This is a genomic window from Pseudomonas sp. 67(2021), assembly GCF_017491835.1.
GTDB classification, from domain to species: domain Bacteria; phylum Pseudomonadota; class Gammaproteobacteria; order Pseudomonadales; family Pseudomonadaceae; genus Aquipseudomonas; species Aquipseudomonas atacamensis.
The window spans coordinates 1-115,343 of sequence record NZ_JAFGYL010000003.1 but is presented as its reverse complement, the minus strand read 5'-3'; the positions used below and the strand labels follow the sequence as shown (position 1 = coordinate 115,343).

80 protein-coding genes and 1 other RNA gene are annotated in these 115,343 nt (G+C 61.5%); 37 read left to right on the top strand and 44 right to left on the bottom strand.

Translation table 11 applies throughout. The features are described from left to right. Nucleotides 1-117 precede the first annotated feature (117 nt). From rraA to J5M66_RS06065, 6 genes are all read left to right on the top strand, one after another. On the top strand, nt 118-609 hold the full coding sequence (gene rraA, locus J5M66_RS06090) for a ribonuclease E activity regulator RraA (protein ID WP_207807394.1): 492 nt from the start codon (nt 118-120) through the stop codon (nt 607-609). 21 nt (nt 610-630) lie between these two features. Beyond that, a complete protein-coding gene (locus J5M66_RS06085) occupies nt 631-1,626 on the top strand; it encodes a zinc transporter ZntB (protein ID WP_130887697.1) in 996 nt (331 codons plus the stop codon). A 63-nt stretch (nt 1,627-1,689) separates the two neighbouring features. Continuing rightward, complete coding sequence (locus J5M66_RS06080) at nt 1,690-1,938, top strand: hypothetical protein (protein ID WP_003223293.1); 249 nt, start codon at nt 1,690-1,692, stop codon at nt 1,936-1,938. A 2-nt stretch (nt 1,939-1,940) separates the two neighbouring features. Further along, entirely contained in the window at nt 1,941-2,765 is an 825-nt protein-coding gene (locus J5M66_RS06075) for a mechanosensitive ion channel domain-containing protein (RefSeq protein ID WP_016773831.1), read from the top strand. 90 nt (nt 2,766-2,855) lie between these two features. Next, complete coding sequence (gene sigX / locus J5M66_RS06070; RefSeq protein ID WP_016773832.1) at nt 2,856-3,446, top strand: RNA polymerase sigma factor SigX; 591 nt, start codon at nt 2,856-2,858, stop codon at nt 3,444-3,446. A gap of 107 nt (nt 3,447-3,553) precedes the next feature. Next, entirely contained in the window at nt 3,554-4,588 is a 1,035-nt protein-coding gene (locus tag J5M66_RS06065) for an OmpA family protein (RefSeq protein ID WP_016773833.1), read from the top strand. A 69-nt stretch (nt 4,589-4,657) separates the two neighbouring features. Here J5M66_RS06065 and cobA read toward each other — a convergent pair whose 3' ends face one another. The 8 genes from cobA to J5M66_RS06025 form a co-directional block, all read right to left on the bottom strand. After that, entirely contained in the window at nt 4,658-5,428 is a 771-nt protein-coding gene (cobA, locus tag J5M66_RS06060) for a uroporphyrinogen-III C-methyltransferase (protein ID WP_207807393.1), read from the bottom strand. A gap of 13 nt (nt 5,429-5,441) precedes the next feature. Then, complete coding sequence (locus J5M66_RS06055; protein WP_207807392.1) at nt 5,442-8,153, bottom strand: nitrate reductase; 2,712 nt, start codon at nt 8,151-8,153, stop codon at nt 5,442-5,444. Further along, a complete protein-coding gene (nirD, locus tag J5M66_RS06050; protein WP_016773836.1) occupies nt 8,153-8,470 on the bottom strand; it encodes a nitrite reductase small subunit NirD in 318 nt (105 codons plus the stop codon). Before nirD ends, J5M66_RS06055 begins: the two co-directional genes overlap by 1 nt. Beyond that, the gene (nirB, locus tag J5M66_RS06045; protein ID WP_016773837.1) at nt 8,467-10,920 is read right to left on the bottom strand and encodes a nitrite reductase large subunit NirB; all 2,454 of its coding nucleotides are present in this window, start codon (nt 10,918-10,920) and stop codon (nt 8,467-8,469) included. Before nirB ends, nirD begins: the two co-directional genes overlap by 4 nt. Before the next feature lie 419 nt (nt 10,921-11,339). After that, on the bottom strand, nt 11,340-13,010 hold the full coding sequence (locus J5M66_RS06040; protein WP_207807391.1) for a bifunctional protein-serine/threonine kinase/phosphatase: 1,671 nt from the start codon (nt 13,008-13,010) through the stop codon (nt 11,340-11,342). Between the two features lie 7 nt (nt 13,011-13,017). Further along, nucleotides 13,018-14,229 carry a nitrate/nitrite transporter gene (locus tag J5M66_RS06035; protein WP_123443123.1) on the bottom strand — a complete coding sequence of 404 codons (1,212 nt, stop codon included), beginning with the start codon at nt 14,227-14,229 and terminating at the stop codon, nt 13,018-13,020. A gap of 329 nt (nt 14,230-14,558) precedes the next feature. After that, entirely contained in the window at nt 14,559-15,134 is a 576-nt protein-coding gene (locus tag J5M66_RS06030; protein WP_007916390.1) for an ANTAR domain-containing protein, read from the bottom strand. A gap of 15 nt (nt 15,135-15,149) precedes the next feature. After that, complete coding sequence (locus J5M66_RS06025) at nt 15,150-16,361, bottom strand: CmpA/NrtA family ABC transporter substrate-binding protein (protein WP_207807390.1); 1,212 nt, start codon at nt 16,359-16,361, stop codon at nt 15,150-15,152. Nucleotides 16,362-16,579: 218 nt separating this feature from the next. Between J5M66_RS06025 and J5M66_RS06020 the strand changes: the two genes are divergently transcribed. After that, the gene (locus tag J5M66_RS06020; RefSeq protein ID WP_071171588.1) at nt 16,580-17,599 is read left to right on the top strand and encodes a quinone-dependent dihydroorotate dehydrogenase; all 1,020 of its coding nucleotides are present in this window, start codon (nt 16,580-16,582) and stop codon (nt 17,597-17,599) included. A 298-nt stretch (nt 17,600-17,897) separates the two neighbouring features. Here the strand turns inward: J5M66_RS06020 and J5M66_RS06015 are convergent, their stop codons facing one another. After that, entirely contained in the window at nt 17,898-18,113 is a 216-nt protein-coding gene (locus J5M66_RS06015; RefSeq protein ID WP_003223300.1) for a ribosome modulation factor, read from the bottom strand. A 530-nt stretch (nt 18,114-18,643) separates the two neighbouring features. Here J5M66_RS06015 and rlmKL point away from each other — a divergent pair. Then, nucleotides 18,644-20,914 (top strand): bifunctional 23S rRNA (guanine(2069)-N(7))-methyltransferase RlmK/23S rRNA (guanine(2445)-N(2))-methyltransferase RlmL, encoded by a 2,271-nt coding sequence (gene rlmKL / locus J5M66_RS06010; protein ID WP_024012311.1) that lies wholly within the window; start codon nt 18,644-18,646, stop codon nt 20,912-20,914. A gap of 144 nt (nt 20,915-21,058) precedes the next feature. Further along, entirely contained in the window at nt 21,059-23,443 is a 2,385-nt protein-coding gene (locus tag J5M66_RS06005) for a diguanylate cyclase (RefSeq protein WP_207807389.1), read from the top strand. Nucleotides 23,444-23,588: 145 nt separating this feature from the next. Here J5M66_RS06005 and dacB read toward each other — a convergent pair whose 3' ends face one another. Next, nucleotides 23,589-25,049, bottom strand: a complete 1,461-nt coding sequence (gene dacB / locus J5M66_RS06000) for a D-alanyl-D-alanine carboxypeptidase/D-alanyl-D-alanine-endopeptidase (protein ID WP_122611245.1) — start codon at nt 25,047-25,049, stop codon at nt 23,589-23,591. Between the two features lie 234 nt (nt 25,050-25,283). On the opposite strand from dacB, the gene J5M66_RS05995 reads away from it, so the two are divergent. Next, the gene (locus tag J5M66_RS05995; protein WP_016773843.1) at nt 25,284-25,628 is read left to right on the top strand and encodes a YggL family protein; all 345 of its coding nucleotides are present in this window, start codon (nt 25,284-25,286) and stop codon (nt 25,626-25,628) included. A gap of 141 nt (nt 25,629-25,769) precedes the next feature. Here the strand turns inward: J5M66_RS05995 and J5M66_RS05990 are convergent, their stop codons facing one another. Next, complete coding sequence (locus J5M66_RS05990) at nt 25,770-26,960, bottom strand: benzoate/H(+) symporter BenE family transporter (protein WP_207807388.1); 1,191 nt, start codon at nt 26,958-26,960, stop codon at nt 25,770-25,772. A gap of 359 nt (nt 26,961-27,319) precedes the next feature. Between J5M66_RS05990 and J5M66_RS05985 the strand changes: the two genes are divergently transcribed. Beyond that, nucleotides 27,320-28,084 carry a GntR family transcriptional regulator gene (locus tag J5M66_RS05985; protein WP_007918375.1) on the top strand — a complete coding sequence of 255 codons (765 nt, stop codon included), beginning with the start codon at nt 27,320-27,322 and terminating at the stop codon, nt 28,082-28,084. Nucleotides 28,085-28,334: 250 nt separating this feature from the next. Here the strand turns inward: J5M66_RS05985 and guaD are convergent, their stop codons facing one another. From guaD to xdhA, 4 genes are all read right to left on the bottom strand, one after another. Then, nucleotides 28,335-29,639, bottom strand: coding sequence for a guanine deaminase (gene guaD, locus J5M66_RS05980; protein ID WP_207807387.1), 1,305 nt, complete (start codon nt 29,637-29,639; stop codon nt 28,335-28,337). Between the two features lie 13 nt (nt 29,640-29,652). Beyond that, complete coding sequence (gene xdhC, locus J5M66_RS05975) at nt 29,653-30,510, bottom strand: xanthine dehydrogenase accessory protein XdhC (protein WP_207807386.1); 858 nt, start codon at nt 30,508-30,510, stop codon at nt 29,653-29,655. Nucleotides 30,511-30,636: 126 nt separating this feature from the next. After that, nucleotides 30,637-33,030 carry a xanthine dehydrogenase molybdopterin binding subunit gene (xdhB, locus tag J5M66_RS05970; RefSeq protein WP_123443129.1) on the bottom strand — a complete coding sequence of 798 codons (2,394 nt, stop codon included), beginning with the start codon at nt 33,028-33,030 and terminating at the stop codon, nt 30,637-30,639. Next, nucleotides 33,023-34,477 carry a xanthine dehydrogenase small subunit gene (xdhA, locus tag J5M66_RS05965; protein WP_207807385.1) on the bottom strand — a complete coding sequence of 485 codons (1,455 nt, stop codon included), beginning with the start codon at nt 34,475-34,477 and terminating at the stop codon, nt 33,023-33,025. Before xdhA ends, xdhB begins: the two co-directional genes overlap by 8 nt. Nucleotides 34,478-34,745: 268 nt before the next feature. Between xdhA and J5M66_RS05960 the strand changes: the two genes are divergently transcribed. The 8 genes from J5M66_RS05960 to J5M66_RS05925 all read left to right on the top strand — a co-directional run bounded on the left by J5M66_RS05960 (nt 34,746) and on the right by J5M66_RS05925 (nt 46,795). Further along, complete coding sequence (locus J5M66_RS05960; RefSeq protein ID WP_039763015.1) at nt 34,746-35,405, top strand: GntR family transcriptional regulator; 660 nt, start codon at nt 34,746-34,748, stop codon at nt 35,403-35,405. A gap of 2 nt (nt 35,406-35,407) precedes the next feature. Beyond that, nucleotides 35,408-38,896 carry a chromosome segregation protein SMC gene (gene smc, locus J5M66_RS05955; RefSeq protein WP_207807384.1) on the top strand — a complete coding sequence of 1,163 codons (3,489 nt, stop codon included), beginning with the start codon at nt 35,408-35,410 and terminating at the stop codon, nt 38,894-38,896. A 225-nt stretch (nt 38,897-39,121) separates the two neighbouring features. Continuing rightward, nucleotides 39,122-39,985, top strand: a complete 864-nt coding sequence (gene zipA, locus J5M66_RS05950; protein ID WP_016773851.1) for a cell division protein ZipA — start codon at nt 39,122-39,124, stop codon at nt 39,983-39,985. A 162-nt stretch (nt 39,986-40,147) separates the two neighbouring features. Beyond that, nucleotides 40,148-42,505: an NAD-dependent DNA ligase LigA gene (ligA, locus tag J5M66_RS05945; protein WP_207807383.1), complete on the top strand. Its 2,358-nt coding sequence runs from the start codon at nt 40,148-40,150 to the stop codon at nt 42,503-42,505. A 200-nt stretch (nt 42,506-42,705) separates the two neighbouring features. Further along, nucleotides 42,706-43,869 (top strand): putative zinc-binding metallopeptidase, encoded by a 1,164-nt coding sequence (locus J5M66_RS05940; RefSeq protein ID WP_207807382.1) that lies wholly within the window; start codon nt 42,706-42,708, stop codon nt 43,867-43,869. Nucleotides 43,870-44,000: 131 nt separating this feature from the next. After that, nucleotides 44,001-44,097: signal recognition particle sRNA small type (gene ffs / locus J5M66_RS05935), an RNA gene on the top strand. 205 nt (nt 44,098-44,302) lie between these two features. Next, nucleotides 44,303-44,791, top strand: coding sequence for a hypothetical protein (locus J5M66_RS05930; protein WP_207807381.1), 489 nt, complete (start codon nt 44,303-44,305; stop codon nt 44,789-44,791). 36 nt (nt 44,792-44,827) lie between these two features. Beyond that, nucleotides 44,828-46,795, top strand: coding sequence for a hypothetical protein (locus tag J5M66_RS05925; protein ID WP_207807380.1), 1,968 nt, complete (start codon nt 44,828-44,830; stop codon nt 46,793-46,795). Between the two features lie 16 nt (nt 46,796-46,811). Here J5M66_RS05925 and J5M66_RS05920 read toward each other — a convergent pair whose 3' ends face one another. Continuing rightward, nucleotides 46,812-47,561, bottom strand: coding sequence for a transporter substrate-binding domain-containing protein (locus J5M66_RS05920; RefSeq protein ID WP_207807379.1), 750 nt, complete (start codon nt 47,559-47,561; stop codon nt 46,812-46,814). A gap of 145 nt (nt 47,562-47,706) precedes the next feature. Here J5M66_RS05920 and dnaX point away from each other — a divergent pair, with 145 nt between their 5' ends. The 5 genes from dnaX (at nt 47,707) to J5M66_RS05895 (ending at nt 53,451) form a co-directional block, all read left to right on the top strand. Beyond that, nucleotides 47,707-49,791: a DNA polymerase III subunit gamma/tau gene (gene dnaX, locus J5M66_RS05915; protein ID WP_122700466.1), complete on the top strand. Its 2,085-nt coding sequence runs from the start codon at nt 47,707-47,709 to the stop codon at nt 49,789-49,791. 66 nt (nt 49,792-49,857) lie between these two features. Further along, the gene (locus J5M66_RS05910) at nt 49,858-50,196 is read left to right on the top strand and encodes a YbaB/EbfC family nucleoid-associated protein (RefSeq protein WP_003223337.1); all 339 of its coding nucleotides are present in this window, start codon (nt 49,858-49,860) and stop codon (nt 50,194-50,196) included. Between the two features lie 210 nt (nt 50,197-50,406). Beyond that, the gene (locus J5M66_RS05905) at nt 50,407-51,441 is read left to right on the top strand and encodes an NADP-dependent oxidoreductase (RefSeq protein WP_056784217.1); all 1,035 of its coding nucleotides are present in this window, start codon (nt 50,407-50,409) and stop codon (nt 51,439-51,441) included. A gap of 66 nt (nt 51,442-51,507) precedes the next feature. Beyond that, entirely contained in the window at nt 51,508-52,110 is a 603-nt protein-coding gene (recR, locus tag J5M66_RS05900; RefSeq protein ID WP_125918517.1) for a recombination mediator RecR, read from the top strand. Nucleotides 52,111-52,302: 192 nt separating this feature from the next. Then, nucleotides 52,303-53,451: an acyl-CoA dehydrogenase family protein gene (locus J5M66_RS05895; RefSeq protein WP_207807378.1), complete on the top strand. Its 1,149-nt coding sequence runs from the start codon at nt 52,303-52,305 to the stop codon at nt 53,449-53,451. Between the two features lie 152 nt (nt 53,452-53,603). On the opposite strand, the gene J5M66_RS05890 is transcribed toward J5M66_RS05895, so the two are convergent. Further along, a complete protein-coding gene (locus J5M66_RS05890; RefSeq protein WP_024012326.1) occupies nt 53,604-54,152 on the bottom strand; it encodes an adenine phosphoribosyltransferase in 549 nt (182 codons plus the stop codon). Nucleotides 54,153-54,227: 75 nt separating this feature from the next. Beyond that, nucleotides 54,228-54,962 (bottom strand): fumarate/nitrate reduction transcriptional regulator Fnr, encoded by a 735-nt coding sequence (gene fnr, locus J5M66_RS05885; RefSeq protein ID WP_016773865.1) that lies wholly within the window; start codon nt 54,960-54,962, stop codon nt 54,228-54,230. Nucleotides 54,963-55,116: 154 nt separating this feature from the next. On the opposite strand from fnr, the gene J5M66_RS05880 reads away from it, so the two are divergent. Then, on the top strand, nt 55,117-55,599 hold the full coding sequence (locus tag J5M66_RS05880; protein ID WP_110646922.1) for a hypothetical protein: 483 nt from the start codon (nt 55,117-55,119) through the stop codon (nt 55,597-55,599). Here the strand turns inward: J5M66_RS05880 and hemN are convergent. The 6 genes from hemN to ccoG form a co-directional block, all read right to left on the bottom strand. Continuing rightward, nucleotides 55,596-56,978: an oxygen-independent coproporphyrinogen III oxidase gene (gene hemN, locus J5M66_RS05875; protein ID WP_207807377.1), complete on the bottom strand. Its 1,383-nt coding sequence runs from the start codon at nt 56,976-56,978 to the stop codon at nt 55,596-55,598. The genes J5M66_RS05880 and hemN overlap by 4 nt on opposite strands. A 197-nt stretch (nt 56,979-57,175) precedes the next feature. Then, nucleotides 57,176-57,859 (bottom strand): sulfite exporter TauE/SafE family protein, encoded by a 684-nt coding sequence (locus J5M66_RS05870; RefSeq protein ID WP_207807376.1) that lies wholly within the window; start codon nt 57,857-57,859, stop codon nt 57,176-57,178. Continuing rightward, nucleotides 57,852-58,064, bottom strand: a complete 213-nt coding sequence (ccoS, locus tag J5M66_RS05865) for a cbb3-type cytochrome oxidase assembly protein CcoS (RefSeq protein WP_039763029.1) — start codon at nt 58,062-58,064, stop codon at nt 57,852-57,854. Before ccoS ends, J5M66_RS05870 begins: the two co-directional genes overlap by 8 nt. Before the next feature lie 23 nt (nt 58,065-58,087). Then, complete coding sequence (locus tag J5M66_RS05860; RefSeq protein ID WP_207807375.1) at nt 58,088-60,538, bottom strand: heavy metal translocating P-type ATPase; 2,451 nt, start codon at nt 60,536-60,538, stop codon at nt 58,088-58,090. Between the two features lie 135 nt (nt 60,539-60,673). Continuing rightward, nucleotides 60,674-61,213: a FixH family protein gene (locus J5M66_RS05855; RefSeq protein ID WP_041479088.1), complete on the bottom strand. Its 540-nt coding sequence runs from the start codon at nt 61,211-61,213 to the stop codon at nt 60,674-60,676. 13 nt (nt 61,214-61,226) lie between these two features. Then, on the bottom strand, nt 61,227-62,642 hold the full coding sequence (gene ccoG, locus J5M66_RS05850; RefSeq protein WP_207807374.1) for a cytochrome c oxidase accessory protein CcoG: 1,416 nt from the start codon (nt 62,640-62,642) through the stop codon (nt 61,227-61,229). A gap of 519 nt (nt 62,643-63,161) precedes the next feature. On the opposite strand from ccoG, the gene J5M66_RS05845 reads away from it, so the two are divergent. Next, the gene (locus J5M66_RS05845) at nt 63,162-64,124 is read left to right on the top strand and encodes a metallophosphoesterase (protein WP_223630344.1); all 963 of its coding nucleotides are present in this window, start codon (nt 63,162-63,164) and stop codon (nt 64,122-64,124) included. Between the two features lie 38 nt (nt 64,125-64,162). Here J5M66_RS05845 and J5M66_RS05840 read toward each other — a convergent pair whose 3' ends face one another. The 10 genes from J5M66_RS05840 to ccoN (J5M66_RS05795) all read right to left on the bottom strand — a co-directional run bounded on the left by J5M66_RS05840 (nt 64,163) and on the right by ccoN (J5M66_RS05795) (nt 72,282). Next, nucleotides 64,163-64,582, bottom strand: coding sequence for a type II toxin-antitoxin system VapC family toxin (locus J5M66_RS05840; RefSeq protein WP_016773874.1), 420 nt, complete (start codon nt 64,580-64,582; stop codon nt 64,163-64,165). Beyond that, nucleotides 64,582-64,836 carry a type II toxin-antitoxin system Phd/YefM family antitoxin gene (locus J5M66_RS05835; RefSeq protein WP_038861980.1) on the bottom strand — a complete coding sequence of 85 codons (255 nt, stop codon included), beginning with the start codon at nt 64,834-64,836 and terminating at the stop codon, nt 64,582-64,584. The genes J5M66_RS05840 and J5M66_RS05835 overlap by 1 nt, the downstream gene beginning before the upstream one ends. Nucleotides 64,837-65,363: 527 nt before the next feature. Then, nucleotides 65,364-66,347, bottom strand: coding sequence for a cytochrome-c oxidase, cbb3-type subunit III (gene ccoP, locus J5M66_RS05830; protein ID WP_024012333.1), 984 nt, complete (start codon nt 66,345-66,347; stop codon nt 65,364-65,366). After that, nucleotides 66,344-66,529 (bottom strand): CcoQ/FixQ family Cbb3-type cytochrome c oxidase assembly chaperone, encoded by a 186-nt coding sequence (locus tag J5M66_RS05825; protein ID WP_016775513.1) that lies wholly within the window; start codon nt 66,527-66,529, stop codon nt 66,344-66,346. The genes ccoP (J5M66_RS05830) and J5M66_RS05825 overlap by 4 nt, the downstream gene beginning before the upstream one ends. 5 nt (nt 66,530-66,534) lie before the next feature. Then, on the bottom strand, nt 66,535-67,143 hold the full coding sequence (ccoO, locus tag J5M66_RS05820; RefSeq protein ID WP_007917161.1) for a cytochrome-c oxidase, cbb3-type subunit II: 609 nt from the start codon (nt 67,141-67,143) through the stop codon (nt 66,535-66,537). Further along, nucleotides 67,143-68,585: a cytochrome-c oxidase, cbb3-type subunit I gene (ccoN, locus tag J5M66_RS05815; protein ID WP_024012334.1), complete on the bottom strand. Its 1,443-nt coding sequence runs from the start codon at nt 68,583-68,585 to the stop codon at nt 67,143-67,145. The genes ccoO (J5M66_RS05820) and ccoN (J5M66_RS05815) overlap by 1 nt, the downstream gene beginning before the upstream one ends. A gap of 499 nt (nt 68,586-69,084) precedes the next feature. After that, nucleotides 69,085-70,041: a cytochrome-c oxidase, cbb3-type subunit III gene (gene ccoP / locus J5M66_RS05810; RefSeq protein WP_016773877.1), complete on the bottom strand. Its 957-nt coding sequence runs from the start codon at nt 70,039-70,041 to the stop codon at nt 69,085-69,087. Beyond that, nucleotides 70,038-70,235, bottom strand: coding sequence for a cbb3-type cytochrome c oxidase subunit 3 (locus tag J5M66_RS05805; protein WP_024012336.1), 198 nt, complete (start codon nt 70,233-70,235; stop codon nt 70,038-70,040). Before J5M66_RS05805 ends, ccoP (J5M66_RS05810) begins: the two co-directional genes overlap by 4 nt. A 3-nt stretch (nt 70,236-70,238) precedes the next feature. Continuing rightward, a complete protein-coding gene (gene ccoO, locus J5M66_RS05800; RefSeq protein WP_003223389.1) occupies nt 70,239-70,847 on the bottom strand; it encodes a cytochrome-c oxidase, cbb3-type subunit II in 609 nt (202 codons plus the stop codon). Nucleotides 70,848-70,857: 10 nt separating this feature from the next. Next, nucleotides 70,858-72,282 (bottom strand): cytochrome-c oxidase, cbb3-type subunit I, encoded by a 1,425-nt coding sequence (ccoN, locus tag J5M66_RS05795; protein ID WP_024012337.1) that lies wholly within the window; start codon nt 72,280-72,282, stop codon nt 70,858-70,860. Nucleotides 72,283-72,374: 92 nt separating this feature from the next. On the opposite strand from ccoN (J5M66_RS05795), the gene J5M66_RS05790 reads away from it, so the two are divergent. Together J5M66_RS05790 and J5M66_RS05785 are read left to right on the top strand one after the other, a co-directional pair. After that, a complete protein-coding gene (locus J5M66_RS05790; RefSeq protein WP_207807372.1) occupies nt 72,375-73,055 on the top strand; it encodes an alpha/beta family hydrolase in 681 nt (226 codons plus the stop codon). A gap of 1,257 nt (nt 73,056-74,312) precedes the next feature. Next, nucleotides 74,313-74,666: a hypothetical protein gene (locus J5M66_RS05785; protein WP_016773880.1), complete on the top strand. Its 354-nt coding sequence runs from the start codon at nt 74,313-74,315 to the stop codon at nt 74,664-74,666. A gap of 247 nt (nt 74,667-74,913) precedes the next feature. Here J5M66_RS05785 and J5M66_RS05780 read toward each other — a convergent pair whose 3' ends face one another. From J5M66_RS05780 to inhA, 4 genes are all read right to left on the bottom strand, one after another. Then, nucleotides 74,914-75,438 carry a hypothetical protein gene (locus J5M66_RS05780; protein WP_123443146.1) on the bottom strand — a complete coding sequence of 175 codons (525 nt, stop codon included), beginning with the start codon at nt 75,436-75,438 and terminating at the stop codon, nt 74,914-74,916. Between the two features lie 204 nt (nt 75,439-75,642). After that, nucleotides 75,643-77,208 carry a PAS domain-containing methyl-accepting chemotaxis protein gene (locus J5M66_RS05775; protein ID WP_206420721.1) on the bottom strand — a complete coding sequence of 522 codons (1,566 nt, stop codon included), beginning with the start codon at nt 77,206-77,208 and terminating at the stop codon, nt 75,643-75,645. A 102-nt stretch (nt 77,209-77,310) separates the two neighbouring features. Then, the gene (locus J5M66_RS05770) at nt 77,311-78,102 is read right to left on the bottom strand and encodes a CPBP family intramembrane glutamic endopeptidase (RefSeq protein ID WP_207807371.1); all 792 of its coding nucleotides are present in this window, start codon (nt 78,100-78,102) and stop codon (nt 77,311-77,313) included. Between the two features lie 249 nt (nt 78,103-78,351). Beyond that, a complete protein-coding gene (inhA, locus tag J5M66_RS05765; RefSeq protein ID WP_207807370.1) occupies nt 78,352-79,038 on the bottom strand; it encodes an isonitrile hydratase in 687 nt (228 codons plus the stop codon). 89 nt (nt 79,039-79,127) lie between these two features. Here inhA and J5M66_RS05760 point away from each other — a divergent pair, with 89 nt between their 5' ends. Then, entirely contained in the window at nt 79,128-80,111 is a 984-nt protein-coding gene (locus J5M66_RS05760) for a GlxA family transcriptional regulator (protein WP_110601400.1), read from the top strand. On the opposite strand, the gene J5M66_RS05755 is transcribed toward J5M66_RS05760, so the two are convergent. Then, on the bottom strand, nt 80,080-80,967 hold the full coding sequence (locus J5M66_RS05755; protein ID WP_206420719.1) for an alpha/beta hydrolase: 888 nt from the start codon (nt 80,965-80,967) through the stop codon (nt 80,080-80,082). The genes J5M66_RS05760 and J5M66_RS05755 overlap by 32 nt on opposite strands. Before the next feature lie 114 nt (nt 80,968-81,081). Between J5M66_RS05755 and J5M66_RS05750 the strand changes: the two genes are divergently transcribed. Beyond that, on the top strand, nt 81,082-81,690 hold the full coding sequence (locus J5M66_RS05750; protein WP_243433545.1) for a hypothetical protein: 609 nt from the start codon (nt 81,082-81,084) through the stop codon (nt 81,688-81,690). Here the strand turns inward: J5M66_RS05750 and J5M66_RS05745 are convergent. The 4 genes from J5M66_RS05745 to J5M66_RS05730 all read right to left on the bottom strand — a co-directional run bounded on the left by J5M66_RS05745 (nt 81,662) and on the right by J5M66_RS05730 (nt 86,073). Then, nucleotides 81,662-82,051 carry a hypothetical protein gene (locus J5M66_RS05745; protein ID WP_016773888.1) on the bottom strand — a complete coding sequence of 130 codons (390 nt, stop codon included), beginning with the start codon at nt 82,049-82,051 and terminating at the stop codon, nt 81,662-81,664. The genes J5M66_RS05750 and J5M66_RS05745 overlap by 29 nt on opposite strands. Nucleotides 82,052-82,358: 307 nt before the next feature. Continuing rightward, nucleotides 82,359-84,185: a glycoside hydrolase family 15 protein gene (locus J5M66_RS05740; protein ID WP_024012347.1), complete on the bottom strand. Its 1,827-nt coding sequence runs from the start codon at nt 84,183-84,185 to the stop codon at nt 82,359-82,361. Next, nucleotides 84,178-84,978 (bottom strand): glucose 1-dehydrogenase, encoded by an 801-nt coding sequence (locus J5M66_RS05735; protein WP_206420718.1) that lies wholly within the window; start codon nt 84,976-84,978, stop codon nt 84,178-84,180. The genes J5M66_RS05740 and J5M66_RS05735 overlap by 8 nt, the downstream gene beginning before the upstream one ends. 90 nt (nt 84,979-85,068) lie before the next feature. Next, nucleotides 85,069-86,073 carry a family 2 encapsulin nanocompartment cargo protein terpene cyclase gene (locus tag J5M66_RS05730; RefSeq protein ID WP_207807368.1) on the bottom strand — a complete coding sequence of 335 codons (1,005 nt, stop codon included), beginning with the start codon at nt 86,071-86,073 and terminating at the stop codon, nt 85,069-85,071. Between the two features lie 244 nt (nt 86,074-86,317). On the opposite strand from J5M66_RS05730, the gene J5M66_RS05725 reads away from it, so the two are divergent. Next, complete coding sequence (locus J5M66_RS05725) at nt 86,318-87,490, top strand: MFS transporter (RefSeq protein WP_123443154.1); 1,173 nt, start codon at nt 86,318-86,320, stop codon at nt 87,488-87,490. A gap of 107 nt (nt 87,491-87,597) precedes the next feature. Here the strand turns inward: J5M66_RS05725 and J5M66_RS05720 are convergent, their stop codons facing one another. Then, nucleotides 87,598-88,731: a cupin-like domain-containing protein gene (locus tag J5M66_RS05720; protein ID WP_207807367.1), complete on the bottom strand. Its 1,134-nt coding sequence runs from the start codon at nt 88,729-88,731 to the stop codon at nt 87,598-87,600. Nucleotides 88,732-88,867: 136 nt separating this feature from the next. On the opposite strand from J5M66_RS05720, the gene J5M66_RS05715 reads away from it, so the two are divergent. The 6 genes from J5M66_RS05715 to J5M66_RS05690 all read left to right on the top strand — a co-directional run. Beyond that, nucleotides 88,868-89,608, top strand: a complete 741-nt coding sequence (locus J5M66_RS05715) for an alpha/beta fold hydrolase (protein ID WP_073474043.1) — start codon at nt 88,868-88,870, stop codon at nt 89,606-89,608. A gap of 35 nt (nt 89,609-89,643) precedes the next feature. After that, nucleotides 89,644-90,627 (top strand): TauD/TfdA family dioxygenase, encoded by a 984-nt coding sequence (locus J5M66_RS05710; RefSeq protein ID WP_024012352.1) that lies wholly within the window; start codon nt 89,644-89,646, stop codon nt 90,625-90,627. A 187-nt stretch (nt 90,628-90,814) separates the two neighbouring features. Continuing rightward, a complete protein-coding gene (locus J5M66_RS05705) occupies nt 90,815-94,216 on the top strand; it encodes a non-ribosomal peptide synthetase (RefSeq protein WP_207807366.1) in 3,402 nt (1,133 codons plus the stop codon). Beyond that, nucleotides 94,213-102,036: a non-ribosomal peptide synthetase gene (locus tag J5M66_RS05700; RefSeq protein WP_207807365.1), complete on the top strand. Its 7,824-nt coding sequence runs from the start codon at nt 94,213-94,215 to the stop codon at nt 102,034-102,036. Before J5M66_RS05705 ends, J5M66_RS05700 begins: the two co-directional genes overlap by 4 nt. Before the next feature lie 13 nt (nt 102,037-102,049). Next, nucleotides 102,050-114,364 (top strand): non-ribosomal peptide synthase/polyketide synthase, encoded by a 12,315-nt coding sequence (locus tag J5M66_RS05695; RefSeq protein WP_207807364.1) that lies wholly within the window; start codon nt 102,050-102,052, stop codon nt 114,362-114,364. Nucleotides 114,365-114,433: 69 nt separating this feature from the next. Next, a partial coding sequence (locus J5M66_RS05690) for an alpha/beta hydrolase (protein WP_207817482.1) occupies nt 114,434-115,343 on the top strand: 910 nt, incomplete at its 3' end.

The following is a 115,343-nucleotide window of genomic DNA, read 5'->3' as shown; positions in this document are numbered from 1 at the left end:
CGCGGTTCAGGTTCGCTCAGCGACCATGGCATGGACTAAGGTAAACAGCGACCGCCGGAACTCGTCTCATCATAATGCGGCATCCTTGATCGTCTTCCTTGTTACAGGAGTTTTTCGATGGAACATTACCTTACGCCTGACCTGTGCGACGCCTACCCGGAGCTGGTGCAGGTGCTGGAACCGATGTTCAGCAATTTCGGCGGCCGGGATTCCTTCGGCGGCGAAATCGTGACCATCAAATGCTTCGAAGACAATTCGCTGGTCAAGGAGCAGGCCGAACTCAATGGCAAAGGCAAAGTGCTGGTGGTTGATGGCGGCGGTTCGCTGCGCCGCGCCCTGTTGGGCGACATGATCGCCGCCAAGGCCGCGCAGAACGGTTGGGAAGGGCTGGTGATCTACGGTTGCATCCGTGACGTCGACGTCATCGCCCAGACCGATCTCGGCGTGCAGGCGCTGGCCAGCCATCCGATGAAAACCGACAAGCGCGGCGTTGGCGACCTCAACGTCCCGGTGACTTTCGCCGGCGTGACGTTCCACCCGGGCCAGTACATTTATGCGGACAACAACGGCGTGATCGTGTCGCCGAGCCCGCTGAAAATGCCTGAATAAGCTTTTCGACAAGGGATGCGGATGTTCGAGGAAGAAAACGCGCAATGGGGGCTGGTGCATGCCCTGGTGCTGGACGGCAAGGGCGGTGCGCGTTCGATAGCCCGGACTGAGCTCGACGATTTGCAGCTGCTGGCCCATGAAAGCCTGTGGCTGCACTGGGATCGCAGCCATCCGCAGACCCAGACCTGGCTGCGCAAATCCAGCGGGCTCAATGAATTCACCTGCGATCTGTTGCTGGAAGAGAATACCCGCCCGCGTCTGTTGCCATTGCCCGACTCCGAGCTGCTGCTGTTTCTGCGCGGGGTCAATCTCAACCCGGGCGCCGAGCCGGAAGATATGGTCTCGGTGCGGATTTTCGCCTCGGCTCAGCGAGTGATTTCCCTGCGCTTGCGTCCGTTGCGCGCTACGGATGAGTTGCTGGCGCTGCTGGGTGAGGGCAAAGGGCCAAGAACTTCCTCGGAATTGATGCTGTATCTGGCGCAGTTCCTCACCAACAAAGTGCAGGATCTGGTCACGTGCCTGTCGGAAGTGGTGGATGAAGAGGAAGAAAAACTCGACGCCGACGAACGGTATACCCCCGAGCATGGGGCGATTTTGCACATCCGTCGCAGAGCGGCCGGGCTGAAGCGTTTTCTTGCGCCGCAGCGGGACATTTTCGGACAGCTGACGCGGATCAAACTGCCGTGGTTCGTCGAAGACGATGCCGACTACTGGAACGAATTGAACAACAGCCTGACCCGTTATCTGGAAGAGCTCGAATTGACCCGAGAGCGCGTAGGGCTTGTGCTGGAGGCCGAAGACCGGCGTTTGAGCGTGCACATGAACCGCACCATGTATCGCTTCGGCATCATTACCTGCATCTTTTTGCCGATGAGTTTCATCACCGGTCTGCTCGGGATAAATGTCGGCGGTATTCCGTTCGCCGAAAGCCCGTATGGCTTCCTGATCGCCTGTCTGACGGTGCTCGCCCTGGCATTCGGCCAGTGGTGGTTGTTCCGTCGATTGCGCTGGGTGTGAACATGGCGCATGTGACCCGAGTAAATCTGCCCGCGTCTTTCACAGACATCACGAGAGGTGCGTATGCACGATCCGTTTGAACAGTCTTTGCGCGACATGCTCAACGCTTCGCCGTCCAGCCGCGACGACGATGCCTGCCTGGGCCGCGTACTCAAAACCGCCAACCGCCAGGTCGGCGCCGGTGATCTGTTCAGCCTGCTGGGCCGCTGGCTGCCCGCGCTGATGATTGCCCTGAACAATGGCTCGGCGCATGTCTCGCCGGTTTCCCGTCTCCGTAAAACCACTGCTCGCACTGCTGATAAGGCTGATTGAATATGGAACTTGATCTCTGGACTCAGAGCCTCGTCACTGCAATGACTGCGTTGTGGACCAAAGTCGCTAACTTCATTCCGAACCTGTTCGGCGCACTGGTTGTGCTGCTGTTGGGTTTCGTCGTGGCCAAGCTGCTCGACACCTTGCTCTCCAAATTGCTCGCCAAACTGGGCCTCGATCGCCTGATGGGCGGCACCGGGCTGACCAAGCTGATGTCGCGCGCCGGGCTGCAGGTGCCGATCTCGACGCTGATCGGTAAAATCGTCTACTGGTTCGTTCTGCTGATTTTTCTGGTTTCTGCGGCAGAATCCCTTGGCCTCGAGCGAGTTTCAGCTACGCTGGATATGCTGGCGTTGTATCTGCCGAAAGTATTTGGCGCCGCGCTGGTGCTGCTGGTCGGTGTCCTGCTGGCGCAACTGGCCAACGGGCTGGTGCGCGGCGCAGCAGAAGGCGTAGGGCTGGACTACGCTTCGGGGTTGGGGCGGATCGCGCAGGGGCTGGTGATCATCATCAGCATCTCGGTGGCGATCAGCCAGCTCGAGGTCAAGACCGACCTGCTGAACCATGTGATTGTTATCGTATTGATTACCGTTGGTCTGGCAGTTGCGCTGGCCATGGGTTTGGGAAGCCGGGAAATTGCCGGTCAGATTCTTGCGGGAATCTATGTGCGTGAGCTGTACGAGGTTGGGCAACAAGTGCGTGTTGGCGAGGTCGAAGGCCAGATCGAAGAGATCGGCACGGTTAAAACCACATTGCTGACCGATGAGGGTGAGCTAGTCTCTCTCTCCAATCGGATCCTGCTGGAACAGCATGTGAGTAGCCGCTAAACCGGCAAACCCTGCTAATGTATGCCGCCGCAAAATGCCAGCCGAGGCTGGTTGTGGCGGACATTGACCTGACTGTCGGCACGACTTGTTTTGAATAAAGCCCAACCGCTATCCACGCGCTACGACCCCCGCGAGCTCTCTGATGAGGAGTTGGTCGCGCGCTCGCATACAGAGCTGTTTCACGTAACGCGCGCCTACGAAGAGTTGATGCGGCGTTACCAGCGAACATTATTTAACGTCTGCGCGAGATATCTTGGGAACGATCGCGACGCAGACGATGTCTGTCAGGAAGTGATGCTGAAGGTGCTGTACGGCCTGAAGAACTTCGAGGGGAAATCGAAGTTCAAAACCTGGCTTTACAGCATCACTTACAACGAATGCATCACGCAGTATCGGAAGGAACGGCGTAAGCGTCGCTTGATGGACGCTCTCAGTCTAGACCCTCTTGAAGAAGCGTCTGAAGAAAAGGCGCCGAAGCCGGAGGAGAAGGGTGGGCTTGATCGCTGGCTGGTGTATGTGAATCCGATTGACCGCGAAATTCTGGTGCTACGATTTGTCGCAGAGCTGGAGTTTCAGGAGATCGCAGACATCATGCACATGGGTTTGAGTGCGACAAAAATGCGTTACAAACGCGCTCTAGATAAATTGCGTGAGAAATTTGCAGGCATTGCTGAAACTTAGTTCAGCGCAAATATCTCTTACGTGTAGGCAAGTTCTGATAGACTTGCCGCCGAGTTGTCCCCCGGTTTGCGGGACTGCTTCACAATCACCAGATGGGGATTTAACGGATGAAACTGAAAAACACCTTGGGCTTGGCCATTGGTTCTCTGATTGCCGCCACTTCGTTCGGCGCTCTGGCACAAGGCCAAGGCGCAGTTGAAATCGAAGGCTTCGCTAAGAAAGAACAATTCGACAGCGCTCGTAACTTCAAGAACAACGGCAACCTGTTCGGCGGTTCGATCGGTTACTTCCTGACCGACGACGTTGAACTGCGTCTGGGCTACGACGAAGTGCACAACGTACGTGCCGACGATGGCAAGAACGTCAAAGGCGCTAACACCGCTCTGGACGCTCTGTACCACTTCAACAACCCAGGCGACATGATTCGTCCATACGTTTCGGCCGGTTTCTCTGACCAGAGCATCGACCAGAACGGTTCGAACGGTCGTAACCGTTCCACCTTCGCCAACGTTGGCGGCGGTGCCAAGCTGTACTTCACCGAGAACTTCTACGCCCGTGCCGGCGTTGAAGCTCAGTACAACATCGACCAGGGCGACACCGAGTGGGCTCCTAGCGTCGGTATCGGTGTGAACTTCGGTGGCGGCTCCAAGCCAGCTGCTGCTCCAGTTCCAGCACCTGCTGAAGTCTGCTCCGACAGCGACAACGATGGCGTTTGCGACAACGTTGACAAGTGCCCGGACACCCCAGCCAACGTAACCGTTGACGCTGATGGCTGCCCAGCAGTTGCTGAAGTTGTTCGTGTTGAGCTGGACGTGAAATTCGACTTCGACAAGTCGGTAGTCAAGCCTAACAGCTACGGCGACATCAAGAACCTGGCTGACTTCATGAAGCAGTACCCATCCACCACCACTACTGTTGAAGGTCACACTGACTCCGTCGGTCCTGACGCTTACAACCAGAAACTGTCCGAGCGTCGTGCAAACGCCGTTAAGCAGGTTCTGACCAACCAGTACGGTGTTGAATCGTCCCGCGTTCAGTCTGTTGGCTACGGCGAATCCCGCCCAGTTGCTGACAACAAAACTGACGCTGGCCGCGCTGTAAACCGTCGCGTAGAAGCGCAGGTTGAAGCTCAAGCTAAGTAATTAGCTGCCGCTGATGGAAAAGCCCGGCTCAGGCCGGGCTTTTCTTTGTCTGCGATTTGGCTTTGACGCTTAAAGCGCCTGCACGTTGTACGCCGTCCCGGAGCTGCCGAAGGCTGCGATCTTTTGCTCTTCCACGACAGCAGCCACCGCGCCAATCACCAGAATCGCCGGGCTCTTCAATTCAAACGCCGAGGCATCCTCAGCCATCGCACTCAGGTCACTGCGACACTCACGCTGATGCGCCAACGAGGCGTTTTCGATCATCGCCACCGGCGTATCCGTCGCCATCCCTCCGGCGAGCAGCTGATCACGAATCTCGCCCAGCTTGGCCACGCCCATGTAAACCACCAGCGTCGTCCCGCCTTGCGCCAGCGCCTGCCAGTTCAACTGGCTGTCATCCTGGGTATGCGCAGTGACCAGCGTCACCCCGCGCGCCACGCCACGCAACGTCAGCGGAATATCGCACTGGGTCGCCCCGGCCAGTCCAGCGGTGATGCCATTGACCAGTTCCACTTCAACACCGCGCTCGCGCAACCACTGCGCTTCTTCGCCACCGCGGCCGAAAATGCACGGATCGCCGCCCTTGAGCCGCACGACGCATTTGCCCTGGCGTGCATAACGCAGCATCAGCCGATGGATGAATGCCTGTGGCGTCGAACGGCAGCCGCCGCGCTTGCCGACGGGAATAACCCGCGCAGCCGGGCAGTGCTCCAGCACCGCGTCGTTGACCAGATCATCGATCATCACCACATCGGCCTCGCGCAATGCGCGCACCGCTTTGAGCGTCAGCAACTCCGGATCGCCAGGGCCTGCGCCCACCAGCCAGACTTTCGCATTCATGGTGTTGTCCTCGTTAAATGACCGCGACCGGCCGCGCTTCGGCAGCCAGCAGACGCTTGATTTCCGGCACGCAGGAACCGCATTGCGTACCGCATCGGAGATTGTTTTTCAGGCCTTGCAGATCCAGGCCCTGGCGAATGCCGGCGCAGACTGCGTTGAGGCTGACGTTTTCGCAGTTGCACAAGGTCTTGTCGCTCGCAATGGCGCCGACAGCGCCCGGCGGCGCGCTCATCGGCGCGAGCAGCCAGCGCCGCAGTTGTTGGTCGGCGCGGCCCTCCAGCCACAGGCTCTGCAACCAATGTTGCGCGAGGGTTTCGCCGGCCAGGCGAATCGCAGTGATACGGCCGTTTTCAATGCGCACCCGCTTGCCAATGGCGCGACGCGGGTCGTCATAGGCCAGAACCGGGCCATCCAGCAGGGACAGGCACTGGTCGATCTCGCCCAGCAGCTGTGGATCCGGCGCCTGGCCGTGTGCAGCGCGTATCAGCAGCGCTGGCCGCTCACGACCGACAAGGCTGAGGCTGACGTAGGAAAACGCCTCGCACAGCGGTCGTAGCGTCTCGAAATGCCGCTGAACATCACCCTCGATCAAGGCGAACAGTTGCCACGGCAGGTTGACTGCCTCCAGACGCACGCCGCTGTGCTTGAGCTCCGGTTGTTTGGACAGCGGATCAAACGCCGGCAAGGTCAGCGTGTTGACGCCGCCCTTGAGATAGCGATCGCCCCAGTGCATCGGCAGAAACGCCTGGCCCGGACGCACGCTGTCGTCGCTGCTGACCGCAACAATCACCGCGCCACGGCGGCTTTTCAGATTGACCAGATCGCCGGGCTGCAAGCGGTGCCGGCGCATTTCGTCAGGGTGCAGGCTCAGCACGGCTTCGCTGACGTGGCCGAACAATTGCGCGGCGGTGCCGGTGCGGCTCATGCCGTGCCACTGGTCACGCAGGCGACCGGTGATCAAAGTCAGCGGGAAGCGCGCGTCGCGTTGTTCCTTGGCGGCGCGATACGGATCAGCAATGAACCGCGCGCGACCATTGGCTGTAGGAAAAATGCCGTCGCCGTACAAGCGTGGCGTGCCTTGGCGGGCGCCGGCAGGGAAGGGCCATTGCTGCGGACCGATCTCGTCGATCAAGGCATGACTGATCCCGGACAGATCCAGGTCTCGCCCACGGGTCAGCGCTTTGAATTCATCAAACAACTGCGAAGGTTGATCGAAAGCGAACAGGCTTGGCTGCTTGGGGCGCAGACGTTTCTCCAGACGCTGTGCGAAATCCACCGTGATTGCCCAGTCCGGCCGCGCTTCGCCCGGTGCGACAACCGCTTTGCGCACGTGGGAAATGCGCCGCTCGGAGTTGGTCACCGAACCTTCTTTCTCGCCCCAACTGGCGGCGGGTAACAGCAGGTCGGCAAACGCTGCGGTTTCGGTGGTGCGAAAGGCTTCCTGCAATACCACAAAAGGGCAGGCCTCAAGCGCTGCGCGGACTGCGCTCTGATCAGGCATCGATTGCGCCGGATTGGTACAGGCAATCCACAGCGCTTTGATTTTGCCGCTGCGCAGGTTTTCGAACAGTTCGATGGCGCTCAGGCCCGGCGCCTCGGGCAAGCTATCCACGTCCCAATACGCCGCCACCTCGGCGCGATGTTCCGCGTTGGCGGCATCGCGATGGCCCGGCAGCAGATTGGACAAACTGCCGGTTTCCCGCCCGCCCATGGCGTTCGGCTGACCGGTCAGGGAGAAAGGTCCTGCACCGGGCCGGCCGATTTGCCCGGTGGCCAAGTGCAGATTGATCAGCGCGCTGTTTTTCGCGCTGCCGGCGCTGGACTGATTCAGGCCCATGCACCACAGCGACAGGAAGCTCGGCGCCGTGCCGACCCATTCTGCGCATTGCTGCAGTTGCTCGATGCTGATGCCGCACAGTTGCGAAACCATTTGCGGGGTGTAATCGCGGACCAGCGTCTTGAGTTCGGCGAGGCCTTCGGTGTGCGCCTTGATGAAATCGCGATCGATCCAGTCTTCCCACAACAGCAGATGCAAAATCCCATGGAACAAGGCGACATCGGTGCCCGGAAGAATCGCCAGATGCAGGTCAGCCAAATCGCAGGTGTCTGTGCGACGCGGGTCGATAACGATGACTTTCATCTGCGGGCGACGGGATTTGGCTTCCTCCAGTCGACGGAAAAGTACCGGATGGGCGTAGGCCATGTTACTGCCGACGATCATCACGCAGTCGCTGAGCTCCAGGTCTTCGTAACTGCACGGCGGCGCGTCGGCGCCGAGGCTGCGTTTGTAGCCGACCACCGCCGAGGACATGCACAGCCGCGAATTGCTGTCGATGTTGTTGGTGCCCACCAGCGCCCGCGCCAGTTTGTTGAAGGCGTAGTAATCCTCGGTGAGCAACTGCCCGGAGATGTAGAACGCCACGCTGTCCGGGCCGTGTTCGGCGATGGTTTCGGCAAACACGTTGGTCGCGTGGTCGAGGGCGGTATCCCAGTCAGTACGGCTGCGCGCCAGGCCTTTGCCCAGGCGCAGTTCCGGGTACAAGGCGCGGGCGGCGAGGTCGCCGGTCAGGTGCAGCGTCGAGCCTTTGCTGCACAGTTTGCCGAAGTTGGCCGGGTGCGCCGGATCGCCGCTGACGCCGAGGATGCGCTCGCCGTCATGCTCGATCAGTACGCCGCAGCCGACCCCGCAGTAACAGCAGGTCGAGGCGGTCGTCTGGCGGTTCATCAGATGGCGTCCCGCAGGGCCAGTTGCACCCGGCCATTCTCGACCCGCGCCGGATGGTGATGGGCACAGCCGATGTCCGGCGCCTGGGCTTCGCCGGTTTCCAGGTCGATCTGCCAGTTGTGCAGCGGGCAGGCCACGCGCTTGCCGTAGATCAGACCCTGCGATAGCGGCCCGCCCTTGTGCGGGCAGCGGTCATCGAGGGCGAAAACCTCGTCGTCGCTTGTACGAAAAATCGCGATGTCACCTTTCGGTCCGGCAATGATCCGCGAACCGAGGGCGTTTATCTCTTCCAGCGCACAGATATCGAGCCAGTTCATGCCGGCACCTCCAGGTTTTTCACGGGGATCACGTCGAATTCTTTCTTCAGTTGCGGCTGCGCCAGGCGTTCTTTCCATGGGTCCTGTTCGAACGACAGGGAGAATTGCAGGCGCTCGTTCAGGGCCTTGCGCCGCTCGGCGTCTTCGAGCACGTTTTTCTTGATGTGCTCCATGCCGACCCGTTGCAGGTAGTGCACGGTGCGTTCGAGGTAGAAGGCTTCTTCGCGGTAGAGCTGCAGGAACGCGCCGTTGTATTCACGGACTTCCTCGGCAGTCTTGAGCTTTACGAAGAACTCGGCGACTTCGGTCTTGATCCCGCCATTGCCACCGATGTACATCTCCCAGCCGGAGTCGACGCCGATAATTCCTACGTCCTTGATGCCCGCTTCCGAGCAGTTGCGTGGGCAGCCGGACACGGCCAGCTTCACTTTGTGCGGCGACCACATGTTGAACAGGTCGTGCTCGAGTTCGATGCCCAGTTGCGTCGAGTTCTGTGTGCCGAAGCGGCAGAACTCGCTGCCGACGCAGGTTTTCACGGTGCGGATGGATTTGCCGTAGGCGTGGCCGGACGGCATGTCGAGGTCTTTCCAGACGCCGGGCAGATCCTGTTTCTTGATCCCCAGCAAGTCGATGCGCTGACCGCCGGTGACCTTGACCATCGGCACGTTGTACTTGTCGGCCACATCGGCGATCCGCCGCAGTTCCGACGGATTGGTCACGCCGCCCCACATGCGCGGCACCACCGAATAGGTGCCGTCCTTCTGGATGTTGGCGTGGGCGCGTTCGTTGATCAGACGCGATTGCGGGTCGTCCTTGGCCTCGCCCGGCCAAGTGGAAATCAGGTAGTAGTTGAGCGCCGGGCGACAGGTCGCGCAGCCATTGGGCGTGCGCCAGTTCAGGTAACTCATGGTCTCGGCGATGGTCAGCAGGTGTTCCTGACGGATCGCCTGACGAATCTGCCCGTGGTTGAGGTCGCTGCAACCGCAGATGGCTTTTTCGCTTTTCGGTTTGACGTCGGCCGCGCCACCCACGGTATTGATGAGGATTTGCTCGACCAGACCGGCGCACGAACCGCAGGAGCTGGCAGCCTTGGTGTGTTTCTTCACTTCATCGACGCTGAACAAGCCGTGTTCCTGAATCGCCTTGACGATGGTGCCCTTGCACACACCGTTGCAGCCACACACTTCGGCGCTGTCGGCCATGACCATGGCTTTGTCCTGGCCCTGATGTCCTACGTCGCCTAAAGCGTTTTCGCCGAACATGAGGTGATCGCGGATCTCGCCGATGGCGTGATTCTCACGAATCTGCCGGAAATACCAACCGCCATCTGCCGTATCGCCGTACAGACAGGCGCCGACCAGCACGTCATCCTTGATCACCAGTTTTTTGTACACGCCGCCGATCGGGTCGGAGAGGGTGATGGTCTCGGTGCCTTCGCCGCCCATGAAATCGCCGGCGGAGAACAGGTCGATGCCGGTGACTTTCAATTTGGTCGAGGTCACTGAACCCTGATAGCGAGCGAAACCCAGTTGCGCGAGGTGATTGGCGCAGACCTTGGCCTGTTCGAACAGCGGTGCAACCAGACCGTAGGCAATGCCGCGATGGCTGGCGCATTCGCCGATTGCGTAGATGCGCGGGTCGTAGGTTTGCAGGGTGTCGTTGACCAGAATCCCGCGATTGCACGGAATGCCGGCCTTTTCTGCCAGTTCGGTGTTGGGGCGGATGCCGGCGGCCATCACCACCAGATCGGCAGGAATGATGTCGCCGTTCTTGAACTGTACCGAGCCGACCCGGCCATTGCCGGCGTCGTGCAAGGCTTGGGTCTGTTCGCAAAGGCGAAAATGCAGGCCACGGGATTCCAGCGCCGATTGCAGAAGCTGGCCGCTGGTCTTGTCCAGTTGCCGCTCCAGCAGCCATTCGCCGAGGTGCACCACGGTCACGTGCATGCCGCGCAGCATCAGGCCGTTGGCCGCTTCGAGGCCGAGCAGACCGCCGCCGATGACCACGGCGTGTTTGTGGGTCCTGGCCGTGTCGATCATGGCCTGGGTGTCGGCGATGTCGCGGTAACCGATCACGCCCTGCAAAGTGTTGCCGGGGATTGGCAGGATGAACGGGGTCGAGCCGGTGGCGATCAGCAGGCGATCGTACTCGGCTTCGGTGCCGTCCTCGGCAATCACTCGGCGTTTGACCCGATCGATCTCCACCACTTTGCGGTTGAGCAGCAACTTGATGTTGTTTTCCAGGTACCAGTCGAGGTCGTTGAGGACGATCTCTTCGAACGTCTGCTCGCCGGCCAGCACCGGCGACAGCAGGATGCGGTTGTAGTTGGTGTGCGGTTCGGCGCCGAAGACGGTGATGTCGTAGAGCTCGTCGCTCAGCTTGAGCAGTTCTTCCAGGGTACGCACCCCGGCCATGCCATTGCCGATCATCACCAGTTTGAGTTTTTTCATCAGGTTCTCCGGGAGCTGCGGCTGGCCTCTGGTGGGCCGTCGGGCCTTGCTCGACAAATTTTGCGCAAACAAAAAAAGGCGTCCCGCTAGTTGCCTAGCGAGGACGCCTTTGTCCTGGTCCCGTTCTCTCGGGAAGCGCAGCCTTCGTCATTGAAGGTTGGGCTTTATGTATGGTGAAAAGGGTAATGCAGTGGTTGTGCCAACTCGGGGGGACGCGGATTTATTGGGGATTGGGGTTGTGACAGGAGATTTTTTTGCACCGAATCGAGGCGTGTTGCTCGTTCGTGGCGCGTTAATTCTTGGGGTTATGCGGTGTGAAGCCGAATGCCTTCGCGAGCAGGCTCGCTCCCACAAGGTGTCTGCGAACGACGCCAATCCCCTGTGGGAGCGAGCCTGCTCGCGAATGGCGCAACTCAATCTCAGCCATGAAACAACAAAACCAGCAGCACCACATTCCCGAGCAATGCCAGAAGCGCCATGGTCCGCCAGACCTTCAACGGCTCCCGCTCGAGTAAAGGCCGGGGCCGCACACTCAAACTTTGCCGCTCACCCTGTTCCAGCACCAGCAGCCACTCTTCAGCGGTTTCGAAGCGTTGCTGCGGATCGGCGGTGACGCCGCGTTCCAGGCTTTGCGCCAGCCATTCCGGCAAGTCCGGGCGATAGCGACTGGCATTCACCGGTACGCCAAATCGGGGCCGCTGGAACGCTTCGATTTCGCCATAGGGAAAATGCCCGGTGAGCAGGTAATAGAGAGTGACACCGACAGAATACAAATCCTGTTGTGCACTCGGTGGTTCGCCGCGAAACGCTTCCGGGGCGATGAAACTAGGCGTTCCTGGCAGGGTCGACGGCGCGTCCTCGGACAGTCCCGGGCAATAAGCCAGGCCGAAATCCAGCAGGCGCAGCTCGCCATCATCCCCCAGCAACAGGTTTTCCGGTTTGATGTCGCGATGCAGAATCTGCCGCCGATGCAGCAGCCCGACCGCGCGCAATAGCCGCTCGGCGATGTCCTGCCACTGCGCCAGTGGCAACGGGCCGCTGTGTTGAAACACGTCGGCCAGCGTCGTCCCGGCGTATTCGCGCATCACGTAGTACAAATGCTGACGCTGAGTGCAGGCATGGATTTGCGGAAAATGCCGGCCGGCCACGCGCTTTAGGAACCATTCTTCCGACAGCAGCGCCTGCCCGGCTTGCGGATCGTCGGCCAGCCGCGTCGGCAAGGTCTTCAGCAGCCAAGGCTGGCCCTGGCTATCGAGCACGCGATACAGCAATGATTGCTGGCTCTGGCCGATGATGCCTTGCACCTGCCAGCCTTCAAACGCTTGCCCGGGTTTCAGCGTTGGCGGCAGTGGCCATTGCTGCAATTGCACCAGCGCATCGCCGATGCTCGCTTCGCCCAACGCATCGACGCGCACCAGCAGGGCACTGGCGTTGTCCTGACTGCCGGCCAGATGCGCGGCGTTGACCAAGGTTTGCGCGGCGCTGGGCAGATCCGCTTGATCGCGCAGAATCGCCGCGATTGCGGTATCGCCCAAGGTCGACCAGACGCCGTCGCTGAGCAAAACGAAGCTTTCGCCCTCACGCAGTTCGCCGTCGAGGAAATCCAGGACCAGATGCTGATCGAGCCCGAGCGCACGTTTGAGCACGTGCTGCATGCCCGGTTGCTCCCAGACGTGATCCTCGCTGATGCGCTGCAAGCGCTCGGCGTGCCAGCGATAGACCCGGCAATCGCCGACGTGGGCGAGGGTGAAGCGCCGACCGCGCATCACCAGCGCGCTGACCGTGGTCAGCAGCGGTTGCCCGCCGCCGTTGGCCTGCAACCAGCGATTTTGCGCAAGCAGCAGGCGATCCAGCGCTTGGGCCACGCTCCAGGTTTCCGGCGTCGCGTAGTAGTCCAGAGCCAGCGCCTGCAAGGTCGAACGCGCGGCGAGGCCGCCATCGGCGCACTGGCTGACGCCGTCGGCGATGGCGAACAGATAACCCTTGCTCACCGCCAGTGCCGGCGCCGGTGTCACCGAACGCAGGGCGTCCTGATTCTCCGCACGCGGACCGGTGGCGCTGGCTTCGGCGAAGCTCAGTTGCAGGGCCATTCGAGCCTCAGACCCGCGCCGCCGTTACTGCCGCCGAACCCCAGGTGGTTCTCCAGCGACGCTTGACGCCGTGCAGGCCAAACCACGCCAACACACCGAGGCTGGCGAACAACCACAGCGCCAATTGATAGCTGCCGGTGCTTTGCTTGATCGCGCCCATGCCGGCCGCCAGGGCGAAGCCGCCGATACCGCCGGCCATGCCGATCAGCCCGGTCATCACGCCGATCTCCAGACGAAAACGCTGCGGCACCAATTGGAAAACCGCGCCGTTGCCGGCGCCCAAGCCGAGCATGGTGCAGACGAAAAGCGCCAGCGCCGCGTAGGAACTTGGCAGATTGAAGCCCACCGCTGCGATGCAGGTGGCAGCGACGGTGTACATCGCCAGCAAGGTGCGGATGCCGCCGAAGCGATCGGCCAGCGCGCCACCCAATGGCCGCATCAGGCTGCCGCCGAACACGCAGGCAGCGGTGTAGTAGCCGGCGGTTACCGGGCTCAGACCGTATTGATCGTTGAAGTAACCGGGCAGGGCGCTGGCCAGGCCGATGAAGCCGCCGAAGGTGACGCTGTAGAAAAACATGAACCACCAACTGTCGCGATCACCGAGGGCCTTGAAGTAGTCGGCCATGGCTTTCGGTTTTGGCCGCTGCGGGGCGTTTTTTGCCAACAGGGCGAACAGCACCAAGGTCAAAACCAGCGGGATCAGGGCGAAACCGAAAACATTGCTCCAACCGAACGCGGCGGCAATCACTGGCGCCAGCAGCGCGGCGAACACGGTGCCGGAGTTGCCCGCACCGGCGATGCCCATGGCTTTGCCTTGGTGCTCGGGCGGGTACCACTGCGAGGCCAGCGGCAGGGCCACGGCGAACGACGCGCCGGCCATGCCGAGGAACAGGCCGAGGATCAGCGCCTGTTCATAACTGTGGATGCCGAGTTTCCAGGCACCGAACAGCGCGCAGATGACGATGACCTGGCCGATCAGCCCGGCGGTCTTCGGCGACAAGCGATCGGCGAGCATGCCCATGGCGAAGCGCAACACTGCGCCGGCGAGAATCGGCGTGGCGACGACGAGGCCCCGCTGCTGGGTGGTCAGGTGCAGGTCGGCGGCAATCTGCACCGCCAGCGGGCCGAGCAGGTACCAGACCATGAAGCTCAGGTCGAAATACAGGAAGGCCGCGAACAGGGTCGGGGTATGGCCGGATTTCCAGAAGCTTGAATTCATCGCGCACCTCGGCTGAAAAGAGTCTCGAAAGGAGTCATGCACAGCAGGTGGAGCGCCTCACGGCCGCACCACCGGCCCCGCTCTGTGGGGCCAAAACGCAAAAACGCCGCTACCTGGTTCGCCGAGGGGCGAACGGGGTGAGCGACGTCTTTGTCGTAGGTGGGGCAACCGCCGTTGGTTACCTGTGCGGTTTACTTAGCGAGATCTGTGCCAACAGTTCGTGACCGAGGTTCGGCCATTCGCGAGCAGGCTCGCTCCCACACTGGAATGTATGCCATCTGTGGGAGCGAGCCTGCTCGCGAAGAGGCCCGCACTGACAACACAAAATCTCAGCCCAGCAACTCACTCATGGCAATGATCTGCTCCGCCACCTGAATCAGCTTCTGCTGGCGGCTCATGGCCTGGCGGCGCATCAGCGTATAGGCCTCTTCCTCGTTGCAATCCTTCATCTTCATCAATAAACCCTTGGCCAGCTCAATGCGCTTGCGCTCGGCCAGTTGCTGGTCACGGGCCTGCAATTGCGCGCGCAGGGCCTGGTCACTCTCGAAGCGCGCCATCGCCACATCGAGAATCGGCTGCAACCGTTGTGCGTGAATGCCTTCGACGATGTAGGCACTGACCCCGGACTTGATCGCCTGACGCATCACCCCCGGGTCATGTTCGTCGGTAAACATCACGATCGGCCGGGGCTGGTCGCGGCTGACCAGCACCACTTGCTCCATGACATCGCGGCTCGGTGACTCGGTATCGATCAGGATCACGTCCGGGCGCACCGTTTCGACGCGCGCCGGCAGGTCGATGGTCAGGCCTGACTCGTCGATTACCTCGAAGCCGGCCTCGGTCAGCGCCGCTTTCAGGCGTCCGACTTTTTTCGCGGTGTCGTTGATCAGCAGAATGCGCAACATGTTCGCGGTCTCCTGTCAGCGGCGGGCGAGAAGGGGTGCATCGTCGTTCAACGCGTGCAGCTTGAAACTGCGCGCGTAGCCCGCCGGATCGCTGCCGTCCCAGACCTTGCCGTCGAGCAACTGGCTGCTGCGCAGGTCGGCGTGCGAAGCCGCAATACCGACAGCGCTCGCTGCCTCGCGGTACAGATCCAGACGCTGAACCTGGCGGGCGACGGCCAGATAATCCGGATCCTCGCGCAACAGACCCCAGCGACGGAACTGGGTCATGAACCACATGCCGTCGGAAAGGTAGGGCAGATTGACCTCGCCATCGCCATGAAAACGCAGCGCATGCGGATCCTGCCAGCGATTACCGAGGCCATCGGCGTAGTCACCCATAAAACGCGGCTCGATGCACGCGGCGGGGGTGTCGAGGTATTCGGTGGCGCTGAGCAATTGCGCGGTGCTGCGGCGGTTTTCCGGGCTTTCTTCGATGAAGCGACTGGCCTCAAGAATGGCCATGACCAGCGCCCGCGCGGTGTTGGGATATTGCTCGACGAATTCGCGGGTGCAGCCGAGGACTTTTTCCGGGTGGTCGGGCCAGATGCTCTGGCTGGTCGCCAGGGTGAAGCCAAGATCCTGCTGCACGGCGCTGGCCGCCCACGGTTCGCCGACGCAAAAGCCGTCGATGCGCCCGGCTTGCAGGTGCGCAACCATTTGCGGCGGCGGCACCACCACGCTGTCGACGTCCTGCAACGGATGAATGCCCTGGCTCGCCAGCCAGTAATAAAGCCACATCGCATGAGTGCCGGTGGGAAAAGTCTGGGCGAAGGTCAGTTTTGCGCGGCTTTGGTGCACATGCCGATCGAGCGCTTCAGGACTGTTCACGCCAGCCTGTTGCAAGCCATGGGACAGGTTCAGGCTCTGGCCGTTCTGGTTCAGGCCCATCAGCACCGCCATGTCGGTCGGGGCGACGCCGCCGATGCCCAGGTGCACCGCGTAAACCAGTCCGTACAGGCTGTGCGCGGCATCCAGTTCGCCGCTGACCAGTTTGTCGCGCAAGTTGGCCCATGACGCCTGACGCTTGAGGTTCAGGGTCAGGCCGTAGGGCTGGGCGAAGCCCTGAGTGGCGGCGACCACCACCGAGGCGCAGTCGCTCAGCGCCATGAAGCCGAGATCGATCGCGCTCTTTTCCGGCGCATCGCTGCCATTGACCCAGGCCAGAGGCCCCAAGGACGTTTCGTTCATACGCTACCTCAAAAAAAACGTCGTCCCGGATTCTGCGCAGGCAAAACCCGGGGACGACGCCATTGTCCTGGCCTGCGCGCCGTCATTGGTCGGCAGACTGATGAGCGGGGTGGTGCAAGGCATATGCCAGTCGCCTGATTCGCGCAGGCGCCTCGCGCCGGGGGACGATGCCCGGCTATAATCGCCGCCTCTTTTCGCCGCCCGAGTCATTGCCGCCCATGTACACCCTGGCCCGTCAGCTGTTGTTCAAACTTTCCCCGGAAACCTCCCACGATCTGTCGCTGGATCTGATCGGCGCGGGTGGACGTTTGGGCCTCAACGGCTTGCTGTGCAAGGCGCCGGCGAAAATGCCGGTGACCGTCATGGGGCTGGAGTTCCCGAACCCGGTGGGGCTGGCGGCAGGTCTGGACAAGAACGGCGCGGCCATCGACGGCTTTGCACAACTGGGTTTCGGTTTTGTCGAAATCGGCACCGTGACCCCGCGCCCACAACCGGGTAACCCGAAACCACGGATCTTCCGCCTGCCGGAAGCCGAGGCGATCATCAACCGCATGGGCTTCAACAACCTCGGTGTCGATAACTTGCTGGCGCGGGTCGCTGCGGCGAAATACCAGGGCGTACTGGGGATCAATATCGGCAAGAACTTCGACACCCCGGTCGAGCGTGCGGTCGACGATTACCTGATCTGCCTGGACAAGGTTTACGCCCACGCCAGCTACGTCACCGTCAACGTCAGCTCGCCAAACACCCCGGGCCTGCGCAGCCTGCAGTTCGGTGACTCGCTCAAGCAATTGCTCGCTGATCTGGCCACGCGTCGCGCCGAACTGGCCCTGCGTCACGGCAAGCATGTGCCGCTGGCGATCAAGATCGCGCCGGACATGACCGACGAAGAGACTGCGCAGGTTGCCCAGGCATTGATCGAAACCGGCATGGACGCGGTCATCGCCACCAATACGACTTTGAGCCGTGTCGGTGTTGAAGGCATGGAGCATGGCGACGAGGCGGGCGGTCTGTCCGGCGCGCCAGTGCGTGAGAAGAGCACCCATACTGTGAAAGTGCTGGCGGGCGAATTGGCCGGGCGTTTGCCGATCATTGCCGCTGGCGGGATTACCGAGGGCAAGCACGCGGCGGAGAAGATCACGGCCGGTGCAAGCCTGGTGCAGATCTATTCGGGCTTCATCTACAAAGGCCCGGCGCTGATTCGTGAATCGGTGGATGCGATCGCCGCGTTGCGCTGAGGATTGCCGAGGCGTTGGGGGGCCTTTGTGGCGAGGGGATTTATCCCCGCTGGGCTGCCCAGCAGCCCCAAACCTTGCACATTGATATGCCTAGTAAATTGAAATTCCGACTTCGCGACTGCTGCGCAGCCGAGCGGGGATAAATCCGCTCGCCACGTGGCTCCCGGTTAACCCTCTTTACAGGCATAAAAAAGGGCTCCTCGAAGGAGCCCCTGGGCCGTAGCCCGCCGTCCGGGAAGGACGTGCGTGGTTAATTCATTGCAAATTCAGATTGTCGTGTCGGAATAAATGCCCTGTGTCAGCCGACGGCGTGAAGTTCGTTGAGTCTATGGATTCCCGCAGTGCCGGTCATACCGTCCCAGTTGTCGCCGCGTCCTTCTCGCCAGCCGTTGATCCAGGCTTGACGTACCGACGGTAGAGTAAATGGGCAAAGCTCACGGGATTTGCCACCAACGCCATATTGATATCCGCGCAAAAATGCTCTTTCCAACGGATCACGCTTAAGTCTTCTCATAGGGTGTTTCCCTCACTTGTTGACTGTAGTGTCGCGTTGACCTCAATTGAGGTCTGGCAGAAAAAACCTGCCATCGTGCGGCTCGCTGCCGGCGTGGCGAGCCAAGGTGTTGACGCCGTTGCGACGTCAACCTGTGCTCAGTTCTAACCAATGAGTCACACCGAGGGAATGATCGTTTTGTCATAAGCACGTAACGTAAAGGATGCTATGGCGATAAGTAACCGCGTATTTATTCAACGTTCAATGCGCAAACCCCGGTATGATCGGCGCCCCGCTGACTCAGGGGGTTAATCCTTTAGTGAGAATGACCCACGTTTGCGCTTGGGTAATATTCGACGAAGGGTCGCTTTCAGTCTTTTTGTTGCACCAACTTTTTTATCTGTCCCGGCATCTAAGCTCTTTTAACCCGAGCAGCGGGGATGGAACGGCACACCTTCGTGCCACGCGGGCGCTCTTTCAGAAAAGCGCCTGATTGAAAACCGGGTCGGCAATGCGTTGCCGGCCCACTAGCCAAAGGCTCTGGAATTACCATGTCCGATCGTTTCGAACTCTTCCTCACTTGCCCCAAAGGCCTTGAAGGCCTGCTCATCGAGGAAGCCGTCGGGCTTGGCCTTGAAGAAGCGCGCGAGCACACTTCCGCCGTGCGTGGCATGGCGACCATGGAAACCGCCTATCGCCTGTGCCTCTGGTCGCGTCTGGCCAACCGCGTGTTGCTGGTGCTCAAGCGTTTCCCGATGAAGGACGCCGAAGACCTCTACCACGGCGTGCTCGACATCGACTGGCAGGATCACATGCTCAGCGACGGCACCCTGGCCGTTGAATTCAGCGGCCACGGCTCGGGCATCGACAACACCCACTTCGGCGCGCTGAAAGTCAAAGACGCCATCGTCGACAAACTGCGCACGCCGCAGGGCGATCGTCCATCCATCGACAAACTCAACCCGGACCTGCGTATCCACCTGCGTCTGGATCGCGGCGAAGCGATTCTGTCCCTCGACCTTTCCGGCCACAGCCTGCACCAGCGCGGCTATCGCTTGCAGCAGGGCGCGGCGCCGCTGAAGGAAAACCTCGCGGCGGCAATCCTCATTCGCTCCGGTTGGCCGCGTATTGCTGCCGAAGGTGGCGCACTGGCTGACCCGATGTGCGGTGTCGGTACGTTCCTCGTCGAAGCGGGGATGATCGCTGCCGACATGGCGCCGAACCTGCGCCGCGAGCAGTGGGGCTTTACCGCGTGGCTCGGTCACGTGCCGGCACTGTGGAAAAAACTCCATGAAGAAGCCGTTGAGCGTGCCGCCGCCGGTCTGGCCAAACCGCCGCTGTGGATTCGTGGTTATGAAGCCGATCCACGATTGATTCAGCCAGGCCGCAACAACGTTGAACGTGCCGGCCTCAGTGAGTGGATCAAGATTTACCAGGGCGAAGTGGCGACCTTCGAGCCGCGCCCGGACCAGAACCAGAAAGGTCTGGTGATCTGCAACCCGCCGTACGGCGAGCGTCTCGGTGACGAAGCCAGCCTGCTGTATCTCTACCAGAATCTGGGCGAGCGTCTGCGTCAGGCCTGCCTGAACTGGGAAGCGGCGGTGTTCACCGGCGCCCCGGATCTGGGCAAGCGCATGGGCATTCGCAGCCATAAGCAGTATTCGTTCTGGAACGGCGCGCTGCCGTGCAAACTGCTGCTGATCAAGGTTCTGCCGGATCAGTTCGTCACTGGCGAACGTCGCACCCCGGAACAGCGTCAGGCCGAGCGCGAGCAAGCGGCTTACGATCAGACCCCGGACGAGCCGCAAGAGCGCAAGTTCAACAAGAACGGCAACCCGATCAAGCCGACGCCAGCCCCGGCGCCAGTGATCGAACAGCCGCGCCTGAGTGAAGGCGGGCAGATGTTTGCCAATCGCTTGCAGAAAAATCTCAAGGCGATGGGCAAGTGGGTCAAGCGCGAAGGCATCGATTGCTACCGCGTTTACGATGCCGACATGCCGGAATACGCAATGGCCATCGACCTGTACCACGACTGGGTGCACGTTCAGGAATACGCCGCGCCGAAATCCATCGACCCGGAAAAAGCCTCGGCGCGCATGTTCGATGCGCTGGCGGCCATTCCGCAGGCGTTGAACGTCGACAAGAACCGCGTAGTGGTCAAGCGCCGCGAGCGGCAGAGCGGCACCAAGCAGTACGAGCGTCAGGCGGCGCAGGGCAAGTTCGTCGAGGTCAATGAAGGTGGCGTGAAGTTGCTGGTCAACCTCACCGACTACCTCGACACCGGTCTGTTCCTCGATCACCGGCCGATGCGCATGCGCATTCAGAAAGAGGCGGCCGGCAAGCGCTTCCTCAATCTGTTCTGCTACACCGCGACCGCCAGCGTGCACGCGGCCAAGGGCGGCGCGCGCAGCACCACCAGCGTCGACCTGTCGAAAACCTATCTGGACTGGGCGCGGCGCAACCTGTCGTTGAACGGTTTCTCGGACAAGAACCGTCTGGAGCAGGGCGATGTGATGGCGTGGCTGGAAAGCAGCCGTGACGAATACGACCTGATCTTCATCGACCCGCCGACGTTCTCCAACTCCAAGCGCATGGAAGGCATCTTCGATGTGCAGCGCGATCAGGTGCAGTTGATCGACTTGGCGATGGCGCGGCTGGCACCGGGTGGCGTGCTGTATTTCTCCAACAACTTCCGCAAGTTCCAGTTGGAGGAAAACCTCGCCGAGCGTTATGCGGTCGAGGAAATCAGCGCGCAGACCATTGATCCGGATTTCGCCCGCAATACCAAGATCCACCGCGCCTGGAAAATCACGGCTCGTTGACGCTTTCACTGGTTGGATCCACAGAGCCTTGATTTTTAACGGCTCGGTGGATCCAGCGGTGCTAGCTAAATTAGTGGCTAATAGCTATAACTCACACACCGCCAATGGGGTTTTCCCGCAAATCTGGCGGAGTGAGTCGTGCTTATGCCGTTGCACCCCGTGCGCCCGAAAATCCTCGGTTTCATCAGTGAAGACGTCTCAGCCTGGCTGGTCGCTTTACTGGTGTTGCTTGCCGGCGGGATTCTCACCGGGCTGCTCGCATGGGGCACCTTCAACCAGTTTCAGCAACAATCGCGTCAGCGTTTCCAACTGCTGGCCAACGAACGCTACAGCCGCATCGCCGAACGTTTTCAGGACCAGGAGCAACGTCTCGATGGTCTGCGCCGGTTCTTCGCCAACTCCGAATCGGTGTCCCGCGCTGAATTCGATGGTTACTCTCGACCCTTATTGCTGCGCACCCAAGCCTACACTTACGCGCCGCGAGTCAGCGGTGCCGAACGGGCCGCGTTTGAACAGCAGGTACGTGATGAAGGCCTGAGCGAATTCACCATTCGCGAACTGGACGCCAAAGGCGAATTGCAACTGGCGCCGCCGCGCGACGAATACGTGCCGGTGCTCTACACGCAAACCCAGAGCCGACTGGCGCCTCCGCTGGGCTACGACTTGCTCGCCCAACCCTTGCGCCGCGAAACCCTGCAACGCGCCGACCAGCTCGGCAGCATGGCGGTGTCGCAACCGATGCATCTGGTCGGGATCGAGCCGTCGTATGCGCGTGGTGTGCTGCTGCTGGCGCCGGTCAGTCGCGCTGGAGAGTCGCAGCCGTTCGGCTATGTGATGGCGGTGATCAGCATGCGCCAGTTGCTCGCCGACGGACTGCCCGATGCCCTGCACGATTACCTGTCGGTGCGCATTCTCGACCTGTCGACCCAGGATCAGCACGAAGCGCTGTTCGAATCGAGCAACGAGGCGGTGCCCGGCGATTTGGCAGCGACGCGCTTGCTGCGCATGGCCGATCACGACTATCAGGTTGATATCCTGCCGAGCGAAGCGTTCATGCAAGCTAACCATTCGTCGGTGGGCAGCGTGATCATTCTGGGCGGCTTGCTCAGCGCATTGCTCAGCGCCTTGCTTTATGTGCTGGTTAGCCAGCGCCAGCGCGCGGTGCGCCTGGTCGAAGTGCGCACCCAGGAGTTGCACGAGCGCGAGCAGGAATTGCGCGGCACCCACGGTCAACTGCGCGGCGTGCTGAATGCCGCCACTCAGGTCGCGATCATTGCCACCGACCTGCGCGGCGTGATCAACACCTTCAACCCCGGCGCCGAGCAAATGCTCGGCTACAGCAGCGCCGAAGTCGTTGGGCGCATGACCCTGGAGAATCTGCATTTGCCTCGCGAGCTGGCGGCGCGTTCGGCCGAGTTGAGTGCGCGCTACGGCAAAAGCATTCCGACTTGCCACGCGATGCTGGTCGAGGGCGGCGAGGTCGGCGGCCACGAGGCACGCGAATGGACCCTGGTGCGCAGCGACGGCAGTCATCTGCCGGTGAACATGCTCGCCACCCCGGTGCTTGACGAGCAAGGCCTGTGGGTCGGTCATCTGGCGATCTGCATCGACATCACCGAACGCAAGCGTGTGCACGAAGTGCTGGCGGCGCGGGACATTCTGCTAAAGAAGCTCAGCGCCCATGTTCCGGGCGGCATTTACCAATTCAAAATGGAATTCGACGGACGCTTCAGCGTGATCTACGCCAGCGACGGCATTCGCGAGATCTACGAGCTGGAACCGGATGCGCTGCTGTTCGACGCCGAGGCGATTTTCAGTCGAATCCACCCGCAGGATGCGATTCGCGTGCGCAGCTCAATCCGCGAATCGGCGGAAAACCTCAGCCCCTGGCGCGAAGAGTACCGCGTGCAACTGCCCGAGCGCGGTCTGCGCTGGGTGCGCGGCGAGGCGACACCGGAAGAGCTGCCGGGCGGCGGGGTGCTGTGGCACGGTTATATCTCGGATATCTCCGATCTCAAGCGCGTGGAAGAAGAATTGCGCGCGTTGTCGATCACCGACTCGCTGACCGGCATTCACAACCGCCGCTATTTCCAGGAACGCCTGACCACCGAAATGGCCCGGGTCGAGCGTGGCGGCGGTGAGTTGTCGGTGATCATGCTCGACATCGACCACTTCAAGCGCATCAACGATCAGTTCGGCCACGCCGTCGGCGACCGCGTGCTGCAGGCAGTCTGCGAGCGGATCGGCCATCGCCTGCGCCGCACCGACGTGTTCTGCCGTTTGGGCGGTGAAGAGTTCATGGTGCTGTGCCCGGACATCGACGGCGAACACGCCTACATGCTGGCGATGGAGTTGTGGGAAGGTTTGCGTAGCGCGCCGGTGGACGTGGTCGGCTTGGTCACCGCGAGTTTCGGCATCGCCAGTTGGCGCCCGGGAGAGGGCGCGGATGCGCTGTTGCTGCGTGCTGACTCAGGGGTTTATGCAGCGAAGCAGAATGGCCGGGATCGGGTTGAGCGGGAGATGAGCTGAGCCGCTGATGCTCGATACACCACAAACCTGTGGGAGCTGGCTTGCCAGCGATAGGGTTATTCCAGTCAGCATATTCGGTGACTGACAGTCCGCTATCGCTGGCAAGCCAGCTCCCACAGGGTTTTGTGGTGTGGCTTGGATTGGGTTACAGCACCGAAGCGGTCTGCGGCAGTTTCGGCTGTTTGTACAGATCCAGCAGCACCTGATCGAGCACCGACGAGGCGCCGAACGGGGCCTTGTCGTTGAGGATCGCCACTACCGCCCAGGTATTGCCGTTCACGTCACGGCTGAAACCGGCGATCGCGCGCACGGTATTCAGGGTGCCGGTCTTGACGTGGGCTTCACCGCGCATCGCTGTGGTTTTCAGGCGTTTGCGCATGGTGCCGTCGGTGCCGGCAATCGGCAGCGAGCTGATGTACTCGGCGGCGTACGGACTGTGCCAGGCGGCCTGCAGCATGTTGGCCATCTCACGTGCGCTGACCCGCTCGGCCCGCGACAGACCGGAGCCGTTCTCCATCACCAGATGCGGCGCGGTGATGCCTTTCTTCGCCAGCCACTGCCGCACCACGCGCTGCGCAGCCCGGGCGTCGTCACCGTCGGCATCGTTGCGGAAACGCTGACCAAGGCTGAGGAACAGCTGCTGGGCCATGGTGTTGTTACTGTATTTGTTGATGTCGCGGATGATCTCGGCCAGATCCGGCGAGTACGCGCGGGCGAGCAGTTTGGCGCCGCTCGGCGTCGGTGCCAGACGATCCTTGCCCTGGATGCTGCCACCCAGCTCCTTCCAGATCGCCCGCACGGCGCCGGCGGTGTAGGTCGCGTGGTCGAGCAACGACAGGTAGGTCTGCGAACTGCAGCCTTCGCCCAACTGGCCGCCGACGTTTACGGTCACGCTGCCATCGGCCTGCGGCACCGGGTTATAGCGCACGCCGCCGGTGCATTGCTTGGACGGCAGCGCCTTGACAGTGTTTTCGATACGAATGCTGGCAATCGGCGGCTCAACCGAAATCAGTACGCGGCCACCGTCATTGCGTGCGACGAAGCGCAGGGCCTTGAGGTTGACCAGCAGCGAGTCGGGCTTGACCAGGAACGGCTTGTTGTCGTCGTTGCCGTCATCGTTGAATTCCGGCAATTGCGGCTGCACGAAGAAGTTGCGGTCGAGGATCAGGTCGCCGGTGATCTGGGTCACGCCGTTGGCGCGCAGGTCGCGCATCAGCAGCCAGAGTTTTTCCATGTTCAGCTTCGGGTCACCGCCACCCTTGAGGTAGAGGTTGCCGTTGAGAATGCCGCCGCTCAGGTCGCCATCGGTGTAGAACTCGGTTTTCCACTGATGGTTGGGGCCGAGCATTTCCAGCGCCGCGTAGGTGGTGACCAGTTTCATCGTAGACGCCGGATTGACCGAGACGTCGGCGTTGAACACCGTCGGCGTGCCCGGACCGTCGAGCGGCACCATCACCAGCGACAGCGCAGTGGGCTGCAACTTGCTGGCCTTGAGGGCTTTTTCGACGTTCGGGGTGAGGGAAGTGTTGATGGTGGCAGCGGAGACAGGCAGGGCCAGAGGCAGAAGAAGGCCGGCGAGAAACAGTGGACGCAACGATTTGATCATATGCAATAAAACCCTGCAAAAGAGGGGAAAAAAGACGAGGACATGGATGAAAAGGCCCTCAGTGGTCATGAAAGTGTCGGCATTATGCCCCAAGCTGTAACAGCTTGTGCCGTGTCGCGACCGGCCAATCGCTTATTTTTTTACAGGCGGTCAGCCGCAGCGACCAGAGAGTCGGGCAATCGCCGGCTTAAACTGGTAAAGTGCCGGCCGTTATTACTTAAGAGGATTGTTCCAATGGCGACTAACCGTTCCCAGCGTCTGCGCAAAAAACTGTGCGTTGATGAATTTCAAGAGCTGGGTTTCGAACTGAACCTGGACTTCAAAGAAGACTTGTCCGAAGAAGCCATTGACGCTTTCCTCGAAGCATTCATCAAAGAAGCCATGGAAGCCAACGGTCTGGGTTATGTTGGCGGCGACGACTTCGGTCTGGTGTGCCTGCAGAAGCGTGGCTCGGTCAACGAAGAGCAGCGCGCTGCCGTTGAAGCCTGGCTGAAAAACCGCTCCGAGCTGACCAAGTACGAAGTCAGCCCGCTGCTGGACGTGTGGTATCCGGAAAAGCCGATCAACGCGGCCAAGTGATACTGAAAAAAACGGCGACCTTCGGGTCGCCGTTTTTTTTCGTGGATCAAAAGATCGCAGCCTCGTTTCACTCGTCAGCTCCTACCTGTTCCCGATCCCCTGTAGGAGCTGTCGAGTGCAACGAGGCTGCGATCTTTGCTTCTAGGCTTTACGCCAATTCAAAATCACCAACGTCACCACCCCCGCAACAATCCCCCAGAACGCCGAACCAATGGAAAACAGTGTCAGCCCCGACGCCGTGACCATGAAGGTTATCAACGCCGCTTCCCGTTCCTTCACCTCGCTCATGGCAATGCTCAAGCCATTGATGATCGAGCCGAACAGCGCCAGCGCGGCAATCGACAGCACCAGTTCCTTGGGCAACGCCGCAAACAATGCCGCCAACGTCGCGCCGAACACCCCGGCAATCCCGTAGAACACCCCGCACCAGACCGCTGCGGTGTAGCGCTTGTTGCGATCTTCATGGGCATGCGGGCCGGTGCAGATCGCCGCGCTGATCGCTGCGAGGTTGATGCCGTGGGAGCCGAACGGCGCCAACAGCAGCGAGGCGATGCCGGTGGTGGTGATCAGTGGCGAGGCCGGGACGTTGTAGCCATCGGCGCGCAGCACGGCGATGCCGGGCATGTTCTGCGAGGTCATCGCCACCACGAACAGCGGAATGCCGATGCTGATGGTAGCGGCCAGGGAGAAGTGCGGCGTGGTCCACACCGGGGTGGCCACTTCCAGGTGAAAGCCGCTGAAATCCAGCAGCCCCATGAAGCCCGACAGCGCGGTGCCAATGAGCAGCGCTGCGAGCACCGCATAGCGTGGTGAAAGGCGCTTGACCAGCAGATAGGTGAAGAACATCCCCAGCACCAGCCCGGTACGGTGTTGCGCGGCGACGAAGATTTCGCTGCCGATCTTGAACAGAATCCCTGCCAGCAAGGCCGCCGCCAAAGAGGCCGGGATCTTTTTTACCAGCCGTTCGAAGCTGCCGGTCAGGCCGCAGATCGTCACCAGCACCGCGCACGTGATGTAGGCGCCGATCGCCTCGCCGTAACTGACGCCGCCCAGGCTGGTGATCAGCAACGCCGCGCCGGGGGTCGACCAGGCGATGGTGATCGGCGTGCGATAGCGCAGCGACAGGCCGATCGAACATACGGCCATGCCGATCGAAATCGCCCAGATCCACGAGGAAATTTGTCCGCTGGTCAGCCCGGCCGCTTGCCCGGCCTGGAACATCAGCACCAGCGAACTGGTGTAACCGGTCATCATCGCGATGAAACCGGCGACGATGGCGGAAGGCGAAGTGTCGGCCAGAGGGCGCAGGCGGGCGTGGGTGGCGTCGGTCATGACGGCGGTGTTCCTTATACCAATGGAGATGTCCGCCACAACACAGAACCTCTGTGGGAGCGAGCCTGCTCGCGAAAGCGGTAGGTCAGTCAACATTCATAGTGAATGTGGAATGGCTTTCGCGAGCAGGCTCGCTCCCACGAGGGGATTGCGGTCATGCAGCGGATTCTGCGATCAAGCCTAAACTCAAACGTAACTCAGCGTTGCAATACAGCCGCAGGCGCAAACAGCCGTACAGTCGTGTTGCCACCATTCATTGTGTACAATCGCGCTGTTTTTTACGCGATACTTGCCAGCGACCTACTGTGCCGTATTACAGTCACGGTCTATTCGCCGCAGTTTTCCCGACTCGAGTGCCCATGAACGAACAGTTGCAACCCCTCAAGAAACAACCGCGAGCAGGCAAAGCCGGCCGCAGCGGAACCCAGGACGATATTGTCTACGCGCATATCTTCGAGGCCATCCTCGAACAGCGTCTGGCGCCCGGTACCAAGTTGAGCGAAGAAGCGCTGGGGGAAATCTTCGGGGTCAGCCGCACCATCATTCGTCGCGCGCTGTCGCGTCTGGCCCATGAAGGCGTGGTGCTGTTGCGGCCCAATCGTGGCGCCGTGGTTGCCAGCCCGAGCGTTGAAGAGGCGCGTCAGGTGTTTCTCGCCCGGCGTCTGGTCGAGCGGGCGATCACTGAACTGGCGGTGCAACATGCCACTGCCGAGCAGATCGCCGAACTGCGGCAGATGGTCAACGATGAGCGCGATAGTTTCTCCCGCGGCGATCGCGGCGCCGGTATTCGACTGTCGGGCGAATTCCACCTGAAGCTGGCGGAAGCGGCAATGAACGCACCGTTGATCAGCTTCCAGCGCAGCCTGGTGTCGCAGACCTCGCTGATCATCGCCCAGTACGAAAGCGGCAACCGCTCGCATTGTTCGTACGACGAACACACGCAGTTGATCGACGCCATTGAAAAGCGCGACGGCGAACTGGCGGTGAACCTGATGATGCATCACATGGATCACATCGACAGCAAGCTCAACCTCGACGAGGAAGGCGCGTCGGATGATCTGCATGCGGTGTTCTCGCATTTGTTGCAGACCAAGAAGCCGGGGCGTCCAGCGGCCAAGCTCTGATCTGAAACCGAGTCGCGGCTTTCGCGAGCAGGCTCGCTCCCACAGGGGAATGCGTTTCAAAGGTGGGAGCGAGCCTGCTCGCGAAGCCAATCTGACCGGCAACAAAAATCCCCCGGGGTAAACACCACCGGGGATGATCGTTCCCACGCTCCGCGTGGGAATGTCTCTAGGGACGCTCCGCGTCCAGTGACGCGGAGCGTCACGGGCTGCATTCCCACGCAGAGCGTGGGAACGATCAGTGCAGGAAAACCTAGCGCTGATGCACCAGCGCCCCCGCTGCATACGTCTGCGCCACGGTGCGGTCATCGCCCAGGGTCATCAGCACAAACAACGTCTCGGCGATGTTATCCGACTGTTTCAAGCGGTAGCTCAGCAGCGGCGTGGCGTTGTAATCCAGTACCAGGAAGTCGGCATCACTGCCCGGTTGCAGGTTGCCGATCTTGTCTTCCAGACGCAGCGCCCGCGCGCCACCCAACGTCGCCAGATACAACGATTTGAACGGACTCAGGCGCGCGCCTTGCAGTTGCATCACCTTGTACGCTTCGTTCAGCGTCTGCAGCAGTGAGAAACTGGTACCGCCGCCGACGTCGGTGCCGAGGCCGACATTGAGCTTGTGTTTCTCGGCCATCGGCAGGTTGAACAGGCCGCTGCCGAGGAACAGGTTCGAGGTCGGGCAGAACGAGATTGCCGAGCCGGTTTCCGCCAGTCGCGCGCATTCTTCGTCACACAGGTGCACGCCGTGGGCGAATACCGAGCGTTCGCCAAGCAACTGGTAGTGATCGTAGACGTCGAGGTAACCCTTGCGCTCCGGGAACAGCTCTTTGACCCACTCGATTTCCTTGAGGTTTTCGCTGATGTGGGTCTGCATGTACAGATCCGGATATTCCGTCAGCAATTGCCCGGCCAGGGCCAGTTGTTCCGGGGTGCTGGTGGGGGCGAAGCGCGGCGTCACCGCATAGTGCAAGCGACCCTTGCCGTGCCAGCGCTCGATCAGCGCCTTGCTGTCGACGTAGCTGGATTCGGCGGTATCGACCAGATAATCCGGGGCATTGCGGTCCATCATCACCTTGCCGGCGATCATGCGCAGATCAAGCTTCTCGGCGGCCTCGAAAAACGAATTCACCGATTGCGGATGCACGCTGCCGAACACCAGCGCCGTGGTGGTGCCGTTGCGCAGCAGTTCCTTGATGAAAATATCGGCCACTTCGTCGGCGTGAGCCTTATCACTAAACTGGCTTTCGCAGGGAAAGGTGTAGGTGTTCAGCCAGTCGAGCAGTTGCTCGCCGTAGGAGCCGACCATGCCTGTCTGCGGCAGGTGAATGTGTGTGTCGATAAAGCCCGGGGTGATCAGCGCATCCTGATAATGGTTGATCTCGATATCCGCCGGCAGGGTCGGCAGCAGTTCGCTGGCGTGGCCGAGGGCGCTGATTTTGCCGTCATCGATCACCAGCAGGCCGTCCTCGAAATATTCATAGGAGGCTTCGATGCCGACTTCGGCAGGGTCGGCGATGCTGTGCAGAATGGCGGCGCGGTAGGCTTTGCGAGTCAGAGGCATGAGGGTTCTCTAATCAGTTTGAGGCTTTGAGTTTGGCGGACTGGCTGCGGCGCGAGGCGGGCAGCAATCGGGCAATCGGTTCGGCGCGGGCGCTGTGCTGGCCGAAATTGGCGTTATAGGTGGCGATGATTTCACCGGCGATGGAGATGGCGATTTCCACAGGCAGTTTGCCTTTGACTTCGCCGATGCCCATCGGGCAGCGCATGCGCTGCACCACGCTCGGGTCGAAACCACGATCACGCAGACGGTGTTCGAATTTGGCGCGTTTGGTTTTCGAGCCGATCAGGCCGAACCAAGTGAAATCGTTACGCTTGAGAATCGCCGCGGTCAGCTCCAGATCGAGCTGATGGTTGTGGGTCATGACGATGCAGTAGCTGCCGGCGGGCAGATCATCGACTTCGTCCACCGGCTCTTCGCTGACGATTTTACGCACGCCGTGGGGGATGTGTTCAGGGAACTCGGCCTCGCGCGAATCGATCCAGCGCACCCGGCAGGGCAGGCTGGCCAGCAGGGGCACTAGGGCGCGACCGACGTGGCCGGCACCGAACACGGCAATCTGCGCCTGCACCTGGCCCATCGGTTCGAACAGCAACACCGTAGCGCCACCGCAGCACTGGCCGAGACTGGCGCCGAGGCTGAAGCGCTCCAGATGGGTGTCCTGCTTGCCGCTGGCGAGCATCTCGCGGGCGATCTGCATGGCTTTGAATTCCAAATGCCCGCCACCGATGGTGTCGAACATGCGGTCAGCGCTGACGACCATTTTCGAGCCGGCGTTGCGTGGCGTCGAGCCGAGTTCTTCGATGATCGTCACCAGCACACAGGGCTCGCCCTGATTCTGCAGGTCGGCGAGGGCGTCGATCCAGTTGTACATACACACCTCTCAGATCGTTCCCACGCTCTGCGTGGGAATGCATCACTGGACGCTCCGCGTCCGCTGTTCAGGATGCGACGCAGAGCGTCGCGGGCTGCATTCCCACGCAGAGCGTGGGAACGATCATCAAACAACCGCGGTTTCAGCTTCGACAGCTTTCACCGCTTTGAGCTGGCGCATCTGCTCGCAGCCCCACAACACCCGCTCCGGCGTGGCCGGCGCATCGATCTTCGGCTGATGCTGATAATCGCCGAGGCTCGCCACCGCGTCCTTGATTGCGCACCACGCGGCGATGCCGAGCATGAACGGCGGTTCACCGACGGCTTTGGAATGGAACACCGTGTCTTCCGGGTTCTTGCGGTTTTCCACCAGTTTCACCCGCAGATCCAGCGGCATGTCCGCCACCGCCGGGATCTTGTAGCTGGCCGGGCCGTTGGTCATCAGCTTGCCCTTGTTGTTCCAGACCAGCTCTTCCATGGTCAGCCAGCCCATGCCCTGGACGAAACCGCCCTCGACCTGACCGATGTCGATCGACGGGTTCAGCGAGGCGCCGACGTCATGCAGGATGTCGGTGCGCAGCATCTTGTACTCGCCGGTCAGGGTATCGACGATCACTTCGCAGCAGGCTGCGCCGAAAGCGAAGTAATAGAACGGACGCCCACGGGCCTGACTGCGGTCGTAATAGATTTTCGGGGTCTTGTAGAAGCCAGTGCTCGACAGCGAGACCTGATTGAAATATGCCTGTTGGATCAGCGCTTCGAAGGTCAGAATCTGCTCGCGCACCCGCACGTGGCCGTTGCGGAATTCGACGTCTTCTTCGCTGACTTTGTAGTGCCGCGCGGCGAATTCGACCAGGCGTTGCTTGATGGTCTGTGCTGCGTTCTGCGCGGCTTTGCCGTTCAGGTCGGCGCCGCTGGAAGCAGCGGTCGGAGAGGTGTTCGGCACTTTGTCGGTGTTGGTCGCAGTGATCTGCACACGATCGATTTCGACCTGGAACACTTCCGCCACGACCTGGGCTACTTTGGTATTCAGGCCCTGACCCATTTCCGTACCGCCGTGGTTCAAGTGGATGCTGCCGTCGGTGTAGATGTGAATCAGCGCACCGGCCTGGTTCAAGAAGCTCGCGGTGAAGGAAATACCGAATTTCACCGGAGTCAGCGCCAAGCCTTTTTTGAGGATCGGGCTGTTGGCGTTGTAGCGGCGGATCGCTTCGCGGCGCTCGGCGTACTGGCTGCTTTCTTCCAGTTCGGCGGTCATCTCTTCGAGCATGTTGTGCTCGACGGTCTGGTAGTAGTGGGTGACGTTGCGCTCGGTCTTGCCGTAGTAGTTGGCTTTGCGCACCGCCAGCGGGTCGAGCTTCAAGTGCCGGGCAATCGCGTCCATCACTTCTTCGATGGCGACCATGCCTTGCGGGCCGCCGAAGCCGCGATAAGCAGTGTTCGAGGCGGTGTTGGTCTTGCAACGGTGACCGTTGATGGTGGCATCGCCGAGATAGTAGGAGTTGTCCGAGTGGAACATCGCGCGGTCAACGATCGAGGCGGACAAGTCCGGCGAGCAACCGCAGTTTCCGGCCAACTCCATGTTGATCCCGTGCAGACGGCCGCTGCTGTCGAAGCCGACGTCGTACTCGACGTAGAACGGGTGGCGCTTGCCGGTCATCAGCATGTCTTCGACGCGCGGCAGGCGCATCTTGGTCGGTTGGCCGGTGAGGTGCGCGACCACCGCGCACAGGCACGCCGGGCTCGCAGCCTGGGTTTCCTTGCCACCGAAACCACCGCCCATGCGGCGCATGTCGACGACGATCTTGTTCATCGACACGTCGAGCACTTCGGCGACCAGTTTCTGCACTTCAGTCGGGTTCTGCGTCGAGCAGTAGACGATCATGCCGCCATCTTCAGTAGGCATCACAGAGGAGATTTGTGTCTCCAGATAGAAGTGCTCCTGGCCGCCGATGTGCAGCGTGCCCTGAATGCGGTGTTTCGCCGTGGCCAGTGCAGAGGCCGAGTCGCCGCGCTGGTGGGTGTGGCTGTCGAGCACGAAATGGCGCTTGCGCAGGGCTTCGACGACGTCGAGCACCGGTTCCAGATCTTGGTATTCGATGATCGCCGCCATTGCTGCTTTGCGTGCGGTTTCCAGGTCTTTCGCCGCGACCGCCAGCACCGGCTGGCCGACAAACTGCACGTCATCGATGGCCAGCAGTGGGTCGCCCGGCATCAGCGGGCCGATGTCCTTCAGGCCCGGCACGTCTTCGTGGGTAATGACGATGCGCACGCCTTCGAAGGCGTAGCACGGCTGCGTGTCGATGCTGAGGATTTTCGCGTGGGCGCGGTCCGACAGGCGTGCATACAGGTGCAATTGGTTGGGGAATTCCAGGCGATCATCGATGTACTGCGCTTCACCGGACACATGCTTGGCGGCGCTGTCGTGTTTGACGCTGCGACCGACACCGGTGGTCAGATCCTTGGCGAACAATTCGGCCAATTCAGCCTGGGTCTTCTCTACGGCGTGATGATTAGACATAAGCGGTCACCCGAGTCTCGATGTGCGGTGTTTGCAGTTCGATGAAGTATTTGCGCAGCAGGTTCTGCGCGCTGAGCAGTCGATATTCCTTGCTGGCGCGGAAGTCCGAGAGCGGTGTGAAATCTTCGGCCAGCGCGGCGCAGGCGCGCTCGATCACGGCGTTGTTGAACGGTGCACCTTGCAGCACGGCTTCGCAGTACGCAGCGCGTTTCGGAATCGCCGCCATGCCGCCGAAGGCCACGCGCGCGTCGCTGATCACGCCATTTTCCACGCGCAGATTGAAGGCAGCGCAGACGGCGGAGATGTCGTCGTCCAGGCGCTTTGACACTTTATAGGCACGGAACAACTGCTCGGCGCTGGCGCGCGGGACGATGATTTTTTCGATGAACTCGCTTTCCTGGCGCGCGGTGACGCGGTAGTCGATGAAGTAGTCTTCCAGGTTCAAGGTGCGGCGGGTTTCGCCTTTGCACAGCACGATCTGCGCGCCGAGGGCGATCAGCAGCGGTGGCGAGTCACCGATCGGCGAGGCGTTGCCGATGTTGCCGCCGAGGGTGCCTTGATTGCGGATCTGCAACGAGGCGAAGCGGTGCAGCAGTTCGCCGAAGTCCGGGTACTCGGCATTCAACGCTTCGTAGCAGTCGGAGAGGGCCGTGGCGGCGCCGATTTCGATGCGGTCATCGAAGGTTTCGATGCGCTTCATTTCGGCGACGTTGCCGACGTAGATCATCACCGGCAGGGTGCGGTGGAACTGGGTGACCTCCAGTGCCAGGTCAGTGCCGCCGGCGAGCAGCCGCGCTTGTGGATAAGCGTCGTAGAGATCGGCCAGGTCAGCGACGGTCAGCGGCACCAGGCAGCGCTTGTCGCCGCTGTTGAGTTCGCCGATATCGGTCGGCGCGATGGCCTTGAGGCGGGCAATGGTTTCGGCTTCGCGGGCGTCGAACTGATCCGCTGGCTTGGCGCAGCAGGATTGTTCGGCAGCGGCGAGAATCGGCCGGTAGCCAGTGCAGCGGCAGAGGTTGCCGGCCAGCGCTTCGTGAGCCTTGGCCTGATCCGGCGCATCGCTGTTCTTTTGCAGGGCGAACAACGACATGACGAAACCGGGGGTGCAGAAGCCGCACTGCGAACCGTGGCACTCGACCATGGCTTTCTGCACGCTGTGCAGTTCGCCTTTGTGCTTGAGGTCTTCAACGCTGATCAGTTGTTTGCCGTGCAAGGACGAGACGAAAGTAAGGCACGAATTGAGGCTGCGATAGCGAATATGTTCACGCCCCGTATCATCGGTCTGCAACTCGCCAACCACCACGGTGCAGGCGCCGCAGTCGCCACTGGCGCAACCTTCTTTGGTGCCGGGCTTGCCTACGTGTTCGCGCAGGTAATTGAGCACAGTCAGATTCGGGTCCAGGGCGTGCTCGCTACGGAGTTCCTGGTTAAGTAAAAACTGGATCACGGAAGGCCTCGCAGACTCATTATTGTTGTTAACCGACGTGAACCGAATTTAGCAGGTCTGACTTTTCGGTCAATGGTTTTCTGACTTAAAGGTCAGGAAAATCCGTTTCGTCGATCAACAGCGTGTCTATTCAGTATTGACCTTCATCGGTCACTGCGCTTTTTTGCGGGATTCGTGCCAAAAACCGCTGAGTGGGCACTCCGCCATGACCGCGCATTTGCGCTACACTGCGCCGCTTGTGCAGATCGATAGAGTTTGAAGGACAACCATGACGTTCAAGGCGCCGGACAGCCTCGCCGAGCAAATCGCTCACCACCTCGCCGAACGCATCATTCGTGGCGAAATGAAGCCAGGAGAGCGCATCCAGGAACAGAAGGTCACGCTGGCGCTCAACGTCAGCCGCGGTTCGGTCCGCGAAGCCTTGCTGATCCTCGAGCGCCGTCACCTGATCGCGATCCTGCCGCGTCGTGGCGCCCACGTTACCGAGCTGACGCCGCACAAAGTGCAGAGCCTGTGCACGCTGATGAGCGAGCTGTATATCCTGCTCGGCAATTCGGTGGCCAATGGCTGGCAAGTGCAGTCGGACATGGCGCCGTTCGTGCAGATCCAGCAGCGCCTGACCGCCAATTACGAGCGCGGCGATATCCGCAGCTTCGTCGATGACAGCTTTGCGGTGATGCGCGCCGCCTATCCGTTCGCCAACAATCCGTACCTGCAAGAAACCGTCGAGAACCTCCAGCCGGCGATGAGCCGCGCGTATTTCCTCGCCCTCGAACAGCGCAAGGCGGAAATGAGCGAATTCCTCGAACTGTTCGAACGCTTGCTCGCCGCCGTACTCGCCCGTGATTTGCCGCAGATCCGCATCGTGCTCACGGCGTATGCCCAGCGCAGCTGCGATCTGGTGGTGTCTGCGCTGACGGTTGCCTGAGCGTGCGGCTGAAGTGCATCAAACTGGCGGGGTTCAAATCCTTCGTCGACCCGACCACGGTGAACTTCCCCAGTAACATGGCGGCGGTCGTCGGGCCGAACGGTTGCGGCAAGTCGAACATCATCGACGCCGTGCGCTGGGTGATGGGCGAAAGTTCGGCGAAGAACCTCCGTGGCGAGTCGATGACCGACGTCATCTTCAACGGCTCGACCAGCCGCAAACCGGTGAGCCAGGCGAGCATCGAACTGGTGTTCGACAACTCCGACGGCACGCTGCTCGGCGAATACGCCGCCTACGCGGAGATTTCCATCCGCCGCAAAGTCACCCGTGACAGCCAGACCACTTATTACCTCAACGGCACCAAATGCCGTCGGCGCGACATCACCGATATCTTCCTCGGCACCGGCCTCGGCCCGCGCAGCTACTCGATCATCGAACAGGGGATGATCTCCAAGCTGATCGAATCCAAGCCCGAAGACCTGCGTAACTTCATCGAAGAAGCCGCCGGCATCTCGAAATATAAAGAGCGCCGCCGCGAGACCGAGAACCGCATCCGCCGCACTCACGAGAACCTCGCCCGCCTGACTGACCTGCGCGAAGAGCTGGAGCGCCAGCTAGAACGTCTGCACCGTCAGGCCGAGGCGGCGAAAAAGTATCAGGAACTCAAGGCCGAAGAGCGTCAGCTCAAGGCGCAACTGTCGGCCCTGCGGTGGCAGGATCTCAACGAGCAGGTCGGCCAGCGTGAGTCGATCATCGGCAACCAGGAAGTCAGCTTCGAAGCGTTGGTCGCTGAACAGCGTAATGCTGATGCGGCCATCGAACGCCTGCGCGACGGTCACCACGACCTGTCCGAGCGCTTCAATCTGGTGCAGGGCCGCTTCTATTCGGTCGGCGGCGACATCGCCCGGGTCGAGCAGAGCATTCAGCATGGCCAGCAGCGGTTGCGCCAGTTGCAGGACGATCTGAAAGAAGCCGAGCGCGCGCGTCTGGAAACCGAGTCGCACCTGGGCCACGACCGCACGTTGCTGCTGACCCTCGGCGAAGAACTGGACATGCTCACCCCCGAGCAGGAAGTCACCAGCGCTGCCGCCGAGGAAGCCGCTGCGGCCCTCGAAGAAGCCGAAACCACCATGCACGGCTGGCAGGAGCAGTGGGATGCTTTCAACCTGACCGCTGCCGAACCGCGCCGTCAGGCTGAAGTGCAGCAGTCGCGGATCCAGCAGCTGGAAAGCAGCATGGAGCGTCTGGCTGACCGACAGAAGCGCCTCGCTGAAGAGCGTGCGTTGCTGTCCGCCGACCCGGAAGACGCGGCGATCATGGCGCTCAACGAGCAGCTCGCCGAGTCCGAAGCGACTCTCGAAGATTTACAGACCAGCGAAGAAGCGCAGGTCGAAAAGCTCGAACAACTGCGTCAGGAATTACAGCAAGCGTTGACCGCACAGCAGCAGGCGCAGGGCGATCTGCAGCGGCTCAACGGTCGTTTGGCGTCGCTGGAAGCCTTGCAGCAAGCCGCGCTGGATCCGGGCACCGGCACCGCCGAATGGTTGAAGGAACACAACCTCGCCGAGCGCCCGCGTCTGGCCGAAGGTCTGAAGGTTGAGGCCGGTTGGGAATTGGCGGTGGAAACCGTGCTCGGCGCCGATCTGCAAGCGGTGCTGGTCGACGATTTCAGCGGCTTCGATCTGTCCGGTTTCACCCAAGGCGATTTGCGCCTGCTCAGCCCGGCCAGCGATGGCGTGCGGGTGGCGGGCAGCCTGCTGGACAAAGTCGAGGCGCAGATCGATCTGTCGCCGTGGCTTGGTCAGGTCAAACCGGTCGACAGCCTTGAACAGGCGCTGGCCTTGCGTGGCCAGTTGAGCGCCGGGCAGAGCCTGATCAGTCGCGATGGCTACTGGGTCGGTCGACACTTTTTACGCGTGCGTCGCGCCAGCGAAGCGGAAAGCGGCATGCTCGCCCGTGGCCAGGAAATCGAAGACCTGCAACTGGAGCGTGAAGAGCGCGAAGCCACCGTCGAGGCCATGGAAACCCGCCTGCAAACCCTGCGCGCGCAACAGCGCCAGCAGGAAAACGGCCGCGAACACCTGCGCCGCTTGCTGCAGGACGAAGCGCGCCAGCAAGGCGAACTGAAAGCGCAGTTGTCCGCCGGCAAGGCCAAAGCCGAACAGCTGACATTGCGCCGCACCCGTCTCGATGAAGAACTGGTCGAACTCGCCGAACAGCGCGAGCTTGAGCACGAACAGGTCGGCGAAGCGCGCATGCAATTGCAGGAAGCGCTGGACGCCATGGCGCTCGACACCGAGCAGCGCGAGTTGCTGCTGGCCCAACGCGACAGCCTGCGCGAGCGCCTTGATCGCGTGCGTCAGGAAGCGCGGCAGCACAAGGATCACGCCCATCAATTGGCCGTGCGTCTCGGCTCGTTGCGCGCCCAGCATGACTCCACGCGCCAGGCGCTGGAGCGTCTGGAAATGCAGGCCGAACGCCTGACTGAAAAGCGCGAACAGTTGAGTCTGAATCTGGAGGAGGGCGAGGCGCCGCTGGAAGAGCTGCGCCTCAAGCTCGAAGAGTTGCTCGACAAGCGCATGACCGTCGATGAAGAGCTCAAGACCGCGCAGATCGCCATGGAAGACGCCGATCGTGAATTGCGCGACGCGGAAAAACGCCGCACCCAGGCCGAGCAGCAATCGCAGTTGATTCGCGGCCAGCTCGAACAGCAACGCATGGAATGGCAGGCGCTGACCGTACGGCGCAAGGCTTTGCAGGATCAATTGCTCGAAGATGGCTACGATCTCAACGGCGTGCTCGCCACATTGACCGCACAAGCCAGTGAACGCGAAGCCGAAGAAGAACTCGAACGCATCAACGCGCGGATTCAGCGCCTGGGTGCGATCAACCTCGCGGCCATCGATGAATACACGCAACAATCGGAGCGTAAACGTTATCTGGATGCGCAGGACGCCGATCTGGTCGAGGCGCTGGAGACCCTGGAAAACGTCATCCGCAAAATCGATAAGGAAACCCGCAACCGTTTCAAAGATACCTTTGATCAGATCAACGGTGGTTTGCAGGCACTTTTCCCGAAAGTTTTCGGTGGCGGGCGCGCGTATTTGGAACTGACGGGCGAAGATCTACTCGATACAGGGGTGACGATCATGGCGCAGCCGCCCGGGAAGAAGAACAGCACCATCCATTTGCTCTCCGGCGGCGAAAAAGCCCTGACTGCACTGGCCCTGGTTTTTGCCATCTTCAAGTTGAACCCGGCGCCGTTCTGCATGCTCGATGAGGTTGACGCGCCACTGGATGACGCTAACGTTGGACGCTACGCACGCCTGGTCAAAGAGATGTCGCAGACCGTGCAGTTCATTTACATCACCCACAACAAGATCGCCATGGAAATGGCCGAGCAGTTGATGGGTGTGACGATGCATGAACCGGGCTGTTCGCGACTGGTGGCGGTGGATGTCGAGGAGGCGATGGCGATGGTGGACGCCTAGCGGCGCGGCTGCAGGTTACAAGCTCCAGGCTGCAAGTGGACGGCTTGTGGCTTGGAGCTCAAAGCTTGTAGCTGCGAAGCCTTTGATCGTGCTAGTTTAATGTCAATTTTTCGTATACGTGGGCAAAACGCCTGTCAGAACATAGAGTTGGCGCCACGTTTTAAAGCGGTTTACGCAGTGTAAACCCCTTATTTTTCAGCATTTTTTATAGAGGCACGGGATTACATGGAAATCGGTCTGCGCGAGTGGCTGATCGTCATCGGCATCATTGTGATAGCCGGTATTCTTTTCGATGGCTGGCGCCGTATGCGCGGCGGCAAGGGAAAGCTGAAATTCCGTCTCGACCGGAGCCTGTCCAATCTGCCGGACGAGGACACCAGCGCCGAGCTGTTGGGCCCGGCCCGCGTCCTGGATACGCACAAAGAGCCGCAACTGGACGAGCACGATCTGCCGTCGGTGAGCATGCCTAACCGCGAAGCCCGCGAGCCGCGTGAATCCGGTTCGAAACGTGGCAAGCGCGGCAGCAACGGCCCGGCGCAGGGCGACTTGAACCTCGACCTCGATCTGGACGGCGGCCCGAGCTTCAGCAGCCGCGATGACGATTTCGCCGAAGACAGCAAGCCTGCAGCGGCCGTGGCGGAAAAAGATCAGCCACAAGCCGAAGAAGTCCTGGTGATCAGCGTGATCTGCCGCGACCCGGCCGGCTTCAAAGGCCCGGCGCTGCTGCAGAACATTCTCGAAAGCGGTCTGCGTTTCGGCGAGATGGACATTTTCCACCGCCACGAAAGCATGGCCGGCAACGGCGAAGTGCTGTTCTCCATGGCCAATGCGGTCAAGCCGGGCATCTTTGATCTGGACGACATCGACCACTTCAGCACTCCGGCGGTGAGCTTCTTCCTCGGTCTGCCAGGCCCGCGTCATCCGAAGCAGGCCTTCGACGTGATGGTCGCGGCAGCCCGCAAGCTGTCCCAGGAACTGAACGGCGAACTGAAAGACGACCAGCGCAGCGTACTGACTGCGCAGACGATTGAGCACTACCGTCAGCGCATCGTCGAATTCGAACGCCGCGCCCTGACCCAGAAGCGCTAAGGCCAAATCAAAAGATCGCAGCCTTCGGCAGCTCCTACAGAGGATCGCGATACTGTAGGAGCTGACGAGTGCAACGAGGCTGCGATCTTCTGGCACCGCCGCCGATAATGGAATAAAACTGGAGCAGCCTCGGCTGCTCTTTTGCTTTATGAGAGAACACCCATGACCGCCGCCAAAACCCGCATTCTAGAGCTGCGCGCTGAGCTGGATCAGCACAACTATCGCTATCACGTTCTCGACGAGCCGAGCATTCCCGATGCCGAGTACGACCGCTTGTTCCACGAGCTCAAGGCGCTGGAAGCGGCCAACCCGGAACTGATCACCAGCGACTCGCCGACCCAGCGCGTCGGCAGCATGGCGTTGACCGCGTTCACTCAGGTGCGTCACGAAATTCCGATGCTCAGCCTCGGCAACGCTTTCGAAGAATCCGACATGCGCGAGTTCGATCGCCGCGTCAACGAAGGCCTCGACGTGCCGGCCGGCGATCTGTTTGGTGGCGGCGCGGCGGTGGAATACAGCTGCGAGCCGAAGCTCGATGGCCTGGCGGTCAGCCTGCTGTATCAGGATGGTTTGCTGGTGCGCGGCGCCACCCGTGGCGATGGCACCACCGGCGAGGACATCAGCGTCAACGTGCGTACCGTGCGCAATATTCCGCTGAAGCTGCACGGCGAAGGCTGGCCGGCGACGCTGGAAGTGCGCGGTGAAGTGTTCATGTCCAAGGCCGGTTTCGAGCGCCTCAATGCTTCGCAACTGGAAATCGGCGGCAAGACCTTCGCCAACCCGCGCAACGCGGCAGCAGGCAGCCTGCGCCAGCTCGACTCGAAGATCACCGCCAACCGGCCACTGGAATTCTGCTGCTATGGCATCGGTCAGGTGTCTCACGATATCGCCGACACCCACATCGGCAACCTCAAGCAGTTGCAGAAGTGGGGCATGCCGATCAGTCACGAACTGAAGCTGGCCAAGGGGATTGATGAGTGCCTGGAGTACTACCGCGACATCGGCGAGCGCCGTAACTCGCTGGCCTATGAAATCGATGGCGTGGTGTTCAAGGTCAACAGCATTGCCGACCAGCGTGAACTGGGCTTCCGTGCCCGCGAGCCGCGCTGGGCGATCGCACACAAATTCCCGGCGATGGAAGAACTCACCGAGCTGCTCGACGTGGAATTCCAGGTCGGCCGCACCGGTGCGGTGACTCCGGTGGCGCGTCTGAAACCGGTGAAGGTCGCCGGCGTCACCGTGGCCAACGCCACGTTGCACAACATGGACGAAGTCGCGCGGCTGGGCCTGATGATCGGCGACACGGTGATCATTCGCCGCGCCGGTGATGTGATTCCGCAAGTGGTGCAGGTAGTCATCGAGCGTCGCCCCGATGACGCGCGCCCGGTGGCCATTCCTGAAAGCTGCCCGGTGTGCGGCTCCCACGTTGAACGCACGCAACTGGTCAAGCGCAGCAAGGGCAAGGAAACCTTCAGCGAAGGTGCGGTGTATCGCTGCGTCGGCCGACTGGCCTGTGGCGCGCAATTGAAGCAGGCGATCATTCACTTCGTCTCGCGTCGGGCCATGGACATCGAAGGCTTGGGCGACAAGAGCGTCGAGCAACTGGTCGACGAAGGCCTGGTCAGCTCGCCAGCCGATCTGTATGCGCTGAAGTTCGACGACATCGTCGATCTGGAAGGCTTCGCCGAGGTATCGAGCAACAAGCTTCTCAAAGCCATTGAGGACAGCAAGCAGCCGAGCCTGGCACGTTTCATCTACGCCCTCGGCATTCCCGATGTCGGCGAAGAAACGGCCAAGGTGCTGGCGCGTTCGCTGGGTTCGCTGGAGCGCGTGCAACAGGCCTTGCCGCATGTGCTGACCTACCTGCCGGATGTCGGCCTGGAAGTGGCGCACGAGATCCACAGTTTCTTTGAGGATGCGCACAACCAGCAGGTCATCAGCGAATTGCTCGGCCATGGTTTGCAGATTCAGGATCAAGGCGAATTGGGCGCCGAATTCGCCGCCAGTACCACCCTGGGCGGCTTGCTCGACAAACTGCACATTCCCTTCGTCGGCCCCGGTGGTGCGCAGAAACTGGCCGACCGCTTTGGCTCGCTGGAAGCAGTGATGAACGCTGACTGGCTGGACATGCGCCAGGCATTGCCGGAGAAGCAGGCCAACTCGGTGCGCGAGTTCTTCGCCTCGCCTGAGCATCGGCAACTGGCCGAGCGGGCCGAGCAGCAGCTGCGCGATTTCGGCATGCATTGGCAGAGCGAGAAAAAAGTCGTCGAAGGTCTGCCGCTGTCCGGCGAAACCTGGGTGCTGACCGGCAAGGTCGAGTTGATGAGCCGGGATGTGGCCAAGGAGCACCTGGAAAGCCTGGGCGCCAAGGTCGCCGGTTCGGTGTCGGCGAAAACCCATTGCGTGGTCGCAGGCCCGGGTGCCGGCTCGAAACTGACCAAGGCCAATGAACTGGGGGTGAAGGTCATGGATGAAGAGACGTTTATCGCTTTCCTCAAAACCCACGGTATTTCCGTATGACCTTTTTCTCACGCCCCCTCAACTGATCGTTCCCACGCTCCGCGTGGTAACGCATCCCGTGACGCTCTGCGTCACAGCGGACGCGGAGCGTCCGGGGCGGCATTCCCACGCGGAGCGTGGGAACGATCAGTCAAGAAAGTGCGGGAACGATCTTCGCGCCAGGATGATCTAGTCTTGGCCAGTCCCAGGGAGAGATCGCCATGCACCGCTTCTTCGAGCAGCTCAGTTCCCGCATCATCGCGCCGTTCGTGGCCGGATCCTCGCGCAACAGCAAAGTCTGGCCGTGCCGTTGTGGCCAGTCGCTGTTCTTTCGCAACAGTCAGTGCCTGGCCTGTAGCGCCTTGCTCGGCTATCAGCCCGAACAAAGTCGCCTGACGTCGCTGCAGCCGGGGCCGGAAGAGGGTACCTGGACGCTCGACGCCGATCCCGACGCCGGTCTGTTCCGCCGCTGCGCCAACCTCGACATGCCCGCCGCGTGCAACTGGCTGCTGCCGGCCAACGATCACGACACCTTGTGCATCGCTTGCAGCCTCAACCGCACCATTCCCGACCTGTCCGTCGCGGAAAATCCTGAACGCTGGCGCAAGGTCGAAATCGCCAAGCGTCGACTGGTCGCGCAACTGATCACCCTCGGCTTGCCGGTCATCCCGAAAACCACCGATGAAGAAACCGGGCTGGCGTTCGACTTCATCGGTGTCGACCTGGAAGGCAACGCGCCGATGACCGGCCACGCCAATGGCCTGATCACCCTCGACATCAAAGAGGCCGACGACGCTCACCGTGAGCAGGTCAGGGCGGCGATGCACGAACCTTACCGCACGCTGCTCGGGCATTTTCGCCATGAGGTCGGCCACTACTACTGGGATCGCCTCATCGCCAACGGCCCTTGGCTGGACGCGTTCCGTAACCTGTTCGGCGACGAGCGCGCCAGTTACGCCGAGGCGCTGGACCGGCATTACCAGCAAGGCGCACCGCTGGACTGGCCGCAGCACTACGTCAGTGCCTACGCGACCATGCACCCATGGGAAGACTGGGCGGAAACCTGGGCGCATTACCTGCACATGATGGATGCGGTCGACACGGCGCTGGGCTTCGGCATGAGCGCGCGGGAAATGGACTTCGATTATCAGCCGTTTCCGACTAGCACCCTGTACGACCCGGAGCACACCGGCGGCACGGCATTCCTGTCGTTCGTCAATGCGTGGATCGAACTGGCGGGCATGCTCAACGAACTGTCGCGCAGCATGGGCCAGCCGGATTTCTATCCGTTCGTACTGCCGGCGGCGGCGATCGCCAAGCTGCACTTCATTCATCTGGTGATCCAGCAGGCCGGCGGCAGGGCGGATGAGGTGCTGGCCTTGTAGGTGTCGCAGGCTGCGATGTTTATGTCCTTGACGCCGTTCAGGTTTTTTATCTGCAACCAACGGTTGTAAGTTCATCTCAGACAGGTACAATGGCGCGGCTCGCCGACAGGCAAGCGTCGTTATGGTGACCCCATCGGTCCCCCCGCAACGATTACCCGTGAACCTGGTCAGATCCGGAAGGAAGCAGCCACAGCGGGAACATTGTGTGCCGGGGTGTGGCTGGTGGGGGCACCACCTTAACGAACCTACCGAGAATTCAAAGAGAACTGCATGGGTTTCGCCCACTGCGGTTTTTTTATGCCTGCGATTTGGCTAGTGGCGTTGACCCGCCATCGGAAACGTGCGGATCAGCCGCGCAACGTCCCGGTGCCCGTGCGGCCGTCGACGGCGAACAGTGGCATACTCCCCCGCCTGGCATTGAGAGGTAAGGCAAGTGGGTGAAATTGACGATCTGACTCGTGAAAAACTGCGCGAATGGCAGATGCGGCGTCTGGAAGTCAAAACGCAGATGCAGGATCAGCCCGAGCGCACGCTGGAGTTGTCGCGAGTGCTCGACCTGATGGATGAGGAGCACGCTGCGATTCTGGCGGCTTCGACCGTGTTCAACGCGGCTGAAGAAACTGCGCAGCCGCTCGCGGTGCAGGACCAGCCCGCCCTCGCTGAATCGGTGGCCGGCCATTACGACCTGCAACTGCACGCCAGCGCGCAAAACCCTGAACACCTGCGCAAACTGCTGGAAATGGCCCTCTACGAAGTGCAGGCGCAGATTGAAGCAGGGCCGCTGGCTGGCGGCGCAGATCGACGCGGCATGTCCGGCACGCTCGGCGGTTACTCCTTCGAGCTGCGGATCAGCCGCGAGTCCGGCAGTGAGAGAAACTTGCCGCAGTCCCATGAAATGCACGACGAGAATGACCAGGACTGATCTGGTGTTGTATTAAAGCCCAGGCGGCGAGGTTGTATGCACCCGGAACATTTTGATTTGGCCACCCCGGTATTTCTGCCCATCACCCATGATGCGTGTACGGCGCTGTTGCAGCCCGAGGGTGACGCGACACTGGCCAGCCTGAGCGACCCGGAACTGGCGGCAGTGCTGGTCATTCAGAACCTCGCCCAGGCCACCGAACAGGATTTGAGCGCCAGCGCAGCGGAGAAGATCCTCGCCAGACTCATTGACTGGTCTGTCACCTCTCGGCGCTCCGGATCAGCGGGACTGCTTGCAGAGGCGCGGCGTCTGTTCGATTCGCGCAAATTGTATTTCGGCCTCAATGCGCTCAAAGGCCTGAACCTGCGCTTTCTCATGGCCGATGAAGTCGCCGCGCAGGCATTTCTGTTGCCCGGCGGGCAGTGGGATGTGGACTACAAGATCCGCCATCAGCAACATAACAACCCGTTTCGCCAGCAAATGGTCACGCCACGCGAGCGTGAACACTGGTTAAGCGCGGCGCAGGACAAACTGCTGCGAACCTTCCGAGCCAACCTCGACGAAGACCTGCACGTGCAGGGTTATGCGGGCATCGGCAAGAGCTACATGCTCAGCGCGCTGATCGAATGCCTGCGCTCGAAACGCACCCTGGTACTGGCGCGCACCCCGGCGAAACTGGCGACGCTGCGCAAGCACATCGTGCAGGTCCACGACACTGAAATTGGCCAGACCTTTTTCGATTTCGCCCAGGCTCAGCTGCTTGGTCCCCGGTTGCCTATGGCCAGGACGCCGGCGCGTCTCCCGAGCAAGCAGGCGCTGGCGCAGGAACTGAATATCTTCGGCTTTCGCCACCACGACGGGCCGGGCACCCTCGAAGTTTGTCTGCGCGTGCTCAAGTTGTACTGCGCCTCAAGAGATCACACGCTGTCCGCCAGGCACCTGCCGCATTTTCAGCAGCCCTTGACCGGCGCTGACTCGCAGGCGCTGCTGGAATATTCCAGTCGCCTGTGGGTGTATCTGGAAGCCAATCCGGCCTGGGCCAGCCAGAGCGGTTTTCCCACGTTGCTCATGATCAAACGCGCCAGTCTCGCCGGTTGCCGCGTCCCGCCGCGCTACACCCATGTGATCATCGACGAAAGCCAGGATGTGCCGGCGTCGTTGCTGCAAATCATCGAGCGCGGGCAGCAGGTGCTGATCACCCTCGGCGATGAGTATCAGCAGGCCACGGGCGAGGCGCCCAAACGCAAGCGTGAAGTTCGTCAGAGCGATATCTGCTATTCGGTGCGCTCGGGGCGCAATGTCGAGCGCCTGGTCAATCCGCTGATCTCGCGCCATACGCACAAGAGCAAAGTGCCGTTCGAAGGCGCTCGTCACGCCGACGTCGATATCGAGTACTACCCGCAAGCTTTCGTGCCGCCCGAAGGTTGCGTGGTGCTGACCGCTTCACCGTGGGACACGATGATGTGGGCCATCCATCTGCACGACTCCAGTTGCGCCTTCAGTTTCCCCGACCGGGAAGCGCAGGACGACATCAAGCATTTCATGACCACCGCCATCGAGCTGTTCCGCCGCGATTTCTACAACGCTGGGTCCAGCGAGAAAGGACCGCACCCGTATTTCAGCGACATGGCTGATTGGCAGCAGGTGCGCGCCGCCAACCAGTTCGATGAAGCTTTCTTGTGGATCGAGGCGCAGTTGCAAAACGGCTTCATGATTGCCGACCTGACGCGACTGAGCCAAAAGATCATCGAGCCGGGCAAGGCCTGTCTGTTGATGATGGCCGAGCGGGCTGGCGGCATGGAGTTCCGGCGCGTGCTGTTGACTCGGACGTTGCTCAGTAACGAGAAATTCAAGGATGCCTACGAGTTCGATCAGCGCATCTGCGCGGTGTACATCGCCGTGTCCCGTGCCCGGCAGCAGCTCTATCTGCCTTACGACGTGGTCGAGTGGATCGATTATCACCACAGCCGTGAGCCGAAATTCCGCGAATCGCACGGTTATTGACCCGGCCCACATGGGGTTAGGGTGTGGTTGAAGAGGCGCCGGTGTACAACCGGATTATGTCGTCGATCTCGCCGGACATTTTCATCCGCAGCAGCGTGCGCAGGATCCGCTGCACCGGCACGTTCGGATCGTTCCTCACGTAGCAGCCGATATTCTGTTCCTGCAGCACCGCGACCCCTTGCAGCTGCTGCTCCGGCAGCAGGCGCTGATTGATCCAGTCCAGCGTCCACTGATTGCTCACCGCATAGCGGTATCGCCCGGCGAGGAGCTTTTCCAGTACCTGTTCCTGATTGCGCGCGTCTTCGCGTTGCAACTGGTCGGCGTCGAACAGCGGTTGCAGGGTAGGGTAGCTGTAGCCGAGAACGGTGCCGATGGCCTGGCGCGGCAGCTGGGCGGGATCGATCTGCGCCAGTTGTTCCTTGCGGCTGATCAGCAGGTCGCGCTGAAACCACAACGGCACGCTCCAGATGTAATCGCCGGACTGATTCGGCAGCCACGACAGTGCGGCATAGCAGCGCACGTCGATGTCGCCGTGCTCCATGGCGCTCTGTACCCGCGCGCGCGGCAGGACGACGAATTGCGCTGGCGCGCCGACCTGGGTCGCCAGGCTCAGCAGGACGTCATGCAGAATGCCCTGGGTCGGTCTGCCGCCTTGCAGTTGCACCATCGGCATCGCCCAACTGTCCGGCACGGCGAAGCGCAACGGCGCTTGCGCTGCCATCGCGTTGAGGCTGATACCCAGCAATGCCACCACGGCCCACCGCATAGACGCTCCGGTAATTCCCCATCCCGAGCTGATAAAAGCCTCTGCTGATGCAGCTTAGCCATATTAGACGAGGACACCGGATGCAATTTTGCCCTTGCTCCGCTAGCATTAGCCGCTTCTGCTTCCTTCGCTGCGACGGTTTTCGATGAGTTATCAGGTTCTTGCACGTAAATGGCGTCCACGCTCGTTCCGCGAAATGGTCGGCCAGACCCATGTGCTCAAGGCTCTGATCAATGCCTTGGACAGCCAACGGCTGCACCACGCCTACCTGTTCACCGGGACGCGCGGGGTCGGCAAGACCACCATCGCGCGGATCATTGCCAAGTGCCTGAACTGCGAGACAGGTATCACCTCCAGTCCCTGCGGCGAGTGCTCGGTGTGCCGCGAGATCGATGAGGGGCGTTTTGTCGACCTGATCGAGATCGACGCCGCCAGCCGCACCAAGGTCGAAGACACCCGCGAACTGCTCGATAACGTGCAGTACGCGCCAAGTCGTGGGCGCTTCAAGGTCTACCTGATCGACGAAGTGCACATGCTTTCCAGCCATTCCTTCAATGCGCTGTTGAAAACCCTCGAAGAGCCGCCGCCCTACGTCAAGTTCATCCTGGCGACCACCGATCCGCAGAAACTTCCAGCAACGATTCTTTCGCGTTGCCTGCAGTTCTCACTGAAGAACATGACGCCGGAGCGTGTGGTCGAGCATTTGACCCACGTGCTGACTGCAGAAAACGTACCGTTCGAAGACGATGCACTGTGGCTGCTCGGCCGCGCTGCTGATGGCTCGATGCGTGACGCCATGAGCCTGACCGATCAGGCCATCGCGTTCGGTGAAGGCAAAGTGCTCGCTACCGACGTGCGCGCGATGCTCGGCACGCTGGATCACGGTCAGGTCTATGACGTGCTGCATGCGCTGATCGAAGGCGATGCCAAGGCGCTGCTCGAAGCCGTGCGTCACTTGGCCGAGCAAGGCCCGGACTGGAACGGCGTGCTCTCGGAAATTCTTAACGTGCTGCACCGCGTGGCCATCGCTCAGGCGTTGCCGGAAGGCGTCGACAATGGCCACGGCGACCGTGATCGCGTATTGGCCCTGGCCCAGGCGTTGCCGGCCGAAGACGTGCAGTTCTATTACCAGATGGGCCTGATTGGGCGCCGCGATTTGCCGCTGGCGCCGGACCCGCGCGGCGGTTTCGAAATGGTCTTGCTGCGAATGCTCGCGTTCCGCCCGGCGGATACGGCGGACGCGCCGAGGCAACCGCTAAAGCCAGTGGGGATCAGCCAGGCCACAGTTGATTCCGCAAACTCAGTGGCTGCCGCGCCGAAGCCTGCGCCGGTGGTCGCTGCGGCTGTTGCGCCCACACCTGCGCCCGCACCGGTAGCGGCGCCGGTTGCCGAGCCAGAACCTGTGGCGCCGGTTGTCGAAGCACAACCGGAGCCTGAGCCAGTCGCCGTCGAAGCCGTGGTCGACCTGCCGTGGAACGACCCGGTGGAAGCCGAGGCCGAGCCTGCGCCCGTTCAGCAACCCGCTGTCGAACCAGTGCTGGAAACTGCCGGCGAGCAGCCCGAGCTGCCGCCGATGCCGCTGCCGACCCCGGACAGCGTGGTCCCGGATGCGCCGGAGTGGGCCGCTGCGCCAATTCCCGAGCCGTCCGTCGCCGACGTCGATGCCGCTACGCCGGGCATGGACATGGACGACGAACCGCCGCTGGATGAAGACTACATCGAGCCGGACATGGATTCGGCCTACAGCTACCTCGACGAACTGGCCAGCGAACACGCCGCCGATCCCGAGCCTGAGCCCGAGCCGGAACCTGCCGCCGCACCGGCCACCGGCCTGGCCCTGCAATGGCTGGAGCTGTTCCCGAAACTGCCGATTTCCGGCATGACCGGCAGCATCGCCGCCAACTGCACGTTGATTGCGGTCGACGGCGACCACTGGCTGATGCACCTTGATCCGGCCCACAGCGCGCTCTTCAACGCCACGCAACAGCGTCGTCTCAACGACGCGTTGAACCAGTTCCACGGGCGCACGCTGACCCTGACCATCGAGCTGATCAAGCCTGAGCAGGAAACCCCGGCCCAGGCCGCCTCCCGCCGCCGCGCCAATCGCCAGCGTGAGGCCGAGGAATCGATCCATGGTGATCCGTTCATCCAGCAGATGGTTCAGCAGTTCGGCGCGGTGGTGCGAAGCGATACTATTGAACCTGTCGACGCCTTGGTCACCCAAGGCTAATAACTGAAGGTGCTCGGCCAAGATGGCCGGGCGCTGTTTTATCCAAGTACGTTTGAGGTGATTCCCATGATGAAAGGTGGCATGGCCGGCCTGATGAAGCAGGCGCAGCAGATGCAGGAAAAAATGGCCAAGATGCAGGAAGAACTGGCCAACGCCGAAGTCACCGGCAAGGCCGGCGGCGACATGGTCACCGTGGTGATGACCGGTCGTCACGACGTCAAAAGCGTGAGCATCGACCCAAGCCTGGTCGAAGGCCTGAGCGAAGACGACAAAGAGATGCTGGAAGCCGTGGTCGCCGCCGCCGTCAACGACGCCGTGCGCAAGATCGAAGCCAACAGCCAGGAAAAAATGGGCAGCATGACCGCCGGCATGAACCTGCCAGCGGGTATGAAACTGCCATTCTGATTCGCCTTTGGGCGGCAGATGAGCTACACAAAATGCCAGGCATCGCGCCTGGCATTTTTGTTTCTGCGCGGCGCGGATCGTTCCTGCGCTCTGCGTGGGAACGATCAGTGGGAGCGCGCCTCGGTCAAAACTGCAGAAACATCGAACACACCACCGCTACCAAGGTCTGCTCCCTATACACCGAATTCCCCATTCACAGGAGACGCTGACATGTCCGACCCTCTCACTCTCAATCAACGCTTCGTCCTCGCCTCGCGCCCGAGCGGCGCGCCGACCCCGGAGAACTTTCGTCTCGAGCGCGAGGCGCTGCCGGATCTGCAGGACGGTCAGGTATTGCTGAAAACCCTGTACCTGTCGCTTGACCCGTACATGCGCGGGCGTATGAGCGACGCTCCGTCCTACGCTGCGCCAGTGCAAATCGGCGAAGTCATGACTGGCGGCGCGGTCAGCCGGGTCGAGCAGTCCAATCACCCGAAATTCCACACCGGTGATCTGGTGGTTGGCGCCACCGGTTGGCAGAGCCACAGCATCAGCGACGGTCGCAACATCATGCCGATCCCAGCCGGCCTGCCGAGCCCGTCGATGGCCCTTGGCGTCCTGGGCATGCCGGGCATGACCGCGTACATGGGCCTGATGGACATCGGCCAGCCGAAAGAAGGCGAAACCCTGGTGGTGGCTGCGGCGTCCGGCGCCGTCGGCTCGGTGGTCGGGCAAGTGGCGAAGATCAAAGGTCTGCGCGCGGTCGGTGTGGCCGGTGGGGCCGAGAAGTGCAAATACGTCGTTGAGGAGCTGGGTTTTGATGCCTGCATCGACCACAAGGCCGACGACTTCGCCGAGCAATTGGCCAAGGCCTGTCCCAACGGCATCGACATTTATTATGAGAACGTCGGCGGCCATGTCTTCGACGCAGTCTTGCCGTTGCTCAATCCCAAGGCGCGCATTCCGTTGTGCGGCCTGATCGCCGGCTACAACGCCGCCGAAGCGCCGACCGGCCCGGATCGCCTGCCGATGCTGCAACGCACTTTGCTCACCAAGCGTGTGCGTATTCAGGGTTTCATCGTCTTCGACGATTACGGTGATCGTCAGCCGGAATTCATCAGCCACATGGTGCCGTGGGTACGCGACGGCAAGGTGAAATTCCGCGAGGACGTGGTCGAAGGCCTGGAGCAGGCGCCCGAGGCGTTCATCGGTCTGCTGGAAGGGCGCAACTTCGGCAAACTGGTGGTTCGGGTCGCCCAGGACTGAGGATTTGACGCTGGCCAGAGGCGCGGGTATAAACCGCGTCTCGTTGTTTAGTCGGACTGTTTACCCATGAGCTTCAGCCCCTTGATTCGCCAACTGATCGACGCTCTGCGCACCTTGCCAGGCGTGGGTCAGAAAACCGCTCAGCGCATGGCGTTGCAGTTGCTCGAACGTGATCGCAGCGGCGGTACGCGTCTGGCCCAGGCCTTGAGCCAGGCCATGGAAGGCGTCGGCCATTGCCGCCAATGCCGCACGTTGACCGAAGACGATCTGTGCCCGCAATGCGCCGACCCGCGCCGCGATGACACGCTGCTGTGCGTAGTCGAAGGGCCGATGGACGTTTATGCGGTGGAGCAGACCGGCTTCCGTGGCCGTTATTTCGTGCTCAAGGGGCACTTGTCGCCGCTGGATGGCCTGGGGCCGGAAGCGATCGGGATTCCGCAATTGATGGCGCGGATTGAAGAGGCGGGGACCTTTGCCGAAGTCATCCTCGCCACCAACCCGACCGTGGAAGGCGAGGCGACGGCGCACTACATCGCGCAGTTGCTCAACAACAAAGGCCTGGTCGCCTCGCGGATTGCCCACGGCGTGCCGCTGGGCGGTGAGCTGGAGCTGGTCGACGGCGGCACGCTGGCGCATTCGTTTGCCGGGCGTAAACCGATTTCCCTCTGAATTTGCGGCGTCTGAACTGACGCCTTCGCGAGCAAGCTCGCTCCCACATTGGTTGTGTGTCGTTCACAAATCCCCTGTGGGAGCGAGCCTGCTCGCGAATGGCGCGCCGCGGTCCATCTGATTCACACAATTTCATTGATAACCAAGCAAGCGCTCGGTTAACGTCGGCGAACCCTTCCGTGGAGCTCGCCCATGCCTGCCTTTCAGGAATACTTCGACCCCAGCCATCAATTGGTCCGCGACAGCGTCAGACGTTTCGTCGAACGCGAGATCCTGCCGGACATTAATCAGTGGGAAGAAGCCGAAAGCTTTCCCCGTGAGCTGTACCTCAAGGCCGGTGCGGCGGGCATTCTCGGTATCGGCTATCCCGAGGCGCTCGGCGGCAGCCATGAAGGCGATCTGTTCGCCAAGGTCGCCGCCAGTGAAGAGCTGATGCGCTGTGGGTCTGGTGGCCTGGTGGCGGGGTTGGGTTCGCTGGATATCGGCCTGCCGCCGATCGTCAAATGGGCGCGGCCTGAAGTTCGCGAGCGGGTGGTACCGCTGGTGCTCAGCGGCGAAAAAATCAGCGCGCTGGCAGTCACCGAGCCCGGCGGCGGCTCCGACGTCGCCAACTTGCAAACCCGCGCCGTGCGTGACGGTGACTGCTACCGGGTCAGTGGCAGCAAAACTTTCATCACCAGCGGTGTGCGCGCGGATTTCTACACCGTCGCGGTGCGTACCGGTGCGCCGGGGTTCGGCGGTATCAGTCTGTTGCTGATCGAGAAGGGCACGCCGGGTTTCAGTGTCGGTCGGCAATTGAAGAAAATGGGCTGGTGGGCGTCGGACACCGCTGAATTGTTCTTCGACGATTGCCGCGTGCCTGTAGGAAACATCATTGGCGGAGAGAACATGGGCTTCGCCTGCATCATGGGCAATTTCCAGAGCGAACGGCTGGCGCTGGCGCTGATGGCCAACATGACTGCGCAATTGGCGCTGGAGGAGAGCCTGAAGTGGGCGCGCGAGCGTGAGGCGTTCGGCAAACCCATCGGCAAATTTCAAGTGATCAAACATCGCCTCGCCGAAATGGCCACGGCGCTGGAAGTGTCGCGCGAGTTCACTTACCGGCAAGCGGCGAAAATGGCGGCGGGGCACAGCGTAATCAAGGAAATTTCCATGGCGAAGAACTTCGCCACCGACACCTCGGACCGGATCACCACCGAAGCGGTGCAGATTCTTGGCGGGCTCGGTTACATGCGTGAAAGCCTGGTGGAGCGGCTGTATCGGGATAACCGCATTCTGTCGATTGGCGGCGGAACGCGGGAAGTGATGAATGAAATCATCAGCAAGCAGATGGGGCTCTAAAAGCAAAAGATCGTCCGATGCATGATCGTTCCCACGCTCTGCGTGGGAATGCAGCCCGGGACGCTCCGCGTCCCTATCGCAAGCTGGAACGCAGAGCGTCCCTTGAGGCACTCCCACGCGGAGCGTGGGAACGATCAATCTTTAGATCTTGATTATTTATCGGTCAAAGCAAACTGCGTCAGGCAAAACGTCGGAATACCCATATCCTGCAAGCGCTGCGAGCCTTGCAGCTCTGGCAGATCAATGATGGCCGCCGCTTCATGCACCCGCGCGCCCATGCGGCGAATCAGGTTGGCCGCTGCGATCAGCGTGCCGCCGGTAGCGATCAGGTCATCGAACATCACCACCGAATCGCCTTCGCACAGGCTGTCGGCGTGCACTTCCAGGAACGCTTCGCCGTATTCGGTCGCATAACCTTCGGCGAGCACGTCCGCCGGCAATTTACCTTGCTTGCGGAATAGCACCAGTGGCTTGTTCAACTGATAGGCCAGTACCGAACCGATCAGAAAACCACGGGCATCCATGGCGCCGATGTGGGTGAAGTCGGCTTCGACATAGCGGTGGGCGAAGCTGTCCATCACCAGGCGCAGGGCCGTCGGCGACTGGAACAGCGGGGTGATGTCGCGAAAGATCACGCCCGGTTTCGGAAAGTCGATCACGGGGCGGATCAGGGATTTGATGTCGAAGGAGTCGAAGACCATCGGGGTGTCCTGGCAGGGCTGCAAACGGCGCAGTATACCCGCGGCTGAAACGATTCGCTCAACCGCGGGTCGTGATCAGCCTTCGATCGACCCGCCAGCCAGCGCGCACAACTGGATCGGGTCGAGGATGTGGATCTCCTTGCCCTCGGCGGCAATCAGCTCGTTCTGCTGGAAACGGGTGAACACCCGCGACACGGTTTCCACCGCCAGGCCCAGGTAATTGCCGATTTCATTGCGCGACATGCTCAGCCGGAACTGGTTGGCCGAGAAGCCGCGAGCACGGAAACGTGCCGACAGGTTGACCAGAAAAGTAGCGATGCGCTCGTCGGCGGTCTTCTTCGACAGCAGCAGCATCATTTGCTGATCGTCGCGAATCTCGCGGCTCATCACCCGCATCAACTGGCGGCGCAGTTGTGGTAATTGCAGCGCGAGTTCGTCGAGGCGTTCGAAGGGAATTTCGCAGACCGAAGTGGTTTCCAGCGCCTGGGCCGAGACCGGGTGTTTTTCGGTGTCCATGCCCGACAGGCCAACCAGTTCGCTCGGCAGGTGGAAGCCGGTCAGCTGTTCTTCGCCGGCATCGCTCAGGCTGAAGGTCTTCAGGGCGCCGGAGCGGACTGCATAAACGGAATCAAAGGTGTCGCCCTGGCGGAACAGGAATTCGCCCTTCTTCAGCGGGCGGCCGCGTTTAACGATTTCGTCGAGCGCATCCATGTCTTCCAGATTCAGAGAAAGTGGCAGGCAGAGCGGGGCCAGGCTGCAATCCTTGCAGTGGGCCTGGTTGTGAGCGCGCAGTTTGACTGGCTCGGACATTTCTTCAATCCTTGTGGGAAAACACACATAAGCCGTAAGGGTAACCCACGGAAGGACATTCAGGCCAGCACGCGGCGGCGTTGTCCTACAGACATAAAGCCGCAGCAGCTGCGGCCGATAACCCACTATCAGTACTCATCCAAGGAAGGCCCCGATGACCGCCATTGGCACGCTAAGCCCCGGTAGCAGCGGCATTGCTGCTTCGCCGGAGGTAACCGGTCCCGACGCTGCAATCGACCGCGACGACGCCTTGTCGAATGCGGCAACCCCGACCTTGGTCGAGGGCGTCAAAGTGTCGCTGTCCGGCGCGGCCATCGCCAAATCCGCCGCTGTCGGCGGCGAAAACAGTGACATCGACAACAGTGGCTTACCGGAGAACATCCAACAGTTGCTGAAGATGATTCGCAAGATCCAAAAAGAAATCATCGAGAAAAAAGCCCGCATGGCGGCGGTCATGTCAGACAGAACCCTCTCCAACGAGGAAAAGATCAACAAGCTCGCCGCATTACGTGGCGCCATCGCCGCCCTCAACAGCGGCCTGATCACCGCCAACCTTTCCTTGTCGAAAGTCATGAACCAGTCGGCGCTCAACCCTGATCAGAACCTCAAGGTCGGCTCGTTGCTGACCAAGCCTTAAATCACTCGGGAGAAACGCTGGCGGTTCTGCTGCTCCAGGTACGCATCGAAGACCATGCACACCGAGCGCACCAGCAATCGGCCCGCCGGCAGCACCTCGATGCGCTCGCGCTCGAACCTGATCAGGCCATCCTCGGCCATACCTTGCAACTGCGGCCAGAGCGCGCCGAAGTAGCCTTGAAAATCGATGTTGAACTGCTGCTCGATCTCGGCGAACTCAAGTTTGAAATTGCAGATCAGTTGCTGGATCACTGCGCGGCGCAAGCGGTCGTCAGCGTTGCACAACAGGCCGCGACTGGTCGCCAGCTGCGCGCTGGCCAGGCTGTTCTGATACGCGTTGAGGTCGCTGCTGTTCTGGCAGTACAGATCGCCGATCTGGCTGATCGCCGACACGCCCAGGCCAATCAGGTCGCAATGGCCGTGGGTGGTGTAGCCCTGGAAGTTGCGTTGCAGGGTGTGCTCTTCCTGGGCAATCGCCAGTTCGTCATCAGGCAGGGCGAAGTGGTCCATGCCGATGTAGCGGTAGCCGGCAGCGGTCAGTTGCTCGATGGTGCGCTGGAGCATTTCCAGCTTGTGCGCCGGGCTCGGCAAGTCGCTGCTGTTGATCCGCCGTTGCGGCATGAAGCGTTCCGGCAGGTGCGCGTAGTTGAATACCGAGAGGCGATCCGGTTGCAGACTGATCACTTCCTCGACGGTGCGAGCGAAGTTGTCCGGTGTCTGCTTTGGCAGGCCATAAATCAGATCGATGTTGATCGAGCGAAATTGCAGGGTTCGCGCCGCATCGATCACTGCGCGGGTTTCTTCCAGGCTTTGCAGGCGATTGACTGCGCGCTGCACCGCCGGGTCAAGGTCTTGCAGGCCAATGCTGACCCGGTTGAAACCCAGTTCGCGCAGCAGGCCCATGGTCGACCAGTCGGCTTCGCGCGGGTCGATTTCGATGCCGTAATCGCCCGAGTCATCGTTGAGCAGATTGAAATGCTTGCGCAGGTGCGCCATCAGCTGGCGCAATTCGTCGTGGCTGAGAAAGGTCGGTGTGCCGCCACCGAAATGCAGCTGCTCGACGGTTTGCGCCGGGTCGAGGTGGCAGGCGATCAACTGGATTTCCTGCTCAAGCCGTTGCAGATACGGCTGCGCACGGCCGCGATCCTTGGTGATGACCTTGTTGCAGGCGCAGTAGTAGCAAATGTTCGCGCAGAACGGCACATGCACGTACAGCGACAACGGCCGCTGCGCCTTGCGGCTGTCGCGCAGGGCATGGAACAGGTCGAAAGTGCCGACCTGACCGTGAAATTGCACGGCGGTCGGGTACGAGGTGTAGCGTGGCCCCGCCAGATCGTAGCGGCGGATCAGATCAGAGTCCCAACGAATGGCGTCGAGCATGCGGGCATTCCCCCGGATAGGCTGGCAGTGTGGCGAGTCTAGGGGAGGGCGTTACAGGGCATCTTGATTTGCATCAACGGCGAGGATTTGTGTTGTTCGTGCGGGCGTCTTCGCGAGCAGGCTCGCTCCCACATTGGATTTGCAGCGTACTCAAGACCTGTGGGAGCGAGCCTGCTCGCGAAGACCGCGCCACACATTTAATGGCCCATAAGCCAATGCTGATGCGGCCCGGGCAAGGTCCACAGGCCAAACACAATCACCAGCAAGCCTCCCGCCACGCGCACGCTGCGTTTGCGCAGGATCGCCGTGACCCGCTCAGCCGCCAGCCCGGTGGCGAGCAGCACCGGCCAGGTGCCGAGGCCGAAAGCGAGCATCAGCAACGCACTGTCCAGCGCATTGCCCTGACTCGCGCTCCACAGCAAGGTGCTGTAAACCAGCCCGCACGGCAGCCACCCCCACAGCGCACCGAACAGCAAGGCGCGGGGCAGGCTGGAAACCGGCAGCAAGCGATTCGCCACGGGTTGAATAAAACGCCACAAGCCACGCCCGAGCGCTTCGATACGGGTGAGCCCGCTCCACCAACCGGCGAGGTACAAACCCATGGCGATCAGCAGCAACCCGGCCAGCACACGCATGAACAGCGCCGCCGGGCTGTTGGCGACTGCCCAGCCGGCCAGACCGATGAGCAGTCCCGCCGTGGCATAACTGAGAATCCGCCCGAGGTTGTACGCCAGTAACAGGCGAAAGCGCCGGCTGCGCTGCTCCTTGGGGATCGCCAGGGTCAGCGCGCCCATCAGGCCGCCGCACATGCCCAGACAGTGGCCGCCACCGAGCAGGCCGAGGATCAGCGCCGAGACCAGCAGGGGCGCCAGTTCAAGCATGGGGCGGCGCCTTGTCGTCCGGTTTGCCGGCGTTGGCTTCGTCCACCGCAGCGGTGTGGTTGGGATCCTGATCGTCAAAAAGGATGCTGTGCGCCGGGCCGTCGAGGTCGTCGTACTGACCGCTGTCCACCGCCCAGAAGAAGATGTACACGGCGATGGCGACGATGAGCAAGGCAGCGGGAATCATCACATAGAGAGCTGGCATCGGTAACTCCAGGCCCGCGCGGCTCAGGCCGGCAGCGGACGGGTTTGGGTCGGGCTGCCGGCGGCCGGCGCGCTCGGCAGGCGAGTCAGGCGCAGGGCGTTGAGCACCACGGTCAGCGAACTGATCGACATGCCGACCGCCGCCCACACCGGAGTGATCCAGCCGAGGGCGGCGAACGGCAACATGAGGCCATTGTACAGCGCTGCCCACAGCAGGTTTTCGATGATTACCCGGCGCGTGCGTCGCGCCAGTGTGAAGGCTTGCACCAGGGCGTCGAGGCGATTGGACAGCAACACTGCATCGGCGCTGGTTTTCGCCAGATCGGTGGCCGAGCCCATGGCCACGCTGATATCGGCCGCAGCCAGCACCGGCACGTCGTTGACGCCGTCGCCGAGCATCAGCACCTTGCGCCCTTCCTTGTGCAGTTGTTGCAGCACTTGCAGTTTGTCATCGGGGCGCAAGCCGCCACGGGCCTCGTCGATGCCCAGTTCGGCGGCGACACTGGCGACCATCGGCGAACTGTCGCCGGACAACAACAAGGTGCGCCAGCCCCGCGCCTTGCAGGCCGCGAGCAGAGCGGGGGCATCGTCACGCAGGCGATCATCGAGCACCAGCCACGCCAGTGGTCCGTGCGTGTCGGCGAGCAGCAACCATTGTCCGGCCTCATCAGGCATTGACGGCAGTGCCGCGCCGCTCAGGGCACAGGCGAACGGCGCCTGACCGATGCGCAAGCGTTGCTCACCGACCACGCCTTCCAGGCCCAAGCCTGGTGTACTGTGAACGTCCTCGGCGGCCAGCGGCGCGCGACCGAAAGCGCGGGCGATCGGGTGTTCCGAACGGTTTTCCAGCGCAGCGGCAAGGCTCAGGCATTGCTCGCTGTCGAGCCTGCCGAGCGGGCGAATCGAGCGCAGCACCAAGCGGCCTTCGGTGAGCGTGCCGGTCTTGTCGAAAATCACCGTGTCGATCTGGTTCAAGCCTTCCAGCACATGGCCGCGTGTCAGCAGCAGGCCGAGTTTGTGCAGGGTGCCGGTGGCGGCGGTGAGGGCGGTCGGCGTCGCCAGTGACAGCGCGCACGGGCAGGTCGCCACCAGCATGGCAAGGACGATCCAGAACGCCCGTGAGGAATCCAGTTGCCACCACAGCACGCCGATCACTGCCGCCGCAATCAGCGAAAGCAGCAGGAACCATTGCGCGGCGCGGTCGGCGATTTCTGCCAGACGCGGCTTCTCCGCCTGAGCGCGATCGAGCAGGCGCACGATCGCGGAGAGACGCGTGTCCTGTCCCAGCGCCTGCACTTCGACGGTCAATGCGCCTTCGACATTGAGCGTGCCCGCAGTTACTGCATCGCCGAGCGTACGTGGCTGCGGCAGGTATTCGCCAGTCAGCAGCGATTCGTCGATGCTCGACTGACCGTCGATGATCTTGCCGTCAGCCGGCAGAATCGAGCCCGGCTGCACCAGAATCCGCTCGCCCACACGCAACTCGCTGAGCAGGATGCGTTCGCTCTGGCCATCGCTATCCAGGCGCAGGCACGAGGCCGGTAACAGGTTGACCAATTGCGCGGTGGCGGCAGCGGTGCGTTCGCGGGCGCGGCGTTCCAGATAGCGTCCGGCGAGCAAAAACAGCGCGAACATACCGACCGCATCGAAGTACAGCTCGCCGACCCCGGTGATGGACGTCCAGATCCCTGCGATGTAAGCGCTGCCGATCGCCAGCGACACCGAGACGTCCATGGTCAGGTGGCGCGTACGCAAATCGCGCATTGCGCCTTTGAAGAACGGCGCGCAGCTGTAGAACACGATGGGTGTGGTCAGAAACAGCGCGACCCAGCGCAGGATCGTGTGCAGCTCGGGACTGAGGTCGATGTTGAATTCCGGCCAGGTGGCCATGGTCGCCATCATCGCCTGAAACCACAGCAGACCGGCGACGCCGAGTTGGCGCAGGGCCAGGCGATTCTCACTGGCCAGTTGTTCGCTGGCGCGGTCGGCCTGGTACGGGTGGGCGGCGTAACCGATGTGGCGCAGCTCGGCGAGGATCTGGCTCAGCGGCAATTGCGCGTCGGCCCAGCGTACGTGCAGGCGATGGTTGGACAGGTTCAACCGCGCTTCGGCGACGGCGGGCAGGGTGCGCAGGTGTTTCTCGATCAGCCAGCCGCAAGCGGCGCAACTGATGCCTTCCATCAACAAGGTGGTTTCGGCCAGATCGCCTTCGTGGCGCACGAAGGGTTGCTGCACGTCGGCGCGGTCGTACAGCGCCAGTTCATCCGTCAGTTGCACCGGCAGCGCTTCGGGATTGGCCGACGCTTCGCTGCGATGCTGGTAATAGCTTTCCAGACCACCGGCGACAATGGCTTCGGCCACCGCCTGGCAGCCCGGGCAGCAGAACTCCCGGGCCTGCCCGAGGACGACGGCGGTGAAGCGGCTGCCGGACGGGACGGGCAGGGCGCAGTGGTAGCAGGGGGTTGGGCTGGTCATGGTGCGCGTTCCGATGATCGTTCCCACGCTCCGCGTGGGAATGCCTCCCCGGACGCTCCGCGTCCGCTTCGGCTGGGACGCGGAGCGTCCCTGGCTGCGTTCCCACGCAGAGCGTGGGAACGATCAGAGTAAGGCTTAGTTTTTCAGGTCTTCGGCACCCTGCAATGGCTCATCACCCAGCAGCAGTTCCTTGTCATGGCTGACCAGCTCTTCTTCGAACATGCGCCACACGTGCTCATCCTGACTTCCGAGCAATTCGACAAACCGCCGACCTTCAACCTTGTCGCTCAACTGGCCGATGTAGCGCCCGCTCTCGCTGCCACTGCGGGTCAAAACAATCTTGCGATCCTTCTCCGGCTGGGTCGGCGAGATCAGGTTCAGTTCCAGGGTTTGCGGCTGGCTGTCACCGTTCAAGCGCAGATCGACTTCCCCGGTCACGTCATCCAGATGCACCGCTGCACGCAGCTTCAGGGTTTGCGCCAGCAGTTCGCGATCCAGTGAACGGTTGATGCCTTTGCCCGCTTCGTAATAGTTGTCGTTGACCAGGTTGTCCGGGTTGTTCACCGCGATGGTCACCATCGACAGGGTCAAGGCCACCGAGCAGGCCAGAATCGCGATGATGATCCACGGCCAGAGGTGCTTGTACCAGGGACTTGCGGCGTTTGCAGCGGGCATGTTCAAAATTCTCTCAACGGATTTGTGGGCCGATGAATCGGCTCTTGGCTTCAACGTGGACGCTTTCGTCATCGGCGTCCTTGAGGATGAATTTCACCTCGTTGGTGCTCGATGGCAGTTGTTCCGGCGCGCTCGACAACTCGACCGGCATGCTGACGATATCGCCGGCGGCAACCTTGATCTCGCGCTTGCCTTGCAGGCGCAGGTCCGGCAGCCCCTCGGCTTCCAGCAGGTAAGTGTGGTCGCGCTGATCCTTGTTCATGATCTTCAGGCTGTAGACGTTTTCGATCCGGCCTTCAGCGTTTTCGCGGTACAGCACGCGGTCTTTGCTGACGTCGAAACCGACCAGTGAGCGCATGAAGAACGCGGCGACCAACAGGCTGATCATCGCCAGCAGCACTACGGCATAGCCGATCAGGCGCGGTCGCAGTTTATGGGTTTTCTGCCCGGAGAGGTTGTGTTCGGTGGTGTAGCTGATCAGCCCGCGTGGGTAATCCATCTTGTCCATGATGCTGTCGCAGGCATCGATGCACGCAGCGCAGCCGATGCACTCGATCTGCAGGCCATCGCGGATGTCGATGCCGGTTGGGCAGACCTGCACGCACATCGTGCAGTCGATGCAGTCACCCAGCCCCAGCGCCTTGTAGTCGATGCCTTTCTTGCGTGGGCCACGGCTTTCGCCACGGCGCGGGTCGTAGGAAACGATGAGCGTGTCCTTGTCGAACATCACGCTCTGGAAGCGCGCATACGGGCACATGTAGATGCAAACCTGCTCACGCAACCAACCGGCATTGCCGTACGTGGCGAGGGTGAAAAAACCGACCCAGAAATACGACCAGCCATCGGCCTGGCCGGTGAAGAACTCGATGACCAGTTCGCGGATCGGCGAGAAGTAGCCGACAAAGGTCATGCCGGTGACAAAACCGATCAACAGCCACAGCGAATGCTTGGCCAGTTTGCGCAGGAATTTGTTGGTGCTCATCGGCGCCTTGTCGAGCTTGATGCGCTGGTTGCGGTCGCCTTCGGTGACCTTTTCGCACCACATGAAAATCCACGTCCACACGCTCTGCGGGCAGGTATAACCGCACCAGACGCGCCCGGCGTACACGGTGATGAAGAACAGGCCGAACGCGGCAATGATCAACAGCCCCGAGAGCAGGATGAAATCCTGTGGCCAGAAAGTCGCGCCGAAGATGAAGAATTTGCGCTCCGGCAGGTTCCACCACACTGCCTGGTGACCGCCCCAGTTCAGCCATACCGTGCCAAAATACAGCAGAAACAACGCCGCACCGCCGAGCATCCGCAGATTGCGGAACAGGCCGGTGAAGGCACGGGTGTAGATTTTTTCTCGTGAGGCATAAAGGTCGACGCTGTTGTTCGCGTTCTTGCTCGGCGGCGTGACGTCGTGTACCGGAATCTGATTGCTCATCATTGCATCCCACGGCAGTGGAAAAATGCCTCGGTCGATACGTGCCAACCGAAGTCAAAAAGGGCTGTTGCAGTAGCGTGATGATACGCCTGCCGCTCTGGCTCAAGGGTGCGACCTTTGGTCGCGTTGGGTAAAAAATGCGGATGGTGTAGCGATTGCGCAAAAGCCTGACGCAGATCAATTGACTTGTTGAGTATGGACGGTTTTGCCGAAGCGGCTAGTTCATCTTTTCAATCGCTTGTTCAAGCAACAACCGTCGATGTCGCAAGTTGAACGATAAACCGTCCGTTATTGCCACTGCGGCTACAAGAGGCCGCAGATTTGAATTGGGCTGCATGTCGCAAGTTATCGGGGCTGAAACATATAAACTTGATTGTTGTTCATGAATGCTTTGAAGTTTTAGCTGTGTTCGCATAAGTTTTGCTCTCGCGAAATTCTTTTGCGTATTGATAGTTAACTTAAATGGAATTTAAAAGCATGAATTTGAATAATCTCAAGAGCATCTTTGTGGGTGCCTGGATGTTAGCTTCGGCTATTACCGCTCAGGCCACTACTGACATGCCGAAACACATGGTGTTTGCTTCGGATACTCAATATCCGTGGACGGACAAGACCGATCGCCGCATACCCGAATCCGATTCCGAATTCAAGGAGCGGTCGAAATGGCTGGTGGAAACCCAACTTGCGAGCATTGCAGAATTCAGAAATCTGCACGGCTCTCAAGCGCAGGTTCCCTTGATGATCAATGGTGATATAACCGCATTCGGGCATGGCTGGCAGCGCTCGTTCATGAAGGATCTGCTGGATAAACATTTCAAGGGCGAATATCTCTACGGGCTTGGTAATCACGACTATGAAAACAATGTCGATGATTGCTTTAGCAATAGCTGTGCGGCAGGAAGTATCGTCGAGTTCAAAGAGCATCATGAAGGTAAGGTCGATAACTTTGATCTGAAGATTACCAGTGGCTTTCTGAGCAAGACCTATTCGGGCAGTCTCGCCTATTCGAAAAATATCGGTGAAGTGCATATGGTTCAGCTCAACAACGAACCGACCTATACCGCCCGGATTGCTCATCCATTGAACCCGACGACGTTCGAAATCAACGATGCTCTGGACTGGCTCGAGACGGATCTCAGGCTGGCGCGAGCGTCGGGCTACGCCATCATCATCAACATGCATAAGCCGTTGAACCACATGGGAACCCAGGCGCAACAGAAACGCTTCTACGACATGGTTAACAAATATCGAGTGACGGCGATTTTTGCCGGCCATTTGCACGAGGACGGAGGTGATGCCTACCAGGAAGGTAACGTGCCCATGTACCTGAGTGGCAGTACCTCTCAGCAAACCTATCTGATTGCCAGTTTCACTGAGGATCGCAAGCAACTCCAGGTGTACCTGGTGAAGAACAACCAATGGCGCAATCGAACGTTGATCGACACCACTGTGGTGCATTCAATCTTCGCCCAACGCCCCTGACAAAAGCCCCGCCGCTCATAGGGCGGGGTATTCATCAATCAGGTGTTGGCAGCGATCCATGGGTTGATCAGATTTACGCCGCTGTGTTGGAAGTCCGCAATGTTGCGAGTTACCAGCGTAAGCCCGTGTACAAGCGCGGTGGCGGCGATCAAGGCGTCGCATTCATTGCTGCGGTCGGGAACATGCAATCGTGCGCACCGGATGGCGACGCTGGTATCGACCGGCAGGATTCTGCCAGAGAATGCCGGTTTGACATGATGTTCCAGCCAGTTGCGCAGCAGCTGGCCTTGTGAAGGGTCACGACGTTCGATACGCAGGACGCCCGTTTCCAGTTCCAGCACAGTGATTGCGGATAGATACAGGCTGGCTGGGGAAATGCTGTTTGCCCATTTCACCACATGCCTGTCGGCTTGGTTTTTCCGCAGCTCGGAAACTACATTGGTATCCAGCAGAAACATCAGGAAAGGTCCACGCTGCGAGGAGTGATGACGGCGCGCTCGGGTTCGAATTCGATTTCAAGCGCATCCGGCATCGCCAGTAGCTCAACGATGCTGGTCTGGCAACCCGTCAGTTTCTGGTACTCCTCGATGCTGAGCAACACGTGGGCAGGCCTGCCTCGGTCAGTAATGATCACTGGACCTTGATGCGTGGCTTTTTTGGCTGCACTGGTGTCCTGGTTGAACTCGCGGCTGGAAATAGTGGTGATGGCCATCATGTTTGGCCTCCAGAAATTCTGATGTAGGAACGTTACTACCTTGAGATTTCCCCTGCAATCGGAAAGGCGGGTAGAGGACGATCGGTTTGTCACTTTCATAAGGGCACCGGCGAAAATGCCTCCCGCCAAGACGCGAGGCGCTGGATATAGGGGGTAAATTCGGTGTTTTAGCTGCCCTTGTCAGAGCAATCTACCGCCGCCGAGGCCGTCGAGTCCGCCACCGTTACCGGGGCTGTTCATGGTTTGCTGCGATACCTCAAGTAACGGTTTCACAGATGTTCGTTCGAACCCTACCCTATGGGTAGAGCCGGGTTGAGGCTGATTTTGCAGTGTGCTTTGGTGATCTTTCGACATTGGGGCTTCATCCTTGAAGTGGAGCCGATATGGCTATCGGGGCGAAAAAAAAACTACCGTGCATCTCAGCTCAGGTCCATCGAGCAACCGTTTCGAATCGTGAATGCCAGCATGAAAAAAGGCCCCGCCAATTCCCATTGGCGGGGCCTTTTTTGCTTCAAGCGTTGGCTTTACTCAGCCTTTGCCTCCGGTGCTTTTTCACCGTGAGACAGGCTGTAAACATACGCCGCCAGCAGGTGCACCTTGTCATTGCCCTGCAGTTGTTCCTGCGCCGGCATCTGGCCCTGACGGCCGTAGCGGATGGTCTGCTGCAGTTGCGCGAAGCTCGAGCCGTAGATGAATGCGCCCGGATGTGTCAGGTCAGGCGCGCCCATGGCCGGGGTGCCTTTACCGGCAGGGCCGTGGCAAGCCACGCAGTTGGCGGCGAAGAGTTTCTGGCCGTTGGCCGGGTCGGCCTTGGTGCCTTCCGGCAGTTTGCGCCCGTCGAGGTTGGTCACCACGAAGGCCGCTACGTCAGCCACGCCTTGCTCGCCGATCACTTCCGCCCATGCCGGCATCACCGCGTGGCGGCCGCCCATGATGGTGGTCTTGATGGTTTCCGGCTCACCGCCCCAGCGCCAGTCGGCGTCGGTCAGGTTGGGAAAGCCGTAGGCGCCCTTGGCGTCGGATCCGTGGCACACCGAGCAGTTGGAGGCGAACAGACGGCCGCCCATCTTCAGTGCTTGCGGATCCTTGGCGACTTCTTCGATCGGCATCGCCGCGAACTTGGCGAAAATCGGACCGAAGCGAGCGTCCGAACGGGCCATTTCCTTTTCCCACTCGTGGACGCCGGTCCAGCCGGTCTGGCCGTTGGCGAACGCGGTCTGCTTCTCGGTATCCAGATAGTTGTAGCCCGGCAGCAGACCTTTCCAGTTGCCCAGGCCCGGGTACAGCACCAGATAACCCAGGGCAAAAATGATGGTGCCGACGAACAGCATGAACCACCATTTCGGCAGCGGGTTGTCGTACTCCTCGATCCCGTCGAAGGAGTGGCCGACCGTCTCGTCCGTCTGTTCGCTGCGCTGGCCCTTGCGGGTCGACAGCAACAGCCAGGTCAGGGCGAAGATCGTACCGAGACTGAGGACTGTGACGTACAGACTCCAGAATGTAGTCATTCTTTGTTACTCCTAGAAGCTTGCTCGACGTGCTTGATGGCTTCGGGATCATCGGCAAAAGGCAGCATGGTCGCGTCGTCGAATTCCGACTTGCGCTTGGGGCTGAACACCCACAAGGCCAGACCGATGAAGGCCACCATCACTACCACGGTGCCCAGGCCTCGAATCATCCCGATATCCATCAGATTCACCGTTTGCTTTTGATGATGGTGCCCAGGCCTTGCAGATAGGCCACCAGCGCGTCCATTTCGGTTTTGCCCTTCACGGCATCCTGTGCACCGGCGATGTCTTCGTCGGTGTAAGGCACGCCGAGGGTGCGCAAGACTTCCATTTTTTTCGCGGTTTCCTTGCCGTCGAGCTTGTTTTCCACGAGGAACGGGTAAGCCGGCATTTTCGACTCGGGGACCACGTTGCGCGGGTTGTACAAGTGCGCACGTTGCCAGTCATCGGAGTAACGACCGCCCACACGGGCCAGGTCCGGACCGGTACGTTTGGAACCCCACAGGAACGGGTGATCCCAGACGCTTTCACCGGCAACCGAATAGTGGCCATAGCGTTCGGTTTCAGCGCGGAACGGGCGGATCATCTGCGAGTGGCAGCCGACACAACCGTTGGCGATGTACACGTCGCGGCCTTCCAGTTCCAGCGCCGAGCGCGGCTTCATGCCCTCGACCGGCTTGTTGGTGACGTCCTGGAAGAACAGCGGAACGATTTGGGTCAGGCCACCGACGCTGACGGCGATGACCATGAAGAAGGCCAGCAGGCCAATATTCTTCTCGACAGCTTCATGCTTCATCAGTGAGCTCCAACGACGGCAATCTTGGCGGCGGCTTCGGCTTCAACCGGATCCGACGCACGAACGGTGCGGTACACGTTGTAAGCCATCAGCAGCATGCCGCTGGCAAAGAAAGCACCGCCCAGCGCACGGACGATGAAGCCCGGGTGGCTGGCCTGCAGCGCTTCGACGAACGAGTAGGTGAGGGTGCCGTCATCGTTGATTGCACGCCACATCAGGCCCTGGGTGATGCCGTTGACCCACATCGACGCGATGTAGAGCACGGTACCGATGGTCGCAAGCCAGAAGTGCGCATTGATCAGCCCAGTGCTGTGCATCTGCGCCCGGCCGAACAGTTTCGGGATCATGTGGTAGATCGCGCCGATCGAGATCATCGCTACCCAACCGAGGGCGCCGGCGTGTACGTGGCCGATGGTCCAGTCGGTGTAATGCGAGAGCGAGTTGACGGTCTTGATCGCCATCATCGGCCCTTCGAAGGTCGACATGCCGTAGAACGCCAGCGATACCACGAGGAAGCGCAGGATCGGGTCGGTGCGCAACTTATGCCAGGCGCCCGACAAGGTCATCATGCCGTTGATCATGCCGCCCCAGCTTGGCGCCAGGAGGATGATCGACATCGCCATGCCCAGCGATTGTGCCCAGTCCGGCAGGGCGGTGTAGTGCAGGTGGTGCGGGCCGGCCCAGATGTACAGGGTGATCAGCGCCCAGAAGTGAACGATCGACAGACGATAGGAGTAGATCGGACGTTCGGCCTGTTTCGGCACGAAGTAGTACATCATCCCGAGGAAACCGGTGGTCAGGAAGAAACCCACCGCGTTGTGGCCGTACCACCACTGGATCATCGCGTCAGTGGCACCGGAGTAAGCCGAATACGACTTGAACAGGCTGACCGGCAGCGACATGTGGTTGACGATGTGCAGCATCGCGGTGACGACGATGAACGCGCCGTAGAACCAGTTGCCGACATAGATGTGCTTGGTTTTGCGCTTGGTGATGGTGCCGAAGAACACCAGACCGTAAGTGACCCAGACAATCGCCAGCAGAATCGCGATCGGCCATTCCAGTTCGGCGTATTCCTTGGTAGTGGTGTAACCCAGCGGCAAGGTAATGATTGCGCCGACGATGACCGCTTGCCAGCCCCAGAAGGTGAAGGCAGCGAGGCTGTCGGAAATCAGTCGCGTCTGGCAGGTTCGCTGCACGACATAGTAGGAAGTGGCAAACAGTGCACAACCGCCGAAGGCGAAAATCACCAGGTTTGTGTGCAACGGGCGCAAGCGTCCAAAGCTCGTCCACGGCAGACCGAAGTTCAGTTCCGGCCAGACCAGTTGCGAGGCGATGAAGACACCGAGCCCCATGCCAAGGATCCCCCAGACCACCGTCATGATGGCGAACTGGCGGACTACCTTATAGTTATAAGCAGTCGGACTGATTGCTGTGCTCATTCTAAGGTTCCACGGTTTGGGTATTTTTATAGGGATAAAATCGGCCGCAAGTATGTATAAAGCAGGGGGTCATTGCAACGCGCCATGACCTGGGTCAATGCTTTCCAACGCTGATTCTGCGGCCTTTCCATGCGCCGCGTAGGGTCAAAAATGGCCTCTGACAAAATGTCGCAGTGCGCGTAAAAAGCTCGCAATCCGGATCGCCGTCAACGGTGCCCGTTCACAGGTCGTGATCGGGGGATTGAGGGCAATCGGCGCAACAGCCGTTATCTACCTGCGTTTGCGGCGAATCCATCAGCCGGTTCATGGTGCGCATTGTTCGGGATTGAACTGGAAACCGACTTCAGCCGGTCCGCTTCGATGAAGCGTAGACCCGAATCCGGGGTTCCGAAAGGAGAGGGCGTGAGGGGTGCGACAAAAAGAAGCAGCTACGAGCTGCAAGCTGCAAGCGACAAGTGGGTACAAGTCGCTTACAGATTTGTATACATAGATGTTGCTTTTACTTGGAGCTTTCAGCTTGAAGCTTGCCGCTCAATTGCTCATCATTTTTCGAAAGGCTGTACACATAAGCGGCAAGCAGTTGCACTTTATCGTTGCCCAGCAATTCGTTCTGCGCTGGCATATGCCCCTGACGACCATGGCGAATGGTCTGTTCCAGTTGGGTCAGGCTGGTGCCATAAATGAAGCCGGCCGGATGGGTCAGGTTTGGCGCGCCCATCGCCGCAGTGCCCTGGCCGGTGGCGCCATGACAGGCAACGCAAGTGGTGCTGAACGCTTGCTGCCCGGCTTGCAGATCCGCCTTGCTGTCGGCAGGTAGCGGCAGGCCGGCCAGTTCGTGGCGCACATAAGCGGCAACGTTTTTCACCCCAGCCTCACCGAGCACTTCGCCCCAGGCCGGCATCGCCGCCATGCGGCCACCCATGATGGTGGTCTTGATCGTCTCGGCACCGCCGCCCCAGCGCCAGTCGCTGTCAGCAAGGTTAGGGAAGCCGAACGCGCCCTTGGCATCCGAGCCGTGGCACACCGAGCAATTGGAGGCGAACAGACGACCACCCATTTTCAGCGCCTGCGGATCCTTGGCCACTTCTTCCAGGGGCATCGCTGCGAATTTGGCGAAGATCGGCCCGAACCGGGCGTCGGCCTTGTTCATTTCCTTTTCCCATTCGTGCACGCCGGTCCAGCCATCCTCGTAACCGGGCAGGATGCCTTTCCAGTTGCCCAGGCCTGGATACAGAACCAGATAGCCCACCGAGAACACCAGCGTGCCGGCGAACAGCATGAACCACCACTGCGGCAGCGGATTGTCGTATTCCTCGATGCCGTCGAAGCTGTGGCCCATGGTCTGGTCGACGCTGCCCTTGGTCTCGCCCCGACGGGTGCCGATCAGCAGCCAGGTCAGGCCGATCAGGCTGCCAATGGTCAGTACGCAGATCCACGTACTCCAGAAGGTGGTCATGGCCGGGTACTCCTTGTTTCAGGGGCTGAAATTGTTTCGGGTAAAGGTTCGTCGGCGAATGGCAGCAGGCGCGCTTCGGCAAATTCCGGGGTGCGCTTGCGGTTGAACACCCACAAGGTCAAACCGATGAAGGCGACGAACACCACGACCGTGCCGAGGCCGCGGATCAGGCCTGCACTCATTTCAATGACCATGGCTCACCTCTTGCTCTTGATCGCAGTGCCGAGCACTTGCAGATAGGAAACGAGGGCGTCCATTTCGGTCTTGCCCTTGAGGCTGGCGACCGCGCCGCTGATGTCGTCGTCGGTGTACGGCACGCCGAGGGTGCGCATGGTTTTCAGCTTGGTTTCGGTGTGGCTGCTGTCGACCGCTTGGGTGACCAGCCACGGATAGGCCGGCATCTTTGATTCCGGCACAACGTTGCGCGGGTTGTACAAGTGCGCGCGGTGCCAGTCATCCGAGTAACGCGCGCCGACCCGGGCGAGGTCCGGACCGGTACGTTTCGAGCCCCACAGGAACGGGTGATCCCAAACGCTTTCGCCCGCAACCGAGTAGTGCCCGTAGCGTTCGGTTTCGGCGCGGAACGGGCGGATCATCTGCGAGTGGCAACCGACGCAGCCTTCGCGGATGTAGATGTCGCGGCCTTCCAGTTGCAGCGCGGTGTAGGGCTTCATGCCTTCCACCGGTTTGTTGGTGACGTCCTGGAAGAACAGCGGGACGATCTGGGTCAGGCCGCCGATGCTCACGGCGAACACCATCAGCAGCATCAGCAGGCCGACGTTCTTTTCAATCGTTTCGTGTTTCATGGCGGACTCCTCAGGCCATCTGCGCGGCAGCGACGACGTCGGCAGGCTGCGAGGCCCGCACGGTGCGCCAGGTGTTGTAAGCCATCAGCAACATGCCGCTTAAGAAAATCGCCCCGCCGATCAGCCGCACGACAAAGCCCGGATGGCTGGCCACCAGGGTTTCGACGAAGGAATAGGTCAGCGTGCCGTCCTCGTTGACTGCGCGCCACATCAGGCCCTGGGCGATGCCGTTGACCCACATCGAGGCGATGTAGAGCACGGTGCCGATGGTCGCCAGCCAGAAATGCGCGTTGATCAGGCCAACGCTGTGCATCTGCGCCTTGCCGAAGATTTTCGGGATCATGTGGTACAGCGCGCCGATCGAGATCATCGCCACCCAGCCGAGGGCGCCGGCGTGTACGTGGCCGATGGTCCAGTCGGTGTAGTGGGAGAGGGCGTTTACCGTCTTGATGGCCATCATCGGACCTTCGAAGGTCGACATGCCGTAGAACGCCAGCGACACCACGAGGAAGCGCAGGATCGGGTCGCTGCGCAACTTATGCCAGGCGCCCGAGAGGGTCATCATGCCGTTGATCATGCCGCCCCAGCTCGGTGCCAGCAGGATCAGCGACATCACCATGCCCAGCGATTGCGCCCAGTCCGGCAGCGCGGTGTAGTGCAAGTGGTGCGGGCCGGCCCAGATGTACAGGGTGATCAAGGCCCAGAAGTGCACGATCGACAGGCGATACGAATACACCGGACGCTCGGCCTGTTTCGGCACGAAGTAATACATCATGCCGAGGAAGCCGGCGGTGAGGAAAAAGCCCACGGCGTTGTGGCCATACCACCATTGCACCATGGCGTCGGTTGCACCGGCGTACACCGAGTAGGACTTGGTGAAACTCACCGGCAACTCGAGGTTGTTGACGATGTGCAGAATCGCCACGGTGATGATGAACGCGCCGAAGAACCAGTTGCCCACGTAGATGTGCTTGGTCTTGCGCTGCATGATCGTGCCGAAGAACACGATCGCGTAGGCGACCCAGACGATGGTGATCAGGATGTCGATCGGCCATTCCAGTTCGGCGTATTCCTTGGAACTGGTGTAACCCAGCGGCAGGCTGATCGCCGCCAACAGGATCACCAGCTGCCAGCCCCAGAAGCAGAACGCGGCGATTTGCGGCGCGAACAATTGCGTCTGGCAGGTGCGTTGCACCGAATAAAAAGAGCTGGCGAACAGCGCGCAGCCACCGAAGGCGAAGATCACCGCGTTGGTGTGCAGCGGGCGCAGACGGCCGAAACTGGTCCAGGGCAAATTGAAGTTGAGTTCCGGCCAGACCAATTGCGCCGCGAGAAAAACCCCGAGGCCCATGCCGACGATGCCCCACACCACCGTCATAATGGCGAATTGGCGGACCACCTTGTAGTTGTAGGCGGTACTGATAGAAGTGTTCATGGTTCCCCATCCACGGTTCAGCCGAAGTGAGCGCGCGCAAACGACGCGAATCCTTCGCCTGGAGTTATAGGCAGACTAAAAGCGAGGCAAGCATGGACAAACAGCACAAGGCCAGTATTGACGGGGATCAATGGGCGCAGTGTGTGCTCGATCATGGGTGGCTTTGGGATGCCGCTGTTGGTGAGGCTTCGGCAACGCTTATTCTGGCCCACGGTGCGGGTGCGCCGATGGATAGCGAGTGGATGAACGACATGGCTGGGCGCCTTGCCGGGCTTGGGGTCAACGTGTTGCGCTTTGAGTTTCCGTATATGGCGCAGCGGCGGGTGGATGGGGTGAAGCGGCCGCCGAATCCTGCTGGCAAGTTGAAGGAATGTTGGCGGGAGGTGTTTGCGCTTGTGCGGCGTCATGTCGCTGGGGTTTTGGCTGTTGGCGGCAAGTCGATGGGCGGGCGGATGGCGAGTCTGGTGGCGGATGAGTTGGGGGTGGATGCGTTGGTATGTCTGGGGTATCCGTTTTATGCGGTGGGGAAGCCGGAGAAGCCTCGGGTTGAGCATTTGGCTGGTTTGAAGACTCGGACGTTGATTGTGCAGGGGGAGCGGGATGCTCTGGGGAATCGCGAGGCGGTTGAGGGGTATTCGTTAGCGCCGGGAATTGAGGTGTTTTGGTTGGTGGCGGGGGATCATGATTTGAAGCCGTTGAAGGTTTCTGGGTTTACGCATGAACAGCATTTGGCCAGCGCCGCGCAGAAAGTATCCGAGTTTCTCAAGGGTTAACCGAGATTCTGTTTTCCATGGAGATCGGCTCCCTTTCCCCCTCGACCCCTTGGGGGAGAGGGCTGGGGGGGGGGTAGCTTTTGATCTTGCTCTTGGGGGCATATCCGTTGCTTCGGGAGCTGCGGCTGGCGGTTTCGCCTGATGGCGACTTACTTTTTTACAAGCGCCTAAAAAAGTAAGCAAAAAACGCTAGCTCCTACGTTCGGCCCTCGCAGGCTCGGGTCCCTTCGCTCCGGGACCGATCCGGGCGCAGCGGCTCCGGTTTGCTTCGCTGCACCTCCTTCCGCTGTGTCTGGCTGCGCCAGACGGTCGCTACGCTCCCACGCCCGGATCAATCCCTCCGCTCAGCCTTCCGACGTCGCCGGTGGATCAAGATCAAAAGCGGTACTCGAGCTTGCGCTCATTGTTGAGTGGGGCGGCTTCGCCGCGGGCAGCTGCGCTGCTTTGCTTTTCTGTGGGAGAGAGCTTGCTCGCGAAGGCGGCCTGACAGCCGACCTGATTCTTGTGGTTGTACCCAGTCCAACTGTAGGAGTGAGCCTGCTCGCGATGACGCCCTGACAACCGGCCATTATCCACCGGCCGGACTCAATCCCTGTGGGAGAGCACGCGAGCTAACGCTCATTGTTGAGTGGTGCGGCTTTGCCGGGGGCAGCTGCGCTGTTTTGCTTTTCTGTGGGAGCGAGCTTGCTCGCGAAGGCGGCCTGACAGCCGACCACTATCTACCGGCCGGACTCAATCCCTGTGGGAGCTGGCTTGCCAGCGATGGCAGCCTCCAAGTCGACCAATCCCCCACTGATGTACCCGATCCAAATGTGGGAGCGAGCCTGCTCGCGAAAGCTCCCTTCCAGACGACATCAAGCCACCTGCCTGTCAGAGGCAATCCCTGCACTTAAACATCATCAAATAGCCACGTTTAAACTACACGATCCGTTACGCCATCCCGGCTACAACTCCTTGCGCCATTGCCTACGCCTACGCCAGAATCCGCCGGCTTACGCGCCATGAGGTTGGCTATATCGTTTCTCGGTCACTGACAAAAAGCAGTGATCGGGTTTGGTAGCCCGTCTGTAATGGCCGTATGTCTACGCCTTCAGACCGTCCTTTTTTTGGGGGCTCGGTTTATATGGTGGTCATGCGTGGGGCTCGTTCGCGGGCGCCGGGTTCCTATTGCAGCCGGTCTACCAACCCGCGTATGGCCGCCACCCTCGTTTGGTAGCGAAGGTGATGGCTCCTTGAATCTGCAATAGGAGTTTCATCATGTTCAAAGTCACCCCCAACCCGCCACCCTCCCACGACCGCGCACTCGACCCGCAAAAAATCCAGGAAGCCACCGACCGCGCCCTCGATTACTACCTCAAACCCGAAGATCTGGCAGCCCCGCCAAGTTCACCGAAATATCGCCCGATCTACGTTGTCGACCCCACGCTGGATGACGAAACCCTGTTGGTCGAGGCCTGCGAGTCGCTTTCATACGCCCATGCCATGGCCGGTAACATCGCCAACTCGATAGGCGGCCCGGAGCGCAAACCGCTGCTGGCGCTGCAACAGGTGATCATGCTGAACGAACTGTTGGTCAATCGGTTACTGGACAAACTGAAGCTGCCTCAATAAGTTCGCTGGCTTTTATGGCCTCTTCGCGAGCAGGCTCGCTCCCACAGGGGATCGTCGTCTGGCACATATCTGTGGTCACCGCATATCGGATGTAGGGTGAGCCTGCTCGCGATGTTGGCCTGACGATCAACCGGCCTCTTACTGATGCACCCGGTCCAAATGGGGGGGGGCGAGCTTGCTCGCGAAAGCGGCATCCCAGACGACACCAAAATCACAGGCCAACTTCCCGCTATTTCTTTGCGGTATATCAAACAATATCCGGCAATGCCTCAAAATATTGTTTGGCTTTCAGATCATCTCTTTTTAAATTGAAAGTACCTTTGGGTCTTATTTGTTCGGGGGTTTCGTCGGGTTTTGTTTTTGCAAATGTCGCTTCGAATTCGCCTTCAATAGTCCCTTTTACAGGATCCAGCTTAATGTTCAGTGTCGCATCACCCGCCGCGATAACTCGCCAGCCTTTAAGTTCGCCCTTCTTTATTGAATGTCTGTGGTCACAGTACAAGCCCGCTGCAAGCGTATAAGTGCCTTCCAGGATGTCCTCGTTGATATACGGCACTGCGAGCATAAAACCAAAAAGATCCTCTGAATCAACGGTGCCTACGGAGCCGTAAAATATCCATGAGTTATCAGTTGTCGTGCTTGATTTAAAGAATAATGTTCTTTGAGCTTCGGTTGATAAAGAATCGATCTGCCACTGAAATTCGTTGTCCTCTGTTTCGAAGTTATTTATCTGCAGGACGTTATTTTTGTTATAAAAATCTCTGAAGTTCACGATGAAATCCTTCTGTCTCGTAGGGGGATCCCGTCGATTGATCGGACGGTAATTCATAGATATTCAGTTTCTAAAATGTTGTCTACTGTCAGAGTTGTCAGCTAGACATAGTTCGCAGAATGTGCTTTTCGCTTATTTCTTTGTTTCAGGTAATAAAAAAACCGGAAGCTTTAGCTGTCCGGTTTTTTTATCCTGCTAGAGCAATCAGCGGTTAAACCGCGCCACCAACGAATACTGGGTGTTTGCCGTCTTCGTCAGCTCTTCACTCAACAACGCCGAGTTATGCGCTTGCTCGGACGTCTGATCCGCCAACTCCGAAATATTGCTGATGTTACGGCTGATCTCTTCAGCCACGGCACTTTGCTCTTCGGTCGCGGCGGCGATCTGGGTGGTCATGTCGGTGATGTTGGCCACTGCTTCGCTGATGCCGACCAGTGCCTGATCCGCTTCCAAGACCCGTGCAACGCCTTCTTCGGCCTGGCGATGCCCGGCTTCCATGGTTTGCACGGCGCTGGAGGCGGTCTGTTGCAACTTGGCGATCAGGGCGTGAATCTGCCCGGTGGATTCGCTGGTGCGTTGCGCCAGTTGGCGGACTTCGTCAGCCACGACCGCAAAACCACGGCCCATTTCGCCGGCACGCGCCGCTTCAATCGCAGCGTTGAGGGCGAGCAGGTTGGTCTGGTCGGCGATGCCTTTGATCACGTCGACCACGCCGCCGATTTCGTCGCTGTCCTTGGCCAGTTGCGTCACGGTCAGGCCGGTTTCGCCGACGACCACCGACAGGCGCTGGATCGCTTCGCGGGTTTCGCCGGCGATGTCGCGGCCGCGGCCGGTCAGGCGGTTGGCTTCCTGGGTGGCGTCAGCGGTGCGCTGTACGTGGCTGGCGACTTCCTGGGTGGTGGCGGCCATCTGGTTGACGGCGGTGGCGACCTGTTCGGTTTCCACGCGCTGGCGTTCCAGGCCGGTCGAGCTGTTGTGCGCCAGGGCGTCGGACTGCTTGGCCTGATCGGTCAGGTGCTCGGCGGTGTCCTGCAAGCGGGTCAGGCAGGTTTTCAGGCGTGCTTCCTGGCTGAGGATCGACATTTCCAGACGCGCCTGCGCGCCACGGCTGTCGGTGTACATCTGCGCGATCAGCGGGTCGGAGGTGGTCTGTTCGGCCAGGCGCAGCAGGCGCTTGAGCCCGCGTTGCTGCCATTGCAGGCCCATCAGGCCCAGCGGCACCGAGAGACCGGCGGCGAGGGCGAAGCCCCAATGCGAGTTCAGCGTCGCGCCGATCATGAAGCTCAGCTGGCTGACCAGAATGAACGGCAGCCAGTCCTGCAGTAGCGGCAGCCATTTGTCCGTCGAAGGAATCGCCGACTTGCCCTGGTTGATGCGTTGATAGAGCGCTTCGGCGCGGCGGACCTGTTCGGCGGTGGGCTTGACGCGCACCGACTCGTAACCGATCACCTGATTGCCTTCGAACACCGGTGTTACATAGGCGTTAACCCAATAGTGGTCACCGGATTTGCAGCGATTCTTGACGATGCCCATCCATGGCAAGCCTTGTTTCAGTGTGCCCCACATGTGCGAGAACACCGCCGACGGCACGTCAGGGTGACGGACCAGATTGTGCGGCGCCCGGATCAGTTCCTCCCGCGAAAACCCGCTGATCTCGACAAAGTCGTCGTTGCAATAGGTGATCACGCCCTTGGCATCGGTGGTGGAAATCAACCGTTGCTGAGCTGGAAAGGTCCGCTCGCGTTGTGTAATGGGCTGGTTGTTACGCATGGTTTTTCAATCCGCAAGGCTTTGAATGGTTGTCGGCGCCGACAGGTTTTTATTGAAGTTTTTTTTCAGATTTAAGTATGGCGTCGCAAAACCGCGCTTGCGTCAACTGGCCAGCATCGGATAGGTGAACAGGCCGAAGTGCAACAGATTCAGGCCGAAATGGGTGGCGATCGCCGCGCCCAGTCCGCCGAAACGGTAGGCCAGACCATAGCCGACCCCGGCCAGTCCCGCCAGCAACACCCAGGTCCAGCCAGCACCGGCATGCACCAGACCAAACAACAGCGAGGCCAACAGCAGCGCGAGGTTGTCGCCATAGGGCAGGTGCTTGAAGCGACGGCTCAGCCCGCCCTGTATATAGCCGCGAAACAGCGCTTCTTCGACCAGCGTCACCAGCAGCAGGTTGTTCAGTACCCACAGCCAAGCCTGATCCGGCCACTTCGGCGCCCAGGCGATTACGCCGAGCAACAATGCGCCGCCAAGGGCGAGAATCGCGCACAGCGTCAGGGCGAGGGCAGTGGCATAGACCGTCAGGCGCAACGAACGCCGCGCGACAATCCATGGACAGACCAGCAGCAGCCAGAAGCCCACCAGCGGTTTGTCGAGATTGAGGTACATCGCGAACGGCACGGCGTTGTCAGTGAAACGTTGCGAATTGATCACCCGGCCGTTGGCGAAGCCCGGCAGCCAGTGCAGCGCCAGTGCCACGGCCAGAACGATGAACAGGCCATGGCCGAGCCAACGCGCGAACGGCACCTCTTGCTGACGCACGGCGAACGCGGCGAACAGCAAAAGCCCCACGGAGATCAATGCCAGCCAACCGAGCTGGCCGTAGCTCAGGGCCAGTCCGTAGCCGAGGCCGAGCAGCGCGAGATAGAGCCAGGGCAGCGCCTTCATCGAAAGTCCTTGTGCGAGATTTCTGGAAGGGGCTTTCTACACGGGCGAGGGAGGTGGGACAAGTGAAGGAGAGTGAGAAGCGCGGCGAATAACTTGGGATCGACGTGTAGGAGCTGCCGAAGGCTGCGATCTTGAGGCTGTGGGACGCGGAGCGTCCCCGGCTGCATTCCCACGCAGAGCATGGGAACGATCAGATCAAAAGATCGCAGCCTGCGGCAGCTCCTACAAGGGTTGTGATTGGCTGGGAGATCAGCGCAGGCCCAGTTTGGCCGCCGCGCGCTCGGTAATCTCCGTACGCAATTTCAACGAAGGCGCCGCGCGCAACCGCGCCTCTTCGACCACCGCACTTGGCGCCACCTCCGGACTGCCGGCGTTGAACGGCGGTGCCGGGGCATATTCCAGTTGCAACTGCACCAGTTGCGCCGTATCGGCATCGACCAGTTCCGCTGCCAGCACCAAGGCGAAATCGATGCCAGCGGTGATTCCGCCACCGGTAAACAGATTGCCGTCGCGTACCACCCGATCCTTCACCGCAACCGCGCCCAGGGTCGGCAGCAACTGGTGATACGCCCAATGCGTGGTCGCGCGCTTGCCCTGCAACAGACCCGCCGCGCCGAGCACCAGCGAGCCGGTGCACACCGAGGTCACGTAACGTGCCTGCGCGGCCTGGCGTTTGATGAAATCCAGCGTCTGCTGATCTTCCATCAGCGGTCCGACGCCACTGCCGCCGGGCACGCAGATTACGTCCAGATCCGGGCAATCCTCAAAGGTCGTAGTCGGTTTCAGCAGCAGGCCGGTGCTGGCCGTCACCGGCATCAGGTCCTTCCAGATCAGGTGCACCTGCACGCCGGGCAACGAGGCGAGTACGTCGTAAGGGCCGGTCAGGTCGAGTTGCTGAACCTGCGGGAATAACAGAAAACCGATCTGCAGCGTCATCGTTCTTGCTCCGTTGAAAGAAGTGGACGACTGCACTGTAGGCGCGTAGGTTCTGGCGCATACGCCAATCACCCCACGAATTACGCCAAATGCCTAAAGCCATTCACGTCCTCGCGTTTGCCAATATGCAGATTCTTGATGTCACCGGGCCGTTGCAGGTGTTCGCCTCGGCCAACGATCTGGCCCGCCAGCGTGGTTTGCCGACGCCCTATGCGCCGAGCGTGATCGCCAGCGGCGGCGGGGCGGTGATGTCATCGGCGGGGTTGGCGGTGCTCGCCGAACCGTTGCCACAAACGCCCAGCGACACCTTGATCATCGCCGGCGGCTGGGGCATTTATCCCGCCGCCGAAGACTCGCAACTGGTCGACTGGGTGCGCGAGCACGGCACTCATTGCCGGCGTGTGGCTTCGGTGTGCACCGGGGCCTTTCTGCTCGCCGCCAGCGGCTGGCTCGATGGCCGCCGCGTGGTCACCCACTGGACGCGCTGCGAGCAACTGGCCGCGCAGCATCCGAATCTGCACGTGGAAGCCAATCCGATTTTCATCAACGACGGCCCGGTGTGGACTTCCGCCGGGGTCACGGCCGGTATCGATCTGGCGTTGGCCATGGTCGAAGAAGACCTCGGCCGCGACATCGCCCTCGACGTCGCCCGGCACCTGGTCGTCTTCCTGAAACGCCCGGGCGGGCAGTCGCAATTCAGCGTGACGCTGGCGCTGCAACAACAGGGCAACCGCTTCGATGAACTGCACGCCTGGATCGCCGAAAACCTGACCTGCGACCTCGGCATCCCGACCCTCGCCGAACAGGCCGGTATGAGCGAACGCAGCTTCATCCGCCACTACCGCGCCGACACCGGCCAGACCCCGGCGCGGGCGATCGAATTGATCCGCGTGGAAACCGCTCGACGACTGCTCAGCGATACCGGCCTGCCGGTGAAACGCATCGCCGCCAATTGCGGCTTTGGCAGCGAAGAGACGTTGCGGCGCAGTTTTCTCCGTGCCATTGGCGTGACACCGCAGGCTTATCGCGAGCGGTTTTCGGTCAGCGTTGCAGCAGATCCAGTATCGCCTTGAGGGTTTCCTGCGGCGCTTCTTCGGGAATGTTGTGGCCGACACCCGCCAGCACGCGCCGCTCATAAAAGCCGCTGAAATGCTCGGCATCTTCATCAATCAGCGAAGGCGGGCCGACGCCATCATCGCCACCGCACAGCGAAATGCTCGGCACGCTGATCACCGGCTGTGTGGCCAGCGCTTCTTCCATCCACTCCAGGGCTGGATCGCCCGGGGCGTAGCCGAAGCGATGCCGATAGGAATGAATCACCACGTCGACAAAATCAGGATTATCAAAAGCGCCAGCGGTCAGCGGGTAGCGTTCATCCTTTCGCGCCCATGTCGGTGACCACAGCCGCCAAAGCAACTGACACAACTCCCGGCGATTCTGCTTAAGGCCCTCGATGCCACGGGGCGTGTGGAAGTAGTACTGATACCAGAGCCGATGCTCGTCTTCGGGGTCCAACGGCTGTTTCGCATGGGCGATGTCCTGCACGAGGTAGCCGTCGCCGCTGACCAGCCCGCGCACTCGCGCCGGAAACAACGCCGCGACAATACACGCCGCCCGACCGCCCCAGTCATACCCGCAAAGCATGGCCTGTTCGATACCCAGCGCATCCATCAGATCGAGCAAGTCCTGCGCCATCGCAGCTTGCTGGCCGGAGCGCAGGGTTTGCGCACTGTTGAACCGGGTCGGCCCGTAACCGCGCAAGTACGGCACGATGACGCGGTAGCCTCGCGCGGCCAGCGCCGGGGCGACTTCGTCGAAGGTGCGCGGGGAATAGGGGAAGCCGTGGAGCAGAATCACCGGGGCGCCGTTGTTCGGGCCATGCTGTTCGTAGGCAATGGTCAGAAAAGGCGTAAGGACTGACTGAATCATGACTGTCAACTCCGTGCAAACGTCTTCCAAACCCTAGACCATCGGATAGACTGCGCAGCTCATTCTGTCGACTGGCTTCAAGGACGATACATGTCACTCAAAACGCTGCTTGTTATGTTGGCACTTGTCGTGATGCTGACCGGTTGCGCATCGCCGCCACCGGCATTGCCGGACACCCCGCAGCGCCGTGAACTGATGGAGCGCATGTTTGCCAAGTCGACGATCATGCTGTCCTTCAAGGAGTTGGACGCACGATCCGCCACCGTGCCGGGCGAACCGCAACGCCAGCTCAGCGCCGATGAGGCATTGGCCAGCCATAAGCAACAAATGAATGTAGACCTGCCGGCGGCGTACTGGGAGCAGCGCCGTGCAAACCTTGCGCAACTTATCGATGCCAGAGCAAAAGGTGAAGCCATCGGTCTGGCGGCATACAAGCAGAAGTACTTCGAGCAATTATCCCTGGCACCGACGCCAATGCTCGCGGCGCTGGCCAATGCCCCGAGGATGGACGCGCTGGCAGAGTTTGCATTGGTGCTGCCCAATGACCATCAGCTCAGTTACTTCTACCTGATGACCGTTGCGGATGAAACGTTTTGGGAAATCGAGCAGTTCTACCAGCACATGGCCGATCTGGACGCCCAGTACGGCGTCTGTGCCCTGTACCCGGATTGCTACCGCCCGGACTTCCGCACGGCTAAGCCTCAAGCTCCGCGATCTGATTGAAATACTTCGTCCGATCCGGCGTAAACGTCACCTTCATCTTCGTCCGCGAACACATCAGCGAACGCTCCTGCGCCAGATCAATATCCAGATCCTCACCGCGCAGACCCTGCCACTGCGCCAGATATTTCAGTGAGCCGTACTTCTCGTTTTTCTTCAGGCTGCGACTCACGCCACCCTTCCAGCCAAGCACCGGCAATTCACCGGCCAGGCAGCGCTGGGCCAGTTCGGGAAAGCGTTCGGCGCGCTGGCGGCCGATTTCCCAGCATTTGATCAGGCCTTGGTCGGCGGCTTCCCAGAGCTGGGTGCGGCTCAGCCCGGTGCGAAGGGGGGAGTCGATGCTGCGCTGGATGTGGTGAGGCATTCCGGTTCCTTGAATTCGGGGGTGGTTGGACAGCTCCGCTGTGCCCGTTGCGTTGGATGGTAGGTGTGGATGTAACGGCTGGCAACAAGGTATTTCGGCGTGTAAGCGTACGTTGCGGGAAGCGTTTCAACATAACGTGTGTGGCGTTTGTAGGAGCAGTTTTTACACAGACTGTCGCCAGACATAACCGCCGTGCAGGTTTCACGTTGGGTATGGGCCTGTTGCCGTTGGCTGGCGGGCAGGCCCGTTGTGGAAAAATCCCGTCCAGTCAGGGATCGGTCTGACATGCGCTGACGAAAAAACATCGCTACGGCTGCCAGGAACTCTTCTCGCCACTCAGCTTGCGGTCAAGAAAACTCGCCGCACTGATCAACGCCAGATGCGTCAGCGCTTGCGGCGTGTTGCCCAGATGCCGGCCATGGCTGTCGAACTCTTCGGCGTACAGCCCAAGCGGATTGGCATATCGCAGCAATTGCTCGAACTCCAAGTGGGCTTTTTCCACCTGCCCGGCGCGGGCCAGGCATTCGACATACCAGAACGAGCACGCGGCGAACGCGCCTTCGGTGCCGCTGAGGCCATCGATGTTGGCGTCTTCGTTGCGATAGCGATAGACCATGCCGTCGCGCACCAGGGTTTTTTCGATCGCTTCCAGAGTCGACAGCCAGCGCGGATCCTTGGCGCTGACGAAGCGCACCAGCGGCATCAGCAGCATCGAGCCGTCCAGCGCGGTGCCGCCCTTGTACTGGACGAAGTGCCCGCGTTCTTCATCCCAGAAGTTGTCCCAGATGTCGGTGTAGATCGCTTGTCGGGTCTGGTCCCAACGGGCGAACGGTGCCGGCAGCGAACGCTTGGAAGCCAGGCGGATCGCCCGGTCCAGCGCCACCCAGCACATCAGCCGCGAGTGCAGGAAGTGATGAGTCTCGCCGCGCATTTCCCAGATGCCGACATCTTCGCTCTGCCACGTCTCGCAGACCTGATCGACCACCTCGCCAACGTGCCGCCAGCCTTCGTGGGAAATGGCGTCACCGTATTTGTTGACCAGATACACCGCATCCATCAGCTCGCCGAAGATATCCAGCTGGATCTGATCATAAGCGCCGTTGCCAATGCGCACCGGTTGCGCGCCGCCGTGGCCGGACAGGTGCGCGAGTTCGGTTTCCGGCAATTCCTGCTGGCCGTCGATGGCATAGAGGATGTTGAGTTTCATCGGTTTGCCACAGCAATCGCTGACCCGTCCGCGCAGCCATTGCATGTAGTGGTTGGCCTCATCGACGAAGCCCAGGCGCATGAACGCGTAAACGGTGAACGAAGCATCGCGGATCCACGTGTAGCGGTAATCCCAATTGCGCTCGCCGCCGGGAGTTTCCGGCAGGCCGAAAGTGGCAGCGGCGAGGATTGCACCGTGGCGGCGTGAGGTCAGCAGTTTCAGGGCGAGGGCGGAGCGATTGACGATTTCCCGCCAGCGCCCGCGATAGTTGGATTGGCCGATCCAGCCACGCCAGTATTTGAGGGTGCGCTCCATGCACAATTCGGCGGCGCCTTCGGCAAAGCGTGGGTCGTCGCTGCCACCGAGCATGAATGCGGCGGTTTCATTGTGCTCGAGGGTGAATTGCGCGACGGCCGCTTGCGCGTCGATCTGCAGTGCCTGATCTGAAGCCAGGCGTATCGACGGCTGGCCAGCGGCGTGGAACGTCACGTCCTGTGCGTCCATCTCTGCCCGGGTGTCGGCGCGACCATAGTCGTGGCGCACCGCGCAACGCAGGTTGAACGTCGCCGAGCCGCTGACCACGCGCACCCGGCGCATCAGCAGGGGCAGGGCGTCGACATCGTCACCGATGGGCAGCAGATCGGTGATTTCCACCACCGCGTGTTCGCTCAGCCAACGGGTCTGCAAGACGTTGGTGTCGGGCAGATAAATCTGTTCCCGGCGTGCATCCGGCAAGTCCGGCGCGAGCTGGAAAATCCCTGCTTCAGGGGTGTCGAGCAGCGAGCAGAAGATCGTCGGGCTGTCGAACTCCGGCCAGCAGAAAAAATCCACGCTCCCCTTGTCGTTGACCAGTGCGGCGCTGCGCATGTCGCCGATGATGCCGTGGGCACCGATGGGACTTTGTTGTTCCATTTCAGGCTCAGCCATTGCCGCGAAACTCCGGATAGAGGCTCATCCCGCCATCGATGAACAGGGTGGTGCCGACGATGTAATCGGACAGGTCGGAAGCGAGGAAAACCACTGCGTTGGCAACATCCTCGACATCGCCAATGCGTCCATAGGGAATCAGCTCAAGAAGTTTTTCGCCGGCCGCGCCTTCAGTGGCTTCTGTGTTGATGGCCGTGCTGATCGCACCGGGCGCAATGCTGTTGATACGGATGCGCTGGTGGCTGACTTCCTGGGCGAGGCTCTGCATCAACTGATCGACGCCGCCCTTCGATGCCGCGTAATTGACATGCCCGGCCCATGGAATGCGCTGATGCACCGAACTCATGTGAATGATCTTGCCCGCCGCGCGCGACACGCCTTCGCGCACGCCCTGACGCTGGAAAATCCGCAACGCCGCCCGCGCGCAGAGGAACTGCCCGGTGAGGTTGACGCCGATTACCGTGTTCCAGTCGTCGAGGGTCATGTCCACGGCGGCAGCGTCTTTTTGCAGGCCGGAATTGGCGACGAGAATGTCCAGCGAGCCGAAGGCTTCGACGGTCTTGGCGAACAGCCTTTCGACCTCTTCTTCCTTCGAGACATCGGCGCCGATGGCGAGGGCCTTGCCGCCTTCGGCGTTGATCTGTGCAGCCAGTTCTTCGGCGGGTTTGGCGCTGCTGTTGTAGTTGATCACGACCGCAGCGCCGGCGGCGGCCAGTGCTTTAGCGGCGGCATGGCCGATGCCGGAGCTGGCACCCGTGACCAGCGCCACCTGATGAGCGAGGGAAATCTGCATGACGATTCGCGCCTTGGTTCCAGAGACTTAAGTAGCTGACTGATGGCCCGTGGCGAGAGTTCATCTGCAACCATGAAAAGTTCGCCAGCTTCAGACCTGATAGCGGCCACTGCTGCGGTGCCATTCGACGTTGCCGGCCAGCCAGCTCTTGAGTCCGCGCAGGTAGCGTTGGAGTAGCTGCGAGGCGTGCGGCAATACCGCCCGTTCTGCCGCCTCATACAGATGCATGATGTCATCGTGAACGGCAGCACTTTGCGCCATGGCCTGCGCGGGGGAGCAGCCCTGTTCTTGGATCAGCAACAAAGGCAGGTTGAAATCGCCGATACCGGCCTGCTGTTCCTTCAGCGCGGAAAACAGATCATTGGCAATGATCGTGGCGCTGGCGGCCAGCGCCGTGACGCGCCGCACCTCAGGTGCGCTGTATTCGTTGGCGGGCAATTCATACCCGCCGATGATGTCGATCAGCGACAGGCACGGCAGGAAACTGTTGACCTGACGCTGAGCCAGATATTCCCAGAGCGCGGGCGTGAGCCCTTCGATACGCCAGGCCGCTTCGGCGGTCATGGTGACGAACATGGCAATGATTTCATGGCGTACGCGGGCAACCTGCGCCGCGGTCGCGAAAGTCTCGACCCGCCTCAGATAGGCACGCAGCGCGACCAGCACCGGATCGCCGCTCAAGGCCTGCTCGAGCTCAGGGCGGAACCGTGCGCTCAGGTAAACCGGTTCCAGCGCCGCCAGCGCCAGGGAAAGGCGCGGCCCGACCATTCTGGGTTCGGACCCGGTTCGCTCATCGTCGCAGTAGTAGTCGTCCACGGCGAACAATGCGGCGAAACATTGCGCCGCGAGCAACAGCCGATCGGGCTCATCGGTGTCGGTATGACACAGCATGGCGAAGCGCCCGAAACCCATGGCGCGGACCTTGTCGTGCCGACCCGGGAAAATCCCCACCTGCTCGATCCACGGCATCAGCCGATCATCCACCTCGTCTGCCAGCGCGGCGTTGTTGCGAAAGGGCGCCAGGCCATACAGGGCGGGGACGGCCCAGGGCACTTTTTCCGCTTCGGGTGAGACGAACATTGACGATTCGTCCATGGCGAGACTCCTGAGTGCGTTTGCAGGGTTCACGGTGACACATGAAGGTCCACGGCCTCATCAGAGCGCAAAAGGCAAGGGACCACACCTGTCAGGTCTGACAGGTCAGCGTGGGTTTTCGACCAATGGTCATCGTCGTTCAGCGCTGGAAAGCTCAGTGGCCTTCACAGACCGCTAACAATTGCGCGCTTCCACGGCATTCAAGGCTATGGCAACTTGGCCGCCCCTGATGAGGCTGCAATCGATGGCAAATCCCTACCGCGAATTGTTCACCGCCCCCGGCGCCCGTGCTTTTGTACTGGCCGGGATGCTGGCGCGCATGCCGATTTCGATGACCGGCATCGGCCTGATCACCATGCTTGCGCAGTTGAACCGCGGTTATGCGCTGGCGGGTGCGGTGGCGGCGACGTTTGCCTTGGCCACGGCGTTTTGCGCGCCGCAGGTATCGCGGCTGGTGGACCGTTATGGGCAGGGGCGGGTGCTGCCAATCTCAGCGCTGACCGGTGGCGGCGGGTTATTGATGTTGCTGCTGTGCACGCGTTTGCAGGCGCCGGACTGGACGTTGTTCGTCTTCGCCGCGCTGGCCGGGTGCATGCCGAGCATGTCGGCGATGGTGCGGGCGCGCTGGACCGAAATCTACCGGGGCCAGCCGCAATTGCAGACGGCGTATGCGCTGGAGTCGGTGCTCGACGAGGTGTGTTTTATCGTCGGGCCGCCGCTGTCGGTGGGGCTGTCCGTTGCGGTGTTTCCCGAGGCCGGGCCGCTGGCGGCGCTGTTGGCCCTGGCCATCGGCGTGACGGCGTTTGTCGCCCAGCGCAGCACCGAGCCGCCCGTGCACGCGCAGGAGTCGCAGCATCAGGGTTCGATCATTCGCTCGACTGACGTGCAATGGCTGCTGGCGTTGATGCTGGCGATGGGCGTGATCGTCGGGGTCATCGATGTGGTCAGCGTCGCTTTCGCTCAACATCAGGGCCAGCCGGCAGCGGCGAGTATTGTTTTGTCGGTATACGCGATCGGCTCATGCCTGGCCGGCATCGCCTTCGGTGCGATGCGTTCGAAACTGCCGTTGCCGCGCCTGTTTCTCTACGGCGGCGTGGCGACGGCGGTGACCACGCTGCCGCTGCTTTTGGCGAGCAACATCCTTGGCTTGTCGATCGCGGTATTTATCGCCGGGCTGTTCTTTTCACCGACGCTGATTGTCGCGATGGCGTTGATCGAACGCATCGTGCCACCTGCAAAACTCACCGAAGGCCTGACCTGGCTGGTGACCGGGCTGAGCATCGGCGTGGCGATAGGCGCCGCCGGTTCCGGCGCGCTGGTGGATGCGTTTGGCGCACGTAGCGGCTTCTGGCTGGCGATTGCGGCGGGGGCGGTGGTGCTGATTTCAGCGTTCCAAAGTTTCCGTCACTTGAAATGAAATTCCACTGTGGGAGCCTGCTCGCGAAGGCGTTGTATCAGGTATGAAGATATTTACTGACACACCGCCTTCGCGAGCAGGCTCGCTCCCACAGTTATTTTGCGGTGTTACCAGCCGCGTCCTGAGTTGACCCAGAAGTTGACGGATAGCGACGTCGACACCGACTCCACCTGATGGAACCAGCCCTCTGGCAAAAACAGCAGATCCCCAGCCTCCAGCGTCACCCGCAAAAACGTCACCTCCCGCGCTGCCGGGAAACGTTCATAGTCCGGCGCGTCCGGGTTGAAATCGCAGCCATCCAGGCCTCCCTTGGGCGCGGTCGACCAGGTGCCCAGCGCTTCGCGGTGATGCGGCGCGGCGAGGGTGAATTTTTTCTGCCCCCAGACTTGGGCGAAGAGGTTGTCGGTGTCATCGCGGTGCAACGGCGTCAGCGTGCCCTTGGGGCCGATCCAGATACGTGGCGGAATGAACAGCGACGTGTCGAAGTAGGGCGGGTACTGGATCTGCTGCAACAACTGCGCGGGCAGAATGTTGTTGCCCATGTACGCCGGCGGCTCGCCGTCCGCGCCTTTGCCTGCCGGGCTGTCCAGCGAGGCGATGAACTCGGCCATCGAGGTCGAGCGGAAATCACGCTCGGTGGAAAAGGTCTTCTTCACGTAATCGCCGTGGCGGGTGATGCCCTGCAGTTCGGCGAAATGCACCAGCGATTCCTCACGGCTCAGGCTGAACAACGGCCAGTCGTGCAGGGCATTGCTGATCACCAGCGGAATGCCGTTGGGCAGATAACGGGTTTCGAATTCGTGCCGGCTCAACCCTTCGCGCGCCCGGCGTTCGACGCTGGTCTGGCGAGGCAGCGCGGCAGTGAGCTTTTCGCTGAAGCGTGGCGGCGTCGGGTAGCGCTTGTTCATGTCGACCTTTGCCACCGTGCCGCCACCTTGGCGGGCGTGGTCGATGATCTGCGGCAACATCGTCGCTAGGCCCATGTTGCCGCCGATCTTCAGGCGCCCGCTGGCGAACAGTTCCTCGACGTTGACCACGCCGGCCATGATCCCGAGAAAATCCTTTTCCGCGACTTCGATGGTCACGTCCGGACGCGGGTGGCGCCCGACTGCCGTGCGCTGGCTGGTCTTGATGTCGTACCAGTACGCCTGCTGCCCACTGAAAATGAACTGGAAAACCCCCTCGATGCCGACCGCGCCGGCGTTGGCGAACAACTTGCCCAGAATGCTCTGCAGGTCCACGGTGATTCCCTCGCGATTGTTGTTTTTTTCCTGAACAGGCAACGAGCGGCTGGCGAGGGAATTTAGCGACCGGGCGACTAATTTGTCCGGCCAGTGATCCGTCTTTCTTGCAGACACATTTTTCAAGGAAAGCGCGGTGACCAAGCTGACATTGCTGTGCCTGCCCTACTCGGGCGCCAGCGCCATGGTTTACAGCCGCTGGCGGCGTCAACTGCCGACGTGGCTGCAATTGCAACCGGTGGAACTGCCGGGGCGTGGCACGCGGTTCGATGAACCGCTGCAAACCGACATGCGCGCACTGGCGCGGCAACTGGCGCGCGAGCACAAGTCGGGGCTGCAAGGCCCGTATGCGTTGTTCGGGCATAGCCTCGGTGCGTTGCTCGCCTGCGAACTGGCCCATGCCTTTCGCGAGTCGGGTGTGCCGGAGCCGCTGGCGCTGTTCGCCTCCGGCACCGCTGCGCCGTCCATGCGCAGCGATTACGACCGCGGCTTTGCCGAACCGCGCAGCGATGAAGAGCTCATCGAACAGTTGCGCACCTTTCAGGGCACCAGCGAAGAAATCCTCGCCAATGAGGAATTGATGAGCCTGACCCTGCCGGTGCTGCGCGCCGATTTCATGATGTGCGGGCGCTTTACGCCTGCCGAGCGGCCCTTGCTCAATTGCCCGGTGCACGTGCTCGGTGGCAAGGAAGACCGCGCCACCACCGAACAACTGATCGGCTGGAGCAAAGAGACCCTGGGCAGTTTCTCGGTGGACATGATGACCGGCGGGCATTTCTTCATTCATGAGCACGAGGCGCGGGTCATTCGCACGATCAAGACCCATCTGGAAGTGCATCACCGACGCCTTGCGCAGGCGGCGCAACCGGCGTTCTGAGACGCGCCTCATCTATCATTTTCAGGAGGCCAGTCATGGCTGTTGCTCTGGGGTTTTCCGTGCGGCCGTTGCTGCCGCAGCGCGGACGTTTGCCGCTGTTGGTCGAGGCGGGCGATGCCGACACTGATCTGTTGGCGGTATTCGATGAATTGAAGGCCTTGGTCGACGAGCATTTGCTGCGCGACGGTGGTGTGCTATTTCGCGGTTTTCGCCTCGATGGCGCCGAGCAGTTCCGCCAGTTCGCCGCGAGTTTCGGCCATCCGCTGCTGAACTACGAGTTCGGCTCGACGCCGCGCACCAACGTCACTCAAGGCGTGTACACCTCCACCGAATACCCGGCGCACCAGAGCATTCCGCTGCACAACGAGCAGGCCTATTCCCGCGACTGGCCGATGAAGATCTGGTTCTACAGCATGATCGCTGCCAGGTCCGGAGGCGAGACGCCGATTGCCGACAGCCGCGAAGTCTACCGGCGCATCCCCGTGGCGATCCGCGAGCGGTTCGTCAGCAAGGGCCTGATGTACGTGCGCAACTTCGGCAATGGCCTCGATGTCGCTTGGGAAGACGTGTTCAACACCGAAGACCGCGAAGTCGTCGAGGCCTACTGCAAGGCCCACGGCATTGTCTGCGAATGGAAGGACGACGGTGAGCTGCGCACGCGGCAGACCTGTCAGGCGGTGGCGGTGCACCCGGTGACCGGCGACCACGTCTGGTTCAATCAGGCGCACCTGTTTCACATCTCCAACCTGCCAGCGGACGTGCGCGAAAGCCTGCTCGACATCGTTGACGAAGAGGACCTGCCGCGTAACGTCTATTACGGCGACGGCTCGCCGATCGAAGACGAGGTGCTGGCGCAGATTCGTGCGGTGCTCGACGACTGTGCGATCAGTTTCCCTTGGCAGGAGGGCGATGTGCTGATGCTCGACAACATGCTCTCGGCTCACGCGCGCTCACCGTTCGAAGGGCCGCGCAAAGTCATCGTGGCGATGGCCGAGGGGCATTCGCAGGACGTGCGTTAGGCGCTTCGCCACTCTTCAACTCAAATGCCGAATCCGGGCCTGTACCGGCTTCGGCATTTGTCTGTCTGGCCTTTGTACCGTCGGGCCGTGATTGCCGCTGGCGCGCTAAATCATCGCGCGGGCCATTCGTTCTTGTTGATACGACCGGGTCTCCAGGTCACGCCGCCGATCAGCAAGGACTCCACGCATGAATGCCGCAGACGCACAGAAACTAGCCCGCCGCTTTATCGAATTGCCCCAGGACAAACGCCGTCTGTTCCTCGCTGGCATGGCCCGCGAGGGCATCGATTTTGCGCAGCTTCCAATGACCGCCTGCGACGGCATCGCCGAGCGTGATGGCCTGTCTTACGCGCAGCAGCGCATGTGGTTTCTCTGGCAACTGGAGCCGACCAGCGCAGCCTATAACTTGCCGATGGCGGTGCGTCTGGATGGTGAATTGCAAGTCGAGGCATTGGAGCAAGCCTTCAGCCGTTTGGCGGCGCGCCACGAATGTTTGCGCACCACCTTCGGCCAGGACGGCGAGCGGGCCTTCCAGCGTGTGGCCGAACCTAAGCCACTGAAACTACCCGTGACTGACCTGAGCAAGTTGCCCCAAGCCCAGCGCTGGCCGCTGGCGCAGCAGCACATGATGGCCGAGGCGACCCAGGCCTTCGACCTGCAGAACGGCCCGCTGCTGAGTCTGCGGCTGTTGCGCCTGGCCGCGCAAGAACACGTGCTGCTGCTGACCCTGCACCACATCATCGCCGACGGCTGGTCGATGAACATTCTGATCGACGAATTCATGCGCACTTACGACGCGCTGGTGGCCGGGCGTGAACCGACGCTGGCGCCCTTGACCGTGCATTACCGCGACTATGCGCTGTGGCAGTGCAGCTGGCTGGAGGCCGGTGAGCGCGAGCGGCAACTGGACTACTGGCGCACGCAACTGGGCGACGAACATCCTGTGCTGGAATTGCCCACCGACCGCGCTTATCCGGCGCAAGCCAGCCATCAGGGCGCACGCCTGGAAACAGTGATCGACGCTGCCCTGCGCGAAGAACTGAAAAACCTTGCCCAGCGTCAGGGCGTGACCTTGTTCGTGGTGTTGCTGGCAGCGTTCAAGACCCTGTTGCATCGCTACAGCGGCCAGACCGATATTCGTGTTGGCGGGCTGATTGCCAACCGCACCCGCAGTGAAACCGAAGGGCTGATCGGCTTCTTCGTCAACACCCAGATTCTGCGCAGCGTGGTCACCGCACAAACACCCTTCACCGAGTTGCTGCAGAACCTGCGCCAGGCCGCCCTTGGCGCCCAGGCCCATCAGGATCTGCCGTTCGACGCATTGATCGAAGCCCTGCAACCGGCGCGCAGCCAGAGCCACAATCCGCTGTTTCAAGTGATGTTCAACCACCAGCCGCTGGTCACCGATTTGCACCAGGCGCAACTTGCTTCGGGCTTGCGCGTGGGCTATCTGAGCGAGGAACAACTGGCCGGCAGTGCTCGGCAACACGCGGCCACCAGCGACCTGATGCTCGACACTCGCGAGGAGGGCGAGCAATTGTTCGCCGCCTTCACTTACGCCACGGATATTTTTGATGCCGCAACCATTGCCGCGCTGGCCGGGCATTGGCGCAACATTCTCCAGTCGGTGTGCCGTGATCCGCAGCAGTTGATCGGCGAAGTGGCGATGCTCGCCGACAGCGAACGCCACGGGTTGATCCAGGCCACAGCGCCAGCGCCTCGCTTTATCAGCGTGCAAAGCTTGTTCGAAGCGCAGGTCGCGCGCACTGCGCAAATGCCGGCGGTGCTGTTGGCCACCGCGCCTTCACGGGCATTCAGCTACGAGGAGCTCAACAGCCGCAGCAATCGCTTGGCCCATCAGTTGCGCGCACAGGGTGTCGGCCCGGACGTGCTGGTCGGCGTCGCGCTGGGACGTTCACTGGAACTGGCGGTGGCGCTGCTTGCCGTGCTCAAGGCCGGTGGTGCCTATGTGCCGCTGGATCCACAGACCCCAGCCGAACGCTTGCGCCATGTGCTCGCTGACAGTGGTTTGCAACTGTTGCTCAGTGATCAGCAAAGCCTTGCCAGCCTGCCGCCGCTCGACGGTATCGAGTGCCTGTGTCTGGAGCAATTGCCCGCCAGCGGGCAGAGCGACAATCTGTCGGTCACGGTCGAGGCCGACAATCTCGCGTACGTGATCTACACCTCGGGTTCCACCGGGCGGCCGAAAGGCGTGGCGATCAGTCATGGCGCGCTGAGCGAGTTCATCGCCCGAGCCATCGACTACAGCGATCTGCGCGAAGGCGACCGGGTTCTGCAATTCGCCACCAGCAGTTTCGATGGCTTCGTCGAGCAGTTTTTCCCACCGCTGTGCCACGGCGCCAGCGTGGTCATGCGCGACGCGCCGTTGTGGGACAGCGCGACTTTGCATCAGGTCATCGTCGATCAGGGCATCACTCTGGCCGACCTGCCGGCGGCTTATTGGTATTGGCTGGTGCAGGAATACGCGGCGAAACCGCCGGCCAGTTTCGGCGCGCTGCGGCAGGTTCACGTCGGCGGTGAAGCCATGGCGGTGGACGGTTTGCGCTTGTGGCAACAGGCCGGGCTCGGCCATGTGCGCCTGCTCAACACCTACGGCCCGACCGAGGCCACGGTGGTCTCGACGATTCATGACTGCACCGCGCTGACCGCACAGGACGTGTCGTGGCGCGGCATGCCGATCGGCCACGGACTGGCAGCACGGCGTCTGTACGTGCTCGACGATGATCTGAACCTGCTGCCGCAAGGCGCGGTGGGCGAGTTGTACATCGGTGGGCCGGGGCTGGCGCGCGGTTATCAGCGCCAACCGAGCCTCAGCGCCGAGCGTTTCATTGCCGACCCGTTTGCCGACGGCCAGCGCCTGTATCGCACTGGCGACCGTGCGCGGCTGCGCGGCGATGGCGCGCTGGAGTATGTCGGCCGGGTCGATCATCAAGTGAAGATTCGCGGCTTCCGCATCGAACTGGGCGAGATCGAATCGCGCCTGCAGCAATCTCCGGGCGTTCGCGAGGCAGTGGTGCTGGCTGTGCCGTTCGCGGGTGGAGCGCAACTGGTCGCTTACGTGGTGACAGAACCTGCGGTGCTTGCCAGCGCGGCAACGCAAACGGCCTTCCGTCAGCAGACCCGCGCTGCGCTGCAAGCCAGCCTGCCGGATTACATGGTGCCGGGGCATCTGCTGTTGCTGGCGAACCTGCCGCTGACGCCGAGCGGCAAGCTCGACCGCAAGGCCTTGCCAGCGCCGGATCCGGAGCAGTTGCAGGGCGATTACCGCGCCCCGCAATCACCGGCCGAACAATGTCTGGCGCAGGTCTGGGCCGAGGTGCTGCACGTGCCGCGTGTGGGCCTGGACGATCACTTTTTTGAACTGGGCGGCCATTCGTTGTTGGCCGCGCAAGTGATTGTCCGGGTCAAGGAGCAGATGGGCGTGGTGCTGCCGCTGCGCAGCCTGTTCGAAAAACCGCTGCTGGCGGATCTCGCCGAGGTGCTCGGGCAACTGGCCGAGACGAGCGGCGACGACGACTGGTCCGACCTGGATCAGTTCATGAATGCTTTGCAAGGAGAAGAAGTATGAGCGGCACGATGGCGGAACGTATTGCAAAAAGGTTCGTCGGCCTGCCGCTGGAACAGCGTCGGCTGTTTCTCGCCAAGCTGCGCGAGGAGGGCAAGGAATTCAGCCTGTTGCCGCTGCCGGTCAGCCGCCACGACTGCGCGCAGATTCCCCTGTCGTTCGCCCAGCAACGCCTGCTGTTTCTCTGGCAACTGGAACCGCACAGCGCCGCGTACAACATGGCCGCTGGCTTGCGTCTCAAAGGCCGGCTGGACGAGTCAGCCCTGAGCCGCTCGTTCGATCATCTGCTGGCGCGCCATGAAGTGTTGCGCACGGTGTTTCACACCGACGGCGATCAAGCGCATCAGCTGATTCTCGAGCAACAAAGTATTGCGCTGGAACGCTTCGATCTGACCGGCACCGCCGCGCAAGAGCGCGAAGAACTGCTCGCGCAACACGTGCAAGACGTCACCGCGCAACCGTTCGATCTGCGCCACGGCCCGTTGTTGCGCGCCAGTCTGTTTGCCTTGGCCGACGATGAGTTCGTGCTGGTGGTGAGCATGCATCACATCGTCTCCGATGGCTGGTCGATGGACGTCATGGTCAAGGAATTCGTGCAGTGCTATCAGGCGTTCAGCCTGCAGCGCGAGCCGCAACTGCCGGCGCTGCCGTTGCAGTACGCCGACTATGCGATCTGGCAGCGGCGCTGGCTGGAGGCCGGCGAGGGTGAACGCCAGCTCGACTACTGGCGTCAGCAATTGGGCGACGAACATCCGCTGCTGGAAGTGGCGCCGGACTTTGCCCGACCGCTGACGCAAAGCTTTGCAGGACAGACCCTGAGCTTTGATTTCGGTGCTGACCTTTCGCAGCAGCTCAACGTCTTCGCGCGCAGCCAGGGCATCAGCCTGTTCATGCTGGTGCTGGCGGGGTTCTCGCTGTTCCTTTCGCGTCTGGCCGGCGAGCGCGACATTCGTGTCGGCGTGCCGAATGCCAACCGTGGCCGCGCCGAAGTCGAGGGGCTGATCGGTTTCTTCGTCAACACCCAGGTGCTGCGTTGCCAGGTCGATGAGCGCGGCAGTTTCGCCGATTTGCTCGCGCAGGTGCGTGAAGCGGCGTTCGGCGCGCAGGCGCATCAGGAATTGCCGTTCGAGCAACTGGTCGACGAATTGGTCGCCGAACGCACCCTGGGCCACAACCCGCTGTTCCAGGCCAAGTTCAACCAGAACGTCGGCATGCAGAAACAGCGCTCGATGGCCTTGCCCGGCCTGACCGTCAGCGAATATCCGCTGGCCAAGGACGGCACGCACTTCGATCTGGCCTTGGATATCACCGACGACGGCGCGCTGATCCACGGCCAGATGACCTACGCCAGCGATCTCTATCGGGCGGAAACGGTCGCCGGTTTTGTACCGATGTTGCTGGATCTGTTTACCCAGTTGCTCGACTCGCCGCAGGCGCCATTGCATATGGTAGCGACGCCACGGCCTGCTGCGCTTGCCAGCCAACGCGAACCGGCGTTGACGGTGTTGCAGCACTGGGCGCGTGAAGTGGCGCGGCAGCCGCAGGCGTTGGCCGCTCGGGATCTCAAGCAAACGGTGACTTTCCAGGCGCTGGATGAGGAGGCCAATCGTCTCGCCCATTATTTGCGTGCGCAGGGCGTCGATGTCGGCGACCCGGTGGCGGTGCTGCTGGAACGTTCGCTGGACTGGCTGACTTGCCTGTTGGCGATTCTCAAGGCTGGCGCGGTGTATATGCCGCTCGACGTCAAGGCGCCAAGCGCGCGCCTGAAGCAGATGCTCGGTGCTGCGCAGGCGCGGGCGATGATCGGTGCTGAAGGCGACGCACGGCTCAGCGAAGTGGCGGGTGAGGGCTGTCAGGGTCTGGAGTTTGCACCGGGGCAATGGCACTCGCTGCCGACGTCCGCGCCTGAGCTGACGCTGTATGCGCAGTCGCCGGCCTACGTGATTCACACCTCCGGTTCCACCGGGCAACCCAAGGGCGTGCTGGTTAGCCACGGCGCGCTGGGCAGTTACGTGCGCGGCGTACTCGAACGTCTGGCGCCGGCGCCCGAGGCGAGCATGGCGCTGGTCTCGACCATCGCCGCCGACCTTGGCTTCACCGTGCTGTTCGGCGCGTTGTGCTCGGGCCGACTGCTGCATGTGCTGCCAGAAGAACTCGGCTTCGACCCGGATCGCTTTGCCGAATACATGGCCCGCCATCGCGTCGGCGTGCTGAAGATCGTCCCCGGGCATCTCGCCGCGCTGTTGCAGGCGGCCAAGCCTGCCGACGTGTTGCCGGAACACGCGCTGATCGTCGGCGGCGAAGCCTGTTCGCCGGCGCTGGTCGAGCGTGTGCAGCAACTGAAACCGGGCTGTCGTCTGATCAACCACTATGGCCCGAGCGAAACCACCGTGGGCGTGCTGACCCACGAGGTCGAAGAACTCGCCGCCCAGGCGCGCAGTGTTCCGATCGGCGCAGCGCTGGTCGGTGCTCATGTCTATGTGCTCGACGATGTGCTCAACCCAGTGGCCGATCAGGTTGCCGGTGAGTTGTACATCGGTGGCGACAGCGTTGCCCTTGGCTACCTGAATCAGCCGGGGCTCACCGCTGAGCGTTTCCTGCCTGATCCGTTTGGGAACCCCGGCGCGCGGGTGTACCGCAGTGGCGACCGGGTCCGGCGCAATCGCGAGCAGGCGCTTGAGTTCATCGGTCGTGCCGACGATCAGGTCAAAGTGCGCGGCTACCGTGTCGAGCCTGCGGAAGTCGCGCGGGTGTTGCTCAGCCTCGATGGCGTCAGCGAAGCCGCCGTGCTCGCGCTGCCACTGGATGACGATCCGGCGCGCCTGCAACTGCTGGCGTGGTGCGTGCCGGCAGTGGGCGTGAAGGTGCAGGCGCAGGATCTGCGCGAGCAATTGCAGGCGCGGCTGCCGGATTACATGGTGCCGGCGCAGTTAGTGTTACTGGATAAGCTGCCGCTGACTGCCAACGGCAAGCTCGACAAGCGTGCCTTGCCAGTGCCCGGCGTGGTCAGCCAGCAGTTCGTCGCGCCGGTCGGTGAGATCGAGGAGAAACTCGCCGCGATCTGGGCCGAGGTGCTCAAGCTCGAAACAGTCGGCAGCAGCGATAACTTCTTTGAACTGGGTGGCGACTCGATCCTCAGCTTGCAGATCATCGCCCGGGCCAAGCGCCAGGGCATCAAGCTCAGCCCCAAGCAGTTGTTCGAAAAACAGACCATCGGCCAACTGGCTGCTGTGGCCAAACTGATCGAAGCCAAACCGGCTGCCGTCGCCGCACCAATGGCACGCGGGCCGTTGCCGTTGCTGCCGATCCAGGTGCGCTTCTTCGAGACGCCGATTGCCCAGCGTCAGCACTGGAATCAGTCGGTAATGCTGCAACCGACCCTGGCGCTGGACGCCGTGCATTTGCGCAAGGCGCTGGCGACGTTGGTCGAACAGCACGAAGCGCTGGCCTTGAGCTTTGTGCAGTCGGGCGATAGCTGGCAGGCGTTGCCGCAGACTCAGCGCGATGCCGAACTGCTTTGGCTGCGCGAGCTGGACAGTCTCGATGCCTTGCCGGCCGTGTCCGACGCGGCGCAGCGCAGCCTTGATCTGCAACGCGGGCATTTGCTGCGCGCGGTGCTGGTGACTCTGCCGAATGCCGAGCAGCGCTTGTTGCTGGTCATCCATCACTTGGTCGTCGACGGCGTGTCGTGGCGCATTCTGCTTGAGGACTTGCAGCAGTCTTACCAGGCATTGGCGGCGGGGACGGCGCCGGTGTTGCCAGGCCAGAGCAGTTCGCTGCACAACTGGGCCGAGCAGTTGCATCGTTATGCACAGAGTGAAGCGCTGGCCGGCGAACGCGATTATTGGCGCCAGACCCTGGCGGCGGAAGACGCGGCACTGCCACAAGATTTCGCCGTGGACAGCCAGACCCGCGCCCAGGCCGCCCGTGCCAGTACGCGCCTGAGCCAGACATTGACCGACAAGCTGCTGAAAGTCGCCCCGGCGGCTTATCGCACGCAGATCAACGATCTGTTGCTGACGGCTTTGGCGCGGGTGCTGTGTGACTGGAGCGAGCAGCCGTCGGTGTTGATCCAGCTCGAAGGCCATGGTCGTGAAGACCTGTTCGACGACATCGACCTGAGCCGCACGGTCGGCTGGTTCAGCAGCCTGTTCCCGGTGCGCCTGACCCCGCAGACGAGTCCCGCTGCATCGCTGTGTGCGATCAAGGAACAACTGCGCGCCGTGCCGGGCAAAGGCATCGGTTATGGCGTGCTGCGTTACCTCACGCGTGCAGCCGAGTTGCAGACGCTGGCGCAACCACGGGTGACCTTCAATTACCTCGGTCAGTTCGACGGCGCGTTCAGCGCCGAGCAGGGCGCGTTGTTCGTGCCAAGCGCTGACAGCACCGGCGCCAATCAGAATGGGCAAGCGCCGCTGGGCAATTGGCTGAGCGTCGACGGACAGGTTCTCGGTGGTGAGCTGGAACTGACCTGGACTTTCGGCATCGGCATGTATCGCGCCGAGACCATCGAGGCGTTGGCCGAGGCTTATCGCCGCGAGCTGGAACGCCTGATCGAACATTGCTGCGCGAGCGGCGCAGGTGGCGTGACACCGTCGGACTTCAACCTCGCCCATCTCACGCAAGCGCAGCTGTCGGCGCTGCCGATGGCGCCGCGTGACATCGTCGATCTGTACCCGCTGTCGCCGATGCAGCAAGGCATTCTGTTCCACAGCCGCAACGAGCCGGACAGTCCGGCCTATACCAATCAGCTGCGCGTCGACGTCGAGCAGCTCGACGCCGAGCGCTTCCGCCAGGCCTGGCAGCAGACCGTCGATGCTCACGATATTTTGCGCACGGCATTCGTCTGGCCGCAGGATGCCGCCGCGCCGGTGCAAGTGGTGCGCAGCCGCGTGCAGATGCCGTGGCAGGTGCAGGACTGGCGCGGTCGCGCTGGCCTGGATGTCGCGCTTGATCATCTCGCCACTGAAGATCTGCATAACGGCTTCGATCTGCTCGATGCACCGCTGTTGCGCGTGACGTTGGTGCGCATCGATGAGCACACTCATCACCTGATCTACACCTGCCATCACATCCTGATGGACGGCTGGAGCACTTCGCAGTTGTTCGGCGAAGTGCTGCAACGCTACGCCGGCATCGCGCCGAGCGCAGGGCAGGGGCGTTATCGCGATTACATCGAATGGCTCGGCCAGCGTGATCAGCAGGCCAGTCGACAGTTCTGGAGTGCGGCGCTGGCGGACCTTGAACAGCCGACGCGACTGGCCAGTGCCATGCCGGTCAGGCACGCGGCCAGCGGCTACGCCGATCACGAGCATGTGTTCAGCGAACCGCTGACCGCCGAACTGAACCGCTTCGCCCGCGAGCAGAAAGTTACCCTCAACACACTGGTGCAAGCGGCGTGGCTGCTGCTGTTGCAGCGCTACACCGGCCAGGATCACGTGGCGTTCGGCGCGACGGTCGCCGGACGGCCAACCGATTTGCCGGGCGTCGAGCAGCAGATCGGCCTGTTCATCAACACGCTGCCAGTGGTGGCTGCGCCGTCGGCCGAGATCGCTGTGAATCAATGGCTGCAACAGGTGCAGGCTCTCAACCTGGCCTTGCGCGAGCACGAACACACGCCGCTGTATGACATTCAGCGCTGGGCCGGGGCGGGTGTCGGGGCATTGTTCGACAGCATTCTGGTGTTCGAGAACTATCCGATGGCCGAAGCGCTGGCGCAGGGCCCTGAGACGGGCCTGAAGTTCTCGGCGATCCGCCGGCAGGAGCAGACCCACTATCCGCTGACGCTGGTCGCGGTCACCGGCCGCGAGCTGAGTCTGGGCGTAAGTTACGATCAGGCCAGCTTCGACGCTCAAGCGATCCGCGCGTTGAGTGCGCAGTTGCAAGGTCTGCTCGAGCAGTTCCTTGCCGATGCCACGCAGCCGCTGGGCGCGCTGCAACTGCTCGCCGAGCCACAAAGGCAACAAGCGATCGAGTGGGGCAAGGCGCCGGTTACCACGCCGGATCAACGCACGGTGCTGGCGCACATCGCCGCGCAGGTGCAGCGACAGCCACAGGCGAACGCGGTGCTGTTCGCTGAGCAGTCCATCGCTTACCAAGACCTCGATACCCGGGCCAATCGTCTGGCGCACAAGCTGCAAGGCATGGGCGTCGGGCCGGAAGTGCGCGTCGGCGTGTGCATGCGCCGCACGCCGGACATGCTCGTCGGCTTGCTGGCGATCCTCAAGGCCGGTGGCGCCTACGTGCCGCTTGATCCGGATTACCCGCAGGAACGCTTGCTGCACATGCTCGACGACAGCCGCGCGGCGGTGCTGCTCACTGAGCCGGCGGCGTTGGCGATGCTGCCCGAGTCGTTGAGTGCGCAGGTGCTGTTGGTGGACGAGAGCGAAGCCAGCGAATACCCGGCCACTGCGCCGCTGGTTAACCTCGCGGCTGAAAATCTGGCGTACGTGATCTACACCTCCGGCTCCACCGGCAAACCGAAAGGCGTAGCCATCAGCCACGGCAATCTATCGGCGCTGATTCAATGGTCGGCTGGGGTCTATCGCGAAGAACAATTGCGCGGCGTGCTGGCCTCGACCTCGATCTGCTTCGATCTCTCGGTGTGGGAAATCTTCGTCACGCTGGCCTGCGGAGGCTGCCTCGTGCTGGCCGACAACGCCCTGGCGCTGGCGGATTTGCCGGCGCGCGATGAGGTAACGCTGATCAACAGCGTGCCGTCGGCGATCGCCGCGTTGCAACGGGCCGGGCAGATTCCGTCGTCGGTCGGCACCATCAATCTGGCCGGCGAACCGCTCAAGCAGGGTCTGGTCGACAGCCTCTACGCCAGCACTCAGGTGCAGCAGGTCTACGATCTTTACGGGCCGTCGGAGGACACCACTTATTCGACCTTCACCCTGCGCACGCCAATGGGCCGGGCGAACATTGGCCGGCCACTGGACAACACCGTGGCGTACCTGCTCGACAGTCAGTTGCAGGCGCTGCCCGAGGGCGTGGCGGCCGAGCTGTATCTGGCGGGTGCCGGGGTGACGCGCGGCTATCTGCGTCGTGCCGCGCTGACCGCCGAACGCTTTGTGCCGAATCCTTACGCGAGCAACGGCGAGCGCCTGTACCGCACCGGCGATCTGGTGCGCCAGGGCGACGATGGCAACATCGAGTACATCGGTCGCGCCGACCATCAGGTGAAGATTCGCGGCTTCCGCATCGAACTCAGCGAGATCGAAGCACGCCTGCTGGAACTCGACGATATCCGTGAGGCGGTGGTACTGGCGCAGGACGGCGCCGCAGGCAAACACCTGCATGCCTACCTCGTCGCCGCACCGGACAGCGAGCGGTCGACGCTGGCCGAGCGGGTGCGCAATGCGCTGGTCAGCCGCTTGCCGGCGCACATGGTGCCGGGGCATCTGCACCTGATCGACGCGATCCCGCTGACGCCCAACGGCAAGCTCGATCGCAATGCGCTGATGGCGTTGGGCGAGAGCCCGACGCAGGAGCAATACCTAGCGCCGCAAAGCGACTTGCAGTGGGAGGTCGCGACGATCTGGCAGCAAGTGCTGGAAGTCGAGCGGGTAGGGCTGGCGGACAACTTCTTCCAGCTCGGCGGCCATTCGTTACTGGCGACGCTGGTGGTGACCCGGGTGCAGGAACGTCTGGGCGACAAGGTGCCGCTCAAGGCGCTGTTCGAGACCGACACGCTCAAGGATTTCTGCGCGCGGATCGAAGCCCTGCGCGTCGAAATGTCGCCCGTTCAGGATGAATTGGCTAAATCACTGGAGGCCCTCAAACGTCTATCCCTCGATGATCTGGAAAAACTGATTTCTTGAGAGGGAAAAACGCGTGCAAGAGTTAATCGAGTCGGTAGGACAACTTTCGGCTAAGCAAAGAAAGGCTCTGGCGGTTCTGCTCAAGCAGAAAGGCGTCAACCTCTTTGACATTGCCCCGGTTTTCAAGCGCACGGCTGAAGAGCCGTTGCTGCTGTCCTACGCTCAGCAGCGCCAGTGGTTCCTGTGGCAGTGGGCACCGCACAGCGCGGCCTACAACATTCCGACGGCCCTGCGCTTGCAAGGGCCGCTGGATGTGCCGGCACTGGAACGCAGCATTGCGGCGCTGATCGAACGCCACGAAACCCTGCGCACGGTGTTCTCTCAAGACAGCGCGCAACCCTTGCAAGTGGTCCTGCCCGCAGGACCTTTTACCCTCGATACTCACAACCTGAGCGCTGATCTGGCGCATGACCCGGAGCACTCGATCGAGGCTTTCGTGCAGACCCAGAGCCAGAAGACTTTCGACCTGCAGCACGGGCCGTTGCTGCGTGCCGCGCTGCTACAGGTCAACCCCGCTGAGCATGTGCTGGTGCTGACCCTGCATCACATCGTTTCCGATGGCTGGTCGCTGCAAGTGATGATCGAGGAACTGGTGCAGCTCTATGCCGGGTTCAACCTCGGTCACGACGCCGGTCTGCCGGCACTGCCGATTCAATATGCCGATTACGCCTTGTGGCAGCGCCACTGGATGGAGGCCGGTGAGCAGGAGCGACAACTGGCCTACTGGCAGGAAAAACTCGGCGGCGAACAACCGGTGCTGGAACTGCCGCTGGATCGCCCGCGCGCGGTCGAGCAGAGCTTCGCCGGCGCCAGCCACAACCTGATTCTTGATCCGGCGCTGAGCCATGCCCTCAAGGCCTTTGCCCGGCAGGAAAACGTCACCCTGTTCGTGTTGCTGCTGGCTTCGTTTCAGGCCTTGCTGCATCGCTACAGCGGGCAAAGCGACATCCGTGTCGGCGTGCCGGTGGCCAACCGTGGCCGGGTGGAAATCGAGCGCCTGATCGGCTTCTTCGTCAACACCCAGGTGCTCAAGGCGGACATCGACGCAGAGCTGCCGTTTATCGAACTGCTGCGTCAGGTCAAACAGACGGCGCAGGAGGCGCAGGCGCATCAGGACTTGCCCTTCGAGCAACTGGTCGAAGCGCTGGAACCGGGCCGCAGCCTCAGCCACAGTCCGCTGTTCCAGGTGATGTTCAACCACCAGGCCGAGCGCCGCGCAAGCGTCGCCACACGCCTCAACGGCCTGAACATCGAACCGCTGGAATGGCAGAGCCAGACCGCGCAATTCGACCTGACCCTCAACACCACCGAACAGGCCCACGGCATCGAAGCGGTGCTCAAGTACGCCACTGACCTGTTCGACGCAGCGACCATCGAGCGCCTGGCGCAGCACTGGACCGCGTTGTTGCAAGCGATCGTCGCCGAGCCGACCCGGCGTATCGGCCAGTTGCCAATGCTCGATGCAGGTCAGCAGCAACAGCTGTTGGCGCAATGGAATCCGTCGCTGATTGAACAACCGCTGACGCCGTGCATCCAGCAAGCCATCGAGGCCCAGGCCGAGCGGCATGCCGATGCGGTGGCGGTGAGCTGTGCCGGGCAACGCCTGACCTACGCCGAGCTCAATCACCGCGCCAACCTGTGGGCGCATACGCTGCTCGAGCAGGGCGTCGGCCCGGACGTGCGCGTCGGCGTGGCGGTGGAGCGTTCGCTGGACATGATCGTCGCCATTCTCGCGGTGCTGAAGGCCGGCGGCGCCTATGTGCCGCTGGACCCGAGCTACCCGGATGACCGCTTGAGCTACATGATCGACGACAGCGGAATTCACTTGCTGTTGACCCAGGGCCATTTGCTCGGGCAATTGCCGCTGCCGCCGGGGCTGATCTGCCTCGACCTGAATCAAACGCCGGAGCATGGCATCGCAAGTAACCCGCCATGCCTGACCACGCCGGACAATCTGGCCTACGTCATCTACACCTCCGGTTCCACCGGCAAACCCAAGGGCGCCTTGCTGCCGCACGGCAACGTGATGCGCCTGTTCAGCGCCACCGAGCACTGGTTCGATTTCGGCGCGCAGGACAGCTGGACGCTGTTCCATTCCTACGCGTTCGACTTTTCGGTGTGGGAGATTTTCGGCGCGCTGTTGTACGGCGGCAAACTGGTGGTCGTGCCGCACGATGTCAGCCGTTCGCCGGAAGATTTCTACACGCTGCTGTGCGATGAAAACGTCACGGTGTTGAACCAGACGCCGTCGGCATTCAAACCGCTGATGCAGGTCGCCTGCGAGTCGAGCCGCAGCAACGCCTTGCGTTACGTGGTGTTCGGCGGCGAGGCTTTGGAAGTACAGAATCTGCGCCCGTGGTTCGAGCGTTTTGGCGACCGCGCGCCGACGCTGATCAACATGTACGGCATTACCGAAACCACCGTGCACGTGACTTACCGGCCGTTGTCGCTGGCGGATCTGCACAGCAATCACAGCAGCCCGATCGGCGCGCCGATTGTCGACCTGTCGTGGTACTTGCTCGACAGTTCGCTCAACCTGGTGCCGCAAGGCTGCATTGGCGAGTTGTACATCGCTGGCGCCGGTCTGGCCCGTGGTTATCTGAATCAGGCCGGCATGAGCGCCACCCGCTTCGTGCCGGACCCGTTCAACCGCAACGCCGGCCAGCGCCTGTACCGTACCGGCGACCTCGCACGTCTGCGCGGCGACGGGGTGATCGAGTACATCGGCCGTATCGACCACCAAGTGAAGATCCGTGGTTTCCGTATCGAGCTCGGCGAAATCGAAGCGCAACTGCTCAAGCATCCACAGGTGCGCGAAGCGGTGGTGCTGGCGGTGGACGGCCTCAGCGGTCAGCAACTGGCGACCTGGGTCGTGCCGGCCGAGACATTGAATGCGGACGAGCAGGGCGCGCTGCGCGATTCGATCAAGCTGCACCTGCGCGAAACCCTGCCGGATTATATGGTCCCGGTCAGTTGGGCGTTCCTCGACCGGCTGCCGCTGACCGCCAACGGCAAGCTCGATCGCAAGCAACTGCCGCAGCCGGATGTTGCGCAGGTGCAAGAAGCCTACGCGGCGCCGCGCAGTGAACTGGAACAGCGTCTGGCGGAGATCTGGCAGGACGTGCTCAAGGTCGAACGGGTCGGGCTTCACGATAATTTCTTCGAGCTGGGCGGCGACTCGATCATCTCGATTCAAGTGGTCAGTCGCGCGCGGCAGGCCGGCATTCGCTTTACGCCCAAGGACATTTTTCAGCATCAGACCGTGCAGCGTCTGGCCACCGTTGCGCAGCAGAGCGACGCGGTGCAGACGGAGCAGGGCGAAGTGCTTGGCGACGCGCCGCTGACGCCGATCCAGCAGTATTTCTTCCACAGCGACATCCCGGCGCGGCATCACTGGAACCAGTCGATCCTGCTGACCCCGGCGAAAACCCTGCAAGCCGGGGCGCTGCAACAGGCCCTGGCGCAGGTGCAAAAGCAGCATGACGCCTTGCGTCTGCGTTATCGCCAAACCGAGCAGGGCTGGCAGCAAAGCCACGGTGCGGCGGATCAGCCACAAGACTTGTTGCGCAGCTTTACGCTGGACGACAGCGCGGCATTGCCAGCGCTGTGCCTGGACCTGCAACGCAGCCTCGACCTGCATAACGGCCCGCTGATCCGCGCGGCGCTGATCGATTTGCCGGACGCCAGTCAGCGTCTGTTGCTGGTGATTCATCACTTGGTGGTCGATGGCGTGTCCTGGCGAATCCTGCTCGAAGACCTGCAAAGCGCCTATCAGCAGATCAGCAGCGGACAGAGCGTGCATCTGCCGGCCAAGACCAGCGCGTTCAAGGACTGGGGCGTGCGCCTGCAAGAACATGCGCGCAGCACGGCGCTGGGCAGCGAACTGAGCTACTGGCGCGAGCAGTTGCGCGACGCGCCGCTCGGTTTGCCGCTGGATAATCCGCAGGGCCAGTTGAACAACCGCTTCGAACGCAGCGTCGACACGCGACTGGATGCCGAACGTACCCGCCAATTGCTGCAACAGGCCCCGGCGGCCTACCGCACTCAGGTCAACGACCTGCTGCTGACCGCACTGGCGCGGGTGCTCTGCGAGTGGACCGCTAGCGACAGCGCGTTGGTGCAGCTCGAAGGCCATGGCCGCGAAGACCTCTTCGATGACATCGACTTGAGCCGCACCGTGGGCTGGTTCACCAGCATGTTCCCGGTACGCCTGACACCAAACGCCAGCCTGGAAAGCTCGATCAAAGGCATCAAGGAGCAACTGCGCGCGATCCCCAACAAGGGCATCGGCTATGGCTTGCTGCGTTATCTCGGCACCGCCGAAGCACAAGCGGCACTGCATGAACTGGCGCAACCGCAGGTGACGTTCAACTACCTCGGCCAGTTCGATAACAACTTCGATGAAGACGCCTTGTGGCGGCCGGCCACTGAGGACAAGGGCGCCGGTCAGGACGCAAACGCGCCGATGGCCAACTGGCTGACCATCGATGGCCGGGTTTATCAGGGCCAGTTGAGCCTGACCTGGACCTACAGCAGCGACGTCTTCGAAGAAGCGACCATTGCCGCGCTGGCCCGCGCCTACGAAGTGGCGCTGAGCGAATTGATCGACCACTGCCTCAGCCATGCGGGCGGCCTCACGCCGTCCGATGTGCCGCTGGCCGGTTTGTCTCAGGCGCATCTGGACAGCCTGCCGATTGCCGCCCAGCGCATCGAGGACATTTATCCGCTGGCGCCGATGCAGCAGGGCATTCTGTTCCACAGCCTGTACGACGCCGACGCCAGCGCCTACGTCTATCAGATGCTGCTGGACATCGACGGCCTCGAAGTCGCGCGGTTTCAGCAAGCCTGGCAGCGGGTGGTCGATCGCCATGAAGTGCTGCGCGCCGGTTTCATCTGGGGCCGCGATGGCCTCGACGCGCCGTTGCAGGTGATCAATCGCCAACTGACCCTGGAAATGCCGGAAGTCGATGTGCGTGATGCCGCCGATCTGCCAGCAGTGCTTGAAGCACGGGCGCAGGCCGACCGCGAACGCGGCTTCGATCTGCAGAATCCGCCGCTGTTGCGTCTGTGCCTGTTGCGCACTGCCGACGATCGCCATCGACTGATTTTCACTTGTCACCACATCCTCATGGATGGTTGGAGCAACTCGCGGATGTTCGGCGAAGTGCTGCAGGATTACGCCGGCCAGTCGGTGCCGAGCGCGCAGGGTCGCTATCGCGATTTTCTGGTCTGGCTGCAGGGCCAGGACAAGGCTGGGGCGCAGGAATTCTGGCGCGGGCAACTGGCCGAACTCGACGAGCCGAGCCGACTGGCCTCGGCCTGCCACGGACGCACCGTGCCGGGGCCGGGCAAACAGATGCATCGTCTGCATTTCGACGAAGCGTTGACCCAGCGTCTGAACGCCTTCTCCCGTCAGCAACAGGTGACCCTCAACAGCCTGGTGCAGGCCGCGTGGCTGCTGGTGTTGCAGCGCTACACCGGGCAGGCCACGGTGGCGTTTGGCGCTACGGTATCCGGGCGTCCGGTGGATTTGCCGGGCATCGAAGAACAGCTAGGGCTGTTTATCAACACTCTGCCGGTGATCGCCAGCCCGCAGGCCAGCCTCAGCGTCGGCGATTGGGTGCGCAGCGTGCAGGACAAGAACCTGCTGTTGCGCGATTACGAGCAGACGCCGTTGCAGGACATTCAGCGTCTGGCCGCATTGAGTGGCGAAGCGCTGTTCGACACTTTGCTGGTGTTCGAGAACTACCCGGTGTCCGAAGCGTTGGAGGCCAATCCGGGCGGGCTGCGTTTTTCCGGTCTGGAGCATCGCGAGCAGACCAACTACGGCCTGACCCTGATTGCTGGCGCCAGCGAAGTGCTCAACCTCGATTTCAACTACCTCACCGAACACTTTGCCGAACGCAGCGTGCTTGCTCTGGCGGCGCATTTGCGTGAAGTGCTCGAGCAATTTATCGCAGCGCCGCAACGGGCACTTGGCGAGATCGGTCTGCTGCCGCTGGCCGAACGGCAGACGCTGGCGCAGTGGAACGACAATCACGCGGCTTATCCGGCCGAGCGCTTGATCTCGCAGAGCTTTGAAGCACGGGTGGCGGCGCATCCGCAGGCACTGGCGTTGAGTCATGCCGGCGTGGCCCTGAGCTACGGCGAACTGAACCGCCGCGCAAACCAGTTGGCCCGGCATCTGGTGACGCTGGGTGTCACCGCCGAAGTGCGCGTCGGCGTGGCGCTGCCGCGTTCGGCGGAACTGGTGATCGCCCTGATGGCGGTGCTCAAGGCCGGCGGCACCTACGTGCCGCTGGACCCGGACTACCCGGCAGACCGCGTGGCCTACATGCTCGATGACAGCCAGGCGAAAGTCCTGCTGACCCAGCAAGCGTTGCTGGCGCAACTGCCATCCAGCGAAGCACACGTGGTGCTGGTCGAGGCCGGCGGCGAGGCGTTTGCATCGCAGGCGCCGGACAACCTGCCGGCGCGCGCCGACTCGGCCAATCTGGCCTACGTGATCTACACCTCCGGTTCCACCGGCAAACCGAAAGGCGTGGCCATCGCCCATCGCAACGTGCAGGCGCTGATTCACTGGTCCGCCGAGGTCTACAGCGAGGACGATCTGCAAGGCGTGCTGGCGTCGACGTCGGTGTGCTTCGACTTGTCGGTGTGGGAGATTTTCGTCACCCTGGCGCGCGGCGGGTCCATGGTCATGGCGCGCAATGCCCTGGAGCTGGCGGACTTGCCCGAGCGTGATCAGGTGCGCCTGATCAACACCGTGCCGTCGGCGATTGCCGCGCTACAACGCATCGGCCAGATCCCGCCGGGCGTGCGCATCATCAATCTGGCCGGCGAGCCGCTCAAGCAGGCGCTGGTCGACACCTTGTACCGCGAAACTTCGGTCGCCCACGTTTACGATCTGTACGGGCCTTCCGAAGACACCACGTATTCGACCTGGACCCGTCGCGAACTCGGTGGCCAGGCCAATATCGGCCGGCCTTTGGGCAATACCACTGCGTACCTGCTCGACGAGCAATTGCAGCAAGCGCCAGTCGGCATCGCAGCGGAGCTGTATCTGGCCGGTGAGGGCATCACGCGTGGCTATCTGTTGCGCCCGGGCCTGACCGCCGAGCGCTTCGTGCCCAACCCGTTGGCGAGCAACGGCGAGCGCATGTACCGCACCGGCGACCTGACGCGTTTCATGGACGACGGCCGTATCGAATACGTCGGCCGCATCGACCATCAGGTCAAGGTGCGCGGCTTCCGTATTGAACTGGGTGAAATCGAAGCGCGTCTGCTGGCCCAGGCCAGCGTGCGCGAAGGCGTGGTGCTGGCGGTCGACGGCGTTGGCGGCCAGCAACTGGTGGCTTATGTGGTACCGGCCGAGGCCGATCAAAGCCCCGCGCAACTGGACGCGCTGAGTGCTGAGTTGCAAGCCGCGCTCAAGGCGCATCTGCCGGACTACATGGTGCCGGCGCAGTGGCTGTTCCTCGAACAGTTGCCGTTGACACCCAACGGCAAACTTGATCGCAAGGCTTTGCCGGCACCGGATGCCAGCCAGGCACAACGCGATTACGTCGCGCCGTCGACGCCGCTGGAGCAGCAGCTGGCCGAGGTCTGGCAGGACATTCTGAAGATCGAGCAGGTCGGCGTGACCGACGATTTCTTCGCCCTCGGCGGTGATTCGATCATCTCGATCCAACTGGTTAGCCGCGCGCGGCAGCAGGGCATTTGCTTCACGCCCAAAGACCTGTTCCAGCAGCAGACGGTGCAGAAACTGGCCGCAGTGGTTTCGCTTGCAGACGCGCAATCCGCCAGCGCTGCCGACTACCCGTTGGCGCAGCTGGATCAGGCACAGCTCGATGCCTTGCCGGTGCCGGCGGAGCTGATCGAAGACGTCTATCCGCTGTCGCCGATGCAGGAAGGCATGCTCTTCCACACCCTGTCGGATAACGGCAGCAGCCTTTACGTGCAACAGGTCAGCCTGCCGATCAAGGGCCTCGACGTGGAGCGTTTCCGCCGGGCCTGGGAGTTCATCATTGTACGTCAGGCGATCCTGCGCACCAGTTTCCATTGGCAGGACGGCCTGGCCAAACCGCTGCAGGTCGTCCATCGCCAGGCGCCGTTGCAGATGCAGGTGCTCGATTGGCGTGGGCAGGACTGCAGCGAGGCGGCGATTGCCGAGTTCGCCAGCGCTGATCGCGCGCTGGGCTTCGACTTGGCCGAAGCGCGATTGCAGCGGGTGACCCTGCTGCAGCTGGGCGACGAGCAGTACCAGATGATCTGGACCAGCCATCACATTCTGATGGACGGCTGGAGCAGTTCGCGGTTGTTCGGTGAGGTCTTGCAGTACTACTCCACGGGCGAGGTGACTGGCGAAAATGGCCGCTATCGCGACTTCATTGCCTGGTTGCAGGCGCAGGATCAGGATGCCCAGGAGCTGTTCTGGAAGGCGCGTCTGGCGGTGGTCAACGAACCGACCGCGCTGAGTCAGGCGATGCACCCGCGTCATAGTGCCGACGTTACTGGTCACGATGCGCTCTATTCGAATTGGGACAAGGCGCAAACCACACGCCTGCTGGAGTTCTGCCGCGACCTGCGCATCACCCCTAACACACTGATCCAGGGCGCGTGGCTGCTGCTGTTGCAACGCTACACCGGTCAGCAGACGGTGACCTTCGGCGCCACTGTATCGGGGCGCCCGGAAAGTCTGCCGAACGTCGGCAACATGCTCGGCCTGTTCATCAACACCTTGCCGATCATTCAGACCCCACAGGCCGATCAGCGTCTGGCCGACTGGCTGGGTGAAGTGCAGGCCTACAACCTCGACATCCGCGATTACTCCCAGGCACCGCTGGCCGATGTGCAGCGCTGGTCGAACCTCGGTGGTCAGGCGCTGTTCGACAGCATCGTGGTGTTCGAGAACTTCCCGATCGACGAGCGCTTGCAGGAAGAAACCGACACCGAGCTGACCTTCGGCAAATCCATCGGCCACGGTGTGACCAACGTGCCGATGGACCTTGCGGTGATGCTCGGCGACGAGTTGTCGATCGAGTACCTGTACCTGCGCAGCCACTTCAGCGCCGAGGCGGTGCAAGGCATTCGCCTGACCCTGGAAAACACCCTCGCGGCGATGATGGCCGCGCCGTATGAGCGGCTGGGCAACTTGCAGCGTCTGTCCGCCGAACAATGGCAAGCGGCGCAGGCCTGGAGCGCGGAGCCGGCGCACCGCCATGAGCCTCGCCTGTTGCCGGAGTTGATCAGTCGTCATGCGCAACAGCAGCCCGACGCGATCGCGGTGCAATGCGCCGGCGAGAGCCTGAGCTATGCCGAACTGGAGCGGCAGGCCAATCGACTCGCGCAGTGCCTGACCGCCCACGGCGCCGGTCCGGAAGTGGTGATCGGCGTGGCATTGCCGCGTTCGCTGGAAATGCTGGTGAGCTTCCTCGCCGTGCTCAAGAGCGGTGCGGCGTACGTGCCGCTGGACATCGATTACCCGCCGGAGCGTCTGGCGTACATGATCGAAGATTCGCGCATGGCCCTGCTGCTGACGCAAACCAGCCTGCGCGCGACGTTGCCTGCACCACAAGGCGTGCGGCGTCTGGAAATCGATCAACTCGATCGCAGTCTTTACAGCGATGCTGCCCCGGTCTGCGATGTTCACGAGCAGGGCCTGGCCTATCTGGTTTACACCTCCGGTTCCACCGGACGGCCGAAAGGCGTTGCCGTGACGCAGGGACCGCTGAGCATGCATTGCCAGGCCATCGCCGAGCTGTACGAAATGGACGCGAGCAGTTGCGAGTTGCACTTCATGTCGTTCGCTTTCGACGGCGCTCACGAACGCTGGCTGAGTACCTTGTACAGCGGCGGGCGTCTGGTGATCCGCGACGGATGTCTGTGGACGCCGGAGCAGACCTATCAGGCCCTGCACGATTACGGCGTGACCATCGCCTGCTTCCCGCCGGCCTATCTCAAGCAACTGGCCGAGTACGCCGCCGCCAGCGGCATTGCGCCGCCGCCAGTGCGCATCTACTGCTTCGGTGGCGATGCGGTGCCGGAGCAGACCTTCGAACAGGTCAAAGCCGCGTTGCGTCCGCAGTTCTTCACCAACGGCTACGGCCCGACCGAAACCGTGGTCACGCCGATGCTCTGGAAAGTCGCCATCAGCCAGCACTGCGAAGCGGCGTATGCGCCGATCGGCCGCGCGGTCGGTGCGCGCTCGCTGTACGTGCTCGACGATGATCTGAATCCGCTGCCGCCGGGCTTTGCCGGTGAGTTGTACATCGGCGGTTACGGCGTCGCTCGCGGTTACTACGGCCGCCCCGACCTGACCGGCGAACGCTTCGTGCCCAACCCGTTTGCCCCTGGCGAGCGTCTGTACCGCAGCGGCGATCTGGTGCGTCGTCGCGCGGACGGCGTGGTCGATTACGTCGGGCGCATCGACCATCAGGTCAAGGTGCGTGGCTTCCGCATCGAGCTGGGCGAAGTCGAGGCCAGCCTGCGTCAGTTGCCGGCGGTCAGCGATGCGCTGGTGATTGCCCGCGACAATGCCTCCGGCAAGCAACTGATCGGTTATGTGGTCACCGCCACGGGTGATGATATCGGCGATGAACTCAAGGCCGGGCTGCGTGCTTCGCTGCCGGAATACATGGTGCCGGCGCAGATCGTCTGCCTCAGCGCGTTCCCGGTTACACCCAACGGCAAACTCGATCGCAAGGCCCTGCCGGAGCCGGAGTTCAAAAGCGACGAATATGTTGCCCCGCGCACCGAGCAGGAACGCCTGTTGGCGGAAATCTGGGCGCAGGTGTTGCAGGTCGGGCAGGTCGGTATCAGCGATAACTTCTTTGAACTGGGTGGCGATTCGATCCTCAGCCTGCAAGTGATCTCGCGGGTGAGAAACCACCCGACGCTGCAGATGGAGCTGAAGCTGCGTGATCTGATGCGTTATCAGACCATCGCCGGCATTCTCGAGCAGCAAGTGGCGAAGGAGGGCGCCGGGCAAGCGCTGCCGGACCTGACTCAGGTTGCCGCAGAGGGCGTGTTCAATTTGCTGCCGATCCAGGAGTGGTTCTTCGCCGAAGGCATGGCCGAGGCGCATCACTACAACCAGTCGTTGCTGCTCAGCGCACGTCAACCGCTGGATCTTGATGCACTGGAACAGGCACTGGGCTTGATCGAACAACATCACGATTCGCTGCGCCTGCGTTTTTCCAACGACGGCGGGCGCTGGTTGCAGCGCTATAGCAGCAGCGCCTCCGACGAGGCTGTGCTGTGGCGCCGCGAAGCGCAAAACAGCGAAGAGGTCGAAGTCTTGGCCAACCTCGCGCAGCGCAGCCTCAAACTCGATGACGGGCCGGTCTGGCGGGTCATGCATGTGGCCTTGCCGGATGGTCAGGCGCGGTTGCTGGTGGTGATTCATCACCTGGTGGTCGACACCGTGTCGTGGCGGATTCTGCTCGACGATCTGAAAGTCGCTTATGAGGCGTGCGTGCAGGGGCTGGCGCCGCAACTGCCGATTCGCACCAGCAGTTATCGTTCGTTTGCCGAGGCATTGCAGGCGCAGGCGCCGGTGATTGCCGAGCAGGAATTGAGCTATTGGCTGGAGCAACTGGATCAGCCCGGCGTTGATCTGCCGTGCGACAACTCGCGCGGCAAGAACCTTGTGCGGCAACAGGCGCAGGCACGGCTCAAGCTGTCCCGCGAGCACACCGAACAACTGCTCAAACAGGCCCCGGCGGTGTACGGCACGCAGATCAACGACCTGCTGCTGTCGGCGCTCAGCCGCGCCCTGTGCCGCTGGAGCGAGCAACCGTCGGCGCTGATTCTGCTCGAAGGGCACGGGCGCGAAGACCTCTTCGAATCGATCGACCTGAGCCGCAGCCTCGGCTGGTTCACCAGCATGTTCCCGGTGCGTTTGCGTCCGGACAGCGATGACATCGGCCAGTCGATCATCAATGTGCAGGCGCAACTGGCGGGCGTACCGCAGAAGGGCATCGGCTATGGCGTGCTGCGTCATCTGGCCGGGCCGGAAATCTCCGCGCAACTGGCTGCATTGCCGCAGGCACGGGTGACCTTCAACTACCTCGGGCAGTTCGACCAGAGCTTCGATGAACAGGCGTTGCTGGTGCCGGCACTGGAAGAGACCGGCGACAACTACAGCCTCAAGGCGAACCTGGGCAACTGGCTGGAAATTGTCGGCCAGGTCTATGACGGGCAACTGGCGTTGCGCTGCATCTACAGCAGCCAGCGTTACCGCGCCGGCACCATGGATGCGCTGATGAGCGATTACCAGCGCGAGCTTGAAGCGTTGATCGAACATTGCATGGCGCGGGTGGGTTGATCACCCGGTCTTTTGCGCGGGCGCTGCCCAGGCGCGCCCGTCTTATTGCGGATACAAGGATTTTTAACGATGTCGTTACACCCTGATCTGGAAGCTTTCCTCGACCTCGCTCAAGACAGCCAGGACGCCGGCCTGCCAGCCATGCACCAACTGACCCCGAGCGAGGCCCGCGCCACCTTCGAACAGACCACCGCGCAACTGCGCTGGCCGGCGCCGCAGGATCTTGAAGTCACCAAGATCGAAACACAGGCCCGTGACGGTGCGGCGCTGGCGTTACGTTTGTATCGGCCCAACGGTATTGAATCGCCGCTGCCGGTGCTGGTGTATTTCCACGGTGGCGGATTTGTCGTTGGCAGTCTGGATTCCCACGACGGTGTCTGCCGCGAGTTTTGCCAGCGCACGCCGTGTGCGGTGCTTTCGGTCGGTTATCGACTGGCGCCGGAGCATCGCTTTCCGACGGCGCTGGAGGATGGCGAGGACGCTTTGGCCTGGCTGGCCGAACAGGCTGCGAGCCTCGGCCTGGATGGTTCGCGCGTTGCGTTTGGCGGTGATAGCGCGGGTGCCACGTTGGCGACGGTGCTGGCGATTCAGGCTGTGCGGCAGCCGCACACGGTGGCTATCGCGCCGAAGGCGCAGTTGTTGTGTTATCCGGTGACGGATGCTTCGCGGGTGCATGATTCGCGGCTGTTGTTTGGTGAGGGGTACCTGCTCGAGAACGACACGCTGGAGTGGTTTTATCAGCACTATGCGCGAGGGCCGGAGGATTATCTGGATTGGCGCTTTTCGCCGTTGCTGGCGGAGGATCTGCGCGGGGTTGCGCCGGCTATTGTCGTATTGGCCGGGTTTGATCCGTTGCTGGATGAGGGGCAGGCTTATGTCGACAGGCTGCGCGGGCAGGGGGTTGAGGTCGAGGTCGAGGTTTGTGCCGGGCTGACTCATGATTTGTTGCGGTTGGGGGCGGTGGTGCCTGGGGTTCTGG

What these genes read in the sequence shown, in the direction of transcription:
- rraA (WP_207807394.1), top strand. Translation starts at nt 118, where the DNA reads ATGGAACATTACCTTACGCCTGACCTGTGCGACGCCTACCCGGAGCTG.
- J5M66_RS06085 (WP_130887697.1), top strand. Translation starts at nt 631, where the DNA reads ATGTTCGAGGAAGAAAACGCGCAATGGGGGCTGGTGCATGCCCTGGTG.
- J5M66_RS06080 (WP_003223293.1), top strand. Translation starts at nt 1,690, where the DNA reads ATGCACGATCCGTTTGAACAGTCTTTGCGCGACATGCTCAACGCTTCG.
- J5M66_RS06075 (WP_016773831.1), top strand. Translation starts at nt 1,941, where the DNA reads ATGGAACTTGATCTCTGGACTCAGAGCCTCGTCACTGCAATGACTGCG.
- J5M66_RS06065 (WP_016773833.1), top strand. Translation starts at nt 3,554, where the DNA reads ATGAAACTGAAAAACACCTTGGGCTTGGCCATTGGTTCTCTGATTGCC.
- cobA (WP_207807393.1), bottom strand. Translation starts at nt 5,428, where the DNA reads ATGAATGCGAAAGTCTGGCTGGTGGGCGCAGGCCCTGGCGATCCGGAG.
- J5M66_RS06055 (WP_207807392.1), bottom strand. Translation starts at nt 8,153, where the DNA reads ATGAACCGCCAGACGACCGCCTCGACCTGCTGTTACTGCGGGGTCGGC.
- nirD (WP_016773836.1), bottom strand. Translation starts at nt 8,470, where the DNA reads ATGAACTGGCTCGATATCTGTGCGCTGGAAGAGATAAACGCCCTCGGT.
- nirB (WP_016773837.1), bottom strand. Translation starts at nt 10,920, where the DNA reads ATGAAAAAACTCAAACTGGTGATGATCGGCAATGGCATGGCCGGGGTG.
- J5M66_RS06040 (WP_207807391.1), bottom strand. Translation starts at nt 13,010, where the DNA reads ATGGCCCTGCAACTGAGCTTCGCCGAAGCCAGCGCCACCGGTCCGCGT.
- J5M66_RS06035 (WP_123443123.1), bottom strand. Translation starts at nt 14,229, where the DNA reads ATGAATTCAAGCTTCTGGAAATCCGGCCATACCCCGACCCTGTTCGCG.
- J5M66_RS06030 (WP_007916390.1), bottom strand. Translation starts at nt 15,134, where the DNA reads ATGTTGCGCATTCTGCTGATCAACGACACCGCGAAAAAAGTCGGACGC.
- J5M66_RS06025 (WP_207807390.1), bottom strand. Translation starts at nt 16,361, where the DNA reads ATGAACGAAACGTCCTTGGGGCCTCTGGCCTGGGTCAATGGCAGCGAT.
- J5M66_RS06020 (WP_071171588.1), top strand. Translation starts at nt 16,580, where the DNA reads ATGTACACCCTGGCCCGTCAGCTGTTGTTCAAACTTTCCCCGGAAACC.
- J5M66_RS06015 (WP_003223300.1), bottom strand. Translation starts at nt 18,113, where the DNA reads ATGAGAAGACTTAAGCGTGATCCGTTGGAAAGAGCATTTTTGCGCGGA.
- rlmKL (WP_024012311.1), top strand. Translation starts at nt 18,644, where the DNA reads ATGTCCGATCGTTTCGAACTCTTCCTCACTTGCCCCAAAGGCCTTGAA.
- J5M66_RS06005 (WP_207807389.1), top strand. Translation starts at nt 21,059, where the DNA reads ATGCCGTTGCACCCCGTGCGCCCGAAAATCCTCGGTTTCATCAGTGAA.
- dacB (WP_122611245.1), bottom strand. Translation starts at nt 25,049, where the DNA reads ATGATCAAATCGTTGCGTCCACTGTTTCTCGCCGGCCTTCTTCTGCCT.
- J5M66_RS05995 (WP_016773843.1), top strand. Translation starts at nt 25,284, where the DNA reads ATGGCGACTAACCGTTCCCAGCGTCTGCGCAAAAAACTGTGCGTTGAT.
- J5M66_RS05990 (WP_207807388.1), bottom strand. Translation starts at nt 26,960, where the DNA reads ATGACCGACGCCACCCACGCCCGCCTGCGCCCTCTGGCCGACACTTCG.
- J5M66_RS05985 (WP_007918375.1), top strand. Translation starts at nt 27,320, where the DNA reads ATGAACGAACAGTTGCAACCCCTCAAGAAACAACCGCGAGCAGGCAAA.
- guaD (WP_207807387.1), bottom strand. Translation starts at nt 29,639, where the DNA reads ATGCCTCTGACTCGCAAAGCCTACCGCGCCGCCATTCTGCACAGCATC.
- xdhC (WP_207807386.1), bottom strand. Translation starts at nt 30,510, where the DNA reads ATGTACAACTGGATCGACGCCCTCGCCGACCTGCAGAATCAGGGCGAG.
- xdhB (WP_123443129.1), bottom strand. Translation starts at nt 33,030, where the DNA reads ATGTCTAATCATCACGCCGTAGAGAAGACCCAGGCTGAATTGGCCGAA.
- J5M66_RS05960 (WP_039763015.1), top strand. Translation starts at nt 34,746, where the DNA reads ATGACGTTCAAGGCGCCGGACAGCCTCGCCGAGCAAATCGCTCACCAC.
- zipA (WP_016773851.1), top strand. Translation starts at nt 39,122, where the DNA reads ATGGAAATCGGTCTGCGCGAGTGGCTGATCGTCATCGGCATCATTGTG.
- ligA (WP_207807383.1), top strand. Translation starts at nt 40,148, where the DNA reads ATGACCGCCGCCAAAACCCGCATTCTAGAGCTGCGCGCTGAGCTGGAT.
- J5M66_RS05940 (WP_207807382.1), top strand. Translation starts at nt 42,706, where the DNA reads ATGCACCGCTTCTTCGAGCAGCTCAGTTCCCGCATCATCGCGCCGTTC.
- J5M66_RS05925 (WP_207807380.1), top strand. Translation starts at nt 44,828, where the DNA reads ATGCACCCGGAACATTTTGATTTGGCCACCCCGGTATTTCTGCCCATC.
- J5M66_RS05920 (WP_207807379.1), bottom strand. Translation starts at nt 47,561, where the DNA reads ATGCGGTGGGCCGTGGTGGCATTGCTGGGTATCAGCCTCAACGCGATG.
- dnaX (WP_122700466.1), top strand. Translation starts at nt 47,707, where the DNA reads ATGAGTTATCAGGTTCTTGCACGTAAATGGCGTCCACGCTCGTTCCGC.
- J5M66_RS05910 (WP_003223337.1), top strand. Translation starts at nt 49,858, where the DNA reads ATGATGAAAGGTGGCATGGCCGGCCTGATGAAGCAGGCGCAGCAGATG.
- J5M66_RS05905 (WP_056784217.1), top strand. Translation starts at nt 50,407, where the DNA reads ATGTCCGACCCTCTCACTCTCAATCAACGCTTCGTCCTCGCCTCGCGC.
- recR (WP_125918517.1), top strand. Translation starts at nt 51,508, where the DNA reads ATGAGCTTCAGCCCCTTGATTCGCCAACTGATCGACGCTCTGCGCACC.
- J5M66_RS05895 (WP_207807378.1), top strand. Translation starts at nt 52,303, where the DNA reads ATGCCTGCCTTTCAGGAATACTTCGACCCCAGCCATCAATTGGTCCGC.
- J5M66_RS05890 (WP_024012326.1), bottom strand. Translation starts at nt 54,152, where the DNA reads ATGGTCTTCGACTCCTTCGACATCAAATCCCTGATCCGCCCCGTGATC.
- fnr (WP_016773865.1), bottom strand. Translation starts at nt 54,962, where the DNA reads ATGTCCGAGCCAGTCAAACTGCGCGCTCACAACCAGGCCCACTGCAAG.
- J5M66_RS05880 (WP_110646922.1), top strand. Translation starts at nt 55,117, where the DNA reads ATGACCGCCATTGGCACGCTAAGCCCCGGTAGCAGCGGCATTGCTGCT.
- hemN (WP_207807377.1), bottom strand. Translation starts at nt 56,978, where the DNA reads ATGCTCGACGCCATTCGTTGGGACTCTGATCTGATCCGCCGCTACGAT.
- J5M66_RS05870 (WP_207807376.1), bottom strand. Translation starts at nt 57,859, where the DNA reads ATGCTTGAACTGGCGCCCCTGCTGGTCTCGGCGCTGATCCTCGGCCTG.
- ccoS (WP_039763029.1), bottom strand. Translation starts at nt 58,064, where the DNA reads ATGCCAGCTCTCTATGTGATGATTCCCGCTGCCTTGCTCATCGTCGCC.
- J5M66_RS05860 (WP_207807375.1), bottom strand. Translation starts at nt 60,538, where the DNA reads ATGACCAGCCCAACCCCCTGCTACCACTGCGCCCTGCCCGTCCCGTCC.
- J5M66_RS05855 (WP_041479088.1), bottom strand. Translation starts at nt 61,213, where the DNA reads ATGCCCGCTGCAAACGCCGCAAGTCCCTGGTACAAGCACCTCTGGCCG.
- ccoG (WP_207807374.1), bottom strand. Translation starts at nt 62,642, where the DNA reads ATGAGCAATCAGATTCCGGTACACGACGTCACGCCGCCGAGCAAGAAC.
- J5M66_RS05845 (WP_223630344.1), top strand. Translation starts at nt 63,162, where the DNA reads ATGTTAGCTTCGGCTATTACCGCTCAGGCCACTACTGACATGCCGAAA.
- J5M66_RS05840 (WP_016773874.1), bottom strand. Translation starts at nt 64,582, where the DNA reads ATGTTTCTGCTGGATACCAATGTAGTTTCCGAGCTGCGGAAAAACCAA.
- J5M66_RS05835 (WP_038861980.1), bottom strand. Translation starts at nt 64,836, where the DNA reads ATGGCCATCACCACTATTTCCAGCCGCGAGTTCAACCAGGACACCAGT.
- ccoP (WP_024012333.1), bottom strand. Translation starts at nt 66,347, where the DNA reads ATGACTACATTCTGGAGTCTGTACGTCACAGTCCTCAGTCTCGGTACG.
- J5M66_RS05825 (WP_016775513.1), bottom strand. Translation starts at nt 66,529, where the DNA reads ATGGATATCGGGATGATTCGAGGCCTGGGCACCGTGGTAGTGATGGTG.
- ccoO (WP_007917161.1), bottom strand. Translation starts at nt 67,143, where the DNA reads ATGAAGCATGAAGCTGTCGAGAAGAATATTGGCCTGCTGGCCTTCTTC.
- ccoN (WP_024012334.1), bottom strand. Translation starts at nt 68,585, where the DNA reads ATGAGCACAGCAATCAGTCCGACTGCTTATAACTATAAGGTAGTCCGC.
- ccoP (WP_016773877.1), bottom strand. Translation starts at nt 70,041, where the DNA reads ATGACCACCTTCTGGAGTACGTGGATCTGCGTACTGACCATTGGCAGC.
- J5M66_RS05805 (WP_024012336.1), bottom strand. Translation starts at nt 70,235, where the DNA reads ATGGTCATTGAAATGAGTGCAGGCCTGATCCGCGGCCTCGGCACGGTC.
- ccoO (WP_003223389.1), bottom strand. Translation starts at nt 70,847, where the DNA reads ATGAAACACGAAACGATTGAAAAGAACGTCGGCCTGCTGATGCTGCTG.
- ccoN (WP_024012337.1), bottom strand. Translation starts at nt 72,282, where the DNA reads ATGAACACTTCTATCAGTACCGCCTACAACTACAAGGTGGTCCGCCAA.
- J5M66_RS05790 (WP_207807372.1), top strand. Translation starts at nt 72,375, where the DNA reads ATGGACAAACAGCACAAGGCCAGTATTGACGGGGATCAATGGGCGCAG.
- J5M66_RS05785 (WP_016773880.1), top strand. Translation starts at nt 74,313, where the DNA reads ATGTTCAAAGTCACCCCCAACCCGCCACCCTCCCACGACCGCGCACTC.
- J5M66_RS05775 (WP_206420721.1), bottom strand. Translation starts at nt 77,208, where the DNA reads ATGCGTAACAACCAGCCCATTACACAACGCGAGCGGACCTTTCCAGCT.
- J5M66_RS05770 (WP_207807371.1), bottom strand. Translation starts at nt 78,102, where the DNA reads ATGAAGGCGCTGCCCTGGCTCTATCTCGCGCTGCTCGGCCTCGGCTAC.
- inhA (WP_207807370.1), bottom strand. Translation starts at nt 79,038, where the DNA reads ATGACGCTGCAGATCGGTTTTCTGTTATTCCCGCAGGTTCAGCAACTC.
- J5M66_RS05760 (WP_110601400.1), top strand. Translation starts at nt 79,128, where the DNA reads ATGCCTAAAGCCATTCACGTCCTCGCGTTTGCCAATATGCAGATTCTT.
- J5M66_RS05755 (WP_206420719.1), bottom strand. Translation starts at nt 80,967, where the DNA reads ATGATTCAGTCAGTCCTTACGCCTTTTCTGACCATTGCCTACGAACAG.
- J5M66_RS05750 (WP_243433545.1), top strand. Translation starts at nt 81,082, where the DNA reads ATGTTGGCACTTGTCGTGATGCTGACCGGTTGCGCATCGCCGCCACCG.
- J5M66_RS05745 (WP_016773888.1), bottom strand. Translation starts at nt 82,051, where the DNA reads ATGCCTCACCACATCCAGCGCAGCATCGACTCCCCCCTTCGCACCGGG.
- J5M66_RS05740 (WP_024012347.1), bottom strand. Translation starts at nt 84,185, where the DNA reads ATGGCTGAGCCTGAAATGGAACAACAAAGTCCCATCGGTGCCCACGGC.
- J5M66_RS05735 (WP_206420718.1), bottom strand. Translation starts at nt 84,978, where the DNA reads ATGCAGATTTCCCTCGCTCATCAGGTGGCGCTGGTCACGGGTGCCAGC.
- J5M66_RS05730 (WP_207807368.1), bottom strand. Translation starts at nt 86,073, where the DNA reads ATGGACGAATCGTCAATGTTCGTCTCACCCGAAGCGGAAAAAGTGCCC.
- J5M66_RS05725 (WP_123443154.1), top strand. Translation starts at nt 86,318, where the DNA reads ATGGCAAATCCCTACCGCGAATTGTTCACCGCCCCCGGCGCCCGTGCT.
- J5M66_RS05710 (WP_024012352.1), top strand. Translation starts at nt 89,644, where the DNA reads ATGGCTGTTGCTCTGGGGTTTTCCGTGCGGCCGTTGCTGCCGCAGCGC.
- J5M66_RS05705 (WP_207807366.1), top strand. Translation starts at nt 90,815, where the DNA reads ATGAATGCCGCAGACGCACAGAAACTAGCCCGCCGCTTTATCGAATTG.
- J5M66_RS05700 (WP_207807365.1), top strand. Translation starts at nt 94,213, where the DNA reads ATGAGCGGCACGATGGCGGAACGTATTGCAAAAAGGTTCGTCGGCCTG.